The organism is Blastococcus sp. TBT05-19 (genome assembly GCF_003319095.1).
Lineage (GTDB): Bacteria > Actinomycetota > Actinomycetes > Mycobacteriales > Geodermatophilaceae > Blastococcus.
On sequence record NZ_QOHI01000006.1, the window covers coordinates 110,813 to 224,661 of the forward strand.

A 113,849-nucleotide genomic window follows, 5' to 3' on the forward strand; every position below is an offset into this window, starting at 1 on the left:
CCGCATCGCCCGGGTGCTGGCCGTCCTCGTCGTCGTCCAGGCGCTGCTCCTGCTCTCCCTGCGGTGGGTCGATCCGCCGACGACCGCCTTCATGGCGGCCAACCCCGACGGGTCGATCCAGCAGTCGGTGCCGGTCGAGCACGTGTCCCGGACCTTCCTCGCGGCGGTGATCGCGCACGAGGACGCCGCGCTCCCCTACCGCGCCGGGGCCTTCAACTGGACCGTGCTGTGGAGTCGGGCGTGGTCCCACCTCTCCGGCGAGGAGGACCCTTCGGGTTCCACGATCCCGCAGCAGGTGGCCAAGAACCTGTTCCTCAACCAGGAGTTGAGCGCCGGGCGCAAGGCGGTCGAGGCGGCACTGGCCGTCGAGCTCGCCTTCGTGCTCGACGACCGCCGGATGCTCGAGCTCTACGTGAACTACGCGCAGTTCGGTCCCACGATCTACGGCGTCTGCGCCGCCGGCTGGTACTACTTCGACTCCCCGCCGGAGTCGCTGTCGCCTGCGGAGTCGGTGCAGCTGGTCGGCCTGCTGCCCTCGCCCGGGCACGTCCGCCGCGCACCGGGCGGTGGGATGGACTTCCAGGTCGAGGACGGTCTGGGCTGGCTGTCCCGCTCGCACGTGATCAACGCCCAGAACCGGGTGCCCCGGCACCTCGACGCCCTGGGCTTCACGCCCGTCGAGGACGCCGGGGTCGAGGGGCTCGCCTCCGAGCAGGAGCCGTCGGACGACGACTGCAGCGAACCGCCGCAGGAGGTCACCGACCTCATCGCCGCCGAGGGCACCGGCTGACGGGTCAGCGGGAGCGCAGGGTCCGGCCGGTCGGTGCGCCGTCGGCGCCGTCCTCGAAGAGCTGCGCCCGGTTCCGGCCGAGGATCTTCGCGTCGTAGAGGGCGCGGTCGGCGCTGCGCATCAGCTGCGAGGCGCTGTCGCCGGGCCGGTACTCGGCCACGCCGCAGGAGAGCGGGACGTCGGGGTGCAGCGCGCACACCCGCCGCACCAGGGCGAGGGCGTCGCCGCCGCGCATGCCGGGGATGAGCAGGGAGAACTCGTCGCCGCCGTGGCGGGCGAGGACCGCGATGCCCGGCAGCTCCCGGTGCCAGACGTCGGCGACCCGGCGCAGCACCCGGTCGCCCTCCTCGTGGCCGTGGGTGTCGTTGACCGACTTGAAGTGGTCGACGTCGAGGAGCACCGCCGACAGGGGCACGCGCGTGCGGGTCGCGTCGGCCAGCAACTCGTCGAGGGCCTGGTCGAAGCCACGCCGGTTGGTCAGCCCGGTGAGCGGGTCGAGGCTGGCGCTGGAGGCCAGGACGACGAGGCGGCGGATCACGATGCCGATCCCGATGAGGACCAGGTCCAGCCCCACGGTGGCGCCGATCGGGACGCCGTCGGAGAGCAGCAGGGCCGCCGTGATGCCGAGGACGGCGACCGCGAGGTGCGCGAGCGCCTGCGGGCCGTTGAAGAAGAAGTGCGCGTCGACGACGACGAACGCGATCAGCACCGCGGCGGCGAAGGAGGTGAGCGGATCGGGGGCGATCCCGACCCCGGTGACGATCAGGACGGTCGCCGCGCCGACCGCGACGTGGAACCAGCCGCGCGGCCAACGCGCACCCCACAGCCCGACGACGGCGCCCGTGACCAGCGCGGTCGACGCCATGCCGACGAGCAGGGTCTTCTCCGTGCCGGGCGGAACGTTCGACACGATGAACAGCGCCGCGGTCCCGCCGAACGCGAAGAAGGTGGCCAGCGTGCGCGCCATGACGCGCGTCGTCGCCACCTCGGGCGCTGCGGACCGGCTCACCTGTAGTACGTCGGCCTTCCGGGCCCACGACTTGACCGCCTGCACCGCTCGCACCGGGGTGCACTACCCACGTGGGTGAGGTTCTCAGCCTGCCGGGCGCCAGCCGAGTGCCGGACCGAGGCGCGTGGCGATGTCGGTGAGGATCTGCACGTAGTCCTCGTGCTCGAAGCTGAACGGCAGCGCGAAGACCACCTCGCGCACCTCCCGGAAGCCGGCGTGCGCGTAGAGCGCCTCGGCGATCTGCTCGGACGTGCCGAGCAGATCGGGGGCGAACAGCAGCCGGCCCGGCCCCTGCGGGGTACCGACGCGGCCCGCGCGGCTCTCGACGTAGGCGGCGTACTTCGCGCGCTGCTCGTCGGTGGCCGAGTCGGTGGGGATGACGACGAGGCCCTGCGAGACCCGTGCCGCCTCCCCCGCCGGGGACGCCTCGCGGAAGGCGCGGATCTGCGCGGCCTGGATCGCGGCGAAGTCGGTCGACTCCCCCTCGGCCTTGACCACGCTGCTGGTCAGGAAGTTCATGCCGTGCTCGCCGGCCCACTGCGCCGACCGCGTGCTGGCGCCGCCGTACCAGAGGCGGCGCTGCAGGCCGGGCGAGTGCGGCTCGACGCGGTCGGACCACTCCTCGATGCCCTGGCGTCCGCGGGCCGGGCCCGCCTGGTCGCCGCGGACGAACCGGATCAGCCGCTCGACGCGCTCGTAGCTGAAGTCCTCGACGTCGGCGGTGTCCGGGTACAGCGACTGCTTGACGTCGTCCCAGCGCATCGGCGGGCCGACGCTGACGCCCGGGTTCAGCCGGCCGCCCGAAAGGAGGTCGACGGTGGCGAGGTCCTCGGCCAGCCGCAGCGGGTTCTCCCAGCCGAGCGGGATGACAGCGGTGCCGAGCTCGATGCGGCTCGTGCGCTGGGTGGCCGCGGCGAGGACGGCGATCGGCGAGGAGATGCCGAACTGCAGGTGGCGATGCCGCAGGTAGGCGCTGTCGAAGCCGAGCTCCTCGCCGAGGGCGATGACGTCGAGGGTGCTCTCGTGGCCGGCGCGCGGGTCGGCGGGGTCGAAGAGGCCGATGGTGAGGAAGCCGAGCTTCTCCAGCGGGGTTCCGGGGGCGGGCATGCTCGGCTCCTTCGGGACGACGTCGTTCGTATGGTCGCTCAGGCCTCGGCGAGGTGGGCGGCCAACCGGTCGAGGAACGGCAGCTGCGCCTTCACGATCTTCGCGCGGGCGGTGTCGAGGTCGAGCCAGGCGGCGCGGTCGATCTCGGGGAAGCTCTGCAAGCGGCCGGAACGCGGCGGCCACTCGATCTCGAAGGTGTTGCTGGTGATCGCATCGGCGTCGAGGTCGCCCTCGCCCGCCCAGACGGCGAGCAGCTTGCGGCCCTTCACCTCGCCGAGCGGGTGCAGGTCTTCTGGCGCTGGTGCACCCAGCTCCTCGGCGAACTCGCGGCGAGCGGCGGCCTCGGCGTCCTCGTCCGGGTCGTGCTCGCCCTTCGGGATCGACCAGGCGCCGTCGTCCTTCTTCGCCCAGAACGGCCCGCCCATGTGACCGAGCAGCACCTCGACGCCGTCGTTGGTGCGGCGGTGGAGCAGGACGCCGGAGCTGCGGACGGGAGGCACCAGGTGAGCCTCGCAGAGCCGTGGGTGATGATCGGCAGCACTCCCCTTCGCCATCGTCTGGAGCTGCCGTGCCGTCGATGCACCGCTCGCACCGGGTTGCCGGCGCGCTCGTCGGCTCGGCCGTGGGCGACGCGCTCGGCGCCCCGTTCGAGTTCGGCCCGCCCGGGCAGTTCTCCGCGCGGTTCCCTTCCCCTGCACGCGGCTCGAAGACCGAGATGTGCGGCGGCGGCTCGCTGGACTGGGAGCCGGGCGAGTTCACCGACGACACCCAGATGGCGCTGCTCGTGGCCTCATCGCTGGTGGCCTCTGGCGGCCTCGACCCGGCCGACGTCTTCGACCGGTTTCGGGCCTGGGCGGCGGCCGGGCCGCCGGACATCGGCAACCAGACCCGCGCCGTCCTCGGCTCGGGCCGCCCCTGGGGCGTCGCCGCGGCCGAGCACTTCGCCGCCTCCGGGCACGCGGCCGGCAACGGCTCGCTGATGCGGACGACGCCCGCGGCCATCCGGTTCTCCCGCGACGGGCGCGAGGCCACCATGGACGCCGCCCGCCGCCTCTCGATGCTGACCCACGGCGACCCGTCGGCCGGCGAGGGCTGCGCGATCTATCACGAGCTCATGCGGGTGGCGCTGGACGGCGGGGACCCGCTGGCGGCGATCCCGTCCGTGCTGGACGCGGTGGCTCCGGAGCACCGCGAGCGGTGGGCCGTGGTGCTGGCCGACGACTGGCAGCCGGCCGACGCGACCGAGTCGAACGGCGCGGTGTGGCCGACGCTCGCCCAGGCCGTGTGGGCGCTCCGGAACGGGCGCGGCTTCGCCGAGGTGCTGCGACTGGTGATCGACCTGGGCGGCGACACCGACACGGTGGCGTGCGTCGCCGGCGGGCTCGCGGGTGCGGTGTTCGGCATGGGCGCGATCCCGAGCCGGTGGGCGTCGGTGGTGCATGGCCGCGTGCCCGGGCACGGAGATCGCGTGTGGCGGGTGGCCGATCTGCAGCAGCTCGCCGCCGCGCTGGACGGCGGGGTGCAGCAGAACTACGACCCCGGCGTAATCCCGCGGATCGGCCCGGCCGAGGTGCTGCCCGGCATCTGGGCGGCGAACCTCGACGGCGCCCGGTACAGCGAGGAGGACTTCGCCGTCATCTCGCTGTGCCGGCTGGGCGAGCCGTTCCCGCACGAGCTGCAGCGGATGGCCTACATCGCCGACAACGAGCACAACGCCGACCTCGACGTCATGCTCGCCGACGTCCTGGACGACATGGCCGCGCTGCAGGCCGAGGGCCACCGGCTGCTCGTGCACTGCCACGGCGGAGCGTCCCGCACCGGGCTCGTGCTCCGCGGCTGGCTGGTGCGCGAGCAGGGCATGACGGTCGAGGAGGCGACGGCGCACGTCGCCGAGCGCTGGCCGCACCTCGGGCTGTGGAACGCCAGCTTCACCGCCGCGCTGGAGCGGCTGGAACGGGGCTGACGCCGCCCGGTCACCTCGCGCCGGCGCCCGCGTTCTTCTGCAGCGCCTTGGCCAGCCCGTCGATGGTGACCGACTGCAGGATCACCCGGCCGTTGCCCTCGACCGTCGCCAGGGACATGCCCTCGCCGCCGAACATCGCGTTCATGACGCCCTGGCGGTTGAGGCCGCCGATGCGCTCGACGCCGTACCGGATGTTCTGGTCCCACGCGACGATGCAGCCGGTGTCCACGCGGAGCTTGCCGCCGTAGTCGGCCGGGTTGATGTCGATGAAGTCCCCGGCGCCGCCGATCAGCAGGCTGCCGACGCCGGTGAACTTCTCCAGCACGAAGCCCTCGCCGCCGGCGAAGCCCTGGCGGAGCCCGAAGAAGGCGATGTCGAAGTTCACGCCCGCCTCGGCGGCGACGAAGGCGTCCTTCTCGGCGAACCAGGTGGTGCGCCCGTCGAGCTCGAGGACCCGCATCTCGCCGGGCAGCACCCCGGCCAGGGCGAGCAATCCATCGCCGCCGCGGGTGGAGAAGTGGGTGAAGGCGAACGACTCGCCCGCCAGGACACGCTTGCCGGCGTCCATGGCCCCGCGCAGCAACCCACCGAGGGCCCCGGAACCGCCGCCGAACCCGCCGGCGTCCTGCCCGCCCGATGCGGACGGCGCCGACAGCTTGGTCTCCATGACGACGTCGCCGGAGGAGAAAAGGAACTTCCCCGCCTCGCTGTAGACAACCTGCCCGGGCTGCAGGCTGACGATCGCCATCTTGGTGGTGGTGCCGACGAGCTGGACGTCGAGCGTCATGAGGACCCCTTCCGGTTCGCCAGGGAGTCTCCCCTGCCGAACCGGGAACGTCCTACGGCCCCGGCGTGGTCGTCAGACGACGTCGAGCACGGCCGACCAGTGGCCGGCTTCGGGTCAGCGGGTGCGGTTGTCCCGCGGCGGAACGGCCGGCATGCCGGGGCGCGCCGGGGCGAACTCGGGCACGAACCGCTGGGTCAGCTCGAGCTCCGGGGTCGCATCCGGAGCGGCGTGCCGCGCGATGCGGGGCATGACGAACTCGGCGGTCTCATCGGTGAAGTGCTTGGCCACGGCTCCACGGTACGAACCGATGCCGACGTTCGCGGGTGACTTCGGGGCACCACGGACGCGTGGTGCGAATGGTGCGAATGTGGTCGAGAAGTCGACTTCTCCCCTTGTCGCCTCGTCGTCAGACGGCTGGCAGCGTGATCGACGACGGCGCCGCACCGCCGGAGCAGATCCGGTGGGTGACCGGGACGCCGTGCGTGGCCTCGCCGACCGGCTCGCCGGTGCCGAGGTTGCGGGCGTAGCGCGGGTGCGCGCCGCCGGAGACCTGCAGCCGGATGCGGTGGCCGGCCCGGAAGCGGTGGGCGGTGTCGGGCAGCGTCGTCTCCACGACCCTCGGCCCCTTACTTGGCTGCTCAGCCGGCGCCGGATCGAGCCGGACGAGGCGGTCGGTGAGGTTGATCGACTTCCCGTTGGGCTCGACGTCGCAGATGCGGAGGAAGAGGTCGGCGTACGGGTTGTCCGACTCGATGTGCAGCCGGACCTTGACGCCACCCTGCACCTCGACGGGCTTGCGCAGCGCCGGGGTGGTGAAGGTCCGGACGTCGTCGCGCGCCTCGAGCTCGCGGTTGTCGCGCTGGCCGGCGCTGCCGGCGAGCACCCGGCCGCCGACCGACGGCGTCGGGTCCATCGGGTCGTAGCGAAAGGTTGTCTCCCCCGCCTCGGCCGGCGCCTCGTCCGCCAGCCGGCCGTCCGGGGCCAGGTACCAGGTGCGGTCGGCGGTGGCCGGCGGCCAGTCGGGCAGCTTGCGCCAGGTGCGGGCGCCGGTGACGAAGACCTGGACGCGGGCCTTGCGCGGCTCGGACGGCTCCGCGCCGGCGACGGGCAGGTGGGTGTTCAGCCAGGCGAGGCTCTCCGGCGTCGTGACCGCCGGATCGATGGCCAGGTGCGCCCACGGGCCGATGGTCATGCCGACGTCGACGCCGCGGTCGCGCAGGGCTGCGTACTGGTAGAGCGTCTGCTCGACGAACCAGTCCTGCCAGCCACCGATGAGCAGCGTCGGAACGGTGCTCGAGTGGACGGCCGGCGTCGCGCGGTACCGGTCCCAGTACGGGTCCTCCAGGTCCGGGTGGGAGAGCCACTCGTCGAACCACGGTGCCGGGTTGCCGCCGAAGCGCTCGGCCAGCCCCTGCAGCGGCAGGTCACCGAGGAACGGGGTCAGCCGCTGCTCCGCCGTGCCCAGCCGGATCAGGCCGCGGAGGAACCCGACCTGCTCCTGGTGGGCGATGAGGTCGGTCCAGATGGAGAGGTTGGTGAGCTGGAAGGCGCCGTCGATCATCCCGGCCTGGGCGAGGTCGTGCGGCCCGATGTGCAGCACCATCGCCTTGAGCTCAGGTGGCGGGTCGAGGGCCAGGGCCCATTGCGTGTAGCCGAGGTAGCTGGGACCCAGGGTGGCGAGCCGGCCGTCGAACCAGGGCTGCTCGCGCAGCCAGACGACGGTGTCCTGCCCGTCGTGCTCCTCGTGGACCACGGGGCTGAACTCGCCGCCGGAGCCGAACGTGCCGCGCACGCTCTGCATCACCACGGCGTAACCGCGCTCGGCGAATGGCACCGCCATCGAGACAGCGAACGCGGCGCCGCGGCCGTACGGCGACCGCAGCAGCACCGTCGGGTGCGGTCCGTCGGTCGAGGGCAGGTAGACGTCGGCGCGCAGAGTGGTGCCGTCGCGCATCGGGGCGTCCTGGTCGCGCAGCACCTTCACCGGTCCGAGCGGTGCCGGCAGCTTCCACCGGCGCCCGAGCGCCGCTGCGGCGAGGCGGGCGGCGCGGGGAAGCGGCTCCGCTGACGTACGGTCGAGCCGGGACACAGGACCTCCATGTGAGGGCGGTGCGGACACCGCTCCGGACCCTAGCCGTGGCTTTAGCTCGCGAGGTGTCCGGCCAGCCGGTCGAGGAAGGGCAGCTGAGCCTTGACCAGCTTCGTGGGGGCGGCCACACCCATGCCCACCAAGGGCGCGTTCCTGGATGCGCATGACCAAGGCATCCCACGTTGCAACGTCGCGCACGGCTCAACCAGGCCGGACCCCAGCCCGACGTGTGGGTAGCGCCTTATGCCAATCGAGCCGGCGGGTGCTTATCGACCATCTGTGAGAGCTTCTGTCTGTGGCTCTGACACCCGGGCAAGGCGCACAACCGACAAGCGATGCTGAGGTGAGGGCGCAAGCTCAGCAGCTCTTCGATGACGCTGTTTCGCTCTTCAGCCGGACCGCGTCTCGCGCTATCCGACTAGGTGGCCGGCGGGATCACCCACTGGTTCAAGCGGCCGAGGTTGAGATGCGAAGAGTGGAAGCAATCACCGTACAGCTTGGCGGCGGCACGGTGCCGATGAGTGACTTTGTCCGGCTTGTGACCCAGATCAACGCCGCGACTGAACGCCTGACTCAAGACCTGCAGTAGGACACCTGTGTCGCTCCGCTTGCGGTGGCCCTGCACGCACCGTCCGCTGCACGCCTGCTGCTGACGGGCCGACCGCTTGGAGCGATTGACCCGCGCCATCACCCAAGAAAGTGGTTGCGGTCACCTAGGGTTCCGGTTGTACCAAGCCGACGAAGGGTGATCATGAGCGAGCACGGGGCACAGACGTCGAGATTTGAAGCGGCGCTGGCTGCGCGCCTAGAGGACCTAGTGCCTGGCGTCCGTGTCGCTGGGGCCGTCGGCAATACAACAGTCGACGTCGTCTCGACCAAGTGGCAGGGCGGCAACTTCGTCATCCTGACCTACACCGACGCGCATGGTCGCCCCGGGCAGACCGTGCTGGGTCGCGACCATGAGGCTGGTATGTCCCTGGTCAGCAGCGGTCGTACCCGAGCCTTCGACGGTGATGCCGACGCCTGGCGATTGGCCGCTGAGGCCCTGCGTATCCGATACGCCGCACTCTTCGACCCCATGCTGGCGATCTCCACGTCGGACCTTCAGGCTCTGCCCCACCAGATCACCGCCGTCTACAACGAGCTGCTCCCTCGGACGCCACTGCGTTTCCTGCTCGCCGACGACCCGGGCGCGGGCAAGACCATCATGTGCGGGCTCTACGTCAAGGAGCTGCTGCTGCGCGGCGACCTGGCGCGCTGCCTGATCGTCGCTCCGGGGAGCCTGGTCGATCAGTGGCAGGACGAGCTGTACGAGAAGTTCGGCCTGCACTTCGAGATCCTCACCAGATCCCTTATTGATGCCAGCTTGCAGGGCAACGTCTTCGAGAACCAGCCGCTCCTGATCGCGCGGATGGATCAGCTGTCGCGCAGCGAGGACCTGATGGCGAGCCTGGAGCGCTCGGACTGGGATCTGGTCGTCGTGGACGAGGCGCATCGCATGTCGGCTCACTACTTCGGCGGCGAGCTGAAGACGACGAAGCGCTATCAGCTGGGCCAATTGCTCGGCCGCGTCACCCGCCACCTGCTGTTGATGACGGCGACGCCGCACTCGGGCAAGCAGGAGGACTTCCAGCTCTTCCTGGCACTCCTCGACGGCGACCGGTTCGAGGGCAAGTACCGCGACGGCGTGCACACCGTCGAGCCGGCCGACCTCATGCGCCGCATGGTGAAGGAGGAGCTGCTCACCATGGAGGGCAAGCCGCTCTTCCCCGAGCGGCGCGCCTACACCGTTCCGTACGACCTCTCGGACGGCGAGGCGGAACTGTACGAGGCGGTCACGCAGTACGTCCGCGAGGAGATGAACCGCGCCGACAAGCTCAAGGCGCAGGGCGAGGGGCGGCGTGGCAACACCGTCGGCTTCGCGCTCACGGTCCTGCAACGCCGGCTTGCGTCCAGCCCGGAGGCGATCCTGCGGAGCCTCGAACGCCGCAAGGCGCGCCTGGAGAAGCGGCGCCGCGAGATGGCCAGCGGCGGCGACGACGACCGCTCATTCAGGACGCGGGTTGACACGATTCTCGGGCGCGACGACGAAAACTTCGACGACCGGCTTGACGACCTCGGCGGCGGAGAGCTCGAGGAGCTCGAAGAGGACGTCGTCGACGCCGCCACGGCTGCTCGCACCATCGCCGAGCTCGACCACGAGATCGCCGACCTCGCCGACCTCGTCGAAATCGCCACTCGTGTCCGCCATTCAGAGACCGACCGCAAGTGGTCGGAGCTACGCGACCTGCTGACGGCGCACGACCTCATTCGCGACGCCAACGGCAGTCCGCGCAAGATCATCATCTTCACCGAGCACCGGGACACGCTGAACTACCTCGTCGACCGGATTCGCACCCTGCTCGGCCGTGAAGAGGCCGTGGTCGCGATCCATGGTGGCGTCGGCCGGGAGCAGCGCCGCGCCGTCCGGGAGCAGTTCACGCAGGACGCCGATGTTCGCGTTCTGGTCGCCACGGACGCCGCGGGCGAGGGCCTGAACCTGCAACGAGCACACCTGATGGTCAACTACGACCTGCCCTGGAACCCGAACAAGATCGAGCAGCGGTTCGGGCGGATTCACCGAATCGGCCAGACCGAGGTGTGCCATCTCTGGAACCTGGTCGCGCGCAACACCCGTGAGGGCGAGGTATTCCTCAAGCTGCTGCACAAGATCGACGAGATGCGCCGTGCCTACGCCGGCAAGGTTTTCGACGTCCTAGGCGACGCCTTCGAGAACAACCCGCTGCGCGATCTGTTGATGCAGGCCATTCGCTACGGCGACCAACCCGACGTCCGGGCGCACCTCGACACGGTCATCGACGAGAGCGTGGGCCAGGGACTCGACGAGCTGCTCGCCGAGCGAGCGCTGCACCGCCAGGTGCTCGATGGCGGTGACGTCGAGGAGATCCGGCTACGCCTGGAGGAGGCGCAGGCCCGGCGCCTGCAACCGCACTTCATCGAGTCCTTCTTCTTGGACGCCTTCGCACGGCTCGGTGGCCAGCGGGCGCGCCGCGAGAGCGGGCGCTACCAGATTTCGCACGTGCCCGGCGCCATTCGCGACCGCGACCGCATGATCGGCATAGCGGCGCCCGTCCTCGCTTCCTACGAGCGGGTGACGTTCAGCCGCGACAAGGTCACGGTTCCGGGCACCCCGCCCGCCGACCTCATCGCACCGGGCCATCCACTGCTGGATGCCGTCGTCGATCTGACCATCGAGCGGCACCATGACAACTTGAAGACCGGCGCGGTTCTCGTCGATCCGAACGACCAGGGCGAGACGCCGCGGCTGCTGGTGGCGCTGACTGAGGAGATCACCGACGGTCGGCCGCAACCGCGAACGGTCTCCAAGCGCTTCGATTTCGTCGAGCTGCTGCCCAACGGCCAGGTGCGCCACGCGGGACCCGCGCCGTACCTGGATTACGAGAAGGTGCCAGACGACGCCCTGGCATCGATCGAGCAGGTCTTCGACCAATCTTGGCTATCTCGTGGCGCTGAGGAGATCGCCATAGGCTGGGCGATCGAGCACTCGCTGCAGGATCACCAGCGGCAGGTCACCGGGCGCGTGCTGCCGATGGTGGAACGCACTCGCGATCAGGTCCGCCGCAGACTCGGTGCGGAGATCAATTACTGGGACACCCGGCATGCCGAGCTGCTTGACCAGGAGGCGGCCGGCCGGACCCTAAAGATTCGCCCGGAGACGGCGCACCGACGGGCCCGGGACTTGGAACGGCGGCTCGAGCGCCGACTGGCCGAGCTGGATGACGATGCTCGCCTGTCCGTGCGCCCGCCCACCGTTGCCGGCGCCGCCCTCGTACTTCCGCAGGGGCTGCTCGACCGGCTCACCGGACGGCGCGAGGAACCGGCGTCGACGTATGCCCAAGAGACGGCGTTCGTCGAGAGGCGCGCGATAGAGGCAGTCATGGCCGCCGAGCGCGCGCTCGGCCGGGCACCGCAGGAGATGCCGCACAACAATCCGGGCTGGGACATCAGGTCGGTAGCGCCCGACGGTCAGGTGCTGCGGATCGAGGTCAAGGGCCGCATCTCCGGCGCCGACGACTTCACGATCACCCACAACGAGGTGCTGACCGCAAAGAATTTGGGTGACGACTACCGTCTGGCGCTGGTTGAGGTCAGCCCCGAGGGTCCGGCGCATGACGAGGTTCGGTACCTGCTGCGGCCGTTCGACGGCACGAGCACCGATGACTTTCGGGTGACCAAGCTGGTGCTTGGCTGGGCAAAGACGTGGCGGCAGGGCGGGTCGCCTCGTTGAGTGCGGTGGCCAGGGTCGCGGATCTGGTGCTGCGGCTCATGGGTAGTCCCCAAACCAGCCGGAGCCACCCCGGCGGCTGCGCGGTTTACACGAAGTTTTGCGTTACCCTGAGCCCTCAGACTTACGCAAAACTCGGGGGAAACTTGTGACGCTTAAACCGTGGGTTGCAGGTGCCCTCCAGTCGGTGGAAGACGGCGCTCGAGCGAGCTCGGCGGAGTCCCCCACGCTGGATTTCAAGACGGACGGCCGATCTCCTGGGGACACCGCAGAGAACCTTGCGGAGGCAGCCGCCTGCTTCGCGAACGCGGCCGGCGGCTGCATCGTCGTTGGCGTCGCGGACCGGAAGGCAGGCCGCGATGCCTTCGTCGGAACGCAGCTCGACCCCAACCGACTGCAGCGGCGCATCTACGAGGTCACCTCCCCGCCCCTCATCGTCACGGTTGAGGAGCACAATTGGGCCGAGCAGCGGCTACTGGTGATTACCGCGCCGCGCAGTCCGGACGTTCACCAGGTGAAGGGCAAGGCCACCGAACGCGTCGGCACCGCATGCGAGCCAATGTCCGCGGTCCGGATCGCTGCGGTCGTGGCCGAACGGCGCGGCGACGACTGGTCTGCCGCCGATTCAGGAGTTCCTCGTTCGGCCGTCGTTGCCGGCACCCTGACAGAGGCACGACGGCTTCTGGCTGAGGCTCCAGATGCGGAGCGCCGCCGCTGGGCCGACAGCTCGGACCGGGACATGCTCCGCCGCCTGGGTCTGCTCGCTACGGCGGGGACGCTGACGAACGCCGGAGCGCTGCTTCTGGTCGCGAACGAAGCAAGCCCCCTCATCTCATACGTCCATCGCCGCTCTCGGTCCGGAGAGCTCTCGACGAACCAGCAGCTGTCTGCGCCGGGGCTTACCGCGCTGCTTCGGACCTTCGAGCTGATCGAGAACCGGGTCGATCGCACACCGGTCAACCTGCCCAACGGCCAGCAACTCTTCATTGCCGACCTTCCCGACCTGGCGGTCCGCGAGGCAGTCGTCAACGCCTTCATGCACCGGGACTACCAGTCGACCGGCATGGTGCAGATCGAGCACTCCAGCACGCGCCTCGCCGTGACCTCTCCAGGGGCGTTCGTGCTGGGTGTGACGCCCGAGAACATTCTCACCGTGAGCTCGCGGCCAAGAAATCCAGCGTTGGCTGGCGTGATTCGCCAGCTCGGCCTCGCCGAGACCGCTGGCGTGGGCGTGGACCGCATGTACGCCGAGATGGTGAAGGTCGGTCACCAGCCACCGACATTCACAGGCGACCAGTTTCGAGTGGCCGTCACGCTGCATGGCGGAGCGCCCAATACGGCGGTAACCCGGTTCGCCACGACCCTTCCCGAAGACCGACGATCCGATCCAGACACGCTGCTAGTCATGCTCGCACTGCTGGGAAAGCGCAATGTCACAGCGTCCGAGCTAGCGCCCACGCTGCAGAAGGACGATGACGAGGTGGAGGCCATCCTCTTGCAGCTCGCAACCCCGGCGGTCGGCTTCATTGAGCGGACCCGCGAGTCAGCCAACGCACGCGCCGGCATCTACCGCTTGCGCGACCAGGCTGTCGCCGCCCTCGGACCAGCGGTTACTTACCGACGGCGGGTCAGCGACGACACTGACCGCAAGGTCATCGAGATCGTCCGCGAAGCCGGACAGGTCAACGGCCGCATCGTGCGAACGCTCGTGGACGTAGACACGCCGACCGCCTCTCGCATTCTCGCCGATCTGGTGGACCGGCAGATCCTCGTTAAGACGTCCGAGGCGCAGCGCGGACCGTCCGTCACCTACGGCCCCGGCCCGCAGTTCCCTTCCTCCCGACCACGCAAGCGCAGCGCCAAGAAGCAGGAGTCCCGCAATGACTGAGCAGGTCCGCCGCAAGCTCATCGAGGTTGCCCTGCCGCTCGAAGCGATCAACCGTGAGTCCGCGCGCGAGAAGTCGATCCGGCACGGCCACCCCTCCACGCTGCACCTTTGGTGGGCCCGCCGGCCGCTGGCCGCCGCGCGAGCCGTCCTATTTGCGCAGCTCGTCGACGATCCGTCGGCCCGACCCGACGAGTTCCCAACGCAGGAGGCGCAAGACACCGAGCGGCAGCGCCTGTTCGCGCTAATCGAGGAACTCGTGAAGTGGGACAACTCGACCAATGAGAAGCTGCTAGCCGAGGCGCACGCCGAGATTCTCAGGTCGACGGACGGTAGCCCTCCGCCGATCCTCGATCCGTTCGCCGGCGGCGGCTCGATTCCGCTGGAAGCGCAGCGCCTCGGCTTAGACGCGCACGCGAGCGACCTTAACCCCGTAGCTGTGCTGATCAACAAGGCCCTTATTGAGATCCCGCCTAAGTGGGCGGGACGGCCGCCTGTCTTCCCCGGCGCGGCGGACGACGCCGCCGGCTACTGGCCCCGCGCTACCGGACTCGCCGAGGACGTGCGCCGCTACGGCGCCTGGATGCGCGACGAGGCGGAGAAACGAATCGGGCACCTGTATCCGAAGGCGACGCTCTCCGACGGGACCAGAGCAACGGCGATCGCGTGGATCTGGGCGCGAACCGCAATATGCCCGAACCCTGCCTGCGGCGCGGAGATCCCTCTGGCAAGCACGTGGTGGCTAGCCAAAAGCAAGGACCGGCGCGCGTGGATTCAGCCCGTCGTGGCTGATGGTCGGGTCGATTATGACGTAAGGACCGGCAACGGTGGGCCTGACGACCCGCCTAAGCAAGGACGTGGCGCTCGATTCACTTGCCTGGTGTGCCGAGACACAACCACTGACGCATACGTGAAAACGGAAGCGGCGGCGGGAAGAATGGGGGCGCGCCTGATGGCGGTAGTTGCCGAGGGCGAACGGCAACGCGTCTACCTTCGTCCCGACGAGATTCATATGGGCGCGATCAACTTAGAACGCCCCGAGAACGCCCCCGACGGGGAGATCTCAAGAAATGGCCGCTGGTTCTCCCCGCCCGCGTTCGGTCTGGCCAGGTTCGCTGACCTATTCACGAATCGCCAGCTAGTTGCGCTAACGACATTTAGCGACCTCGTAGGAGACGTCCACAGTCTTGTCGAGTCGCACGCCTCGAACGCTGGGCTTGCCGCCACCGAGGCGCGCGCTTACGCGGATGCGATCAGCCTGTACCAAGCGTTCGGCGTAGATAAACTTTCCTTGACGAATACGAGCCTTGCTACTTGGCAATCGAGCCCAGACCGGCTAACACAGGCATACTCGCGCCAAGCAATCCCAATGACCTGGGACTTCGCCGAGGCTAACCCGCTATCAGATGCCGGCGGCGGCTTTCGCTTGACAGGTATTGCGATCGCTAAAGTCCTGGACCGACTGCCGGCTGTCACTGCTACTTCAGTGCGTCAGAAGAATGCACAGGACGCCATCATCGCCGGAAGCGCAATTGCCACCGATCCGCCCTACTACGACAACATTGGATACGCCGACCTATCCGACTACTTCTACGTCTGGCTTCGCCGCTCCTTGGCGCCATATTTCCCGACAGAGACCGGGACCCTTCTAACGCCTAAGACGGAGGAGCTTGTTGCGACCCCGTTCCGTTTCGAAGGAAGCAGGAAGAAGGCCGAGGAGCATTTCGAGCGGGGCTTCGTCGCGACCTTCAAGCAGATAAGCCGTAATCAAGCCATCAATATCCCGATCACGGTCTTCTACGCCTTCAAGCAAGCTGAATCGGATGACTCCGGCACGGCCTCAACGGGCTGGGAAACCATGCTCAACGGCCTTATCGAGGCCGGCCTAATGGTCACTGCAACGTGGCCGATGCGAACGGAACTTGTCACGAGTCTGAAGAAGGGCATCTCCGCGCTTGCTTCCTCTGTTGTACTTGCCTGCCGACCGCGCCCAGAACACGCAGAGGCGACCACTCGACGCGGCTTCATCGCGGCATTGAAGGACTCCCTGCCGGGAGCACTGCGAGAACTACAGCAGGGCAGCGTGGCTCCCGTTGACCTCGCGCAGGCAGCAATCGGGCCGGGCATGGCCGTCTTCACCCGCTACTCGCGTGTGGTTGAGTCCGATGGATCGGAAATGAGCGTGCGCACGGCGCTGGCGCTTATCAATCAGGTGCTGGACGAGACGCTCTCCGAGCAGGAGGGCGACTTTGACTCGGACACCCGCTTCTGTTTGAAATGGTTCAGCCAGTACCAGTGGAGCGAGGCCGACTCCGGCACCGCCGACGTGCTCGCGCGGGCGACCAATACCTCGACCGAGGGCCTTCAACGCGGCGGGGTTTTCCGGGCTGTTGCTGGCACGGCACGGCTCCTTGCCCCCGAGGACCTGCGTGAGGACTGGGACCCGCTGACCGACCTCCGCACAAGCGTCTGGGAAGTCACCCTGCATTTGGCCAAGGCAGTGAGCGAGCGCGGCGCCGAAGCTGCCGCCGCGATCATGGCGAGCGCGGGCCAGCGTGTGGACCTCGACGTCGTCAAGGAACTCGCCTACTTGCTGTACAGCATCTGCGAGCGGCGCGGATGGACGTCGTCCGCTCTCCTGTTTAACGGGCTCGGCACGTCGTGGATTGACCTCGACGCAGCAGCTCGCAGCGCGGCTCTCAAGCCGGCCAATGTTCAAGGCACCTTCGACTACGACGCCGAGGACACCGAGTGAGCTTCGAGACCCCGCACTACAGCATCGGTGACCTACTCAGCTGGGCCGCCTCGGGTCATCTCCAGCTTCCGGACTTCCAGCGCGACTACAAGTGGGACGACGAGCGTATCCGCTCGCTTCTGGTCACCATCGTCCGTGGCCACCCGATGGGGGTCGTCATGGTGCTGGAGACGGGCGGCAAGAACGTGCGCTTCAAGCCACGCCCCGTCACCGGAGTTCAAGGCGCCGTTCAAGAGCCCAGCCTGCTGCTACTCGACGGGCAGCAGCGGACGACGTCCCTCTTTCAGGCCTTGTCTGATGACGGCATCGTCGACACCGAGGACGACCGGCGGAAGAAGCTGCGCCGGAAGTACTACCTCGACATCGAGCAGGCCGTGGGCACGTCCCAGGACCAGGACGCCGCCGTCCGTTCACTACCGCATGATGGGCTCGTAACGGAGAACTTCGGCCGAGACGTCGTTTTCGACGTATCCACGACCGAGAAGGAACAGCAGCTCGGCCTAATGCCGATGACAGCTCCCTTTGCCCCGGGCGGGGCGATGACTTGGCTGCTCGGCTATCTCGCTGCGGGCGGTCCAGATGACACACCGCGACGGCAACTCCTCATGCAACAGCTCAATCAGCAGGTTCTGTTGCCGCTGACCAGTTACCGCATCCCGGCCATCAAACTTGGACAGGACACCTCGAAGGACGCCGTCGCTACGGTCTTTGAAAAGGTCAACACCGGGGGTCTGCCGCTCAACGTCTTCGAGTTGTTGACCGCCACCTTCGCGGGCGACCGGGCCTACTTCGAGGCCCATGGCACCGATTTCCGGCTGGGCGAGGACTGGGAGGCCACGACCGCCGTCCGCGACAAGCACCAGGTGCTGGCGGGGCTGCAGGCCACCGACTTCCTGCAGGGCGTCAGCATCCTGGCGACGCTGGAACAGCGCAGGCAGGACATCGCTGACGGCAAGTCAAAGCCGACCGCGACCAGTGCACGCAAGGAAGACATCCTCGCCCTAGACCTGGATCGGTATCTGGACTGGTCCGACCGTCTACGCAAGGCCCTGCCTTGGGTCGCGCATTTCCTCAAAGGCGAGCACTTCCACACCGCCGGCGGGCTCGCCTACCGCAGCCAGCTCGTGTCCCTCGCGGTCGTGCGCGTTCTAGTCGGCGACGACATCGACCTGTACGCCGTTCGCAACCGGATCCGGCAGTGGTTCTGGTGCGGTGTGCTCGGGGAGCTGTACGGCAGCACCATCGAGACCAAGATCGCTCGGGATGCTGAACAGGTGCCCGCTTGGGCCCTGGCCGCCAAGGACGGCTCCGCCGCCCCGCAGCCGGACACCGTCGCCCGAGCATCCTTTGCCGAAACCCGGCTGCTGTCGATGCGCACCCGGGGGTCCGCGGCCTACAAGGGTGTTTACGCGCTGCTGATGGCGCAGCAGGCGCCCTGCGTGGACTGGAAGTTCCACAAGGTCATCGATCAGGCGACGTACGAGGACATGCAGGTCGACATCCACCACGTCTTTCCGCACAAGTGGTGCATAGACAACGGCATCGACCCCAGCTACCGCGAAAGCATCATCAACAAGACACCGCTGGCGAAGAAGACCAACATCCAGCTCGGCGGCGTCTCCCCCAAGCAGTACATGGCCCGCCTCGACTCGAACGGGATCGCGCCCGAGGCGGTCGACGACATCATCCGCAGCCACGCGATCGACCCGGCAACCCTGCGTGCCGGCGACTTCGATGCGTACTTCGAGGCCCGCCGGAACGCCCTCGTCGGACTCATCGAGGGCGCAATGGGCAAACCGGTCAATCGCGACTGGGACGAGGACCTCCCCGGCACGGAAGCCCCTGAGGCATTCGCCGAAGAGGCCGACGACGTCGAGGGCGACGACCCCGGGGACGCCGATGCCGCGGGTCCGGGAGCGTCCTGATGGTCGGCATTGCGCCCGCGGGCACCACCGTCGACGGGGTGGACGGCGGTCGGTCGCTCGACTACCGCGCGCTGATGACTTGTGCCGCCCCCACGCCCTGGCTGCAGTCTGTGGAGGACCAGCTCGCTTCCTGGCTGCGACAGCGCAAGGATTGGGATGTCGACGTCCGCACTGACGGTCGACTCACCAGTGGTGTGCGCTCCTTCGCCGTGCGGCACCACCAGGACGGGCAATCGCGAAGCCTCCGTGCCCGGCTCGTGGAGCCGGACCCGTCACGCGGCGCCTGGACCACCGAGCTGATAGCGCACGAGCGCTCCGGTGGCGGCGGATGGATCTCCCTGGATGTCGAGAATGCGAACGGCAACTTCGTCGCCGTGCCTGCGCTCGCGAGGTACCTCATGCAGGTACTTCCGTTGGCCGACGGTGAACTTCAGTTCGCCGACGAGCCGCAGGTCGTGCGGGAGCACCAGCTCGACGAAGTGATGGACCTGCTGTGCGACGAGGAACGCCACGGTCTCGTCTTCGTGGCAGGGACCGCCACGGATGGCATCCCCTTCGACAGGTTCATCCCGGCCGTCAAGAAGTGGACCCGTGAGGTCTACGGGCTCGCGCAGGTCATCGTGCTCGACCCGGCCGCCACCGCGACACTCTCCCGCTCCTTCGGAGAGCCACACGGCGTTCCGCCGTGGGCATTGCGCACCTACCTGCCCGGCGTCGATCCCGCCGTCCGAATCGATGGGCGACGGCATCGCATCTTCGGCACCGCGAGTCTGGCAAAACTGGCCGACGGCCACGTGCGCCAGGTGCTGGGCCGGGCTGCTCGCAACCACGCCGCCGCGCGGCCCACGCCCCCGTCTGTCCAGCGAGTGCGCCGGATGTTCGAGCGACTGGCCAACCAGGCCATCGTCGAGGCGATCGCCGAGCATCAGCCACCGGCCGCGGTCCTCGAGGAAAGGCCACCGACCGCTCCCCCGTCCTCGCGGGCCCCACAGCCAGCGCCCGCCGGCGATCTGGCAGCCGCGGCCGAGCGCTATCTGGCCGAGATCGAGCTGACCCGGACGATTCTCGGCATAGACGCACTCGACGAACCCACGCTTCGTCGGGTTGCAGCAAGCGCTGCCGCCGCCCGCACAAACCCCGAGGCCATCGCACGGGCCGCCCAACAGATCCAGGACCAGCAGGCCCGCATAGAGCAGCTCGAGGACCGGATCGATGGTCTCGCGAGGTCGCTCGAGGAGGAGGAGCTCGAGCACGCAATCACCAACGAGGCGTTGGAAAAGCGGGAAGACGAAACCCGCTGGCTGCGTGGGCGTCTTCAGGAACAGGGCAACTACGACGCTGCCTTCGCGCCATTACCGGCCGACTCCGAGACGGCGTATCCAGATTCCTTCGCCGACCTGCTAACTGCGGTGGAGGCCATGCGCGAGCAAGGCCTTGTCTTCACCGGAAAGCCGGATCATGCTCTGGCGCTCGACGACGTTGACCATCTGGGCAAGTGCGTGCACACCGCCTGGGACGCGCTCCTCGCGCTGGCCGACTACGTGCGTGCACGCAGAGATGGGGCGTGCGACCGCGGGGTCGACGACTACGTGAAGAACACTCCGTCCGGCTACCGCCAGATCCCGCCCGCCAAGTTCGCCGCCACGGAAACCGCAATCACGATGAAGCAGTTCGGTGCCGAGCGGATCTTCCCTGTTCCGGCCAGCGTCGATCCGTCCGGCAAGGCCACCATGACCGCCCACGTCAAGCTGGGGCGGATCGGAATGGTGAGCCCTCGCCTCTACTACCTGGACCACTACACCGAAAGCGGCACGATCGTCGTGGGCTACATCGGCCGCCACCTGACGAACACGCAGACGAACTGACGGGGATCGAGAATGGCGACGCTGAGCAACAAGGAGCGGGTCGGCAAGGCCCTGGACCTGCTGGCCGAGGGGCTGCTGCCCTTTGTCTCGCCGCGGATGAGTGCCGCCGCAGGCGCCAACGGCGGAGACTGGGTGGCGTTGCTCGAAGCACGCGACGAGGCCAAGCACGGGCGCAAGGTGGCCCACATCAAGGAAGACCCCGGCCTGCTGCTTCGGGTGCTCACCGAGGAATGGCGGATCTTCGCTAGTGACCTGTCACGGGTCGAGCAATCCTTCGCCTCCGAACTGCGCGAGGTGCGCAACCGGCACGCGCACAACGCCGCGTTCAGCCCCGACGACACCTACCGAGCGCTGGACACCATGGAGCGGCTGCTCACCGCCGTCGGCGCCGTCCCGCAGGCCGAGGGCGTGCGCCGGTTGCGCGCCGATCACCAGCGCGCCCAGTTCGAGGCCGAGACGCGCAAACTCGTCCGCCAGCAGGACGCGACCGTCTCGGTCGCCGGTCAGGGCCTCAAGCCGTGGCGCGAGGTGCTGGCACCGCACGACGACGTCGCTTCGGGCAACTTCTCCTCAAGTGAGTTCGCCGCTGACCTGCACGCGGTGAAGTTCGGAGAGGACGACCCGTCCCTCGGTCGCGAGTACGCCGAGCCGGTCGAGTTCTTCCGCCGCACCTACCTCACCGAAGGCCTGCGTGATCTGCTCGACCGCGCAGTCCGCAGGATCGGTGGTGACGGTAACGCCAGCCCGATCATCAACCTGCAGACCAATTTCGGCGGCGGCAAGACGCACTCCATGCTCGCCCTCTACCACCTGATGTCGGGCACGCCGGTGCGCTCGATGCCGCAGGAAGTGCAGGACCTCGTCGGTGACCGTGGCCTGCCCCAGCATGTGCGTCGCGTCGTGCTCGTCGGCACGCACCTCAAGCCCACGGGTGACCGCAAGGACGACGGCACCCAGGTCAACACCATCTGGGGCGAACTCGCCTGGCAGCTCGGCGGGCGCGAAGCCTATGACCGCCTGGCCGAGGCAGACGCCAAGCGCACCAACCCGGGGGACCTGCTGCGCGGGCTGCTCGCCGACTACGGTCCGGCGCTGATCCTGATCGACGAGTGGGTGGCGTACGCGCGCCAGCTCTGGAACAGAGAAGACCTCGAGGCAGGCACCTTCGACACCCAGTTCACCTTCGCGCAGTCACTGACCGAGGTCGTAAAGACGGTTCCAGGGGTGCTGCTGGTCATTTCGATTCCCGCCTCGCACGATCCGGAGAAGGAGCCTGGTGCCGGCGGCTCGGCGATCGAGGTCGGCGGTCCCAACGGTCAGGAAGCGCTGCAGCGGCTGCAGAACGTCGTTCGACGGGTCGCCGACCAGTGGCGGCCCGCATCGTCGCAGGAGTCGTTCGAGATCGTCCGGCGGCGGTTGTTCACTGAACCGACCGCTACCGCCTCGGCGGACATCGCCGCGGTCGCGCGGCAATTCGTGCAGTTTTACGCGCGCCACTCCGGCGAGTTCCCGCGGGAGGTCAAGGAGACCGCCTACGAGAACCGCATCAAGGCCGCCTATCCCCTGCATCCGGAACTCTTCGACCGGCTGTACGAGGACTGGTCGACCCTCGAGCGGTTCCAGCGCACCCGCGGCGTACTGCGACTGATGAGCACCGTCGTCCATGCGCTCTGGGTTGCACAGGACGCCTCGCCGATGATCCTGCCCGGCACCGTCCCGCTCGACGTGCCGACCGTGGCCAGTGAAATCACTCAGTACCTGCCTGACTCGTGGAAGCCGATCATCGACACCGACATCGACGGCACCAACTCCACCCCGGCCCGGGTCGATACCGAGCGTCCGCTGCTCGGCGCGCGAGCGGTCACCCGCCGGCTGGCCCGGACCATGTTCATCGGCTCAGCGCCTACCTTGCGCTCGGCGCATCGAGGAGTGGAGCGCCAGCGGGTGTGGCTCGGTGCCGCGGTGCCAGGCGACACGGTCGGCAACTTCGGTTCTGCGGTGGAGCTGCTCTCGCAGCGCGCCACGTACCTCTATGCCGAGGGCAACCGCTACTGGTACGACACCCAGGCGTCGGTCACCAGGACGGCCGCCGACTATGCCGACGGCCTGCGCGACAAGCCCGAGGAAGTCTGGGCCGAGATCGTCCGCCGCCTGCAGCCAGAGGCGCGGCATCGGGGCGGGTTCGCAGCTGTTGCCGTTGCCCCGGACGCGTCCGCGGAGATCTTGGACGGCGAGGAGGTGCGCCTCACGCTGCTGCATCCCTCTCGACCGCATTCCAAGGGTGCCGCCGATTCGCCCGCGATGGCCTTTGCCAGCGAGGCATTCGAGCGCCGGGGCACCGCGCAGCGAACCAACCGCAACATGCTGGTCTTCCTGGCGCCGGATTCCAAACGGTTGGACGAGCTCTCCGAGTCCGTGCGCCACTACCTGGCCTGGACGTGGGTATCGGGCCGGCGCGACGAACTCGACCTCTCGCCGCAGCAGCTCAAGCAAGTCGAGTCCAACGTCGCGCGTAACAATGATGACGTCACGGCCCGTATCGCGCAGACCTACCACTGGGTGTTGGTTCCCGAGCAGCCCGATCCGGGCCGCGGTGCAGTGCTCGCCGTGGAGAAGGCAGAGGGCGCCAACCCTCGGCTGGCAGAGCGGGTCACCGACAAGCTCACCCGTTCTGGCCTGCTCGCGGGCTCGGTGGCGGCGCGGGCCATCCGGCTCGACCTCGACCAACGGCTCAGTTCCAAGTGGGAACGCGGCCACATTTCGGTGGGTGAGCTATGGGGCTACTACTGCCGGTACCCATACCTGACTCGCCTCCGCGACCGCTCGGTCCTGGTCGACGGCGTCGAATCGACGCTGATGTCGATGACGTGGGAACGGGAAGGCTTCGCCCTTGCCGACTCCTATGACGAGACGTCCGGTCGGTACAACGGCCTCGTGCTGCCCGGAGGAGACGCACTCTTCGGGCAGATCACCGACAGCACTCTGCTTGTCGTGCCGGCCGTCGCGAACCAGCAGATCGCGGCCGACGTCGTCCCGCCGCCCGGGCCAGGTCCAGTGGGGCCCGGGCCGGTGCCTTCAGTCATCGGCCCGACGCCGCCGTTGCCTCCGCCAGGACCGAGTCAGCCGACGCGGTACTTCGGCACCTTGCGGCTCGACCCCGAGCGTTACGGCCGCGACCTGACCCGGCTCAGCCAAGAGGTGCTGCAGCAGCTCGCAGCCGTCGGTGGCTCGACGTTGGAGATCCGAGTCGAAATCTCCGCCGAGTCGGCAAGCGGATTCCCGGACGACAAGATCAGGATCGTGCTGGAGAACGCTCGAACGCTGGGCTTCGACCAATCATCTTTCGAGGACCACTGACGATGGCGCCCGAGGCCGCTGTCAAGTCGGGGGCGCCGGCGAAGGACCTGGTCGAGCGCGCCCGCGCCCTGAACGACCTAGCGTTAACGTTTCTCAAGGAATATGAGCGCGCCTCCGCAATCGGAGTAGATCCACAGCGTCCTACTCGAGGTGGCACGACCGCCGCCATGATGTGCCGCGTCGATCTCGACCCGGGCAGTCCGCGCGCCACCGACATCGTGACAGCGGTGCGGCGGGCGGATCGGGTTCAGCGAACATTGGGCAAGCCACAGCAGCTGGCCCGGCAGGTCACTAGAGAGCTAACCGAGCCACTGGCCGGCGCATCATCGGCGACCAGCCGCATGAAGATGCTGTTCTCCGGAGCCAAGCGGCGTGAAACCGCGCAAAGTGCTCTCTTGGAACTCCATCGTCTTCTGGAGCACTCCGAATCAAACAACGTCCACGACGCCCTCGCAATGGGGCGCGAGGAGCTGCGAAGGGCCGCCTCGGACGGCACCGACGTTTGGGCGGATGTCAAACGTCGTCCCGATTGGTACTACGGCCGGCTCGCAGGCGCCTTTGGCGCTGAGGACGCAGGCGCAACCTTGCTGCCCGTCAGGCAGGTCGAGAAAGCAGCTCTCCTCGCGCGGCTCGCCGCACCCCTATCCACCGCGACCGCACAGGCCCGCGACGCGGTCGTCCCGGCCTTCCATGCCCTCAGGTCCGAAATGGTCCGCCGGGACTTGGACAAGATCCCGACGGCGCGCCTCAAGGAAGCCACCTCCGGTGGCCTACGACTCACCGCCATTGAGGCCGCCGGCTTCCGCACCGTGCTCGCTGTGCTCGACGCTGGTGTGCGGCGCTTGCAGGCCATCGACGGAGTCGGGGACAAGACCGCCATGCAGGCCCACGCCGCGGCGCAGCAGGTAGCGACCGCAGTCGACGACGACCTGAAGTTCCGGATCGACCTCGATCCTGACGACTCGCTCGGCACGCGCGTGGTCGTGGCTTTGCATCGATGGGCTCGGCTCCATCACGCGACTGCTGGTCTGGACGAGGACCTGCAGCGCGCTGCTGCTGAGCTCGCTGGATTGCGCGACACCGCGGTGCCCGCGCGCGGCTGGGTCGCCTTGTTCACCGGCGGCCGCACCGGTGCGACCGTCGGTGCGCCAGCAGTGAACGATTGGATCGCGTGGGCTGACGCCCGCGATGCGTGGTCGCGTCTCCGCAGCGCAGAGTCAGTGATGGAGGAACGCCGTCCGTCAGCGAAGGATGCCTGGGCGGATTTCGCCAAGCGATCGGCCGAGTACTACGCGCTACTCGGTCTGCTTGTTGACCTGAAAACGGATGACGCCGCGAATCAGGGCTACCTGCCAGAGGACATCGTCGCGCGCGTGCACGCGCAACCCCTGGATGCCACCTTCGCCACGGTCTCGCTTCGCGGCTACCAGTCTTTCGGCGCTCGGTTCGCCCTCGCCCAAGAGCGAGTCATCATTGGCGATGAGATGGGCCTCGGCAAGACGATCCAGGCCATCGCCGCCCTCGCGCACCTCAAAGCAGCCGGCAGCCAGCACTTCCTCGTCGTCTGCCCGGCCAGCGTGCTCATCAACTGGATGAGAGAGATACGGCAACACAGCAAACTGTTGCCCTACCAGCTGCACGGTTTCGAGCGCATCGCCAACGAGCGCCGATGGCTCCGGCGTGGTGACGTCGCAGTCACCACGTTCGATTCCTTGCGACATCTGAACCTTCCAGCGGACCTGGATCTCGCAATGCTCGTCGTCGACGAGGCGCACTATGCGAAGAACCCTCACGCGCAGCGATCCCAAAGAGTGGCCGATATGGCCGCGCGCGCAGAGCGGGTGCTCTTCTTGACCGGAACACCCATGGAGAACCGCGTCGAGGAGTTCGCCAGCCTGGTCGAGCGCCTTCATCCGGCCGTGATGCCGACGGTGGAAGGTCGCCGGGCAATTGCGGGCCCCGGCGCCTTTCGCCGGTCAGTGGCGCCGGTGTACCTGCGCCGCAACCAGGAGGACGTGCTCTCCGAGCTGCCCGACCTTGTGCAGGTCGACGAGTGGGAGGAGTTCGGCAAGGCGGACCTCATCGCATACCGACGGGCGGTGGCCGAGGGGAACTTCATGGCGATGCGCCGAGCGGCCTTCTCCAGCGGAGACCCCATCACCTCGCCCAAGGTGCAGCGGTTACTGGAGATTGCAGACGAAGCAGGCGCGAACGGCCACAAGGTCATCGTGTTCTCGTACTTCCGGGAGGTCCTCAGCACCGTGCACCGGGCGCTCGGTTCCCGCGCGTTCGGCCCGCTCACCGGCGACGTCTCTCCTCCAAAGCGGCAAGCACTCATCGACGACTTCACCCGCGCGGACGGACACGGAGTGCTGGTGAGCCAAATCCAAGCCGGCGGCGTCGGTCTCAACATGCAGGCCGCGTCGGTCGTCATCCTGTGCGAGCCCCAGGTCAAGCCGACGATGGAAGCTCAGGCCATCGCCCGCGCGCACCGTATGGGGCAGCTGCGCACGGTGCAGGTCCACCGGCTCCTCACACAAGACAGCGTGGATCAGCGCATGCTCGAGATCCTGGACAGCAAGGCCCGCTTGTTCGACGAGTACGCGCGGCGCAGCGACATCGCCGAATCCTCACCCGAAGCCGTCGATATCTCCGAGGTCGCCCTAGCTCGCGAAGTCGTTGCTCTGGAGCAGGAACGGCTGGCAACGGCCGCCATGGAAGAGCTCAACGCTGAGGGCGAGCGGTGAGCGAGTCACCGCCTCAGCTCGCAGCCCATGAGGCGTCATGGAGCTGAAGGAGCAGTACGTCCGCGCGGCGGCCATCAACTGGCTTAGCAAAGTCACTCTCGACGGGACGAAGCCGGTTGATCGACTGACCCTTTCGAACGACTTTCGGCCAGGTGGTGAGCGATTCCCCCTAGTCGATAGAGGCAGGGGCATCCGACGTCCTCAGGGCTGGTCGGCGGCTCTGTCCATCATGACGGGAGCTCCAAAAAACGGCACGGCGCGACCGTACGACGACAGCGAGGGACCGGACGGACTCCACCGGTACAAGCTGCGTCGGGACGCGCTGGGCCGCGCGGAGAACGAGGGCCTACGAAGTGCGATGGCCCAGGGGACACCGTTGATCTGGTTCTTCGGCTTACGCTCGACTGTCTTCCAGGCGATCTTTCCGGTGTACTTGATTGCTGAGGAACCAGCTCACGATCAGTTCGTGATGGCCCTGACCGCAGAGCAAAGAACCGTCCGGCCCGGTTCGCCCGTCGAGGAGTCCCTACGCCGTTGGCTGCTGTCGATGACGAAGCGCCGGCTGCACCAGCCCGTCTTCACTAATCAGGTCATGGCTGCCTATGAGGTGCGCTGCGCCGTTTGTTCGCTCAACCACCGTGAACTCCTGGACGCAGCCCACATCATCCCTGATTCGCGTCCTCACGGTGCCGCCGTGGTGCCGAACGGCCTCGCCTTGTGCAAGATTCACCATGCCGCCTACGACCGGAACATTCTCGGTATCCGACCTGACCTCACAGTTCAAATCCACTACCGGCTCCTCGACGAGATCGATGGCCCGATGCTGCGTCACGGCCTGAAGGGTCATCATGGTCAGCCACTCATGCAGATCCCTCGCCGTCGCAGCGACCGCCCGGATACCGATCGTCTGGCAGAGCGTTTCGCCGAGTTTCTGTCCGCTTGAACGCCGGCTTGGACGTCGACCCGCCTCCCGTGCGACGATGGTCACGGAGTTGCTGTCCTGTACTCGATTCCCGACGGCCCGCCGCTCCACGGCGGCGGGTGCTGGTGCACCTGACCGCGCACGCCTCACGAAGATCGCGAAGTTCAACTCTCTGTTGGTCGCGAGTGGTCTGGCAGCCTTGGCTGCCTACTTCAAAGGGGTTGATGTGATGGTCGCTGACGCGGCAGTTGGAATGGCTGTTGCAATCGGCGTCGCGGTCGGGGGTCGGGTAGAGGACAGCAACTCCGGGGGCTACTCCGCCGCATCCAATGACAGCGAAAGCTATCTTGCTGGTGTGGGGAGCGTTGAGGATGTTCCTGGCCTCGTCAAAGCCGGTCGATCCAAGTGTCCTCATCGCGGGCGTCCCACGCCGAGGCTTGACTCGCCTTTGGGATCGGCGTCGATCCGAGTACCGATACGACGCGCAATGCCTCCGAACGCGTCAGCGACTTCAGAGACTCAACGGGCCGCCCGACGACAGTCTCAACCGCGTGCTGCCGCTCCGCCATGCTCGTCAGGCCTCGAGCAGTCAACGCCGACCTGAGATCCTTCACCAGCCAGTCGGCGATAAGGCCCTCCTTGGCAACGGGCTGGGCAGGCTCCTCCTGCGGCTCGTCACCGAAGAGAGGGAGATCGCCGGACACGCCATCGATGCTAGAGGTCCGGCAGACCACGCCGGACCCCCATCGAGGTCCGCGCCCTCCCCTTCCCGCGAAGGCACGTTCAGCCAGCTGAGCGCCGCATGGACCACATTTGCGCCGGCCGCTCGGACTGCATGGCGACATCCCACGGGATCGCACCGTTGACGACCTCCTTGCGGAAGTTGCCGACCGCCACTCGCGCAAGCTCCGGGTCGGCCGCCACCCGCTGAGCCAGCTCGATCGCGCGGTCCTCGACCGCGGCGTCGTCCAGCGATTCCCATGCCAGTCCGAGCTCGACGGCCTTGTCGCCGTTGATCTCCTCGCCGAACAGCGCCATCGCCGCCGCGGCCTCGCGGCCGATCAGGCGCGACAGGATGACGAAGTGCCCACCGCCGGGGTGCATCCCGCGCTTGAGGAAGCCGGCCAGGAGCCGCACGTCCTTCGAGACGATCCGCAGGTCCGCCGCCAGCAACATGTTCATGCCGGCGCCCACCGCCGAGCCACGCACCGCAGCGACCGTGGGCACGCGAACCTGGCCCAGCCGGTAGAAGGAGTCGTAGATCTTGCCCATGCCCTCGTAGGCGTCGGGCGCAGCCGGGTCCTTGCCGGCCGAGGTCAGCGTCGCGACGTCGCCGCCCGCGCAGAACGACTTGCCGACACCCCGGATGACCAGCGCACCGACCTCAGGCTTGGCGTCCACCTCGTCGAAGGTCGCGATCAGCTCGTCGGCCATCCCGGGGGTCAGCGCGTTGCGCCGGTCCGGCGCGTTGAGCGTCACGATCGCGACGCCGCCGTCCACCTCGAGCAGAACCTCACCCGTACCGGTCACGAGCCCCACCTCTCCGCCGAGCGGACCGACGCCGCCGTCGGTCACCACCACCTGACAGGCATCAGACCACGACCGGGCAGGCCCTTCACACCGGACCCGGGGAGGCGGTCAGCAGCAAGTCCGGCAACCACAGGTCCCGAGTTCGTTCACTCCGGAACGACGGCCGGACGCCCATGACGTGGGAAGCTCACGTCATCCCCCGGCGGCGACCAGCGCTTCTGGTCCGCCCACCCGGCCGACGTCCTCACGACGGGACACCGATCCCGCACGGATCAACCGAAGGACGAGAACTCGTGGCGCTGATCGCCTGCCCGAACTGCTCGAGTGAAGACATCAACGGCACGCCCCAGTTCGACAGCCGGCTGCTGATCCACTGCAACGACTGCGGCACCGAGTGGCTGCGCGGCGAGGCTCAGCGCGACCCCGGCCGCCGCGGTGCAGACGATCGACTCGCTGCACGCCGAGTTCCCCACGCCTGCCGCCGTCCGCCACGAGATCCGCGAGCGCGTAGCGACGCTGCAGGCGGAGTTCCTCCTCGACCGGCCCGAGCCCTACCCCGAGGTCGCCGAGTACCGCGAGCGCTACCAGGAGCTGTTCAGCCGCGACAACCTGTCCACCGCGCCGGCGGACGACCTCCTGCACTTCGCCAACTCGGCCACGATCGCCTCGCCCGGCAACATGTCCGGGCTCAACCGGGCCTGGAAGACCCAGGGCCAGGACAAGGCGGCGCACCTGGTCCGCCAGTCGATCGAGCACCTGCTCTACGGGCCCGAGAACCTGCGCCTGGAGGACCGGCTCACCCAGCTCATCGACGGGAAGAAGGGCATCGGCTTCCCGTCGTTCAACAAGGAGCCGCTGCTGACCAAGGTCCTGTGCGTCGTCGAGCCTGACCGGTGGCTGCCGGTCCTGAAGTACTCCGCCGCGACCGACGGCAAGAAGGAGCTCGCCAAGCTGGTCTTCGACCTCGATCTACCGCCGGCCGCGAAGACGACGTGGACGATCGGCCGCCTGGCCACCTGGAGCAACGACCTGCTCCGGTCGCTGGTCGGCAACGACATCCCCGACCTGCAGCAGGCGGCCCAGTTCCTCCTGTGGGCCAATAACCAGCCCTTGGCGTCCCGCAGCTGACCCTCGGCGTCTAGGACCCCGGGTCTACCGGGACGACCGTCGCGGACTCCACCAGCCGGCACAGCGCGTTCACCCGGCGCAGCTGCTCCGGCGTCCGCACCGGGGCGTCGAGCAGCAGCGGGCTGAGCACCACCACGGCCAGCACCTGCGCCCGCGACACCGCCACGTTCAGCCGGTTCAGGTCGTAGAGGAACCCGACGCCGCGAGGGGCGTCGTCGGCACTCGTGCTGGTCATCGAGTACAGGACGACGGGCGCTTCCTGACCCTGGAATTTGTCCACGGTCCCCACCCGCGCCCCGGCCGGCAGCGCCGCCTTGATCAGCCCAACCTGCGCGTTGTACGGCGCCACGACCAGCACGTCCGCCGGCCCGATCGGCGTCTTCACGCCCTCGTGGTTCCGCCACGTCGAGCCCTGCACCGAGTGCCACAGCCGCGCGACGACGTCGACCTCCTGCGGGCTCTTGTCCGCCGCCGTCAGTTCGTGCCGCACCGGCACCGCCCGCAGCCCGCTCCCGGACAGCGGCCCCTCCCCCAGCACCGCCACGCCCTCGCGACCGTCCGCCGCCTCCAGCCGGCCCTCGTAGGCCAGCTCCGACACGAACCGAGTCAGAAGCGGGTGCATCCGGTACGAGCGGTCGAGGAAGACGCCGCGCTCGGCCGGGATCGTCGGGTGGCCGTCGAGCAGGTGCTCCAGCGCCGAGGCGCCCGACTCCCCCGGGTGCACCGCTTGGCTCGGCTGGGCCAGCTGCTGCGGATCGCCGAGCAGCACCATCGACCGCGCACCTCGCGCCACCGCCACCGCATTGGCCAGCGAAAATTGTCCTGCCTCGTCGACCACCAGCACGTCGACGGCCTGAGCCACGTCGGCATGGGTCCAGAACCACGCCGTGCCCCCGACCAGGTCCGCGTCGCCGGCCTGCAGCTTCCGCGCGACGGCCTTGTTGTCGTTCGACCACTCGACGCCAGGCGCGCCGCAGGACTGCTCCTCCGTGCACTTCTGCAGCGCCGGGCGGCCGACCGCCTTCAGCAGGTTGCCGATGACCGCGTGCGAGGTCGCCGTGACGCCGACCTTCTTGCCGGCGTCGAGAAGCTCGCGGATCAGCGAAGCCGCCGCCGTCGTCTTGCCGCTGCCCGGCGGGCCCTGGATGGCCAGCACCTCGCCGTCCAGCGCAAACCCGAGCCGCACGATCGCGTCCGTCGTCGACTCACCGGGCAGCAGCGGCGTTCCCGCGGGAACGCAGCGCTCCACGAGCGCTGCACCGAGGCAGTCGCGGCCGGCGAGCACGTCGTCGGCGGTCGCCTGAATCGCCTCGCGCAGGCTCTTGGTGTTGAGCGGCCCGCCCGGCCCCAGGCCGCGTGGCAGCGGCGCCTCCGCGGCGGTTGTCTTCAGCACCAGCCGCCCGGCCGCGGCGTCGAACTCGAAGACCTCGCCGACCTTCTTCGCGGTGTCGACGTCGAGCGCGTCGCCGGTGGTGACCTTCGTCTCCTGCACCGGGAACGAGTACTCGTACAGATGGCTCTTCTTCTCCGGGCGCACGTAGCGCTCGAAGGACAGCCCGCCCAGCGCCGTCCCGTCCTGCTCCAGCTCCTCGGCGTCCAGGTCCTGCAGGCGGTAGACCTCCCACCACGCCGGCCGGTCCTCCCGGCGGTGCCAGCCCACGAGGTCGCCCAGCAGCTCGTGCCCGGCCTCGTGCAGGCGCGCAGACAGCTCCAGCTCGGCGGCCTGCGCATCGGTCACCTTCGCGTCCGGAGCCTTGACCTCGATTACCGGCCGCGGCAACGAACCGTGCTCCGCCTCCAGCTCGGCGCGCTGGCCCTCCAGCCAGTCGTGCAGCTCGCGGGTTGAGTCGACGTCCTCCTTGTTGTACGACTCGATCGCGGCCAGCTTCGCGGCGTCGCCGTCCCGGAGCCACTGCTCGTGAACCAGCACGCTGCCCAGCCCGCTGGCCACCTCACCCTCGTGCGACCGGCCGTAGAACGCCTCGACCTTCTTGATCGAGTACGACTCCTTGCTGATCCGCATCGACTGCAGGACGACGGGATAGAGGTCGACGAACCGCTCCTCGCGCAGCAGCTGGTCCAGCTCCGCCTCCCGGACGCCGTAGCCGCCGGTGAGCTTCTTGAGCGCGGTCACCTCGTAGGGCGCGTAGTGGTAGACGTGCATCGCCGGGTCGGCCTGCGCGGCGGCGACGATCCGGTCGATCAGGTCGGCGACCATCTGCTTCTCCGCCGGGCGGTCGTGCGCCCACAGCGGCAGGAAGCCGCCCGACCGGTCGCCGAGCCCGGCGAGGTACTCGATGCCCGCGCCGTCCTCGAACCAGGGATCGCCCTCGAAGTCGAGGTACAGGTCGCCCAGGCTCGGCGGAGGCAGCCGGAGCAGGCCCAGGCCCTCGACCGGTGCCAGCAGCGTGCGCGAGGACTCCCCCGTGCTCCGTTCCTTCAGCTGCTCGGCTGCCTGCTGCTGCAGCCTGGTCCGCGCGTCGGCACCTATGCCGGACGCCTTCAGCCTCTCCGGCGAGGCCGTGGCCAGCGCCTCCAGCGTCGGGACACCGACCGCCCGCAGCAGGTCCCGGTGGTCGCCGCGCATGCCGGCGACCAGACCGAGGTCGTCCGCCTCCCGCAGCTCCCCGTTGCAACGCGAGGCCCAGCGGCACTGCTCGCAGTGGCCGATCGGCGAGGGGCCGGTGGCCGGCGGCGCGTCGACGAACGTCTCCAGCCGGTTCCGCGCGCGCCGGGCGTACGCGGCGACGTCGCTCAGCCGCCACGGCCGCGAGACGCCGTCGCCGGTGACGACGTAGACGAACTCCGGGGCCACCCCCTGCAGCGTCGTGAGCCGCTCGGCGTAGGTGGCCATCTGCAGGAGTGCTGCGACCTTGAGCTTCCGCGCGAGCTTGGTGTCGGCGATCTCGTACGACCAGTCCCCGAACGCCGGCGACGGCCGGTCGACGCGGAGCAGGAAGTCCGACTGGCCGCCCCAGGCCCCGTCGAAGAAGGTCCCCTGATAGACGACGTCGACGCCGCTGCGCATCGCCTCGACCGTCTCGGCCTCGGCCCGGCGACGACCTGCAGCATCGAAGACGGTCTCGATCCGCGTGATGGTCCTGCCCTCGGCCCCCAGCGAGGCGAGGTACTTCTCCTCGTGCGCCATGCCGCGGTCGAAGACGAACTGCAGCTCCTCCGTCGTCTCGACCTCGGACCCCGACCACTCCCCGTCGGCCACCCCCAGGTCCAGGCGGGTGAGGTGCCGGCACTCCTGGTGTGACGTCAGGTCGGTCGGGCTGAGGACCAGCCGCCCGTCGAGTCGCTGCATCGCCTGTACCCCCGTCATCGGTGAACCGTTGGAGGCGTTTGCCCGGCCTCGGGCGGATCAGACCGGACGGTAGTGACACGTTCCGGATCCGTATCACCCGGTCGGGCGACGGTGCCTCGCCGGTGCCGTTGCTCGCGCGGGCTGCGCGCGACGTTCGCGCGAAGCCCGGTGCCGGGCAGTCAGTCCTTGCCGTGCACCTCGTCGTGCCCGCGCCGGCGCCCCGCCCGCTCAGCGAGCCCCCTGGACAGCTTGGACGTCGCCCAGCGCGCCCGGCCGACGGTCTCGGCACCAAAGCTCTTGGCGGCGTCGAGGGTTTCGCTACCGAGATGCTTGACGGCGTCGACGCCCTCCGCCCCGGTCGCAAGTACCGAGTCCCGCGCCTCCGCGGCCGCGTCGGCCCAGCGCCGCGCCTCCACCAACTCGCGGCCGCTCTCCAGCCCGAGGCGCAGGCTGAACTCGACGACGTTGCTCGCCACCTCGTTGCCCGACTGAACCACGACGCGAGACTTGCGCGGATTCAGGAGCACCTTCGCGTTGGCCAGGTCGGCGGCCGCCGCGATGCGGGTCAACAGGCCCTCGGTGGTCTGCGAGATCGCCTCAACACGGTTCTCCCGCGCGACTTGGAGCGCGAGTCTGTGCTGATCCAGCTCCTCCGGGGACGCATCCAGAACCCGATCGAGTTCGAGCACGCCGAGCGCGTCCTGCAGCGAGAAGCAACGGGCCAGGACAGCGAGCCACTCCTGAGTCTTGGACTGCGCCTCCGCGGCAGCCTCAGCGAGATCACCGACGTCTTTGCGCTCCAGCTTCTCTGCCAACGCATCCAGCTGGCGCAGGGCGTACCCCTGGGTGCTTGCGATGGTCATCGGCGCAGCCTGAACCTTCGACCACGTGACCTCCGAGACTCGGCCCACCTGCTCCCGAACGACCATGGCCTCGTCGATCACCATGCCGGCACCGATCATGTCCGCCAGTACCGCGTCGGTCTGGGCGCGGAGTACGTCGTCGACCTTCTTGTCGATCGCGGCGAGATAGTTGGTGATCTCGTCCATGGCCTGCTGCATGGCCAGCTGTGCCATGAGGCCGGCAGCGCCCGTGAGAACAGCCGGATTGGACAGCTTCGATCCCGGCGACTTGACGATCTCCAGGATGTGCTTGGTCTTGCCGTCCTTCATCGCGATCGCGCGCGACAGGTTGTCCTGCGAACCCTTCATCAGCGGGCTGTTCGCCATGGCTTTCGCCGACTCCTCGGTCAGCTTCACCCATCGCCCGGCGTGTGTGGCGATCTCGGAGCCCGCCTGAGCGAAAGCAGACCCCTTTTGGAAAGCCGATCCCAGCCGGCGCAGCCCGAGGTCCTTCGACGGCAATCCCGCGGAAGTGACAAAGCGCTCGACCGCGCCCGGGCTGCCGATGACCGCCAACCCGTTCCCGTCACTGATGAGCTGGATGTCGTCGTCCATGATCGGCTCCTGAATCTGCGGGGGAAAGCGCAGCCCTGGGTCGAGTTGGCGCGCTCGCGGCAATCGTGACTCGCTCGGTTCGGTTCCCCAGGCTCATCGCGCGTTGCGACGCCCTAGGCACCACGCTTGCAACTTGGTCACCAGGCGCCTCCCCGACGACCAGCAGGTCAGCAGGCACGGCACTTCTTGCGGCGACGTCCGCCAACGTCAGGCCGGACACAGCGATAGGATCGGCGCCGAACCTGCACGTCCCGTGTGTAACTACCTGCTGTCGGCGCCCGCCGGCGGATCAAGGCGGCACGCCTGATCCGAGAAGTTCAGAGGTCATGTTCCACACGCGCTCGACCGACAACGCGCTCCTGAAGCACGCCGGTCTCCCCTACTTCCCGCTGGCCTTCATCGCCCGGCTCCCGTTCGCGATGATGGTCGTCGGCGTCCTCACGCTCGTCGTCGCCGAGCGCGGCTCGGTCACCCTCGGCGGGCTGAACTCCGCCGCCGCCGGCCTCGGTACCGCGCTCGCCGGTCCGCTGCTCGGCGCCGCCGTCGACCGCTGGGGTCAGCGGTGGGTGCTCGTCCCGGTGGGGCTGCTCAACGCCAGCCTGCTGGGCGCGTTCGTCCTCGTCGTCTCCAGCTCCGCCGCCGACGCCGTCGTCCTGGCCCTCTCGGTGCTGATCGGCGCCAGCGCACCGCAGGTCGCGCCGCTGTCGCGCACCCGCCTGGTCGCCATCATCAAGCGGCACGTCGCCGCGGACCGCCGCGAGAAGACGCTGTCCGGCACGATGGCCTACGAGTCGGCCGCCGACGAGACCGTCTTCATCGTCGGGCCGTTCCTCGTCGGCATCCTCGCCAGCGCCATCGCCCCGTGGGTCGCGATCGCCGGCGCCTCGGTGCTCACGTTCGTGTTCGTCACCGCGTTCGCCCTGCACCACACCGGCCAGGTCGATCCGGGCACCGACGCCACCCCGGTGGAGCCGGCCCCCGTCCGCGAGCTCCTCCGCATCCCGCTGATGTCCGTCGTCGTCGGCACGCTCGGCGTCGGCTTCTTCTTCGGCGCCACCCTGACCAGCCTCACCGGCTTCCTCGCCGCCGACGGCGACGGCGACCGCGCGGGCCTGCTCTACGGCGTCATGGGCATCGGCTCGGCCGCACTCGCGCTGGGCTCGGCGGCCCTGCCGGTCCGCTTCACGCTCAAAGCCCGCTGGCTGGTGTTCGGCTCGCTGCTGCTCGCCGCGGCGGTCGCCTTCGCCTGCGCGCGGTCGGTCACCGGCCTGGTGATCGCGCTGGCGATCCTCGGGCTCGGCATCGGCCCGACGCTGGTCACCCTCTACAGCCTCGCCGCGCAGCTGAGCCCCACCGGCCGGAGCGCCACCACCATGACGATGCTGGGCTCGGCGGTCGTCGTCGGCCAGGCGGTCACCTCGGCGGTGACCGGCCTCGTCGTCGACCGCCTCGACCCCACCACCGCGCTCGCCGCCCCCGCCGTCTGCGCGGGCATCGTGGTCGCCGCCGCCGTCGTGCACGTCGCGTCGACCCGGCAGGCCGCAGTCCCCGCCTGACGCGGAAGCCGCGCGCGCACCCGTTGACAGCGCCCGGCAGCCGAGCAGCATGGTCGTCGCGAGAGACGCCGCGCCTGTCCCCGAAGGGAGGGCGTCATGCACGCCCGGACCACCACGATCACGGCCGACCCGGACCACATGGACGGCGGGATGGCCGACGTCCGGAACACCGTCCTCCCCGCTGTGAGCGACATGGACGGCTGCATCGGGCTCTCGATGCTGTGCGACCGCGGCTCCGGCCGCGTCATCGTCACCACCGCCTGGCAGTCCGAGGAGGCGATCGCCGGCACCCGCGAGCGGGTGCGCGCCCTTCGCGAGCGCGCGACCCGGCAGTTCGGCGCCACCGACTCCGAGGTGCGGGAGTGGGAGATCGCGGCCGTGCACCGGCTGCACCCCGCCGGCGACGACGCCTGCGCCCGGGTCACCTGGTCGTGCGTGGACCCGGCCGACATGGACCGCGTCCTCGACGTCTTCCGCACCGACCTCATCCCGCGCATGGACGAGATGCCCGGCTTCTGCAGCCTCAGCCTGCTGCTCGACCGGCGCACCGGCGACAACTCGCTCACCGCCGTCTACGCCGACCGCCGGTCGATGGAGGCCTCCCGCCAGCGGGCCACCTACATCCGCGACGAGTTCCGCCGCGCGCTGCACATGTCCGCCACCGAGGTCGCCGAGTTCGACCTCGTCCTGCACCAGCTGCGCGTCCCCGAGCTGGTCTGACCCGCTGCGGAGTCAGCTCGCGGGGCTCACCGCGGCGAGCTCGGCGACCAGCTCGGCCACCGGCCGCGGCCGGCTGTACAGGTAGCCCTGCGCCAGCGGGCAGCCGAGACCGGCGAGCACCTGCGCCTGCTCCGGCGTCTCCACACCCTCGGCGATGAGCACGAGCTCCAGCGCGTCGGCCAGCGCCATGACGCTGCGCAGCAGCCGCGCCCGCCGGGTCGACGTCGTGATCGCGGCGACGAACGAGTTGTCGAGCTTCAGGAAGTCCGTGGGCAGGGTGTCCAGCCGGGCCAGCGCCGAGTAGCCGGTGCCGAAGTCGTCGATCGCCACCCGCAGCCCGTGCTCGCGCAGCACGTGCAGGGCGTGCACCGACCGCGCCGTCTCGGCCTCGACCAGGCTCTCGGTCACCTCGACGACCGTGCGCTCGGCCGGCCACCCGGTGACGGCGAGCGTCGCCAGCACGCGGTCGCAGAAGCCGGGGTCGTCCAGCTCCAGGCCCGACACGTTGATGCTCAGGAACAGCGGCCGGCCCGTCGCCTCGGCCAGCGTCCGGGCGTCCTCGCACGCGGCGGTCCACACGAAGGCCCCCAGCGCGCCGACCAGGCCCTCCTTCTCCGCGACCGGCACGAAATCCGCCGGCGACACGAACCCGCGCTCGCGGCGGGTCCAGCGCACCAGCGCCTCCACCCCCACGATGCCGCCGTCGGCCGGGGTGACGATCGGCTGCAGGTGCACCGACAGCCCTCCCGACCGGCCGGCCGCGAGCGCGGCGGCGAGGTCGCGGGCCAGCGGGCACTGCGTCTCGGCGTCCAGCTCGCTGCGCCCCCGCCCGAAGGACTTGACCCGGTACAGCGCGGCGTCGGCGCGGCGCATCAGGTCCGACGGCGAGTCACCGAGCCCCAGCTGGGCCACGCCGACCGACGTCCCGATGTGCGGCAGCGCCGCCCGCAGCGACTCGGCGACGGCGAGCGCCCGCCCGCCGTCGTGACCGGGCAGCAGCAGGGAGAACTCGTCGCCGCCGTGCCGGGCCAGCAGCGCCCGCGGCGGCAGCAGCGGGCCCCACGAGAGGGCGACCTCGCGCAGCATCTCGTCGCCGGCCGCGTGCCCGTTGGCGTCGTTGACCGCCTTGAAGTGGTCGAGGTCGAACAGCGCCGCCGACAGCGGCTCACCGGTGCGCAGGGCGGCGTGCGTCGCGGCGTCGAGGACCTCGTCGAAGCCCCGCCGGTTCGCCAGCCCGGTCAAGGCGTCCTCGGCGGCGGTGGCGGCGCGCTGGGCCAGCACGCCCATCGCCCCGGCGGCACCGAGCACGAGGACGGCGACGACCACGGCCGCTCCGACGGACACATCGGGCCGCAGGTGCACCACGACGGCGCCGATGACCAGCAGCTCGGTGAGAAAGCCGAACGCCCAGAGGAGGGGGAAGAAGAGGAACGCGGCCATCGACACGAAGCTCATGAGGGCCAGCAGCGCGACGACGCCGTCGGCCGTGGGCGCGTGGAGGGCGTAGACGCCGATGGCGGACGAGCCGATCGCGAGCAGCGCCTGGAAGAAGATCACGCGGACCCGGTGGCCCCAGCGCATCATCACCAGGCCGAGCAGGCAGCTCACGGGGCCGAGCGCGACGATGCCGCGCGGCACCTCGTCGAGCCCGCCGGGAGTGCCCAGGACGAGCGCGACGGCGGCCAGTCCCGCCATCACCGTGAGCAGCCCAGCGGTCCGGGCGACCACGCGCGGCGTGGCCAGCTCGGGCGCCGTCCGCCTGATCTGCATGCAGTGGACGTCGGCCGTGCAGTTGTGGAACTGAACCGACCGGAGTGCTCGACGGCTCCGGTCTCCCCCCGAGGGGTGGCTCAGAGACCGAGGTGCGCCAGCGCCTGGAGCAGCAGGGTGCTCTGCCCGTTCATCAGCTCGGCGAGCACGCCCGGGTCGCGCGCCTCGTCCGGGGAGAACCAGGTCAGCTCGAGCGCGTCCTGCTGCGGGGCGCAGTCGCCCTCCACCGGCACGACGTAGGCCAGCGACACCGCGTGCTGCCGCGGGTCGTGGAACGGCGTCACCCCCGGCGTCGGGAAGTACTCGGCGACGGTGAACGGCTGCGGCGCCGGCGGGATCCGCGGCAGGGCCAGCGGGCCGAGGTCCTTCTCCATGTGCCGGAGCAGCGCCGCCCGCACCCGCTCGTGGTACAGCACGCGACCGGAGACCAGGGCCCGCTTGATCTGCCCGTCCTCACCGGCCCGCAGCAGCAGCCCGACGGCGGTGACGACGCCGTGCTCGTCCACCCGCACGGGCACCACGTCCACGTACACGATGGGCAGCCGCTCGCGGGCGGCGTCCATCTCCTCGCGGGAGAGCATGCCGCCACCGGTCGCCGTCGTCAGCTCCGTCATGGCACCTGTCTAGCCGGTTCCCCTCGGTGTGCGCGCGCCCGGCCGGAGTGACACGCGCCTCAGACCGACGTCGGGACCCGGTCCGAGGGCTTCCGGCGCACGGTGCGGACGGTCCGCACCGCCGCCTCGCGCGCCAGACCGATGATCGGGCCGGTGTCCCACAGGGGCCGCTTGTCCGCGGCCGGTTCGGCGGACGGCACCTCGGCGGCGGGAGCCAGCGTCTGCGCGGCAGCCGCCGCCAGCGCGGCCCGGCGGCGCGCCAGGATGGCCTCCTTCTGCCGGTCGACCCGCTCCTTCTCGGCGAGCACCAGCAGCTCCTCCTGCGCCTCGGCCACGATCCGCCGCGACTCCTGCTGCAGCTCCTCCACCGCGACGTCGCTGTCGTCGCGGATGGCGGCGAGCTTGTCGTAGGCGCTGGGCGGGCCGAAGTTGAGCAGCAGCTTCATCAGCACGGGCAGCAGCTCGATGCTCATGAACAGCAGCGAGAGCAGCGTCTTCGCGGCCCACAGGGTGCCGTTCGTGTCGCTGAGCCGGTCCAGGGCCTCCAGCCGCAGCAGGATCCCGCCGGAGCCCTCGTTCGCCGAGTCGAACGCGGCCTGCAGCCGGTCCTGCTCCGCCGTCAGCCGCTCGAAGTCCGCCTCGTCGGTGGCCAGCGCGGCCTTCGCCTGGGCGGCGCTGCGCTCCTGCGCGTCCGAGGCCTGGGCGAGGGCGGCGTCCAGCTCGGCCTTGGCCGCGGCGACGACGGCGGTCTGCGCGTCGGCGTTGGCGCGGGCGGACTGGTACGCCGTCCCGGTGCCGGCCTCGCCGGTGCCGCAGGTGCCGTCCAGCTCGCACTGGGCCTTCGTCTCCAGCTGCAGCGCCGTCGACGTCGCCATGTCGTATGCGGCCTGCTTGGCCGCCACCGTGCCCTGGACGACGGCGAGCTGGGGGTCGGTGCGCCCGCCGCTGGCGACGATCGACCGCCCGGTGGCGATCTTCTCCTCGAGGTCCGGCAGCCCGGCGAACCGGGCGTCGGCGGCCAGGCCCTGGCGGTAGGTGTCGGCGGCCTCGGCCTGCATGGTCACGATCTCGGTGTCGATCTCCTTGTGGAAGATCTGCAGCGTCAGGGGGGTGGCGACGACGACGCCGAGGATCAGCGCGAGCGCGACGCGCGGCACGGCGAGCGCCACGTTCCGCTTGAGCGAGGGGTCGTGCGCCATGCCGACCAGCAGCATCCGGTCCAGGTTCACGATGACCGCGCCCCAGCCCACGCCCAGCAGCAGCGCGAACGGCCACCAGACGCCGATCGCCATGTGCACGGCGAAGGCGGCGGACAGGACGGCGAGGCCGCCCGTGCTCAGCAGGACGCCGCCCAGCGCCACGAACTTCGGGCGCGCTCCGGGCGAGGCCTCCAGCAGCTCGGGGCGTGCGCCGCCGAGCACCGCCAGGGCGTTGCCGATCCGCTGATGTCGAGCCATGCCGTTCCGATCCCCCCGGCGACGGGAGTAGCGAAGGGTCCGTCGCCTCCCTGGTCTCATCGGCAGTCCGCGACCGGATCGGGGCAGTCGGAGATCTCACACGCGGTTGCCGCCGCGTCGCGCAGGCACGAGGGTCGATCGGTGACCGATCCCCTGCAGCGGTTCGTGGACGCCCAGCGCGACACCTACGACCAGGCCCTGTCCGAGCTGCGCGGCGGCGAGAAGCGCACGCACTGGATGTGGTTCGTCTTCCCGCAGATCGCCGGGCTCGGTCGCAGCGGGATGGCGCAGCGGTTCGCGATCGCCGACCTCGACGAGGCCCGCGCCTACCTCGCGCACCCGGTGCTCGGCCGGCGGCTGGTCGAGTGCGCCCGCGCGCTCACCGCCCTGGACGTCGACGACCCGGTGGCGGTCATGGGCTCGATCGACGCGGTGAAGCTGCGGTCCTCGATGACGCTGTTCGCGCGGGCGTCGGACGAACCGGTCTTCCGCGAGGTGCTCGACCACTACTTCGGCGGTGACGAGGACGACGCCACGACTGCACGCATCTAGGCATTTACGCGTGTGGCGACCCTCGTCCAGACACGCCGGGACTGACACGCCGGAAGCCGAGACTCTGCGGTACAGAAACGAGTCCGAGCACCGCTCGTCCCGCTAACCTGCCCGCTCAACGAAGCTACGTCGGTAGCGACGGGGGCCGGGGGGACCGTGGAGACCAGCGAAATCTTGGTGGCGTTCGCTTCGTCGCTGGCTGGGGCCGTCGTGGGCGCCGTGTTGCCACTGTTCCTGCCCAAAAGGGGAGGCAACGGGCAGACCGGAAACGCCGGCGGGACCGGTGGGCCAGGCGGACCCGGCCAGACCGGGAACTCCGGCGGTACCGGTCAGACGGGGCAGACCGGCGGGAACACGATCTCCGGTGGCCGATTCGACGGACCCGTCCACGTGGGTAACCGGACGTTCGACGTCACGCAGGACAACCGGGTGATCATCAACAGCACAACGGTGCGGGAGGTCGTGCAGAGTTCGCCCAGCCGGAGGGCGGAACGAAGGGATGCTCCGCGAGACGGGTCGACGACCGGCGATGACTACACCCCGTTCGTACTCGCAGGCATCGCCGCACTCCTCGTCATGGTCGGCTACCTCCGGTACCGCGATGCGGTGACCTTGACCGTTCTGTCGGTGAGCGGCTTTGCCATGTTCCTGCCGATCGGTGCTCTGGTCGTGGCCCGAGTGCGCGCCGTCTCCTATGCCAGGAGCCAACTCGCACAGGTGTGGATCAACGTCCTTCTCGTGTGCGCGAGCCTTGTGAGCATCTATTTCCTCAGCCACCCCGCGGCGGGCTTCGACAGCGCCGAATTCGCTGCTCTCCTGGAGGCCGGGGAACGTCGGGCGTCGCTCCGCGAACTGTTCGAGCGGTTCGGGATCGACTGGGCTCTCTTCCTGGCCTACCAATTGATGGGGCTGGCCGTTTCCGTCCTGACGGTTGCCGCCATCGCACTCCACTCGCTCAAGTTGTATGCCGTCGCTGCGGCTGCGGTCCGCGCCCGGAGTGACGCGACGTACCAGCCCGGCCCTGTCCGGGCGTGGCTGATCCGAGCTGGGGGCTCCCCGGGTCAGGTCTTCCGCCGAGCGATCGTGCTTGCGGTTCTCTCGATCGTGCTCATCAGCGGAGCTGGGTACGCGCTCGTCACTAAACTGCAGGGAGACGTGGAGTTCCCGCTGCCATCCACCCCGACGACGCCGTCCACGGTCAGTCCGCCACCCGCCGTGCCGCCAGCGGACCCGTCGCCGGTTCCGGGCCCCGCGACCTGAGATCGCCTTGGAGTTGCCAGACGCGGCGAATGACGACAGTCGGCTAGTCGTGCGTGCCGAGCAGGGCCTGTGGACAACGCTCACGGGGATCCCCGCGAGCTGACACGGTGGCCGGCATGACGACGCCCGCCCTCGCCGATGTCCCCGTCCGCACCGCCGCCGAGCTCACCGCCCGCTGGTACTCGCTGCTCGACCCACCGGAGTTCGCGGCGCGCAGCCTGTGGCTCACCTGGTTCGGCGCCGACGGTCGCCAGCTGCCCATCGTCATCCCGGTGGACGGCGTCCCGCGCGTGCCCGACGTGCTGATGCTCGTGAACCTGCGTCAGCTGCACGAGCAGGTGCTGAGCGACCAACTCGGCGGCCGTGGACACCTGGCCCTCGCGCTGTGCCGACCGGGCCCGGCTGTGGTCACCGCCGATGACGACGCCTGGCTCGAGGCGCTGCGCGAGCTCCTGGACGACGGCGACTGGAGCCTGCACCTGGCCGCCGACGGCTCCGTCGTGCCCCTGGTGCAGGCGGGCTGACCTCAGGCGAGGGTCTTGAGCACCTCGATCGATCGCAGCCGGTCGGCGTGCTCGGCGGCCAGCGGGGTGGCGTTGAGCGTGGTCACCCCGGCCTCGCGGAAGGCGGCCACCCGCTCGGCGACGTGCCCGCGCGGGCCGACCAACGACACCCCGTGCACGAACTCTTCCGGCAGCGCCGCCGCGGCCTCGTCCTTGCGTCCGGCGAGGTAGAGGTCCTGCACGGTGGCGGCCTCGTCTTCGTAGCCGTACCGGACGGCCAGGTCGTTGTAGAAGTTCTTGCCGCGCGCGCCCATCCCGCCGACGTAGAGCGCCAGCTGCGCCCGCACCCGCTCCAGCGCGGCGGCCTGCTCGTCGGCGTCGTCGCTGATCAGCAGCTGGGTGTCGACGACGATCTGCAGCGGCCCCAGCTCCGGGTCGCGGCGCGCCGTCCCCTCGGCGAGGGCGTCGCCGAACGCCGTCGAGCTGCCCTCGGGGAGGAAGAAGGTCGGCTGCCAGCCCTCGAAGAGCTCCGCGGCGAGCGCGACGTTCTTCGGGCCGATGGCGGCGAGCACCATCGGGATCCGCTCGCGCACCGGCTGGTTGATCAGCTTGAGCGGCTTGCCGAGCCCGCTGCCCCCGCGCTCGGGGGTGAGCGGGACGTCGAGGTGCTTCCCGTGGTGGTCGAGCCGCTCCCGGCGCCAGACGGCCCGGCAGACCTCGACGACCTCGCGGGTCCGGGCCAGCGGCGCGGTGTACGGCACGCCGTGGAAGCCCTCGACCACCTGCGGGCCGGAGGCGCCGATGCCGAAGGCGAACCGGCCGCCGGAGACGAAGTCCAGGCCGGCGGCGGTCATCGCCAGCAGGGCTGGGCTGCGGGAGTAGATGTTCAGGATCCCCGAGGCGATCTCGATCGTCGTCGTCTTCGCGGCCAGGTAGCCGAGCTGGCTGACGGCGTCGAAGGAGTACGCCTCGGCGACGAAGACCGTGTCGAGGCCTGCGCTCTCGTACTCGGCGATGACCGCGGCGGTCTCCGCGAAGCCGCTGCTGTAGGAGATGGGCATGCCGATGCGCACGGGTGCTCCTGTCGCCGGGGGTCGGTCCCCGGCAACGTAGCGAAGGACGCCGGTCAGCGCGGGACGGCGATCCAGCCCTCGGCCTCGCGCAGCGCCGTCTTCAGGACCTTGCCGCCGGCGTTGCGCGGCAGCGGTCCGTCGACCACCCGCACGAACTGCGGCGTCTTGAAGTCGGCCAGTCGCTCGCCGGCGAACGAGCACAGCGACCCGACCAGCGCGTCGACGTCGGCACCCGGCCGGGGGAGGACGACGGCGCCCACCTTCTCCCCCATCACCGGGTCCGGGACGCCGACGACCGCTACCTCGACGACGTCGGGGTGCGCGGCCAGCGCGTTCTCGACCTCGACCGAATACACGTTCTCCCCGCCGCGGTTGATCATGTCCTTCGCCCGGTCGACGATCCGCACGATGCCGTCGGTGATCGTCGCCATGTCGCCGGTGTGCAGCCAGCCGTCGACGATCGTCTCCGCCGTCTTCTCCGGGGCGCCCCAGTAACCGGCGACGACGTTCGGGCCGCGCACCAGCAGCTCCCCCACGCCGGTGATCGGGTCGGGGCGGTGCAGGCGGACGTCGTTCACCGGCGACGGGAAGCCGACCGCGTCCGCGTGCGTGGCCGCGTACTCGTGCGGGAGGAAGGTCGCCAGCGCCGTCGTCTCCGAGAGGCCGAAGCCGTTGCCGAGCCGGGCCGTCGGGAAGGCCTCGAGGAGGCGGTGCACCAGCTCGGGCGCGATCGGCGCACCGCCGTAGCTGAGGGTGCGGACGCTGCTCACGTCCGTCGTCGCGAAGTCCGGGTGCCGCAGCGCCAGCTCGTAGATGGTCGGCACGCTGGTGACCAGCGTGATCCGGTGCTCGGCGATGGCGGCGAGGAAGGCGGCCGGCTCGAAACGCGGCATGATCACCGACGTGCCGCCGACGGCGACCTGCGTCATGAACTGCGAGCAGCAGCCGGTGACGTGGAACAGCGGGACCGAGATCAGCGTCGCCTGGTCGGGGTGGCGGGGCAGCTCGCGGCAGCGGATGACGCTCTCGACCGTCGTCACGAAGTTGTCGTGGGTGACCATCGCGCCCTTGGGCCGGCCGGTCGTGCCGGACGTGTAGAAGAGCGCGGCGACGTCGCTGCGCTGCGGGCTCGGTAGCTCGACCGGTTCGCCGTCGGGCAGCGGCTCCCCCGGCCTGGCCACGTAGGCGGCTCCGCAGTCGCCGAGGACGTAGTCGGCTTCCGGCTCCGAGAGCCGGGTGTTCATGGGGACGACGACGGCGCCGGCCAGGTGGCCGCCCCAGAAGGCGAGCACCCAGTCCAGGCCGTTGGGCAGGTTGATGGCGACGCGGTCGCCGGGGTTCACGTCGAGCGCGCGAAGGCCGCCGGCGACCCTTCTGGCGCGGTCCCACAGCTCGGCGTAGGTGATCGATGGGCCGCCCAGCTCGACGATCGCCGTCCGGTCGCCATGGCGCTCGACGGTCTCCCGCAGCAGCGTGACGAGGTTGGCCGTCAGGCCCGTGTAGCGCTTGATGCCGTCGGCGCCGACCTCGATGCCGCTGGTGTCGAAAGGCCCCTGCCCGAGCGCATCCACGCGTTCCCCCATCCCGGCGACCTGGAGGCGGTCACCTCCTCGGCATTCTGCGCTCGGGCAGTTGCTGGTGTTCACCCGATCCGGCGGAGGCGACCCGCTGTCCACAGATACGGAACCGTCGCTGCCGCTCGCTGCGTAGTCTGCGGCGGTGCGTGATCTTCGTGGACTGCGTCGCACCGTCATCGCTGCTGCCCTCGCGGGGCTCGTGCTGAGCGGCTGCTCGGAGAAGCAGGAAGCCAGCGACACCCTGCCGACGACGGCCGCGGAGACGACGGAGTCGCTCCCGCCCGTTGGTCCCGCCGACTTCCCCGTCCCGGACGAGGCACGCACCAAGGACGCCGCTGGCGCCGAAGCGTTCACCCGCTATTACATGGACTTGATCAACCGAAGTTCCCGAACCCTTGACGCCACTCCGCTTCGGGACCTCAGTGAGGGATGCGACGACTGCGACCGCATAGCCGCGAACGCTGAGTCAAGCGCGCAAGCGGGTTACCGGTATGAAGGCGGCGTCATCTCCGTCACGGAGGTTGCGCAGCCGCTGGTAACCGGGGAAACGGCAGAGATGGCTATCCGCATCGACCAGACGGCGTTGGCCGTTCTCGACCGATCAGGCAGTCCCGTGGAAGAGGGCAGCTCCGACGCCTTTCGAGGCATTCCTGCGAATGTGGCCTTGAAATGGGCCCCCGCCCTCAAGTCATGGCGCATGACATATCTGGCCTTCGGATGATCTCCGCATGCGCGCGAGCACTAGTAGCCATGAGCATCGGGATCGTGGCTGCGCTGGCTCCCTCCATGGCTCAAGCTGCGGACGGCTGTGGGTTCGTCGTATGCACTGAGGTCAAGCACAGTCCAGGCGCCATCACAGCCGCACATGTCGAGCAGAGCGATGGCGGTCAGTACTTCGCCAGCAATGTCGCACCGCCGGCACCGCCTTACCGTTATCAGCTTTCCCCGCCTTGCGTCGTCGACGACCGGGAAAACGGTGGATGCCGACCCAGTGACTTCAGGACTTGCCCTTCGCCACCCGGTCGAATAGTCGAAGACCTGGTTCTTGAGCGCCAAAATCTCGTACTTCCCGACAGCCCGACGACGATCGATGGGCTCACGCCTCTGGCGGGGGCCGCCCCGGGAACGCCCGTCGGGGGCTGGGATCAGATGCTCAGAGCCTGCATCGACATCACGGCTCTCAATCCGCCACCATCACCGGGCGAGGTGTTTCGGTACTTCGAGACTTTGCCATTGCCGCAGCTGCTGACCCAGCATCAACCCCCGGGAAACGGCCTCTCCGGGCTACCGGTGATCTTCTACACCGACTCTTCCACCACCCAGACGTTCACCGTCGACATCCGCGGATTCACCGTCGTCATCGAGGCGGCCGCCCAGCAGTTCACCTGGCACACCGGCGACGCCACCGGCCAGATCGTCACCACCGACCCCGGCCTCCCCTACCCCGACCAGACCATCGAGCACGACTACCGCTCAGGCACCTACACCGCCTACCTCACCGTCACCTGGGGCGCGACCTTCACCGTCAACGGCAGCGCACCCGCCGACGTCCCCGGCACCACCACCACCGACGGCCCACCCGTCACCTTCGACGTCCTGCAAGCGCGATCGGTGCTCACCAACCCCTACGACTGACCGCCGAAAACTGTCGTACCCCGCCCCTAACCTGCAGTTATGGACATCAGGGAGCTCCCGCCGGACGACGGCGTGCTGGTCCTCGTGATGCCCGAGGACCTCGAGCCCTCGCTCAGCGACACCGAGCTGGTCGCCGACATCTGGGCCGCCGACTCCCGCGCCGCGCGCTATGCCGCGGAGCGAGCCGCTGCCATCGCCGCCTTCGCCCGCCGCCGGCACATCCAGCGCGACGCGGCATTCGGCCGGCGCGGCGGCCCGGGGCACGACTCGCGGCTGCGCCGGCACCAAGCGCTCGCCGAGGTGTCGGAGACCTTCGTGCCCGAGCTCGCGCTGCTCCGGAACTGCTCGGAGGCCGAGGCGGAGACGCTGGCGGTCGAATCGATCCTGCTCACCACCAAGCTCCGACGGACCTGGAGCGCTCTGTACGACGGCCGGGTGGACGTCCCGAAGGCACGTGCCCTCATCGACCTCCTCGGCCCGGTGAAGCTGTCCGTCGCCGAGCAGGTCGAGCAGCTCGTCCTGCCGGCCGCAGACAAGCTCACCGTTCCCCTACTCCGCCAGCGAGTGCGCCGGCTGCTGGCCAAGCTCGACGCCGACGCGCTCGACAAGCGACGCGAAGAAGCAGCCCGGAGAGCCGACGTCGTCCACCAGCCGACCGGCGACGGCATGGGACAGGTGGTCATCGACCTGCCGCTCCCCACGTCCGCCGCCTGCGTCGACGCCATCGACCAGTACGCGCAGATGCTGCGCGCCGACGGCGACGAACGCCCCATCGGTGTCATCCGCGCCGCCGTCGCCGCTGACCTCATCCTGCGGCCCTGGGACACCGGGCGGCCGTCGGTCACCGCCAAGCTCGTCGTCCACGCACCGCTGCCCGCACTTCGCGACGACGCCGACGGACCGCAGCCGGCCGCCGAGATCGCCGGCGAGGTCGTCACCGCCGCGCAGTGCCGGGAGCTGCTCGAGCAGCTGGGCATCCTCGGCGTCGGCGACGCTCCCGCCGGCGGCTCGGTGCACCTGGCGATCAGCGACCCGTCGACGGGCCGGCTCCGCGCACTGGCCTCGCGTCGTGAGCTCGACCGAGGCGCTCGCGGAGCGGGCGTCTGCACCCCGCGCGCCGCTCCCGGTTACGAGCCGACCTCCCAGCAGCGCCGCTTCGTCGAGGTCCGGGACCGGCACTGCCGGATGCCCGGCTGCCGACGGCGACCGGGGCGCCTGGACATCGACCACGCCGTTGCCCACGCCGACGGTGGCGCGACCGACTGCCGGAACCTCTGCTGCCTGTGCCGACGACACCACCGCATCAAGACGTTCGCCCCCAGCTGGGACTTCGAACTGCTCGACGACGGTCGGCTGATCGTCCGCACGCCGTCCGGGGTGTCCCGCACGACCGATCCACCCGGCTGGTGGCTCGGCGCCGAACCCGAACCACCGTGGCTCGACGAGACGGCGCCACCGGACCCGATGCGCTGCTGACCCGTCACCGCGATCGATCCAGTTCCCAAATCACCCCGGAGCGAGGACAGTCGTCCCTGCGGCGAGGCCGCCCGTGGCTCGCCCGTTCGCGAGGGGGACTCGGTATGCGCGCGCGCTCCACGACCGTCCAGGGCAATCCGCAGAACCTGGACAAGGGCATCCACTACGTCAGTGACCGGGTGCTGCCCGCCGTCATGGGCATGGACGGCTTCATCGGCCTGTCGATGCTGGCCGACCGGCAGTCCGGCCGGTGCATCATCACCAGCGCCTGGGAGGACACCGCCGCCCTGCAGCGCAGCGCCGCCGAGGTGAAGGCCATGCGCGCCCGCGCCGCCGACATCCTCGGCGGACCGGCCACCGTCGACGCCTGGACCATCGACGTCCTCCACCGCCTGCACCCGACCCACCCAGGCGCCTGCACCCGCGTCACCTGGATGCGCAACCGCCCGCAGCACCTCGACGGCATGATCGACGCCTTCGGCATGAGCATCGTCCCCCGGCTCGAGGACCTGCCCGGCTTCTGCTCGGTCAGCATGCTGACCAACCACGACGACGGCCGCAGCACCACCGCCGCGACCTACGACAGCCGCGACGCCATGCAGGCCTCGCTGGAGCGGGCCACCGAGCTCCGGCGGGACTTCGCCCGCGCCATGGGCGCCGAACTCCTCGAGGTGGCCACCTTCGACCTCGTCCTCGCCCAGCTCCGGGTGCCCGAGACCGTCTAGACCGGGGACGACGACGGCGACTCAGCCGTCGTCGTCCTCGTCCTCTTCCTGCTCGTCCTCACCGGAGCCGCCCGAGCCGCCCTCATCCTCGTCCTGCTCGTTCTCCGTCATGCCGGGGCCGTCCTCGCCGGACTCCCCACCCATACCGGCGCAACCGGTCAGGCCGAGCCCGATCGCGAGCCCGAGCGCGGCCAGCTTCTTCTGGTGTCGTCGCACGACTCCGTCCTCTCTCAGACGATCCGCGTCAGCGCCGGCCAGAGACCGTCGCCGCCGTCGGCCAGCAGACCAGACGCCAGCACCCGCGACCACACGAGCTCGCTGCCCGCCTCGTCGCGCCACGACCACAGCCGCCGCGTCAGGTGGTGCAGCTTGTGCTCCTGGGTGAACCCGATCGCGCCGTGCACCTGGTGCGCCAGCCGCGCCACGACCTCGACCGCGGCACCGGCCCGCACCTTGGCGGCGGCCGCGGCGAGGACGACGTCGGGCGACCCGCGGTCCAGCGCCTGCACCGCGGCGTCCACCAGCGCCGTTACCGCGACCACCTCGCCGGCCATCTCGGCCAGCTCCATCTGGATCGCCTGGAACTTGCCCAGCGGCCGGCCGAACTGGTGCCGCTCGCCGGCGTACTGCACCGTCCAGTCGAGCACCCGCTCCAGCGCCGCCGCCAGCTGCACCGACCGCGCCAGCGCGAACCGGGCGCGGACCTCAGAAGCCTGCGCCGCCGTGAGCAGCGCCCCCGACGTCCCGACCTGGTCGAGCACCAGGGTCCCGCGCGGCTCACCGGCCAGGTTGAAGCCGTCACCCGCCGGCAGGGACGACGCGTCGACCAGCGCCAGCACCGCCCCCGTCACGCCGGAGGGAGCGGGCGCGAGGACGACGACGTGCTGCGCAGCCCCCGCCCAGGCGACGTTGGGCACCGTCCCGCTCAGCGTGAACCGGCCCGGCCCGTCGCCGTTGTCCACCGGGTGCACGCTGACCGCGTCCCCGATCGCGAACGTGGTCGGCAGCTCCGGCGAGGGCAGCTCCAGGTCGGCGACGAGCAGCGCGGGCAAGGCCACCAGCAGCTGCTCGGCCACCGGCACCGCAGCCGCGCCTGCGGCGAGCGTCCGCACGATCGCCACCGCGTCGGCCAGCTCGCCACCGGAGCCACCGGCCTCCTCGGGCAGCCCCACGCCGGTCAGCCCGGCGTCGGCCAGCGCCGACCAGAGGCCGGAGTCCCACCGCCGCTCCGCCGTCAGCACGAACGGCTCGAAGCCGGTGAGGATGTCCCGGACGGTCTCGACCACCAGGTCCTGATCAGCCATCAGCGCAGCCCCAGCCCTCGCGCCACGATCCCGCGAAGGATCTCGTTCGTCCCGCCCCGCAGCGTGAAGCCGGGCTGGTGCAGCTGCGCCTCGGCCAGCGCCCGCGCCAGCGGGTCCGGCGAGTCCAGCGACGGCGTCACGTCCACCACCCGCCGCACCTCGTCGATGACGTCGGCCTCGAACGTCGTCCCCACGTCCTTGACCAGCGCCGCCGGGATGTTCGGCAGCTCGCCCCGGTCCAGCGCCGCCGCGATCCGCAGCGACATCTGCCGCAGCGCCAGCGCCCGCGCCGACAGCCGGCCCAGCGCGACCAGCTGCGCAGGATCGCCGGTGTCGACAACTCGACGTCCGAACTCGGCGAGAAGCGGATATGTCGACAGGAACCGCTCCGGTCCCGACCGCTCGAAGGCGAGCTCCGCGGTCACCTGGTGCCACCCGTCGCCCTCGGTGCCCAGCAGCATGTCGCCGGGGACGACGACGTCCTCGAACACGACCTCGTTGAAGTGGTGCCCGCCGTCCAGGATGCGGATCGGGTTCACCGTGATGCCCGGCAGCGACAGGTCGATGAGCAGCTGCGACAGGCCCGCGTGCCGGCTCGCGGGATCGGCCGGCGAGGTGCGCACCAGCACGATCCCGTAGTGCGACTCGTGCGCGTTCGACGTCCACACCTTGGCGCCGTTGACCACCCAGTCACCGGACTCGTTGCGGGTCGCCTTCGTGCGGATCGAGGCGAGGTCGGAGCCCGAGTCGGGCTCGCTCATCCCGATCACGAAGTAGCACTCGCCGCGGGCGATGCGCGGCAGGATCTCCTGCCGCTGCTTCTCGGTGCCGTAGCGCAGCAGGTTCGGCCCGGACTGCCGGTCGGCGATCCAGTGCGCCGCGACCGGAGCACCGGCGGCGAGCAGCTCCTCGGTGACGGCGTAGCGCTCCATCGCCGTGCGCTCGTGCCCGCCGTACTCCTTGGGCCACGTCATGCCGAGCCATCCGCGCTCGCCCAGCTTCCGCGAGAAGTCCGGGTCGACGCCGGACAGCCAGGTGTCCACGTGCGTGCGGAACGTGCCCGCCGCGAGCTCGGCGGCGAGGAACTCGCGCACCTCCGCCCGCACCTGCTCGGCGGCCTCGGACCGTGGCGCGGGCGCCAGCGACAACGAGTTGCTCATGCGACTCCCCACGTCGGGACGGCTGTGCTCACCCGCCGTTGTACACGGGTGTCCCGGGGGAACCGCGCGTCAGGGTCGGGCGGACGCCGTCCAGCGCGCCCGCGCCTCCCGGACGACGGCGTACAGCGGGTGGGCGCGGTTGTCCGCCTGGTTCAGCGGCGGGGTGAGCCGCTCGATCACCGCGGCCTCGACGTCCCACGGCGCCGGGTGCACCGCCCAGGTCAGCGACAGGTGCTCGCGCATCCACGCGCTCAGCCGCTGCTCGTCGGCCGGCTCCAGCACCGTGCGGCTGGTCCACCGGGTCCGGTAGCCCTGGCTGTCGGTCAGCAGCGCCGCCAGCGACCGGCGCAGGGTCGAGCTCCCCGTGTTGCCACCCGCGTGGTTGCCCAGCACCCGGCTGCGCAGGCTCGCCCGCGACGTCGTCCGGCTCGGTGCGATCCCGACGTAGAGCAGCTCCAGCGCAACCGTCGGGTGCGCCGGCCCTGGGATGCCCGGCACGGCACCGGCCGGCGCCCACCACGCGTACAGCCCCGGCTCGGCCGGCACCTCCCCGGCCGCGGTGGGCAGCGGCACGAGGGTGCTCAGCAACCGGTCGGCGACGTCGTCCACCGCGCGAGCCTAGGACGGCGGCGGCGCGTCCTCCGACGACGAACCGCGGGTGAGCGCGCGCAGCTCGGTGACGACGTCGGTGGCGACGGTGCCCAGCGAGGTCAGCGCCTCGGTGACCAGCCGCCGCACGCCGAGGATGTCCAGCGCCAGCGCGGACCCCACCCCGGCCCCGGTCTCCAGCCCGCCGAGCTCGCCGCTGGCCGGCGCCCGCTCGGCCAGCTCCGGTGACCAGCGCATGGCGTCCCCGGACATCGACCAGTCACCGGTGGCGCCGTCGATCGCGTCGGCGACGGGATTGAGGTGAGCCGAAGAGTCCATGACCGCCCCCTGCCGGAGTCGGGCTCCATGGTGCCCCCGAACGGCGGCGCCGGGAAGCGGGTCGGCGCTCAGATCCGGGTGAGCGCGAGCAGGGCGATGTCGTCGGGCCGGTGCTCCCCGGCCATCTCCGCGAGCAGCCGGTCGCAGAGCGCGTCGGGGTCCGCCGAGCACGCCCGTGCCGCCACCTCCAGCAGCCGCGCCAGCCCCGCGTCGATGTCGGCGTCCCGGCTCTCCACCAGCCCGTCGGTGTAGAGCACGAGCGTCGACCCCGCCTCCAGCACCCCGGCCCACTCCTCCGCCGGCTCGGCGGCCGGCGGAGCACCGAGCATCCGGGTCGGCCGCACCGGCAGGAACGACGCCGTCCCACCCGTGCACAGCAGCGGCGGCAGGTGCCCGGCCGACGCCACCCGCACCTCACCGGACCCCGGATCCAGGATGCCGAACAGCGCCGTCGCCATCCGCTGCACGCCCAGCAGCGACCAGCTCCCCTGCAGCCGTTCGATCAGCGCGCTGGGCGACGGCCGGTCGGCCAGGTGCGTCCGGCACACCGCGCGCAGCTGGCCCATGGTCGCCGCCGCGGTGATGTCGTGCCCGACGACGTCGCCCACGGCCAGCCCGAGCAGACCGCCGGGGAGGGCGACGACGTCGTAGAAGTCGCCACCCACCGACACCCCCTGCGTCGCCGCCACGTAGCGCACCGCCGTCCGCAGCCCCGGGATCGGCGGCGGATCGGTGGGCAGCAGGCTCTCCTGCAGGGTGTGCGACGTCCGCGACTCCAGCTCGAACCGCTGCGCCTTGTCCACCACCTGCGAGACCTGCAGCGCCAGCTGCTCGGCCACCTCGACGTCGGCCGCGGTGAACGGCCGCCGGTGCCGGTCGGCGGCGAAGGTGAGGACGCCGAGCCGCCGTCCGTCGATCGACAGGGGCACGCTCACCACGGCGGCCAGCTCGAGCTCGCGCACCGTCTCGCGCTGCAGCCCGTCCAGCGTCATCGACACCACGTCCTGCTCGTCGACGTCGCGCACCCACTGCGTCCGGCCCTCGCGCAGCGCCCGGAGCCCCGGGTGGTGGCCGGTCTGCGCCGGCAGCTGCTGGGCCCGCAGCCGGTCCAGCAGCTCCTGCCGGGCCGGGTCGCGGTGCCGCGCCGCCTCCCGCGTCGTCCCCTGCTCGGTGACCAGGTCGATCACGCAGATGTCGGCCAGCCGCGTCACGGCGAGCTCGGCCAGCCCCGCCACCATGTCCTCGACGCCCCCCGCGTCGGCCATCAGCCGGGCGGCGTCCAGCAGGAACGACGCCCGCTCGGCCTGGCGCGCCGTCTCCAGGTGCAACCGCACCCGCTCCAGCGCCTGACCGGCCTGCCGCCCCAGCGTGTACAGCAGGTCGATCTCGCTCGGGGCCATCACCCGCACCTCGCCGGGCTCGACCAGGCTGATCAGCTGGCCGGGCGCGGCATCTCCCAGCGCGAGCACCAGCACGCCGAGCCGCTTGCTGTCCGCCGACACCGGCACGATCACCAGCTCCGTGAGGCCGCTGGCCACCATCGCCGCGGCCAGCTCCGACTGGTCCCGGCGCAGCCGCGGATCGAGCACGATCGAGCGCACGCCCTGGGCCATCTCCAGCGCCAGCCGGCTGCCGGCCGCCTCGCGCAGCCGGCGCAGCAGCTCCCGCGACAGCCCCTCGGAGTGCACCGGCCGCAGCGCGGGCAGCTCCGGGTCGCCGGCCTCCCCCTGCACGAGCACCAGCGCCGCGCCGCGGGCCTTCATCGCCGCCCGGCTCCGCGCCACGATGACCGAGGCGACGTCCTCCTCCGTGGTCGCCGCGGCGAGGTCGAAGACGACCTTCTGCACGGTGCGCGAGCGCGCCTCGGACTCCTCCGCCAGCCGCTGCGCGGCCAGCAGCTCCCGCTCGTAGCGCCGGCGGGCGGTCGCCTCGAACAGCGTCGCCCGCACCAGCTGCGGCGCCCCGTCCGGCCCGCGCAGCTCCACCGCGTTCAGCAGGCAGGGCAGCAGCGACCCGTCCAGGCGCTGGACGTCGATCGCGATCTCCCGCACCGCGCCCTGCATGCGCAGCAGCGGCACCAGGTGCGTCTCGTGGAACACCTTGCCGCCGACGCTGAGCAGGTCCTGGAAGCGGGTGCCCATCAGGTCCTCGGGACGCCGGCCGGTCCAGGCGCAGAACGTCCGGTTCGCCTTGACGATCCGCCCGTCGGGGAGCGTCGACAGGTAGCCCATCGGGGCGTTCTCGTACAGGTCGGCCGGGTCGTCCTCCAGCAGCCGGTCCAGCTGGGCCGCCGGCTCTCCCCCGCCCGGATCGCTCATGGCACCCCGCTCACCGATCGAGGAAGGCCCGGATCGCGGCGGCCGTCTCCTCCGGCGCCGACAGCTGCGGCACGTGCCCGGTGGCCGCGAGGCGCACCAGCTCGCTGCCGGGGATGCACCGGTGCACGTACTCCCCCACGACGTCCGGGGCGATCGCGTCGTCGCTGCACTGCAGGATCAGCGTGGGCACGGCCACGCCGGGCAGGTCCGCGCGGTTGTCCGACAGGAAAGTCACGCGGGCGAACTGGCGGGCGATGTCGGGCGCGGTGCGGCAGAAGCTGTTGGTCAGCTCGGCGGCCAGGTCGGGGCGGTCGGCGTTGCCCATGATCACCGGGGCCATGTCGGCCGACCAGCCCAGGTGGTTGCTGTCGAGGGCGTCGAGCAGGCCGGCGATGTCGGTGCGGCTGAACCCGCCCACGTACTCGCCGTCGTCGACGTACCGGGGGCTCGGGCCGATCAGGACCAGCGCCCCGACGAGCTCCGGCGCCCGGTGGTGGGCCAGCACCGCCATCATCGCCCCGACCGAGTGCCCGACCAGGACGACGTCGCACAGCCCCAGCTCGCGGCAGATCTCCACGATGTCGCCGGCGTACCCGTCGAGCGACCCGTACTTCTCGGGGTCGTACGCGGAGAGGTCCGACCGGCCCGCGCCGACGTGGTCGAAGAGCACCACCCGGTGGTCGCGCTCGAACTCCGCGGTCACGTGCCGCCACATGGTCTGGTCGCAGCCGAACCCGTGCGCGAAGACCAGCGCGCGACCCGACGGGTCGCCGCTGACGGTCACCCGGTTGCGCTCCACGACGGTCCCCACGCGGGCGACCGTAGTGGACCCGGCGCCGCCTGTCGTCGCCCTGCGGAACGCCGGGAGGGCACGATTCGGTACCACCTGGCGGGTCACCCACGGTCACCTCCGCTCGACGCCCCGGCGCGGACCGCCGGGCGCTCCGGAGATCCGCATCGCTGCCGTCCCAGCCCCTGTCGCGGGCCCCGCGCACGGCCCTAACCTGCGCCGCATCCAGCTCCGCGAGGAGCCCCGGACGCCGAACGAGGTGCCGCCATGACCGCCGCCGTCCTCCGCACGGTCACCCTCCCCGTGCCCCGCCCTCCCGTCGACGACGAGGAGCTCGCGACCGCCCGCACCGGCCGCGCGAGCCGCTCCGAGCGGGTGCTGCACCAGATGGTGCGCCGGGAGCTGGCCACCCTCGCCGAGGTCGTCACGTGGGCCCCCGACGGCGAGTGCGCGCGCACCGGCACGCTCACCTGCCACGCCGGGCTGATCGCCCGCGTGCTGCTGCACCACCACGCGGTGGAGCGCGAGGCGGTGTGGCCGGCACTGCTGCGCGCCGTCCCCGAACCCGAGCGGGACGACGCCGAAGCCGCGGTCGGAGCCTGGACGCTGGCCTGCTCGCGGATCGACGCCCGGCTGCGCGACCTGGACACCGCCGCGCGCCAGTGGTCGGTGGCCGGCAGCGCGGCGGCCCGCGACGGGTTCGCCCGCCTCTGCCGGGCGCTGGCCGACGACGTCGCCGCGCAGACCGCCGAGGAGGAGGCGACCCTGCTGCCCCTCCTCGACGCGCACCTGACCGACGCGGACTGGTCCGCGATCAGCCGCAGCGCGCGGTGCGGCCTGTCCGCCCGGCAGCGGCTGATCGTCGTCGGCCTGGCGCTGGAGGACTGCTGCGCCGGCGACCGGGCCCGCCTGCTCGGCGGGCTCCCGCGCGCGACGCGGCTGGCCTGGCGGCTCTACGGCGGGAGCCGCTACCGCGCCGCCGTCGTCCGGCTGCGCGGCGCACCGCCGGCGGTCTGACCGCTCAGTACCGCGACGTGCCGCACCCGGTGCAGCGCTTGCGCGCGGCGGACACCTCCTGCGTGCAGTTGTCGCAGACCCAGGTGGTCCGTTCCCTGGTGGCTGTGCTCATGGCTGCCTCCCCCTCGTCTCGAATTCATCCGGAACGCTAGGAACCGGATGTGTCCGGACGGTGACGCCGGAGTTGCGCTTCCGGGGCGGTCCGCCGATGAGTTCGTGCCCGCCTGACGGTCGGACCCGGTATGACGACGTTCGTGCTGGTGCCCGGCGCCGGCGGTCGGTCCTGGTACTGGCACCGGCTTGTCGCCGAGCTGGAGCGCCGCGGTCACGAGGCGGTGGCGGTCGACCTGCCGGCGGACGACGAGACGGCGGGGCTCGACGCCTACGCCGACGCGGTGGCCGGCGCGATCGGTGACCGCGCTCCGGTGACCGTGGTGGCGCAGTCGATGGGCGGGCTCACCGCGCCGCTGGTGTGCGACCGGCGGCAGGTCGAGGCGCTCGTGCTGGTCAACGCCATGGTCCCGCGCCCGGGCGAGACCGGCGGCGAGTGGTGGACGGCGACCGGCCAGGGCCGGGCGCAGGCCGAGCACTGGGCCGCGCTCGGGCTGCCCGGGGAACCGGACGAGGAGCAGGTCTTCCTGCACGACGTGCCCGCCGAGGTGCTGGCCACCGGCACCGACGACCTCGCGCAGTCCGGGCGCCCCTTCGAGGACCCCTGGCCGCTGCCCGCCTGGCCCGACGTCCCCACCCGGGTGCTCGCCGGCCGCGACGACCGGCTGTTCCCGCTGGAGTTCCAGCGGCGGATCGCCCGCGAGCGGCTCGGCCTGGACGTCGAGGAGGTGCCCGGCGGCCACTGCGTCGCGCTCAGCAGGCCCGTCGAGCTGGCCGAGGCGCTGACCGCCGCCCGCTGACGTGGCCGGTGCCACCTGCGTCGCGCATGACAGGACCGGGGAGTTCGGCGCAGGATGGGCGGTTGCGCCCCAGGCGCGGAGCACGTGCTCCTCCGGGACTCCTGAAAGCGATGGCCGTTGTCGACTGTGCATGACCCGGGTGCGCCCGATCCCGAGCTGGCCGCCGAGCAGGCCTACGTCGGCGACCTCTACCGCCGGCTCGACGAGGTGCGCGCCCGGACCGTGACCCGTCTCGCCGACGCGCTGGCCCTCGTGCCGCACAACCCGCAGGCCGTCGGCGAGCGCGAGGCCGCCGTCGAGCTGCACTCCCAGCGGATCGTCGCCCTCGACGCCGCCGACCACGGCCTGTGCTTCGGCCGCCTCGACCGGCACGAGAGCGACGTCGCCCGCTACATCGGCCGGATCGGCCTCAACGCCGAGGACGGCCGCGAGGAGCCGCTGCTGGTCGACTGGCGCGCCCCGGCGGCCCAGCCGTTCTACACCGCGACCCCGCTGCACGACCTCGGCGTCCGCCGCCGTCGGCACCTGAAGACCCGCGGCCGCACCGTCGTCCAGGTCACCGACGAGACCCTCGACCTCACCGACCCCGACCTCGCCCAGCGCTCCGGCCTCGCCGGGGAGTCGGTGCTGCTGGCCGCGCTGAACGCCACCCGCACCGGCCGGATGAGCGACATCGTCCGCACCATCCAGGCCGAGCAGGACCGGATCATCCGCGCCGACCACCGCGGCGTGCTCGTCGTCCAGGGCGGGCCGGGCACCGGCAAGACCGCCGTCGCCCTGCACCGCGCGGCCTACCTGCTCTACACCCACCGCGAGCGGCTGGCCCGCAGCGGCCTGCTCATCGTCGGCCCCTCCCCCACCTTCCTGGGCTACATCGCCGACGTGCTGCCCTCCCTCGGCGAGACCGGCGTCGTGCTCACCGACCTCGGCGGGCTGCGGCCCGGCCTCAAGGCCCATGCGCAGGAGGCGCCGAAGGTCGCCGAGATCAAGGGCCGGCCGACCATGGTCCGCGTGGTCACCACCGCCGTCCGCGACCGGCAGGCCGTGCTCGACAAGCCCGTCACGCTCACCATCGACGGCATCCCGGTGCGCTTCGCCAAGGCCGACGCCGCGCAGGTGCGCAGCCGGGCGCGGGCGATGTCCCGGATGCACAACGAGGCCCGGCCGGCCGCCGTGCGTGCGGTCATCGACATCGTGGCGCGCAAGTACGCCGACAAGCTCGGCGAGAACGTCATGGGCGGCGCCAACCTGCTCGGTCCCGACGACGTCGCCGCGCTGCGCCGCGAGGTCGCCGGCGAACCCGCCGTGCACGCGCTGGCCGACCGGCTCTGGCCGCGGCTGACCGCCGAGCGGCTCATCGGCGAGCTGTTCTCGAGCCGGCGCCGCCTGGAGTCCGCCACCCGCGGCTGGACCGAGGCCGACCGCGAGCTGCTGGTCCGCCCGGCCGGCTCCCCCTGGACGCCGGCCGACGTGCCGCTGCTCGAGGAGGCCGACGAGCTGCTCGGCGTCGACGACTCCGCCGAGCGCGACCGCGAGCGACGCGAGAAGCAGCGCCGGCTCCGCCACGCCCAGGAGACGCTCGACCTGCTGCACGGCTCCCGCTCCACCGACTGGGAGACCGAGGACGAGTCCGAGGAGCTCTCCGCCGGCGACCTGCTCGACGCCGAGGGCCTGGCCGGCCGGCACGAGGAGCGCGACTCCCGCTCGACCGCCCAGCGCGCCGCCGCCGACCGCACCTGGACCTACGGGCACGTGATCGTCGACGAGGCGCAGGAGCTCTCCTCCATGGCCTGGCGGGTGCTGCTGCGCCGCATCCCGACCCGCTCGATGACGCTGGTCGGCGACGTCGCCCAGACCTCCACGCTGGCCGGGGCGACCAGCTGGCAGGAGGTGCTCGAGCCGCACCTCGGCAGCTCCTGGCGCCTCGAGGAGCTGACCGTCAACTACCGCACGCCGGCCGAGATCATGGCGGTGGCCGCCGACGTGCTGGCCGCCGGTGGCGCCGTCACCTCGGCCGCGGAGTCGGTGCGCTCCACCGGCGAGCTGCCCTGGTCGTGGCAGGTGCCCGCGGCGAACCTGCCGTCGGCGGTCGCCGAGGCCGCCGCGGAGCTGGACGCCGCCGAGGGCACCCTCGCCGTGATCGTCCCGTTCAGCCGGCTGGAGGAGGTCACCGCCGTCGTGCGGGCGATCGTGCCCAGCGCCTCGGACGGCGGCGACCTGACCGACGGCGCGGTGGTGCTCACGCCCGAGGGCAGCAAGGGCCTGGAGTTCGACTCCGTCCTCGTCGCCGACCCAGTCGGGATCATCGAGGAAGGCGTGCGCGGCCACAACGACCTCTACGTGGCGCTCACCCGTGCCACCCAGCGGCTGGGCGTGGTGCACTCCGGCGACCTGCCACCGGAGCTCAAGGGCCTCGACGCCCGCTGACGGTCGGCCACCAGGCGCGGTGCCGCCCCTTGAGCGGCTGCCCGTCGAGGAGCACCTCCACGTCGGGGCCGAGCTCGTGCTGCACGTCGTGGGCGAGCGTCAGCAGCTCCCGCTGCTGCTGCTCCCCGCGGCTCTGCTCCTCGTCGGTCACCGGCGGGTCGATGCGGATCCAGGCGCCGGAGAGCGTCTCCTGCCGGTCCCGCCACGCGTCGAGGCGCGCGATCAGCTCCGGCGAGAGACCCAACTCGGCCGGGTCGAGCAGGTCGATCCCGAGCACGCCCGGCGACCGGTCGGCGAGCACCGACGGGTAGCAGTAGTCCCACTCGAAGGAGACCACGGTCGGGCGCATCCGCCCAGCATGGCAGTCAGGCGGTGGCGCCGACCCGCAGGACGACGCCGCTCGCGGGTTTCGCCGGGATGCGGTGCAGCGCGATGGTCAGGTCCTGGTCGGGCACCTCGTAGGACAGCCGGGCCAACCGGACGGCGAGCGCGGACAGCAGCGCGACGGTGATCTGCTCCCCCGGGCAGCGGTGGTTGGTGCGCGGGTCGCCGCCACCCTGCGGCACCAGCTCGAACTCGCCGATCTCCCGGTCGACGAAGCGCGCGGGCCGGAACGAGTAGGGGCTGTCCCAGAGCTCCGGGTCGTGGTTCTGCCCGTACAGGTCCAGCAGCACCATTGAGTTCTTCCGGATCTTCACCCCGCCGAACTCCGTCTTCTGCGGTGCCCGCCCGCCGATGAACGGCGCGAACGGGTAGAACCGGCGCACCTCGTGCGCCCAGGCCTCGGCGTACGCCGGGTCGCCGCTCGCCAGCCGCTCCCGGTTCTCCGGCCAGCGGATCAGCGCGTGCCCGGAGGAGGCCAGGAACCAGGCGACCGCCGTCGTCGGCCGGATGATGTTGAGCAGCTCGACGGCGGCCACGCGTGAGGTCAGCTGCGTGCCGTCGGCGTCCCGGTGCCGGGCGACGACGTCGACCGCCGTCCCCTCCTCCACCGTCGTGGCCCCGCTGCGCACGTCCTGGACCAGCTGGGCCAGCCACCTCTCCCGGCGTCCGCGGGCCCGGCGTGCCCGGACGTGCCGCGGGCCGCCGGTGGCGAAGCCGTCGACCATGGCGATCAGGTCGCGAGCGAGGCCCGGCACCTCGTCGTCGCGCACCGGCACACCCGTCCACCGGGTCACCGAGCCGGCCAGCACCCGGCTGGCCTCGTCGAACACCACGATCTCCGGGCGCTCCGCCCACTCGGCCGCCGCCGCGTCCCAGGCCGCCGTGGTGCGCTCCACCAGCGAGGCGATGCCGTCGGAGCGCATGAGCAGCGCCACGAACATCGCCTTGCGCACCCGGTGCATCTCGCCGTCGAGGGTGTGCACCGCACCCTTGCCGAACAGCGTGCCCTGCACCGGCTCCGGGACGGCGTGCGAGCGGCGCACGTGCTCCTCGTCGTAGAGGAACCGTGCGGCGTCGGGGCCCTCGATCCCGACCGCCGGCAGCCCGCCCAGCCGCACGCCGACGGCGCGCAGCCCGCCCCGGCGGCGCTCGTCGGGCAGCCAGGCGTAGCCCTTGGTCAGCAGCTTCAGGCCGTTCTCCAGTCGAGGCACGGGAGCTGCCGTGCCCAGGGCTCCGGAGAGGCAACCCCCGATCAGCCGGGCCGCTGCTCCTGCGGCCGGTCGTCGCGGTCTCGGGTGGCGACGTCGACCGGCGCGGTGTCGCCGTCGGCCGCGGTACCCCCGTGCCCGAGACGGCGGAGCAGCCCGGCCACCTCGAGCGCGGCGCCGGTCGCCGTCTCCTCCGGCAGCACGGCGGCGACACCGCGCAGCGCCTCGGCCAGCGCCCGCTCCTCGTCGTCCAGCATGCCCCGGTACGCCGGGTCGAGCAGGTAGCCGGTCGGCGGCGTGGACAGGCAGCCGATCAGGTCCAGCAGCACCTCCAGCCGGCGGGCCGCCTCGGCCGGGCAGGCGTCCGCGGGCCCCATGGCCACGGTCTCCACGTCCCGCTCCCACAGCCGGGCGCGCGCCGGGTCGTCCCGCAGCGCCAGGACGGTGCCGGTGCGCCGTGCGGTGCCCGGTCCCTGCTGCAGCGCGGTGCGCACCTGGTGGGCGATCCGGATCAGGTCGTCGTCGAGCATCGACGTGCCGACGAAGAGCACGTGGCGGGTGAGCAGCAGCGAGTGCAGCACCCCGGCGAGCGCCGCCCCGGTGCTGCCGAACTGCAGGTACTCCTCGCGGGTCAGCACCACGCTCTCCGGGTGCGCGGCGTCGCCGTGCAGCTTCAGCAGCCAGGGCGAGCCCGGCTCGGCCTCGTCGTGGGGCAGCACCCGCACCTCGCGACCGATGTCGGCGGCGGCCAGCTCGACCAGCGGGTCGTAGTTCGTGGTGACGAACTCCTGCACCGGCAGGTCGGCGATCAGCGCGTGCGCCAGGGCGTAGGGCCCCGGGCCGAACCGCTCCTCGACGAACGCCTCCAGCTTCTCCGTGCCCAGCTCCCGGGCCAGCAGCGCCGCCGAGTCCTGCGCCGGCAACCGGGACAGCCCCTCGCGCAGGCCGTCGTCCAGCCCCGACCGGGCGGCCAGCTCGTCCACCAGCTGCTCCCAGGTGGGCAGCCCGGCGGCCGCGCTCACCCCGGCACCGATGAACAGCGCCAGCTGCCCGCGGCGGGCCCGCTCCCCCATCTGCTCGGCCAGCTCGCGTAGGTGCCCGGGCAGGTCCCAGCCGCCGTCCTCTCCGCGCCGCACCCGCTGCGCGGCGGCCAGGTCGCTCGGCCCGCGCAGCACCAGGGCGACGTCGAACCCGTGCTCCTGGGCCGCCTCCCGGAGCACGGGCAGCAGCTGCCGGAGCAGGGCGCCGCGCTCCCCTGCCGCGCCGCCCCAGCCGGTGCCGAGCGCCGGCAGCCCGACCAGCCTGCGAGCCCGGCCGTGCACCGGCCGGGCCACCTCCCGGCGGGCGACGGCGGCCAGCGCCTCCCGGGCGCCGTCCAGCAACCAGGGCAACCCGCGCCCGCGGTCGTCGACGGTGTCGACCAGCCAGGCGCGACGGGCGCCGTCGCCGGGGACCTCGAGCACCCGCTCGTCCCCGGACCACGACAGGTCGACGCAGTCGCCGTCGTCCCGCTCCTCGGTGACCAGCTCGGCGGGCAGCAGCGACCGCCAGCTGCGGGTCACCCGCAGCGACCGGTCGGTGGGCACCAGCACGTCGTCGCACGACAGCCGGGTGAGGTCCGCGCCGACGACGAAGACGTGACCGCTCACGAGCAGGCCCTTCCCCGGGGCCCGCGGGTCACACGTCGGCCATGCGCCGGGCGTCAGGACCCGCAGCCGCCGGCGCCGCAGGCGCACCCACCGCACCCCGAGCGCACCGGCGCCGGGTCCGGCTGCGCGCCCAGGGTGCGCAGGTTCGCCGCACCGATGAGCAGCGGCAGGGCCAGCACGGCGAGGCCCAGGGCGGCGACGACGGTGGCCAGGTCCGCGGCCCGGTCCCAGTCCTGCGCCAGGCCGGTGGCGACCAGCAGCCCGGTGACCAGCAGCGACCAGACCAGCAGCGCCTGCCCGCCGCGCCGCGACGTCCCGCCCCGGGCCAGCAGTGCGGCCGAGGTGGCGAGCAGCGCGAGCGGGACCGCCACCAGCAGCACCGTGGCGGAGAGACCGGCGGACGCCAGGGCCACGACCAGGGCGGCGGCGCCCACGGCGACGGCGACCGCACCCATCGGGCGGGCCCGCGCGGCGAGCTCGTCCTCGGCGGCGGACCCGCGGACCAGCACGGCGCCCCGCAGCACCAGGACGAGACCGAGCGCACCGACCAGGAGGCGCGCTCCGGCGGCGTCCCAGGCGACCGCCACGACGGCGACCGCGATCATCGCGACGCCCAGCGCCAGCCAGCGGGGCCAGGTGCGCCGCGCGACGGCGGGGGTCGCCATCCCCGCGGTGGTCGCCGACAGGATTCCGGTTGCGTTCGCCACGGGCCCAGTGTCCCCCACCCGGCGCGGAGACCGGGGAGGCCCCGGGACGTGGCCCGTGCCACGCTGATCGTCGTCGCCCCCTTCCCCAGACCAGGAGATCCCATGAGCGTGCGGGGCAGTGCGAGATCGGTCATGGGGCGCGCCGGGAACAGCGACGCCCTCGAGCACCTGGCCCGCATCGGGCTCATCGCCTACGGCCTGGTCCACCTCCTGGTCGCCTGGCTGGCGCTGCAGCTCGCGTGGGGCGGCACCAGCCGCTCGGCCGACCAGTCCGGCGCGATGGCCACCCTCGCCCAGCAGCCGCTCGGCAAGCCCCTGCTGTGGGTGCTGGCGCTCGGCCTGCTCGCGCTGGCCGTCTGGCAGGCCGCGGAGGTGCTGCGCTGGCGGCACGGCTGGTCGTCGTCGGGGAAGACGCGGACGACGGCGCTGCGCAAGAGCGGCCGGGCGGTCGTCAAGGCGGTCGTCTACGTCGCGCTCGCGGTGCTCGCGATCCGCTTCGCCACGGGCAGCGGGCAGAACAGCTCGTCGTCCCAGCAGCAGACCGCCGCCGGTGTGTTCGGCTGGCCGGCCGGGCGCTGGCTGGTCGCGATCGCCGGGCTGGTGCTGGTCGGGGTCGGCGCGTACCACGTCTACAAGGGCGCCACGAAGCGCTTCCTCAAGGAGATCGACCTCAGCGACTGCCCGCCGGCGGCGACCCGCGTCGTCACCCGGCTCGGGCAGGTCGGCTTCCCCGGCAAGGGCGTGGCCCTGGCGCTGGTGGGCGGGCTGCTCGTGTGGGCCGCGGTGACGTTCGACCCCGCCAAGGCGACCGGGCTCGACGGCGCCCTGCACACGGTGCTCGCCGCCCCGGCCGGGCCCTACCTGCTCACCCTCGTCGCGCTCGGGATCGCCGCGTTCGGGGCGTTCTGCTTCGTCCGCGCCCGCTACCCCGAGCGCACGTGAGCTCTCTGCTGGAACGGGTGCACTCCGCCGTCGAGCGCGCCCGCGAGGTCACCGACCACCCGGTGCTGACCCACCTGGCCCGCGTCGGCCTGGTCGCCTACGGCGCCATGCACCTGCTCATCGCCGTCCTGGCCGCCCGGATGGCCCTGGGCCTGCGCGGCGCCGACGCCGACCAGACCGGCGCCCTGCAGACCGTCGGGCAGGGCCCGGGCGGTCGCGCGCTGCTGTGGGCGATCGGGCTGGGGCTGGTCTGCCTCGGTCTCTGGCAGGCCGCGGAGATCCTGCTGTGGTGGCGCGGCCTGCTCGACCGCGCGCACCGGCGCCGGACCGCCGTCGTCTGCGCCAAGTGCCTGGTGAAGGGCGGCGTCTACGGCTTCCTCGGCATCACCGCGCTGCTGTTCGCGCTCGGCCTGGAGTACGAGGCCGACGAGCGGCTGCCCGAGGTGACCGAGGACGTCCTGGACATCCCCGGCGGGGTGGCCGCGGTGTACCTGGCCGCGGCCGGCGTGGTGGCCGTCGGCCTCTACACGCTGGCCCGCGGGTTCACCGGCGGCTGCATGAAGGACATCGACCTGCCCGCCGCCCCCGACCGCTGGGAGCCGCTGATCGAGGGCATCGGGCGGATCGGGTACGTCACCAAGGGCATCGCCTTCGGGCTCGTCGGCGTCCTGCTGTGGCGCGCGGCCGGCTCGGCCGACGTCAGCGACGCGACCGGGCTGGACGGCGCCATGACCGCCATCGCCGGGGTGTCGGCCGGACCCTGGCTGCTCGCCGGGGTCGCAGCCGGGTTCGCCGCGTTCGGGGTCTACGCCCTCGCCCGCGCGCGGTACCCCGACCGCGACCCCTCGAGTTAGTTCCGGGGACCGCCGGCGACGTAGATGACCTGCCCGGAGATGAACCCGGCGCCCTCGCTGACGAGGAACGACACGGTGTGCGCGATGTCCTCGGGCACGCCGGCGCGCGCGACCGGGATCGCCGCCGCGCGCTTGGCCACGTAGGACTCCCACTCCTCGCCGATGCGCTCGGCGGTGGCCTTGGTCATCTCCGTCTGGATGAAGCCCGGGGCGATGGAGTTGGCGGTGACCCCGAACTTGCCCAGCTCGATGGCGAGGGTCTTGGTGAAGCCCTGCAGGCCCGCCTTCGCCGTCGCGTAGTTGGCCTGCCCCCGGTTGCCCAGCGCGGAGGTCGACGAGAGGTTCACGATCCGGCCGAAACCAGCCTCGATCATGTGCTTCTGCGCCGCGCGCGTCATGAGGAACGAGCCGCGCAGGTGCACGTGCATGACGACGTCCCAGTCGGCGTCGCTCATCTTGAACAGCATGTTGTCGCGGGTGACGCCGGCGTTGTTGACCAGCACGACCGGCGGGCCGAGCTCGGCGGCGATCCGGTCGACCGCGGCCTGCACCTGCTCGGCGTCCCCGACGTCGGCGCCCACGGCGAGCCCTCGCCCGCCGGCGGCCTCGATGGCCTCGACGGTGCCGCGGGCGTCGTCCTCCCGCAGGTCGATCACCGCGACGGCGAAGCCGTCGGCAGCCAGCCGCAGGGCGGTGGCGGCACCGATGCCGCGGGCGGCACCGGTGACGATCGCGACGCGGGCGCTCATCGGGCGACCCGCTCGAAGACCGCGGCGAGGCCCTGGCCGCCGCCGATGCACATCGTCTCCAGCCCGTAGCGGGCCTCGCGGCGGTCCATCTCGCGCAGCAGCGTGGCGAGGATGCGGCCGCCGGTGGCGCCGACCGGGTGGCCCAGCGAGATGCCCGACCCGTTGACGTTGGTGCGCTCCCAGTCGGCGTCGGTGAAGCCCCACTCCTGGGCGACGGCGAGCACCTGCGAGGCGAAGGCCTCGTTGAGCTCGATGAGGTCGACGTCGGCGAGGGTGATGCCGGCGAGCTCGAGCGCCTTGGCGGTGGCCGGGACCGGGCCGATGCCCATGGTCTTCGGCGGCACGCCACCGACGCCCCAGGAGACCAGGCGGGCCAGCGGGCGCAGGCCCAGCTCGGCGGCCTTCTCCGGGGTGGTGACGATCGCGACGGCGGCGCCGTCGTTCTGGCCGGACGCGTTGCCCGCGGTGACCGTTGCCTCGTCGTCGTCCTTGCCCATGATCGGGCGCAGCTTCGCGAGGGTCTCCACGCTGGAGTCGGGGCGGATGTGCTCGTCGCGGTCGACGACGACCTCGCTCTTCCGCTGCTTGACCGTCACCGGGACGATCTCGTCGGCGAACCGGCCCGCCTCGGTGGCGGCGGCGGCGCGCTGGTGGCTGCGGACGGCGTACTCGTCCTGCGCCTCGCGGGAGATCTTGTACTCGCGGCGCAGGTTCTCCGCCGTCTCCAGCATGCCGCCGGGCACCGGGTGGTTCTGGCCGCCGGCGGTGACCCGGCCGCGGGCCAGCCCGTCCTGGAGCAGGACGCCGGGACCGGCCTTGACCCCCCAGCGCATGGCCGTCGAGTAGAAGGGCGCGTTGCTCATCGACTCCGCGCCACCGGCGAGGACGACGTCGGAGGTTCCCGACTGCACCTGCATCGCGGCGTAGACGACGGCCTGCAGGCCCGAGCCGCAGCGGCGGTCGACCTGCAGGCCGGACGCCGTCACCGGGAGCCCGGCGTCGAGGGCGGCCACGCGACCGATGGCCGGGGCGTCCATCGTCGGGTAGCAGTGGCCGAGGAGCACGTCGTCGACGGACTCCGGCGGCAGCCCGGTGCGCTCGAGGAGCGCTCGGATCACCGTGGCGGCGAGCTCCTGCACGGGGACGTCGCGCAGCGAGCCCCCGAATCCGCCGACCGGCGTCCGCAAGGGCTCGCAGATGACCGCATCCCGCACGGTGGTCCTCCTTCTAGGTCCGCCTTCGGCCCCGGGCGGGCCGGACTGCGGGTCCGAGTCTGCCCCGCGGCCAGGAGCACCGCGCGCAGAGGCCCCGCCGGCGAACCGACGGGGCCTCTGGTGGAGCGGATCAGGAGGCGAGCGTCTCCACCCGCCGGCCACCCAGCAGGTGCCACAGGCCGGTGATCTCCATCGGGCGGATGACCGCGCGGGTCGACGCGAGGACGTGCAGCCGGACGCCGTCGGTGGTGGCGCGGCGGTGCAGCATCGCGAGCGTCTGGAGCCCGGCGGAGTCCAGGAACGTGACGGCGGTCAGGTCGAGGGTGAGGTCCCGGGCGCCGGCGTCGAGCAGCTGCTCGATCCGGGCGTGGACCTTCGGTGCGGTGGTGCTGTCGACCTCGCCGGTGGCGGCGAGGGTGGGGCGGGCAGCGGGCCCGGAGACCACGAGGGTCACCAGCCCCAGGTCCAGGACGTCGGACGGGCCGAGGTCCTCGATGCTGCGGGAACGGTCGAGCGAAGAAGCGGTCACGGAAGTGCCCCTCTCGGGCGTTTACCGGACCAGCGAAAGCCTGCGGGGCGCGAACGACACGACGACCAGCACTGGCAGAACACGGCTGCTGTTGAACCGTCTCCTGAACCGTAGGCACCTGGGCGCCCTGATGCAAGGGTGCCCAGGTCACGACATCGTCGGGGAATCGCCCAGGTGAGACCAGTGTTACGGCCCCCCTGACCCCGGTTCCGGGCGGACACGGCGGATACTGGCCGCGTGACCGAGGGCAGCCCGTCGACCCGCAGCTCCTCCCCCGTCCTGGGCGTGGTCGTGGTCGCGGGCCTCGCCGTCGCGGTCGGCTCCTTCCTGGTGCTGGACCCGGTCCTCGCCGCGTTCGTGGCGATCGTCGTCGGGGTCGGGCTGGCGATGGCCGTCCTGGCGCGCGACTGGGACCGGCACGAGTCCTTCGAGGAGCGCGAGCTGCTCCGCGCCCAGCGGCGCAAGGAGAAGTGGGAGCGCAACGCCGGCGCCCGCGCCAAGGACCGCGCCCGCTGGGAGGCCCACCAGGCCCGGAAGGCCGCGCGCGAGAGCTCCGACTGACCCGCGTCGGAAAACCTGTCGACGCCCCTGCCGGCCTGCCCTACGGTCGTCGTCATGCGGTACTTCGTGCGGATGCGCACCTCCTGAGCTGATGTGCCGCGGGCCGGCTCCGCCGCCCGCCGTCCGCGTCCGGGACCTCCCCGGCGCTCGCTCCCCTGCGTCCTGCCCGGGCCTCCACGCGCCCGCGGACGCCCCCGCACCACGTCCTCCCCGGAGGTACCCCGTGTCACGTCCTGCCCCGATCCACCACGCCCCCGCCGCCGACGCGCGCGCCACGCTGCCCGAGGCCGACGCCGCGGCGTTCGACCGCCTCGCGCACGCCGTGCTCGCCTCCCGCTCGGCACCGCTGGGCCCGCTGCTGCGGTCGCAGCTGCCCGGGACGGCCGGCGTCCGCTGGCTGCACCACGAGAACCTCTCCCCCACCACCCGGGCCACGGCGCTGACCGCCGACCAGTGGGTGTCGCTGTTCCGCAGCTGGACGGCGGTGGCGCCCGCGCCGGGCGCCGGTGGACCCGGCGGGCCCAGGAAGGGCGGCCGGCCGGCGACGCACGGTCACGCACCGGGCGCCGCCGCCATCCCGCGCTGGGGCCAGTGAAAGGACCCACGTGCCCCCCACCGCTCGCTCGCTCGCGGTGGGGCCCTGCACGGGGGCCGCCCGGTACGTCTCGTTTGGGTGAGGCGAGGGTTCGGCGCGCTGCCGAACGGGCACGGGGTGCGCCAGGAACGAGCACCGGCGCCCGACGCCGGCCGGCGAGAGGCAGGTGGCGGTGGCGCTGTGGCAGTCCGCGCGGCCGCCGCACGCGTTCGTCGAGGTCTGGTGCCAGGAGCTCGGCGAGCTCGGCGAGCTGGCCCGCCTGCGGTCACGGCTGCGCGTCTCCATGACCGGGAGCGCCACGGTGCGCGACCCCGCCCGCGACCACTGGTCCGAGCGGCTGGTGCTGATCGCCGACGAGCTCACCTCCAACGCCCTGCGGCACGGCGGAGCACCCGTCGCGGCCATCCTCGGCCGGCGGGACGACCAGTGGCTGATCGCCGTCCGGGACTCCGCGGCCGACGTGCCGCCGAGCCCGGCGCAGGGCCGCGACCCGGGCCTCGGCGGCTTCGGCCTCTACCTCGTCGCCGACCTCTCCACGGCGCACGGCTGGTTCCCCGAGCCGGGTGCGAAGACGGCCTGGGCGGTCGTCGACAGCAGCGCCTGAGCGGCTCAGACCCACCCTCGGTGCAGGTGTCGCCGGAACGGCAGACCGCGCGGTCCGATGCGGGCTCGGGGACCGGGTCGGACCGGCCGTCCAGATCGGTCGTCCGGTCGTGGACGGGATAGCCCTCGTGCTCCACCGGGGTGCCGCTGGGGCACCGCACCGGTTCGGTGGACACCGAACCCCGGTCCGCACCGCCCGATCCGGGGACGACGGTCACCTCGATGCAGGCGCCCAGCGTGACGTTCCTGTTCGGCGCGGCGAACTGGGGCTCGCTGCGGCCGCGATGGTCCGGAGCATCGTGACCTCGCCACCGGGACCGATCGACGTGCTGACCGAGTAGCCGTACGGGTCGAGCGACTCCAGCGCGTCGGCTCCGCTGCTGTAGGGGTCGTGGGACCGCGCGGCGAGGTGACCCGACTGGGCGCCGTCCAGCCGGGCCTGCAGCTCCTCCGCCGCCATGTCCTCCGCCGAGGACCCGCACCCCGACACCGGGAGCAGGAGCAGCAGGGCCGCAGCTGTCCGACGCCCCATGCGGACAGCATGCACGCCGCGGACCCCGAGGTCTCGGAAGCGGTGGCGGCGCCCTCACCCCGGGCCACCGGCGCCCCTGTGCCTGTGTGCCACAGGTAACGTGCACCCATGTCGCTCGCCGAAGAGCTGGACGCCGTCGACGCCGGTACCGCCGGCACCGTCGACCGGCACAGCACCACCGAGACCTTCGAGTCGACCGCCCCCGCCAGCGGCGCGGTGGTCGGCGTCTTCCCCGTGCACGACACCGCCGCGGTCGAGGAGACCGTGGCGCGGGCGCGGACCGCGGCCGAGCAGTGGGCGGCGCTGGGCTGGGACGGGCGCAAGCTGCGCCTGTCGGCCTACCGCGGCTACCTCGCCCGCCGCATGCACGAGCTCGCCGACCTGGTGCACCGGGAGAACGGCAAGCCGCACGCCGACGCGATCCTCGAGATCACGCTGACCGTCGACCACCTCGCCTGGGCCGCCGGCCACGCCCGCAAGGCCCTCGGCCCGCGCAAGGTCCCCACCGGCCTGCTCGCCGCGAACCACACCGCGTACCTGGAGTACCAGCCGCTGGGCGTCGTCGGCGTCATCGGCCCGTGGAACTACCCGGTGTTCACGCCGATGGGCTCGATCGCCTACGCCCTGGCCGCCGGCAACGCCGTCGTCTTCAAGCCCTCGGAGTTCACCCCCGCCGTCGGGGCCTGGCTGGCCGCCGCGTGGCGGGCCGCCGTCCCCGACTGCCCCGACGCCTTCCAGCTGGTCACCGGCTTCGGTGAGACCGGCGCCGCCCTCTGCCGGGCCCGGGTCGGCAAGATCGCCTTCACCGGCTCGGCCGCGACCGGCAAGAAGGTCATGGCCACCTGCGCGGAGACCCTCACCCCGGTGCTCATGGAGCTCGGTGGCAAGGACGCCATGATCGTCGACGACGACGCCGACGTGGTCGCCGCCGCCGACGCCGCCGTCTGGGGCGCGATGAGCAACGGCGGGCAGACCTGCATCGGTATCGAGCGGGTCTACGCCACCGACGCCGTCTACGACCGGTTCGTCACCGAGGTGACCAACCAGGTGCGCAACCTGCGCCCGGGTTCCGACGGCGAGGCGACCTACGGCCCGATGACCATGCCCTCGCAGATCGACGTCGTGGAGCGGCACGTCGCCGACGCGACCGCCGCCGGCGCCCGCGTGGTCACCGGCGGCACCGACGCCGACGCCTTCCCGGCGCAGGGCTACGTCGCCCCGACCGTGCTGCTCGACGTCCCGGAGGACTCCGCTGCGGTGCAGGAGGAGACCTTCGGCCCGACGATCACCATCACCCGGGTCCGCGACGCCGAGGAGGCCCTCGAGCGGACCAACGCCACCAGCTACGGCCTCGCCGGTTCGGTCTTCACCAAGTCCAAGGAGCGCGGCCTGGACCTCGCCCGCCGGATGCGGAGCGGCATGACGTCGGTCAACTCGGTGCTCACCTTCGCCTCGGTCCCGGCGCTGCCCTTCGGCGGGGTCGGCGACTCCGGCTTCGGGCGCATCCACGGCGAGGACGGGCTCAAGGAGTTCACCCGCGCCAAGGCGATCACCCGGCAGAAGTACGCGCTGCCGGTCAACCTCATGAGCTTCGGCCGGCCCGCATCGGCCGCCGACGCCCTCGCCCGCGTCATGGGCATGGTCCACGGAAAGCACCGGTGAGCACCCCCATGGCAACCGAGGAGTACGACGTCGTCGTCGTCGGCGCGGGCTCGGCCGGCAGCGCGCTGGCCGGTCGGCTGTCGGAGGACCCGTCGCTCAAGGTGCTCGTGCTCGAGGCCGGCGGTGGCGACCGGGTGCTCGAGGTGCAGGCGCCGGCCGGGCTGTACAAGGTCTGGCGCACCCGCCACGACTGGAACTACACCACCGAGGAGCAGCCCGGCCTCGGTGGCCGCAAGCTCTTCTGGCCGCGCGGGAAGCTGCTCGGCGGCTCGTCGTCGATCAACGCGATGATCTACATCCGCGGCGCCCGCGCCGACTACGACGAGTGGGCCGAGCTCACCGGCGACCCGAGCTGGTCCTACGAGCACGTGCTCCCGCTCTTCAAGCGCATGGAGGACAACGCCCGCGGCGCCGACGAGTGGCACGGCACCGGCGGCCCGCTGCGCGTCGAGGACCTGCGCAGCCCGCACCCGTGGACCAGGGCGGTCGTCGAGTCCGCGGTGGCCAGCGGCTACCCGCGCAACCCCGACTTCAACGGCGCCACGCAGGAGGGCGTCGGCCAGTACCAGGTGACGCAGAAGCGCGGACGTCGCTGGTCGGCCGCCGACGCCTACCTCCACCCGGCGTCGGGCCGGCCGAACCTGACGGTGAAGACCGGCGCGCTGACCACCCGCGTGCTGGTCGAGGGCGGCCGGGCCACGGGCGTCGAGTACCGCTGCGGCGGGCAGCTGCACACGGCCCGCGCGACCCGCGAGGTCGTCCTCTCCGGCGGTGCGGTCAACTCCCCGCAGCTGCTCATGCTCTCGGGCATCGGGCCGGCCGACCACCTGCGCGAGGTCGGCGTCGACGTCGTCCACGACCTGCCCGGTGTCGGTGGCGGGCTGCAGGACCACCCGCTGGTGCCGGTCGTGTGGAACACCCGCTCGGGCACGTCGCTGCGGCTGGCCGAGACGCCGCTGAACGTGGCGCTGTGGAAGGTGGCCGGCCGCGGCCCGCTCACCTCCAACCTCGCCGAGGCGGGGCTGTTCACCCGGTCCAGCCCCGAGGTGACCGAGCCCGACCTGCAGATGCACTTCCTGCCGGTGAAGTTCTGGAAGCAGGCCGAGATCGACCCGGACGCCGAGGCGTTCACCGCCGCGGTCGTGCTGGTGCGCGTGCACTCGCGCGGCTCGGTGCGGCTGCGGTCGGCCGACCCGACGTGGGCGCCGGCCATCGACGCCGGCTACCTCACCGACGAGCGCGACCTCGACGCGCTGGTGTCCGGTGTCGAGCAGGCCCGGCAGATCGGCACCGCCGCTCCCCTGTCGGACGTGCTGGCCGACGAGTGGTCCCCCGGCAGCGCCACGCAGGGCCGCGAGGCGCTGCGGGCGAAGGTGCGCGACACCCTCGAGTCGCTGTACCACCCGGTGTCGTCCTGCCGGATGGGCACCGACGACCAGGCCGTCGTGGACCCGCAGATGCGGGTGCACGGCATCGAGGGCCTGCGGGTCGTCGACGCCTCGGTGATGCCGACGCTGGTGCGGGGCAACACGAACGCTCCGACCATCATGCTGGCCGAGCGGGCGGCCGACCTGGTCCTGGGTCGTCCGGTCGCGCCCCAGCTCGCCGCAGCAACCGGCTGACCTGCGCTCCGGGGGTCACCCGAAGCGCAGGGCCTGGCCCGCGTGGATGTCGCCCACCCACTCCCACCCCGGCTCGGCCGACGGGCCGAGCCGGGGGTCGTCGGGATCCCGCCCGTCCCGCAGGGCGTGGAGGTAGGCGCGGTCGAGCGCGATCCGGGCGCTGACCTCGGGGCCCCGGCCGACGGACCCGTGCCCCGGGACGACGACGTCGACGTCCCCGGCCACGACGTCCAGCCGCTCCAGCCCGACCAGGTACTCCCCGACCGGATCGTTCTCCCCGGTGGCGTCGTCGAGCATCGGGATGAAGACGTCGGACAGCATGTCGCCGGCCACCAGGACGCCGCGGTCCTCGATCAGCAGCGCCGCGTGGCCCGGAGCGTGCGCGGGGTGCTCGACGATCCGCACGGCGGGGCCCTCCCACGGGATCCGCACGGTGCCGGCCGGCAGTCCGGTGATGCGGCCGAACAGGTCCAGCGGGACGTCCCCGGCGATCTCCGGCGGCAGCATCTCCGCGGCGCGCGCCGGCCACTCCGGGTCCGAGAGCACCGCGCCCGTGACGGCCGCGCAGCGGTCGGTGCCGTACCGGGGCGCCTCGCCGAACGCGACGTCCCAGAGCACGTGGTCCCAGTCGGGGTGGGTCGCGAAGCCCGCCACCACGGGCCGGCCGAGAGCGGTCAGGTCCGCCGCGAGGCAGGCCATCTCCCCGCGGGTGATCCCGGGGTCGACGAGCAGCGCGCCGGCCGCGCCCAGCACGACGACCGTGTTGTTCCGGAGCAGCTCGCTCCGGTGGACCAGCACGCCCTCGGCGATCTGCGTCAGCACGGGTTCCTCCGCTCGTGGTCCGTCACCTGAGGGGCAGACGGCCGGGCGGCCGGGAACTCATCGGCCCGCGGAGCCCTGCTCAGCCGTGGGCCTGGTCGGCGGCCGCCACCACCCGGTCGGTCGGCAGGGCCGTCCCCGGCGTGACCGGAGGGTTGCGGCGGATCGCGATCGACATCGCCGCGGCGGCCATGCACAGCCCGCCGGCGAGGTACCAGGCCAGGTCGTAGGAGCCGGTGACGTCGCGGATCACGCCGCCGCCGAACGCGGCGAACGCCGACCCCAGCTGGTGCGAGGCGAACACCCAGCCGAAGACCACCGGGGCGCGGGCACCGAAGTGCTCCCGGCACAGGGCCAGCGTCGGCGGCACGGTGGCCACCCAGTCCAGGCCGTAGAAGACGATGAACGCGATCATGCTGACGTGCAGGTCCGGCCCGAACAGCGGCGGCAGCAGGAACAGCGAGAACCCGCGCAGCCCGTAGTAGGCCAGCAGCAGCACGCGGGGGTCGACCCGGTCGGTGAGCCAGCCCGACAGCACGGTGCCGGCGATGTCGAAGATGCCGACGACGGCGAGCAGCCCGGCGGCCGTGGTCACCGGCATCCCGTGGTCGTGCGCGGCCGGGATGAAGTGCGGCTGCACGAGCCCGTTGGTCGACAGCCCGCAGATGAAGAACCCACCGGCGAGCAGCCAGAAGGGACGACGGCGCGCGGCCTCGGCCAGGCCGCGCAGCGCGGTGCGGGCCGCACCGGCGCGCACCGGCTCGACGTCGTCTGCCGCCGTGCCGCCGTACGGGGTCACTCCGAGGTCGCGCGGCCGGTCGCGCAGCAGCCACGCCACCAGCGGGACGACGGCCAGCGCCGCCGCCGTGGTGCCCAGCGACGCCGAGCGCCAGCCGTGGTTCTGGTCGGCCCACGCCACGAGCGGGAGGAACACCAGCTGCCCGGTCGCGCCGCCGGCGGTGAGGACGCCCGAGACCAGGCCGCGGCGGGCCACGAACCAGCGGCCGGTCACCGTGGCCACCAGCGACAGCGCCATGGAGCCGGTGCCCAGACCGACCGCGAAGCCCCACAGCAGGATCAGCTGCCAGCTCGCCGTCATGAAGACCGTGAGCCCGCTGCCCACCGCGGTGAGCAGCAGCGCCGCGACCACCACGCGCCGGATGCCGAAGCTCTCCATCAGCGCCGCCGCGAACGGGGCGGTCAGCCCGTAGAGGGCCATGTTGACCGCGACCGCCGCCGAGATGGTCGACACCGACCAGCCGAACTCGTCGCGCAGCGGATCGATCAGCACGCCGGGGACCGCCCGGAAGGCGGCCGCTCCGACGAGGGCCAGGAACGTCACCCCGGCGACCCACCAGGCGGGGTGGATGCGGCGCGTCGACGAGGCGGCGGGGGCGGTCACGCCGGACAGCATGGCCCACCCGCCTCACGCGGAACGAGTGGCCGGGCGGCCAACATGTGCAAAGATCCGGCCATGCCCACCGCCCGGCCGCCGCGGCACGAGGTCGTCGTCCTCGCGCTGCCGGAGTCCATGGCCTACGAGGTCGGGCTCCCGCACCAGTTCCTGGGCGGCGCGACCGACGCCGAAGGCAACCGGCTCTACCGGGTGCGCGTGGCCAGCCTCGACGGCGGACCGGTGCGCACCTCGGCGGGGTACTCGCTGCTGCCCGAGCACGACGCCTCGATCCTGGACGGCGCGCAGACCGTCGTCGTCCCCGGCGTGCACGGCACCGCGGCGATGACCGACGGGACGGTGCCCGAGGAGCTGGCCGCGCTCCTGCGCCGGGTGGCGGGCACCGCCCGCCTGGTCAGCATCTGCACCGGCGCCTTCGTGCTCGCCGCGGCAGGTCTGCTCGACGGCCGGCCGGCGACGACGCACTGGGTGCACAGCCCCGCGTTCGCCCGGCTGTTCCCCGAGGTGCGGCTCGACCCGGACGTGCTCTTCGTCGACGACGGCGACGTCCTCACCTCCGCCGGGAACGCCGCCGGCATCGATCTCCTCCTGCACCTGGTCCGCCGCGACCACGGCAGCGAGGTGGCCGGCCGCGTCGCCCGCCGCAGCGTCGTCGCCCCGTGGCGCGAGGGCGGGCAGTCGCAGTTCATCGACCGGCCGGTGCCCGAGCCCGGCGACTCGGGAGTGGCGACGACCCGGGCCTGGGCGCTGGAGCGGCTGGGCGAGCCGCTCACCCTGGCCGAGCTCGCCGCCCACGCGCGGATGAGCGTGCGCACCTTCACCCGCCGCTTCCGGGAGGAGACCGGGGTGTCGGCCACGCGCTGGCTGGTGCAGCAGCGGGTGGCACTGGCCCGCCGGCTGCTGGAGTCCACCGACGTGCCGGTCGAGCAGGTCGCCGAGGCGGCGGGGTTCGGCACGACGGCGTCGATGCGCCAGCACCTGCACGCCGCGATCGGGGTGGCGCCGCTGGCCTACCGCCGCACGTTCCGCGGTCCCGCGACTCACCCGATGTGACCTGTCACTCCCCCGCAATCGGACCCGCGGCGCTCCCTGTCTGGTTGAGTGGGTCCTACCGGCGCCGCCCTCGCTCATCCGGAGCGGCAGGAATCGACGTCGGGCCCAGGCTGCGCCACCGAGGCGCGCCAGGCTGACCGACGTCTCGCCGACGATGTGAGCCCGCCCTGCCCGTGCGCAGGAGCGTCGCGCTCGCCCGCGCCGAGGTGCTCGTGCGGCCACTCGAGTGTCGAGGAACCGATGACTTCGCAGAACACCTCCCCGTCCACCCCGGCCGCCGACGGGCGACCGCGCCGTCGCCGCGGGGGCCGCGGCCGGGGCACCGGCGCCCGCCCCGCCGGCGAGCAGCAGTCCACCCCGCAGGCCGCCCAGGCTCCCGCCGCCGCCGTCCCGGCGCCGGCCGTCGTCCCCGTCGGGGCCGACGCCACCGTGCTGCCCACCGACACCACGTTCGCCGCGCTCGGCGTCCCCGCGCCCCTGGTCGAGGTGCTCACGGGCAGCGGCATCACCGCGCCGTTCCCGATCCAGGTCGCCACGCTGCCCGACAGCCTCGGCGGGCGCGACGTCCTGGGCCGGGGCCGCACCGGCTCGGGCAAGACGCTGGCCTTCTCCATCCCGCTGGTCGCCCGGCTGGCCGCCTCCACGAGCAAGCGGCAGCCCAAGCGGCCCCGTTCGCTGATCCTGGTCCCGACCCGCGAGCTGGCCAACCAGGTCGCCGCCGTCGTCGACCCGATGGCGCGGGCGCTGGGCATGTCGACGACGACGATCTTCGGTGGCGTCGGGCAGAACCCGCAGGTCCAGGCGCTGGCCTCGGGCGTCGACGTCGTCATCGCCTGCCCCGGCCGGCTCGAGGACCTCATCGGCCAGGGCCACTGCGACCTCGGCGCCGTCGAGATCACCATCCTGGACGAGGCCGACCACATGGCCGACCTGGGCTTCCTGCCCGGCGTCAAGCGGATCATGGACCGGACGCCGAAGACCGGCCAGCGGCTGCTCTTCTCGGCCACCCTGGACAACGGCGTCGACGTGCTGGTCAAGCGCTACCTGTCGAACCCGATCACGCACTCGGTCGACCCGGCCGTCGCCCCGGTCAGCACCATGACGCACCACGTGTTCCGCGTCGACGCCGCCGACAAGGCCCGCATCGTCCAGGAGCTGGCCTCCGGGCTCGGCCGCAGCGTGCTCTTCACCCGCACCAAGCACCAGGCCAAGAAGCTGGCCAAGCAACTGACGGCGGCCGGCGTCCCCGCCGTCGACCTGCACGGCAACCTCAGCCAGAACGCGCGCGAGCGCAACCTCGAGGCGTTCACCAACGGTGGGACGCGCGTGCTGTGCGCCACCGACATCGCCGCGCGCGGCATCCACGTCGACGACGTCGCGCTCGTCGTGCACGTCGACCCGCCGGCCGAGCACAAGGCCTACCTGCACCGCTCCGGCCGCACGGCCCGCGCGGGCGCCGAAGGTGCCGTCGTCACGATCGCCACGCCCGACCAGGCCGGCGAGGTGCGCACGCTCGCCCGCCAGGCCGGGATCACCCCCGAGGTGTCGGCCGTCAAGCCCGGCGCCCGCGAGATCGAGGCGCTGACCGGCCCGGCCGCGCCGTACGTGGAGCCGGCCCCGGTGGTCGAGCAGCCGCAGGGCGGCGGTGGCGGCGGTCGTCGTCGCAGCGGCGGTGGCGGCTCGGGCCGCGGCTCGTCCGGTGGCGGCGCGGCCAAGGCGGCGTCCTCCGGCGGCAGCCGGGGCGGCTCGGGCTCGGCCCGCGCCGCCGGTCCGGCCCGCACCCGCGCCGAGCTGGCCGCCCGGGCCGGGACGTCGTCGGCCGCCTCCTTCAGCGCCCGCTCGCGCCGCGGCAGCCGCTGACCGTCCTCCCTCAGCAAAAGGGGTCCTACCTCACGGTCGACCGTGAGGTAGGACCCCTGATGATCAGGAGACCTGATCATCAGCGCGCCTAGTTGCCGCTGGAGAAGGCGGCGTCGAAGGCGGCGGCCGGCGGGTCGAACGCCAGCCGGCGCACGAACTCCAGCGCCTCGGGGGCGCCGACGAGGCGGTCCATGCCGGCGTCCTCCCACTCCACCGAGATCGGCCCGTCGTAGCCGATGGTGTTGAGCATCCGGAAGCAGGCCTCCCACGGGACGTCGCCGTGGCCGGTGGACACGAAGTCCCAGCCGCGCCGCGGGTCGGCCCAGGGCAGGTGCGAGCCCATCCGGCCGTTGCGGCCGTTGCCCACCTGCTTCTTCGCGTCCTTGCAGTCCACGTGGTAGATGCGGTCCTTGAAGTCCCAGATGAACGAGACCGGGTCCAGGTCCTGCCAGACGAAGTGCGACGGGTCCCAGTTGAGGCCGAACGCCTCGCGGTGGCCGATCGCCTCCATCGTGCGGACCGTCGTCCAGTAGTCGTAGGCGATCTCCGACGGGTGCACCTCGTGGGCGAACCGCACGCCGACCTCGTCGAACACGTCGAGGATCGGGTTCCAGCGGTCGGCGAAGTCGCGGTAGCCGTCCTCGACCATCGACTCGGGCACCGGCGGGAACATCGCCACGGTCTTCCAGATCTTGGACCCGGTGAACCCGACGACCGTCTTCACGCCGAGCTTGGCCGCCGCGCGGGCGGTCAGCTTCATCTCCTCCGCGGCGCGCTGGCGGACGCCCTCGGGGTCGCCGTCGCCCCAGACGCGCGGGTGCACGATCGCGCGGTGCCGCTCGTCGATCGGGTCGTCGCAGACCGCCTGGCCGTTGAGGTGGTTGGAGATCGCGAAGACCTGCAGGCCGTACTTCTCCAGCAGCGCCTTCCGCTCGGCGACGTAGGAGTCGTCGTTCGCGGCGCGCTCGACGTCGAGGTGGTCGCCCCAGCAGGCGATCTCCAGGCCGTCGTAGCCCCACCCGGAGGCGAGCCGGGCCACCTCCTCGAACGGCAGGTCGGCCCACTGGCCGGTGAACAGGGTGACGGGACGAGGCATCAGGGAGCTCCTCAGATCTCGGTGAAGGACGAGTTGTTCGCTGCACTGCGCTCGACGGCGTCGAGCACCCGCTGCACCTGCAGCCCGTCGGCGAAGGACGGCGTCGGGTCCTCCCCCTTGGCGATGGCGGTCACCAGGTCCACGACCTGGTGGGTGAAGCCGTGCTCGTAGCCCAGCCCGTGCCCGGCCGGCCACCAGTTGCCGACGTAGGGGTGGCCGGGCTCGGTGACGACGATGCGCCGGAAGCCGGCGGTCTCGGCGGGCTCGTCGCCGTCGAAGAAGTGCAGGACGTTCATGTCCTCGAAGTCGAATGCGAGGCTGCCGCTGGACCCGTTGATCTCGATCCGGATGGCGTTCTTGCGGCCGAGGGCGAACCGGGTGGCCTCGAAGGTGGCGACCGCGCCACCGGCGAACCGCCCCAGGAAGACCGCCGCGTCGTCGACGGTGACCGTGCCGGTCCCCTCCCCGCCGACGCCGGACAGCGAGCCGGCCGAGGCGGGCAGCGGCCGCTCCTTGACGAAGGTCTCCAGCATCGCGCTGACGCCGGTGAGCGCCTGCCCGGTGATGTGCTGCGTCAGGTCGACGATGTGCGCGCCGATGTCACCGAGCGCCCCCGAGCCGGCCTTCTGCTTGTCCAGCCGCCACGACATCGGCGCGGCCGGGTCGGCGATCCAGTCCTGCAGGTACTGGGCCCGCACGTGCCGGATGGTGCCGAGCCGTCCCTCCGCGACCAGCTGCCGGGCCAGCCCGATGGCCGGCACGCGCCGGTAGGTGAAGCCCACCATGGACCGGACGCCGTTGCGCGCAGCGCGAGCGGCGGCCTCGGCCATCGCCTCGGCCTCGGCGACCGTGTTGGCCAGCGGCTTCTCGCAGAGCACGTGCTTGCCGGCCTCGAGCGCGGCGATCGCGATCTCGGCGTGGGTGTCACCGGGGGTGCAGACGTCGACCAGGTCGACGTCGTCCCGCGCGATCACCGCCCGCCAGTCGGTCTCGGTCGCCTCCCAGCCCAGCCGCTGCGCGGCGTCGGCCACGCGGGCGGGGTCACGGCCGGCGAGGACCGACAGACGCGGGTGCAGCGGCAGGTCGAAGAAGTGGGGGGCGGTGCGCCAGGCCTGCGAGTGCGCTGCGCCCATGAACGCGTAGCCGATCAGGCCGACGCCGAGCGAGGGGGAGGTCATACGGGCTCCTCGGGAGGGCGGGGACGCCGGGTGCGACGTGCGCACCCGGCGTCCCCGGGCCGATCGATCAGGACTCGAACGCGGCGTCGATGAAGTCCTCGACGTTCTCGGAGGTGACCACCGGGGCGTTGAGCACGATCGTGCGCGGCACACCCTGCGAGTTCAGGTCGGCCACGCTCTTGCTCTGCGCGACGAGCCGGGCGAGCCGGACGCCGTCGGCCGCCTGGGTGTGCGGGTAGATGACGGTCGCCTGCAGGACCGAGTCGCCCTCCTGGATGGCCCGCATGGCGTTGGCCGAGCCCGCGCCACCGACCATGAAGAACTCGTCGCGGCCGGCGTTCTCGATGGCGGCCAGGACGCCGACGCCCTGGTCGTCGTCGTGGTTCCAGATGGCGTCGATCTGCGGGGCGGCCTGGAGCAGGTTGGCCGCCGCCTCCTCGCCGCCCTCGACCGTGAAGTCGGCGGCGACGCGGTTGCTGACCTCGAGCCCGCAGTCCGACAGCGCGTCGGCGAAGCCCTGGCTGCGGTCCTGGGTCAGCGGCAGCGAGTCGATGCCGGCGATCTCGGCGACGACGGCGTCGGGCTGGTCGCCCAGCTGCTCGCAGACGTAGGTGCCGGCCGAGACGCCCATCCCGTAGTTGTCGCCCAGGATGGTGGCGCGGGCGGCGAACGGGCTGTCGAACTCGCGGTCGACGTTGATGACCGGGATGCCGGCCTCCATCGCCTGCAGCGCGACCGGCGTCATGGCGGCGCCGTCGAAGGGCAGCAGCACGATGGCGTCCACGCCGTCGTTGATGAAGGTCTCGACCTGGCTGATCTGGGTGCTGACGTCGTTGGTGCCCTCGGCGACGCGGAGCTCGATGTCCTCGTACTCCTCGTCGACCGCACGCGCGGCCTCGGTGATGCCAGCCATCCAGCCGTGGTCGGCGGCCGGGGCCGAGAAGCCGATGACGACGGTGTCGCCCTGCTCGTCGTTGTCGCTGGCGGCGTTGTTGCCGCCGCCGCCACCCGAGCTCTCCGGCGTGTTCCCGGTGCAGCCGGCGAGAAGCGCGCCGGCGCCGATGAACGCGACCGCGGTGGTGGTCACGCGGCGGTAGCCGCGCTGCCTCGTTGCAGACATGGGTCTCTCCTCGCTCTGCCTGCCTGGCGCCGTCGCCAGGTGGTCGGTGCTGCTGTGCGGTGGTGCGACCGGGGGCCGGGCGGCCCGCCGGGTGGTGCTGACCCGGGAGCGGGTCAGGTCGTGGGCTCGCTCGCGCCGCCCGGGAGGGCGCCGGCGGGTGAACCGGGCACGCCGGAGGCGCCGCTGGCGACGCCTCCCGGTCCGCCGGGGGTCCTCGCCTTCCGGCTGCGGCCCTGGCCGCCGGCCAGGCGCATCTGCAGGAGGACGGCGAGCACGATGATCACGCCCTGGGCCACGGCCTGGGCGCTGCTCGTGAGGTTGTTCAGCGTGAACACGTTGCCGAGCGTCGTGAGCAGCAGCGTGCCGAGGACGGTGCCGACGATCGTGCCGCGCCCGCCGATCAGCAGGGTGCCGCCGATGACGACCCCGGCGATGGCGAGGAGCTCGTAGAGCGTGCCGTGCGTCGAGCTGCCGGTCGTCGTGCGCGCCATGATCATCACGCCGGCGATGCCGCAGCAGACGCCGGAGAGCACGTACAGCAGGACGGTGTGCCGCTGCACGCGGATGCCGGCCAGGCGGGCGGCCTCGGCGTTCCCGCCGACGGCGAAGGTGCGGCGGCCGAAGGTCGTGCGGTTGAGCAGGACCCAGCCCGCGGCCGACACCAGCGCCCAGATGATGACCAGGGTCGGGATGCCGAGGACGTCGCCGGAGAAGAAGGAGAGGAAGTCGCGGTCCTGGACGATCTGGGTGCGCCGGTTGGCGATGATCTCGGCCAGTCCGCGGGCGGAGACGAGCATGGCCAGGGTCGCGATGAAGGCGACCAGCTTCCCGTAGGCGATGACGACGCCGTTGACCAGCCCCGCGCCGGCGCCGACCAGGATCGCGGTGAGCACCATGACGATCCAGTGGACGTCCTCGGCCAGCGCCTGGGTGGCGAGGGTGGTGGCCCACACCGAGGACAGCGCCACCAGCGCGCCGACCGACAGGTCGATGCCGCCGCCGATGATCACGAACGTCATCCCGATGCTGACGACGCCGATGACCGAGGCCAGCCGGAGGATGGTGAGCAGGTTGTTGACGTCGGCGAACCGGTCACCGGCGGTCGCCACGCCCACGGCGCACAGGATCGCCAGGGCGATGACCAGGCCCAGGTTGCGCCCGACGGGCCCGGCCATGAAGCCGGGGCCACCTCCACCCGGCGCCGCTGCGGCCCCGCTCTCCCGCTTCGTCGCGGTCGCCGTCTCGCTCATGCCACTTCCCCTTCGTGCGGTGCGGTGCCGGTGTGCGCCGTGCCTTCCATGACCAGGTCGAGCACGCGGTGCTCGTCGAGCGCGTCCGCCGGCGCCTCGGCGACGACGGCGCCGTCGGCGATGACGAGGACGCGGTCGGCCAGCCCCAGGACCTCGGGGATCTCGCTGGAGACCACCAGGACGGCCACCCCCTGGTCGGCGAGGTCGCGGACCAGCGTGTAGATCTCCGAGCGGGCGCCGACGTCGACGCCTCGCGTGGGCTCGTCCAGGAGCAGCACGCGGCAGTCGCGCAGCAGCCAGCGGGCCAGCACGACCTTCTGCTGGTTGCCGCCGGACAGGGTGCGGGCGATGCGGGTCTCGTCGGAGGGCCGGACGTCGAGGGCCTGCACCTGCTCGCGGGCAGCGGTGCGCTCGGCCCGGCCGGAGAGCAGCCCGATCCGGGCGAAGCGGTTCAAGCTCGAGACGGTGATGTTCCGGTAGACGGAGTCGTCGAGGAGCAGCGCCTGGCTCTTGCGCTCCTCGGGCGCGAGCCCGATGCCGGCGGCCACCGCCGCACCGACGTCGCCGGGGCGCAGCTGCTTCCCACCCAGCCGGACGCTGCCGCTGGTGGGGCGACGGGCCCCGTAGATCGTCTCGAGGATCTCCGAGCGCCCGGAGCCCACGAGCCCGGCCAGCCCGACGATCTCGCCCGGTCGGAGGGTGAGGTCGACGCCCTCGAAGGAGCCGCGCAGCCCCAGGTCCTGCACCTCGAGCAGCGGGGCCGCCCCGCGGTCGACGGCGGCGCGCCGCTCGGGGAAGACGTACTCGATCGTGCGGCCGGTCATCAGCGTGATGACCTCACGGGTGGGGGTCTCGCGGGCCGGGAGCCCGGTGGCCACGGTGCGCCCGTCCTTGAGGACGGTGATCCGGTCGCCGACCTCGCGGATCTCCTCCAGCCGGTGGGAGATGTAGACGACGGCGACGTCCTGCGCGGCGAGCTCGCGGATCACGCCGAAGAGCCGCTCGACCTCTTCGTTGTCCAGGACGGCCGAGGGCTCGTCCATGATGATCAGCTTCGCGTCCTGGGACAGCGCCCGCGCCATGCTGATCATCTGCTGCTGCGCGGCCGACAGGGCGCCGACCTCGGTCGCCGGCCGGATCTCGGGGTGGCCGAGGCGGGTCAGGAGCTCCGCCGCGACCCGGTTCGCGGCCGCCGGCCGGGTGATCCCGAACCGCGACGTCTCCCGGCCCAGGAAGATGTTGTCCGCGACCGTCAGCCCCGGCACCAGGTCCAGCTCCTGGTAGATCGTGGCGATGCCCAGGCGCAGCGCGGCCTGCGGATCGGTCAGCGCGACCTGCTCACCGGCCCAGGTGATCGTGCCCTCGTCGGGCTGGTGGGCACCGGCGAGCACCTTGATCAGGGTCGACTTGCCCGCGCCGTTCTGGCCCAGCAGGCAGTGCACCTCACCGGCACGGACGTCGAGGTCCACACCGCCGAGCGCACGCACGCCGGGGAACGTCTTGACGATCCCGCGCATCTCCAGCAGCGGACCCGTCGACCGCGGTTCCTCGTTCACGCCACCACCCGGACTTTTGCTCAGTTCTGATCATTAGTCTGCTGAGGCGAGAACATATGTGCTGGGTCACAGGGGGTCAAGGCTCTGGCGCGGAGTTACCGAACCGAGACGAACCGCATGTCCCCGCCATGACATCGCGGTCCTCCGGACCGCACCGTCGTGACATCGCGGTCCTCCGGACCGCACCGTCGTGACATCGCGGTCCTCCGGACCGCACCGCGATCAAGTGCCGTCCCGGCCTGCGCGGAGCCGCTTCGTCGTCCCTGCGCGGACCCTCCGGGCCCACTCGGGACGACTGAACGGGCTGACGCCGGGCTGCCCTGCCTACCTGGCGAGGGACTGGACGGAGTCCTCGTCGAGGAACTCCTCGATCGCCATGAGGGCGGCGCCGACCCGGCCCGAGCGCTCGGGCGCATCGCTGACGGTGATCTCCAGGGCCCGGGCGGCCAGCGGCATCGACCGGCCGTAGACGGCCTCCCGGATGCCCGCGAGCAGCGGGGCGCCGGCCTGGGCGACACCCCCGGTCATGACGATGCGGTGCGGGTTGAAGAAGTTGACCAGCGCGGCGAGCACCGTGCCGATGGTCCGGCCGGCGTCCCGCACAAGCTCCAGCGCGGAGCCGTCCCCCTGGACGGCGAGCTCGACGACCTCCCGGGTGGTCGCGACGTCAAGGCCCGCGGCGACGGCGTCGCGGAGCAGGGCTCCCCCGCCGGCGATCGCCTCGAGGCAGTTCTCGTTGCCGCAGCGGCAGACGACCGTGCGCCCGTCCGGCGGGTGCACGGAGATGTGCCCGATGTCGCCGGCGCTGCCCTGGGCACCGCGGTAGACGCGCCCCTCGACGATCACGCCGCAGCCGATGCCGGTGCCAACCTTGACCACGAGCAGGTCCTGGACCGATCCCTCGACGCCGATCTCGCCCAGCGCCATCACGTTCACGTCGTTGTCCACGTAGACCGGGCACTCGTACCGGGCGAACGCGCTCGGGATCGGGTGGTCGTGCCAGCCCGGCATGATCGGCGGGTGCGAGGGCCGGCCGGTCGAGAACTCCACCGGCCCGGGCACGCCGACCCCCACCGCGCAGACGTCGCCCGGCGTGAGCCCCGCCTCGGCGAGCACCTCCTGGGCCAGCCGGTCCACCTCGGTCAGGACGGGACCGGGCCCGTCGGCGATGTCGATCGGGTGCCCGACCGTGGCGAGGATGCGGGCGGAGAGGTCGGTGACGGCGACGTCGACGCTGGTGACGCCGAGGTCGACGGCGAGCACGCACCCGGCCCCGCTGTTGAACTGCAGGATCGTCGGCGGCCGGCCGCCGGTGCTCCAGCCGCGCCCACCCTCCTCCAGGAGCCTGGCCGCGATCAGCTGGTCGACCTTGGCGCTGACCGTGTTCCGGGAGGCCCCGGTGAGCGCCACCAGGTCGGCCCGGCTGCGGGCGCGACCGGTCCGCACGTGCCGGAGCAGCGCGCCGGCCGAGGCAGAGGTGTGCGCCACGCGGTCATAGTGGCACGCCGCGCGACCACCGAGCGGCGACTGCCGTCGACCTCCCACCTGCACGGGGGACGCGGTTGGGCGCCCGGCGCGTGGGCACTGAGCGGAGGACCGTCCTGGTTGAGCACTGGACGAACGACACGAGCGAGGTACTCATGGGCCTGCCCATCACCCTGTCCGAGATCGCGCCCCGGATCTCGGCCGGCGCCTTCATCCTCAACAGCGGCCTCGGCAAGCGTGGCGCGGACGAGGAGGCGGCGGCCGGCATGCACGGCTTCGCCACCGGGACCTACCCGTTCCTGGCCAGCGTGCCGCCGCAGCAGTTCGCGAAGGGCCTGGCCACCGCGGAGATCGCCATCGGCGCCGCGCTGCTCACCCCCGTCGTCCCGACCGCCGTCGCCGGCGCCGCGCTGACCGCCTTCTCCGGCGGCCTGCTGGGCCTGTACCTGAAGACGCCGGGCATGCGGAAGGAAGGCAGCCTGGCTCCCACCGAGCAGGGCCTGGCCATCGCCAAGGACAGCTGGCTGCTGGGCATCGGCATCGGTCTGCTGGTGCGCGGCACCGTCGACCGCGAGCCCCGCCGGGTGCGCAAGGCCGCGAAGGTGCTGGCCAAGGCGAACAAGAAGGCCGCGAAGGCCCGCGACCGGTTCAGCTGAGCCCGACGGGGGGCTCCTCCCCCGGCAGGTGCACCGTGGTCACCAGGCGGCGCCGCCGGCCCTCGACGGGCCGGTGGTCCGCCCGCGCCAGCAGCACGGCGCGGAGGTCGCGCACCAGATCGGCGAACTCGGCGTCGTCCAACCACAGGCCGATCTGCCGGTAGCCCACCCCGTCACGCGCCAGGTCGGGCTCGCCCCGGTCCAGGTACCGGTCGAAGTCGGCCAGCAACGCGGCGACGAACGTCGTGAACGCCCGGCGGTGGTCCTCGGTCGTCATGGCGGCCAGGTCCTCGGCCGAGACGCCCGCGGCCTCGACCACCAGCCGGTAGCTGCGCTCGGCCGCACCGCGGACCTTCCGCTCGCCGGCGACGACGAGGACGCCGGCGTCGGCCAGCACCCCCACGTGGCGGTACAGCGTCGCCGCCGGGACGTCGGGGAGCTCGGCGCGCAGCTGCCCGGTGGTCAGCGCGCGGTCGCCGAGGAACGCCTGCACCACCCGGAGGCGGACCGGGTGCAGGAGCAGATCGACCGTGCTCACGCGCTCACCATTCTCATCCTTGACAACGTTCTCACAGATGAGAATATTGGTGCCATGGCCACCGTGCAACTGACCCCCCGCTCCCTCGCCGTCCACCTCACCCGCGGGGAGAAGATCGCGGGCCTCCTGGGCGACCTCGAGGTCGCCCGCGACTCGGTCGCAGCGGTCGACGTGGTGACCGACCCGCTACCGGCCGCCCGCGGCCTGCGCGCCCCCGGGCTCGCGCTGCCGGGGCGACGCAAGGTCGGCACCTGGCGGCGGCCCGGCGAGCGCACCTTCGTCTCCGTGCGCAGGGGGCAGCCGGCCCTCCGGGTGCGGCTGACCGGTGAGCGCTACGACACGCTCCTCGTCGGCACCGACGACGCCGACCGCCTCGCCGCCGAGCTCACCCGCTGACGTGCGCGAGGTCCCGCTCCAGGTGCCCGGCCCGCACCCGCTCGCCGGCACGCTGTGCCTCCCCGACACCCCGCTGCCGGTGCCGGCGGTGCTGCTCGCATCGGGGTCCGGCCCGCTCGACCGCGACAGCAACCACCGGCGTGCCCGGTTCGACGTCGCCCGGCAGCTCGCGCACGCCCTCGCCGGCGGCGGCATCGCGTCGCTGCGCTACGACAAGCGCGGGGTCGGCGGGAGCCCGGGCGACTGGCGCGCCGCCGGTCTGCACGACGGCACCGACGACCTCGGCCGCGCGCTGGGGACGCTCCGCGCCAGGCCCGAGATCGACGCCGGGCGCATCGCGCTGGCCGGGCACAGCGAGGGCGCGATCCTGGCCGCGGCGCTCGCCGCCCGGGGCGCCCCCGTGGCAGGGGTGGTGCTGCTCGCGATGAGCGCGACGCCGGGCGAGGAGCTGCTCCGCTGGCAGGCTCGGCAGATCGCGCCCACGCTCCCGGCCCCCGTGCGCGGGCTGCTGCGCCTGCTGCGCGTGGACCTGGAGCGGAAGGTGGCCGCCAACCACGACCGGATCCGGAGGACGACCACCGACGTCGCCCGCATCGGCGGCGCCCGCATCAACGCCCGCTGGACGAGGGAGTTCATGGCGCACGACCCGCGCGAGGACCTGCGCCGGATCACGGACCCGGTGCTGGCGATCACCGGCGGCAAGGACCTGCAGGTCCCGCCGGAGGACGTGGACGCCATCGCCTCCTGCGTCTTAGGGCCGGCGGACACCCGGGTGGTCCCCGACCTCACCCACACCCTCCGCCGCCAGCCGGGCGCGGCGTCCCTGAGCGCCTACAAGGAGGAGCTGCGCCGCCCCCTCGACTCGGAGCTCCTCGCCGCCGTCGTCGAGTGGTGCGGCGGGGTCACCCATCCGACCCGGCCCCGGCGTGCGAACACCTGACGTCCCCGGGAGCCGGACCGGTCACCCGGGATGCGCGGGGCCCGCGTGCACCCTGGCGGGCGGGCCCGCCTACCCGAGGAGTGCTCCATGTCCCGCACCTCCCACCGGAACGTCGGTCGTCCCCGCCGCATCGCCGCAGCCGCACTGCTGACCGGCGCGCTCGCGGCGCTCTCCGCCTGCAGCGGCGGCATGGACGACGCCGCCCAGCCGTCGTCCGAGGGGTCGACGTCCTCGTCGTCCTCGGCGGCGCCCTCGTCGTCGGCGTCGGACGGCCCGGAGAGCGGGGTCCAGACCATCACCGCGACCGAGGACGACTTCAGCATCGCCCTGGAGTCGCAGGAGCTGACCGCCGGCAGCTACGAGATCGAGGTCGTCAACGACGGCGGGGCGACCCACGACCTGGTCGTCGAGCGGGACGGCGAGGACGTCGCGGCGTCCGACACGATCGGGCCCGGCGAGTCGGCCACCGTGACCGTCGACCTGGAGCCCGGCGAGTACGTCTTCTACTGCTCCATCGGCGCGCACCGCTCGATGGGCATGGAGATCACCGTCCAGGTCAGCTGATGACCCTCGTGTGGCCGCTGCGCGTGGTCGGCGCGCTGCTGCTGGGCGCGATGGCGTGGATCCACGTCGACCTGTGGCGGGTCGGGTACCGGTCCATCGAGGTCATCGGGCCCGGGTTCCTCGCCAACGCCGTCGCCGGCTTCGTGCTCGCGGCGCTCCTGCTCGTCCCCGTCCGGGGCCTGCTGCGGTGGGTCGCCGTCGCCGGCGCGCTGACCGCCGCCGGCAGCCTGGCCGCGCTCGTGCTCTCGACCACCGTGGGGCTGTTCGGGTTCGTGGAGACGACCGCGGCACCGCTGTGGTGGGAGACGTTCTGGATCGAGGCCGGCGCGGTCGTCGTCCTCACCGCCCTGGCCGTCGTCGCCTCCCGGCGGCGGGCCTGACCGGAGCGGGTGGGGACGAGGTCCCCACCCGCTCCGGCAGGGCTCAGCGGACGCCGAGCAGGTGCTCCATCGCGAGCTGGTCGAGCCGCTCGAACTGCAGGCCACGGGCACCGAGGGTCTCGGGGTCGTGGGCCTCGGCGCGCAGCGCGTCCAGCGACTCGCCCTCGGCCAGGGTCGGGACGGCGAGCTCGGCCACGCGAGCGGCCTCGAGCGCCTCGGCGACCTCGGGGTCGGCGCGGAACGCCTGAGCCTTCTCCTTGAGGATCAGGTAGTTGCGCATGCAGGCGCGCGCGGTCTCCCAGACGCCGTCGATGTCCTCGGTCCGCGGCGGCTTGTAGTCGAAGTGCAGGTAGCCGTCGTAGGCCTTGCCCGACCCGGCACCCAGCAGGGTGTCGACGGTCCAGAAGGCGCCGCGCAGGTTGCCCGCGCCGAAGCGCAGGTCCTGGTCGAAGCGCGGCCCGTGCTGACCGTTGAGGTCGACGTGGAAGAGCTTGTCGTGCCACAGCGCCTGGGCGATGCCCTGGGCGAAGTTCAGCCCGGCCATCTCCTCGTGCCCGACCTCGGGGTTGAGGCCGACACGGGTCGGCTCCTCGAGGGAGTTGATGAAGGCGATGGCGTGCCCGATCGTCGGCAGCAGGATGTCGCCACGGGGCTCGTTCGGCTTGGGCTCGAGGGCGAAGCGCATGTTGTAGCCCTTCTCCCGCACGTAGGAGCAGAGGACGTCGAGGCCCTCCTTGTAGCGGTCGAGCGCGGCCGAGACGTCCTTGCTGCCACCGGACTCCGCACCTTCGCGGCCGCCCCACAGCACGTAGGTCTTCGCACCCAGCTCGGCGGCCAGGTCGACGTTGCGCAGCACCTTGGCGATCGCGTACCGGCGGACCGCGCGGTCGTTCGCGGTGAACCCGCCGTCCTTGAAGACCGGGGCGCCGAAGAGGTTGGTGGTGGCCATCTCCACGCCGATGCCGGTCTCGGCCAGCGCCTTCTTGAAGCGCTCGAGGGTGGCGTCGCGGGTGGCGTCGTCGGGCACCAGGTCGTCGTCGTGGAAGGTGACGGCGGCCGCGCCGAGCTCGGCGAGGCGGTGCACCGACTCGACCGGGTCCAGCGCGGGGCGCACCGCGCCACCGAAGACGTCGACGCCCTGCCAGCCGACGGTCCAGAGCCCGAAGCTGAACTTGTCGTCCTTGGTGGGCGTGTAGCGGTCGCTCATGCGGGTTCTCTTTCCGGATCGGACGTGGGCACCAGGTCGTCGTCGACCTGGTGGACGAGCGTGGGGTCGTCGAAGACCGACTCCAGGGCGATGTGCGCTCCGCCCCGGACGGCGGCGGTGAAGCCGAGGGTGGAGAGGACGACGCGGGCACCGGCCATGCCCGGGCCGAGCACGCGGGACTCCAGCTCGGCGAGCAGCGGCTCCATGAGGAAGCGGCCCAGGACGGCGAAGTAGCCGCCGAGCAGCACCACCCGGGGGTTGAAGACGTTGATCAGCACGGCCGCGCCGGTGCCGAGCGAGGTGCCGACCTGGCGCAGCGCGTCGAGGGTGCGCTGGTCGCCGAACTCTGCCCGCCGGGCCACCTCGGCCAGCCGGGTCTCCAGGTCGCGCCCGGGGTCGCGCACCGGGTCGCCGGGGTCGGCCGCGGCGCGCAGCAGCGCGGCCAGGCCGACGACGGTCTCCCAGCAGCCGCGCCGGCCGCAGCCGCAGACGACGTCGGGATCGCCCAGCGACGTGTGGCCGACCTCGCCGGACAGCCCGCCGGCGCCCCGCAGCAGCCGGCCCGCCACGATCACCCCGCCGCCGACACCGACCTCACCGGTCAGGTAGACGAGGTCGGGTGTGCGCGCCTCGGCGCCCATGGCCCACTCGGCGATGGCCGAGAGGTTGGCGTCGTTCTCGACCCGGATCGGGAAGTCGGCGTCGAGCCGGGAGCGCAGCCCGTCGAGCACCGCGACGTCGCGCCAGCCGATGTTGGGCGCCAGGGTGACGACGCCGTCGACGCTGCGCACCAGGCCGGCGACCGCGACGGTCACCCCGGCCGGGCGTGCGCCGGCCTCCGCGGCCGCGGCGACCGCCTCGGTGACCGCGGCGGCCACCGCGTCGAGGGTCTCCTCGGCGCCGAGCGCGGGGATGTCGAGGGCGTGCCGGCGTTCGAAGAGGACCTCGCCGCGCAGGTCGAGCACGAGGACGGCGACGTAGTCGACGTTGAGCTCCACCCCGATCCCGCAGACGCACCGGCCGTCGAGGTGCACGATCAGGCCCGGGCGCCCCACCGAGCCCGCCCGGTCGACCTCGCCGGCGCTGACCAGCCGCCGCTCGGCGAGCTCGGCCACCAGGCTGGACACCGTGGCCTTGTTCAGCCCGGTCTCCTGGGCGATTCGGGCGCGGGAGCGGGCGCCGTGGTCGCGCAGGTGGCGCAGCACCAGCCCGAGGTTGGTGCGCCGGACCGTGGCCTGGTCGGCGGGGGCACGGCGCTCGGACGAGCCGTCGTAGAGCGGCGGTTCCTCGGACATGCCCACCTCCTCCCGGTCCTGGTCCGATATTTGTCGGATCGGCAAACAAATTAGGGGCGCCGTCGCGGGTGGTCAAGACGAGTCGCTCTCGCGGGCGGCACGGCAGCCGCCTAAGGTCCCGGACCCATGACCTCCATGCAGCTCCCCGGCTCCGCCCGATGACCCTCGTCGCGGGCGTCGACACGTCCACCCAGGCATGCAAGGTCGTGGTGCGCGACGCCGACACCGGCGAGCTCGTCCGGTCCGGCCGCGCCGCCCACCCGGCCGGCACCGAGGTGGCCCCGGCGGCGTGGGAGGACGCGTTCCGGGCGGCCGCCGCCCAGGCCGGCGGGCTCGACGACGTCGAGGCGCTGTCCGTCGGCGGTCAGCAGCACGGCATGGTGTGCCTGGACGCCGACAGCGAGGTCGTCCGCGACGCGCTGCTGTGGAACGACGTCCGCTCGGCGCCCGCGGCAGCCGAGCTGATCCGCGAGCTCGGCGACGGCGACGAGGCGGCCGGGCGCCGCGCGTGGGCCGACGCCGTGGGCCTGGTCCCGGTGGCCTCGTTCACCGCGACGAAGCTGCGCTGGCTGGCCGACGCCGAGCCCGCCAACGCCGACCGCACCGCCGCCGTCTGCCTCCCCCACGACTGGCTGACCTGGCGTCTCTCGGCCGACCGGAGCGTGAGCACCCTGGCCACCGACCGCGGCGACGCCAGCGGCACCGCCTACTGGTCGGCGCGCACCGGCGAGTACCGCCTGGACCTGCTGGAGCGGGCGATGCGCGGTCGCCTCCCCGCCGTCCCGCGGGTCGCCGGCCCGGCCGAGCGGGTCGGGACGCTGGCCGGCGGCACCGCGCTGCTCGGCCCCGGTACCGGCGACAACGCCGCTGCGGCGCTCGGCCTGGCCGCGCGACCGGGCGACGTCGTCGTCTCGATCGGCACCTCCGGGGTCGTGTCGGCGGTGACCCCCACCGCCGTCGCCGACGTGACCGGCACCGTGGCCGGGTTCGCCGACGCCACCGGCAACCACCTGCCGCTGGTGGCCACCATGAACGCCGCGCGGGTGCTCGACGCGGCGGCGACGCTGCTCGGCGTGGACCACGCGACGCTCTCGGAGCTGGCGCTGCAGGCCCCCTCCGGCGCCGACGGCCTGGTGCTCGTGCCCTACCTGGAGGGCGAGCGGACGCCGAACCTGCCGAGCGCCACCGGCTCGGTGCACGGGCTCACGCTGCGGTCCTCCACGCCCGCGCACTGGGCCCGGGCCGCGATCGAGGGCCTGCTCTGCGGGCTGGCCGACGGCATCGAGGCCGTCGTCGCCCAGGGGGTCACCGTGGAGCGGGTGCTGCTGATCGGCGGCGCCGCCCGCTCCCCCGCCGTCCAGCAGCTGGCCCCGGGCATCTTCGGCCGGCCGGTGCTGGTCCCCCCGCCGGGCGAGTACGTGGCCGACGGCGCCGCGCGGCAGGCCGCGTGGGTGCTGTCCGGGGCGGACGCGGCACCGGAGTGGGCCCAGCCGGGCCTGCAGGAGTTCGACGCGGCGCCGGCCACGCACGTGCGCGAGCGCTACGCGGAGGTGCGCGGCCGCACCGACGGCCAGTAGAAGGACCCCGCTGCTCCCCGGCACTCGCTGCGCTCGCACCGGGTCCCTGCAGCGGGGCCGTTCCAGCACGTCACCGCGGGTCGACCCGCGCGGCCGGCGGTCAGAGGAGGGTGCGCACCAGGTCGGCGACGGCCTCGGGATGGGTCTGGACCGTCATGTGCGCCGCGCCGGGCAGTTCGACGAGCTGCCCGCGCGGCGCCGCGGCCGCCACCCGACGCGCCCAGCCGGCCGGGCAGAGCGCGTCCCGGGTGCCGCGCAGGACGACGACGGGCACCGGCAGCCCGGCCAGGTCCTCCTCGATCCGCTCGGGCGCGGCCGTCCGCCACAGCGCGGTCATCGCCCGCGGCCCGGTGTGCCACCACTGGGCCAGCACCAGCGGCACCTGCCACCACGGTTCGGCGACGGCGGTCCGGAGCCAGCGCCGTGCCAGCACCCGCAGCGGGCGCATCCGCGGATCTGTCGTGGGGCCGCACAGGACGACGCCGGCCACCCGGGGGTCGCGTGCGGCCCGGGCGACGACCTGGCAGCTCTGCGAGTGGCCGACCAGCACGACCGGCCCGTCGGGGAGCCCGGCCCGCAGCGCCGCGGCGAGCCCGTCGAGCGGCGGGACCGGCTCCGCCCGCCCCATCCCGGGCAGGCGCACCACGACGCCGTGGACGAATTCGCGCAACCGGCGCGAGGAACGTTCATCCAGGCCCAGACCGGGAACCAGCACGAGGGACACCGGAGTGGGCACCCCGAGGGTCTACCGGCCCGGCGCCGTGCACGCGAGCCCAGTCGCACGCGGTGTGAGCTGCATCTCGCCGGGGTGCGCGGGCCGCTCCGCGCCCGAGTGGGAGGATGGGAAACATCATGACGACATCACCAGCGCAGGCAGACGTCCGGAGCGACTCGACCGGCGGCCGGCCGCGCGTGGTCGTCATCGGCAGCGGGTTCGGCGGCCTGTTCGCCGCCAAGGCGCTCGCCAAGGCCCCGGTCGACATCACCCTGATCGGGAAGACCGCCCAGCACCTCTTCCAGCCGCTGCTCTACCAGGTGGCGACCGGCATCCTCTCCGAGGGCGAGATCGCCCCCGCCACCCGCGAGGTCCTCCGCCGGCAGAAGAACGCCCGGGTGGTGCTCGGCGAGGTCACGCACATCGACGTCGAGGCCCGCACGGTCACCTCGGAGATCCTCGGCCGCCGCTCGGTCTTCCCCTACGACGAGCTGATCGTCGCCGCCGGTGCGGGCCAGTCGTACTTCGGCAACGACCAGTTCGCCGAGTTCGCCCCCGGCATGAAGAGCATCGACGACGCCCTCGAGCTGCGCGGCCGCATCTTCGGCGCCTTCGAGCTGGCCGAGCTCGCCGAGGACCAGGCCGAGATCGACCGGCTGCTCACCTTCGTCGTCGTCGGCGCCGGCCCCACCGGTGTGGAGATGGCCGGGCAGATCGCCGAGCTCGCCCGCCGCACGCTGCGCCGCGACTTCCGCCGGATCAACCCCGGCAGCGCGCGGATCATCCTGCTCGACGCCGCCCCGCTCGTGCTCCCGTCCTTCGGCCAGAAGCTCGGCGACAGCGCCCGTCGGCAGCTCAACCGGATCGGCGTCGAGGTCCAGCTGGGCGCCATGGTGACCAACGTCGACGCCGACGGCCTCGAGGTGAAGGACGGCGACGGCCTGGTGCGCCGCATCCCGGCCGCCACCAAGATCTGGGCGGCCGGCGTGCAGGCCAGCCCCCTGGGCAAGCTCCTCGGCGAGCAGACGGGCGCCGAGGTCGACCGCGCCGGCCGCATCTCGGTCGAGCCGGACCTCACCCTCCCCGGCCACCCGGAGATCCACGTCGTCGGCGACATGATGGCGCTGAGCAAGCTGCCGGGGGTCGCCCAGGTGGCGATCCAGGGCGGCCGCTACGCCGCCGACACGATCAAGCGGCGGGCGACCGGCAAGGCCCCGCAGGAGAAGCCCTTCCACTACTTCGACAAGGGCTCGATGGCCACCATCTCGCGGTTCTCCGCGGTGGCCGACATCGGCAAGCTGAAGTTCGAGGGCTTCCTCGCCTGGGTGCTGTGGCTGGTCATCCACCTGATGTACATCGTCGGGTTCAAGAGCCGCCTGACCACGGTGCTGCACTGGATGGTCAGCTTCCTCGGCCGCGGCCGGTCGGAGCGGGTCGCGACCCAGCAGCAGGTCTACGGCCGGCTGGCGCTGGAGCAGCTCGGCGCGGGCTGGGAGGTCTCCAAGACCGGTGGCCCCAAGGACGACCTCTCCCCCGACCAGGACATGACCCAGCGCGACTCCGCCTGAGTCCCCGGCTGGGCCCGCCCGCTCAGGCCGGGCCCAGCCACCAGTCCAGGGCCGCCACGACCCCCTCCGGGCGCACCACGTGGCCGCCGTCGAACTCGTCGTAGGTGACGTCGTGCCCGGCGGCGGTGAACGCCGCCGCCACCCGACGGCCGCACCGGTCGACGGGGAGCACGCGGTCCCCCGTGCCGTGCGTGATCCACACCCGCGGGCGGCCGACCCGCACCGGCGGGGCGGCGAAGCCGGGCGAGAACGCCAGCGCCGCCTCGAACAGGTCGCCGTTCGCCGCACCGAGCGACAACGCGTACGAGGCGCCGTCGGAGAAGCCGGCCACGGCGCAGCGGCTCACCGGCAGCCGCTCGGCCACCTGCGCGAGCGCCGCGTCCAGGACGGCGACGTCACGCCCCACGCGGCCCGCGATCAGATCCCAGGTGGACGATCCCGACCGCGGCGCCAGCACAGCCGTTCCCCGCGCGGTCGCGGCACCGGCCACCGCCGCCAGGCTCTGCCGCGGTTCGCCACCGGCCCCGTGGAAGAAGACCAGCAGCGGGCGCGGCGCCGGCTCCCCCGGCGGGACGGCGAGCAGCACCTCGGCGCCGCCGCCCAGATCCAGGGCGGAGACGCCGGCCGGCCACGGAGCGCCCGGCGGATCGGGCACCGGCCGGACGCCGAGCCGGCCGTGGGCGTGGTCCTCAGGCACCGCTCCCCTCCCGCACCACGGCGGCGGCGACCGCCCGCAGGTCCCCCGTCTCGCGCCACACCGCACGCTGCCGGGTCGCCGAGGTACCCCGGGCGAACAGCCGGTCCACCAGGTGCCGCACCTCGTCCTCCTCGCCCCGGTCGGCCAGGTCGTCGGACAGCTCCCCCACCAGCCGCTCGACCGCCGTGCGCGCGTCCAGCAGTTCCCCGGCCACCGGGTCGAACAGCTGCCCGCCGATGCCGTCGCGCGCGGCCCGCCACCGCGCCGCTCGGAGCATCTCCACCCGGGGCTCCGGGACCGGCTCGCCCCGCTCGGCCCGCGCCGCGAGCACCCGCACGAGGGAGCGGACGAGGGCGGCGTGCAGCACGACGTCGTCCAGGTCGGTGCACACGTCGGCCAGCCGGAACTCCACGGTGGGCAGGTGCGACGACGGGCGCACGTCCCAGTAGAGGTGCGAGGCGTCCCCGACGACGCCGGCGGCGACCAGCCCGTCGACCACCTCGCGGTAGCGGGCCGCCGTGCCCAGCCGCTCGGGGATGCCGGTGTGCGGCCAGCGCCCCCACCAGAGGGTCCGGTAGCTCTGGTAGCCGGTGTCCGCGCCGTCGTGGAACGGGGAGCTGCCGGTCATCGCCAGCAGGACCGGCAGATAGGGGCGGGCGCGGTCGAGCACTGCGACCGCCGTCTCCAGGTCCGGCACACCCACGTGCACGTGGCAGCCGGCGATGTCCTGCCGCTGGGCGAGCCCGGCCCACCGGTGCACCATGGCCTCGTACCGCGGGTCGGGGGTGATCACCTGCTCGCGCCAGCCGGCGAACGGGTGGGTCGAGGCCGCGAGCAGGACCACCCCCGCGCCGGCGGCGGCCGCCCGGGCCTGGGCGCGGGCGGCGACCATCTCCGCGCGCAGGTCGGCGAGCGACCGGCAGATCGCGGTGGCCGTCTCCACCTGGGTCGTGGTGATCTCGGCATGGACCCGCTCGCCGAACTCGTGCCGCACGGCCGCGGCAGCCAGCCCGGGGCTCGGCGTGAGCGCGGAGGTCGCGGGATCGACGAGGTGGAACTCCTCCTCCACCCCGACGGTGGCACCCACGTCGGAGGTCGCGCGACGGGCGGTGGACTCCATGCGTGCTCCCGGTGCAGGGCATGCCCCCTGCGGCGCCTTCGGGTGCCCCGTGGTCCGGGGGCGACCGAGGGCCGGCCGCACCGGAACGGTACGAGCCCCCGACGGCGCACGCACCCCCATCGGGGGGCTCCACCGGGGGGCGCCGCGCCGGCAGCTCCGCCGACCAGCAGGATGGGCACCCACGGGGAAGGGGAACGGCGTGCGGACAGGGCACCGGACGGCGACGACGCTGCTGGCGACGCTGTACTCCGTGAGCGGCGCGCTCTGCTGGGTGGGCGCCGCCCTCCCGATGGACCGGGCCACCCCGGTCGGCCTGCTGTGGCTGTTCGGCGCCGTCGGCCTCGGCGTCGGCGGCGCGCTGTGGTGGTCGGCCCGCACCGTGGGCACCTGGGTCCTGCACGCCGCCGTCGCGCTCGGCTCGGTGCTGGTCGGGGTGCTGGCCTGGCGCTCCGCGACCGCGGTGGGCATCGTCGGTCTCGGTCCGGCGCTGATCGCCCTCGGGTTGTTCGCGGCGCACTTCCTGCCGCTGCCCGCAGCGCGGGCGCACGCCGGGTTCGCCCTGCTCTCCGGCAGCGCCGGCGCGTGGGCCGCCGCCCCCTCGGGGTTCCTGTCCCCCTGGATCACGCTGCTCGCGGCGACCGTCGTCCTGGTGGAGGTGCAGGCTCGGCTGGCCCGGCAGCTGCGGACGGCGGCGGGCACCGATCCGCTCACCGGCGTCGCCAACCGCCGGGCCTGGGAGGAGCAGGCCTCCCGGCACCTCGCGCGGGCTGCCCGCAACGGTGAGCCGCTGAGCTTCGCGGTCCTCGACCTCGACGACTTCAAGGAGGTCAACGACCGGGACGGCCACGGCGCCGGCGACGACCTCCTCCGCGCGCTCACCGCCGGCTGGAGCCTGCGGCTGCGCCACGCCGACCTGCTCGGCCGCTACGGGGGCGACGAGTTCGTGCTGTGCCTGCCGGACACCGACGAGGCGGCGGCGAGCGAGCTGCTGGCGCAGCTGGCCGCGACCCACCCGTTCACCTGGACCGGCGGGGTCGCCACGGCCCGGCCCGGCGACACGCTGGCGGAGGTGCTGGTCCGTGCCGACGAGCAGCTCTACCGGCGCAAGCGCAGCGGCCGGACCACCTGAGGCCGGTCACCGCGGCGCGTCGTCGGGCGCGGTGACCCGGAACACCGCGTCGGCCCCGGCCTCGACGCGGACCTCGACGCCACCCCTACCCGTCGGCGTCGTCCGCGGAGAGCTGGGCGACGCGGACGAGGGCGGCGTCGCGCGCCTCGGCCGCCTCCGCCGCCTGCCGCTCCGCCCCGGCGCGGCGGCGCTCCTCGCGCTTGAGCGCGGTGGCCGCCTCGGCCGCGTCCCGCTCGGCCTCGGCGAGCTGGTCGGCCAGCTCCTCCACCCGGGCCTGCAGCTCCTCCCGCCGGGAGGCCAGCTCCGCGGTCGCCCGGCGGTGCTCCTCGAGGACGGCCTCCGCCTCCTGGGCCGCCGCCGTCGCCTCGTCGGCCTCCTCCTGCGCCGCCGCCAGCTCCCGGCGGCGCTTCTCCTCCGCGGCGCGGCGGCGTTCCTCCTGCTCCCGGCGCCGGCGGTCGGCGGCGGGCTCCTCGTCGTTCCCCGTCGCCTTCCGCGCCGGGGTCCGCTCCCGCCTCGCGGCCGGCTCGGGCGACGGCACCAGACGCAGCTTCGGGCGGCCGGTGGCCTCGCCCATGCCGCTGTAGGACATCGGGCTGGTGAGCCGGCCGGTGAGCAGGTCCTCCCCCGCGCCCGGATCGGACATCGCGGCGCGCAGCGTCTCCTCCACCTGGGTGGCGACGGCGGTGCTGACCGGGTGGCCGCGCTCGGAGGCGACGGCCCGGGCCTGGCGGGTGAGGGCCGCCAGCAGCTGCCGGCGCTGGACGTCGAGCGCCTTGAGCTGGTCGCCGGCGAGATTCTGCTGGGCGTCGCGGAGCAGGTCGCCGAGCTCCACCAGCCCCTCGATCTCCTCGCGGTGGGCGCGGACGAGCAGGTTGCACACCCACGCCGCGGTCGAGGGCTTGGGCAGCGCCCCGATCGCCTTGGCCAGCGCCTTGTCACCCTCGGCCTTGGCCTCGTCCTGGCGCGCCGTGCGCGCGGCGACGAACTCCTCCGGCGGCACCTCGTACAGCTCGTCGGCGACGTCCTCCAGGTCCACGCCCCCACCTTGCCCGAACCCTGCGACGTCGTGGCGACCGAGCGCTGGTCGCCACGCGTTCGTGGTGCTCTGGTCAGCAGCAGGCCGGCGCGCGCTCCTCCGACGTCACGCCCTCGAGGTCGGGGCGAGCGTCGGCGGTGACGGTGTAGACCTCCCAGCGCTCCGCCCCCGGGCCGGTCACCCAGACCTTGTCCTGGACGGCGTAGCAGCAGGTCGTCCCCGCCTCCTCCAGGGTGGCCAGCCCGGCGCCGGCCAATCGGGTGGTGGCTGCGGTGACCTCCTCGGTCGAGGCGACCTCCACGCCGAGGTGGTCGAGGCGGGTCGCCTCTCCCTGCTCCCCCTCGAGGAGCACCAGCTTCAGCGGCGGCTCGACGACGGCGAAGTTGGCGTAGCCGGGACGGCGCTTGGCGGGCTCGGTGCCGAAGAGTCGCGAGTAGAAGTGCACCGCCGCCTCGAGGTCGGCGACGCGGAGGGCGAGTTGGATGCGCGACATGGGGGTCCTTCCGGTCGGGACATCGACACTTGTCGATGCCCCGACGACCGTGCACCAGGCATCGATGCTTGTCAATACGATGGATGTCGCTACGATGGGCGACGATGTCCCGGAACCCGACGCCGACGAGCGACCCGTGCTGCACCCCGCTGACCGGCGCCGCCATGTCCGCCGGCGAGGCCGAGCGGATCGCCCCGCTGCTCAAGGCGCTCGCCGACCCGGTGCGGCTGCGCCTGGTCAGCCTGATCGCTGCAGGAGGGGCCGGCGAGGCCTGCGTCTGCGATCTCAACGAGGCCTTCGACCTCACCCAGGCCACCATCAGCCACCACCTCAAGGTGCTGCACACCGCCGGGGTGCTCGACCGGGAGAAGCGCGGCGTGTGGGTCTACTACGCCGTCCGCCCCGAGGCCCTGCGGTCGGTGGCGACGCTCTTCGGCACCGCCGCCCTCACGCCGGCGTGACCGGCACCCAGGCACTGCGGCTCACCCGGCCCGCCCGGCAGGCCCTCGCCGAGTTCCTCGGCTCGGCCGGGCTGGTCACGGTCGTCATCGGTTCGGGCATCGCCGCCTCGCGGCTCTCGCCGGACGACGTCGGGCTCCAGCTGCTGGAGAACGCCCTCGCCACCGGCGCCGGCCTGGTCGCGCTCATCCTGGCGTTCGGCCCCGTCTCCGGCGGCCACTTCAACCCGGTGGTGACGCTGGCCGACCGGCTCCTCGGCGGCGTGACCGACCGCCAGGTCGCGGTCTACCTGCCGGCCCAGCTGGCCGGGGGTGCGCTCGGCGCCGTGGTCGCCAACCTGATGTTCGACCTGCCTGCGGTGTCGGTCGCCACCACCGAGCGCACCGGCGCCGGGCAGTGGCTGTCCGAGGCGGTGGCCACGTTCGGCCTCGTCGTGCTGGTGTTCGCGCTGGCCCGAGCCGGCCGGGCCGCGGCCGCGCCCTTCGCCGTCGGCGCGTACATCGCCGCCGCGTACTGGTGGTCGTCGTCGACCAGCTTCGCCAACCCGATGGTCGACGTCGCCCGCATGCTGTCCGACACCTTCGCGGGCATCGCGCCGTCCTCGGTCCCGATGTTCCTGCTCGCGCAGCTCGTCGGTGGTGGGGCGGGAGTCGCCGTCGTCGCCCTGCTGTACCCCGGCGTCCAGGAGGTCGCCGGTGACGTCGTCGTCCCCGAGGAGGCAGCCCCGTGACCCCGTCGGTCCTGTTCGTCTGCGTGCACAACGCCGGCCGCTCCCAGATGGCCGCCGGCTGGCTGCGGCACCTCGGCGGGGACGCCGTCGAGGTGCGGTCGGCGGGCTCGCTGCCCGGCGACCAGATCAACCCGTCGGCCGTGCAGGCGATGACCGAGGTCGGCATCGACATCTCCGACCAGCGCCCCAAGGTGCTGACGACCGACGCGGTCGAGTCCTCCGACGTCGTCATCACGATGGGCTGCGGCGACGCCTGCCCGGTCTTCCCCGGGAAGCGCTACCTCGACTGGCCGCTCGACGACCCCGCGGGCCAGGGCGTCGAGGCGGTTCGGCCGATCCGCGACGAGATCGAGCGGCGGGTGCGCGGACTGCTGGCGGAGCTCCTGCCCTGAGCCGTCACTCGCGGTGCAGGACGAAGAAGAACGGGTCCGGCAGGCCTCGCAGGTCCATGAGGCCCAGCACCATCCGGGCGCTCACCCGGCGGAAGACGTCGATGATGGGCAACGCGTCGTAGACCATGGCTGCGGTGATCACGCCGCGGTGCTCGATCTCGCGGAGCCGGGCGCGTGGCCGCGCCGTCGTCAGCAGCGGTCGGACGGCACCGAACGCCGTCCGGGCCGCGCGCGAGTGCGCGAGCCCCGGCCGGTCGCGCAGCACGGCCATGGGGATCAGCGCCGGGTCCACCGGACGGGGCCCCGAGCGGGTGCGGAACAGCAGCGGGTGCACCGTCTCGGCGTCGACGAACTCCTTGCCGTACCAGCCGTAGGCCTCCAGCAGGCCGTCCAGCGGCGATCCGGTGGGCAGCCCGCTCCCCCGCCACCGGCCGATCATCTCGGCCGCCGGCACCGGCCGGAAGGCGTCGAACAGCGCGAGCGCCTGGTCGACCGGCATGCCCGCGGAGTGCTCGGCGGCCCAGCTCTCGTCGTCGGAGCGCACGAGGCGGAGGACCTCCGGGGTCATGCGACCGGGCGCTCGAAGGTGACCAGCACACCGTCCACCCCGCCGGGACCGATCCGGCCCTTCACCTCGACGGAGGTGATCGCCTTGAGCTGCCACCCCTCGCGGGCGTGCTGGTTGAGCACCTTCTCCAGCTTGCCGCCGGACATCTTGCCGCCCACGAGCCCCTCGCGGAGCTCCTCGACCTTGTACTCGTACCGGGCCGCCATGCCGTGCCTCCTCGAATCAGCCGAGCACCGGCAGCGTCCGCTTGGCCGCGAGCCGGTCCATGCCGGCCTGGATGACCGACTCCACCTCGTCGTAGATCTTCTGCACGTAGGCCTCGTCCTCGGCGCGCTCCGGGTCGGTGTCGACCTCGATCGGGTCGAGCAGCTCGGTGCGGATCTTGGCCGGGAGCGGCACGTGCGCCGGCAGGATCTCCACCGCGATCGGGAACGGGAAGCCGGCGATGATCGGCAGGTTCGCGCCGCGCAGCGTCTTCTTCAGACCGGTGAGCTTGTCGACGGCGTTGGCCAGCCACTTGCCCTCGGAGAGCACGAAGACGGTGTCGTGCCCGCCGACGGTGGCCACCGGCAGGATCGGGACGCCGGAGCGGATCGCCTGCTTCACGAAGCCCTTGCGCCCACCGAGGGTGGCGACGTCGCGCTTCCACCAGCTGCGCATCGCGTCCACCTCCCCACCGGGCCAGACGACGACGTCCTCGCCCGCGGCCAGCGTCGCGCCCACGGTGTCGCGGTTGGCGGCGATGACGCCGACCGCCCGGAAGTAGTCACCGAGCCCGGGGGCGGCCATGAGCACGTCGTGCGCCGTGCCGTGCAGGAACCGCTTGCCCTCGAAGTGGCGCTGCCAGGCGTTGACCAGGGACCAGGCGTCCATCGTCAGGGCGCCGCCGGAGTGCACCCCGATGACCAGGCAGGTGCGGTCGGGCACCCGCTCCCAGCCCTCGACCTCGACCCGGAAGTAGTACTTCTCGACGAGGTCCACGAGCGGCTGCTGCAGCTTCATGAACGTCTCGTTCGGCGGGTTGGGCTCCGCCGCGCTGCCCACCCGCCACTGGATGAGGCGCTGGAGGATGTTCGGCTGGTCCTGGTCGTCGGCCACGGTTCTCCCTCGTCTCTGAAGGACTCGCGCGCCGGGAGGGCGCGTCGGTAGGCACCAACGGCCCCGCCGTCCGGTGGTCACGCCGAGGACCGGACTTTCTGCGGCGGGAACGGTGCCGCGGCCATGATCGTGGCACGGATCACGGCCGCGCACCGGCCGGGCGGTGCCGCGAACGCGCGGGTCAGGCCGTGCGCGGGGCCTCCCAGAGGTCGATGCCGCTGTCCACGGCGTGCTGGTCGATCGCGGCCAGCTCCTCGGCGGAGAACTCGAGGTTCGCCAGCGCGCCGACGTTCTGCTCCAGCTGCCCGACGCTGCTGGCACCCACCAGGACCGTGGTCACCCGCTCGTCCCGCAGCGCCCAGGCCAGGGCCATCTGCGCCAGGCTCTGACCGCGGCCCCGCGCGAGGTCGTCCAGCGCCCGGACGTGGCCCAGCGCCTCGTCGGTCAGGAAGTCGGTGGACAGCGACTTGCCCTGGCTGGCCCGCGAGCCCTCGGGCACACCACCGAGGTACTTGTCGGTGAGCATCCCCTGCGCCAGCGGCGAGAAGGCGATGCAGCCGGCGCCGACGTCGGCGAGGGTGTCCAGCAGTCCCTCGGTCTCGATCCAGCGGTTGAGCATGGAGTACGAGGGCTGGTGGATCAGCAGCGGCGTGCCGAGGTCGGCCAGGATCGCCGCGGCCTTCGCGGTGTCCGCCGGCGAGTAGGAGGAGATGCCGGCGTAGAGCGCCTTGCCCGAGCGGACGGCGGTGTCGAGCGCCCCCATCGTCTCCTCGAGCGGCGTGGTCGGGTCGGGGCGGTGGGAGTAGAAGATGTCGACGTGCTCCAGGCCCATCCGGCCCAGCGACCGGTCCAGGCTGGACAGCAGGTACTTCCGCGAGCCCCCGCCCTGGCCGTAGGGGCCGGGCCACATGTCGTAGCCGGCCTTGGTGCTGATCACCAGCTCGTCGCGGTAGGGGCGGAAGTCGTCGGCCAGGTGCCGGCCGAAGTTGGTCTCGGCACTGCCGTAGGGCGGTCCGTAGTTGTTGGCCAGGTCGAAGTGCGTGATGCCGAGGTCGAAGGCCCGCCGCAGGATGGCGCGCTGCCGGTCGAGCGGGACGTCGTCCCCGAAGTTGTGCCACAGGCCCAGGCTGATCACCGGCAGGTCCAGGCCGCTGCGGCCGGTGCGGCGGTAGGTCATGGAGTCGTAGCGGTCGTCGGCTGCGGAGTACGGCATGGCGTCGATCCTCGTCGCCGGGGGAGGTCGGCGCAGTACCTGTGTCGAGGGGTGACCCGATCCTCCCCGGCTCGTTGGAGCACGGCACAGCCCGCCCTCCCCGTCGAGGAGTCCGCATGCGCCGCCCCCTCCCCCGTGCCGCACTCGCCCTCGGCGCCGCCGTCGCCGTCGTCCTCGGCGGGGCTCCGACGGCGACCGCCGCACCCGGCGACCCCGCCCCCGGGACACCGGAGTACCTGGCGCGCGACGCGCAGAACATCGCCGACGCCTACGGCCGGCAGACCGCCCCCGACGGGCAGCTCTCCCCCGCCTACGGGCTCGCCTCGCTGGCGCACATCAACCCGTTGTTCGCCGGCGACCTGCTCGCCCAGGCGGCGCGTCCGAACCGCCCGGCGCTCACGCCCGGTCAGCTCGTGCCCGGCTGGAACAGCGGCAACCCCTACCGCACGGACTGGGACGGCACCCGCGGCGAGATCACGCCGGTGCAGTTCACCAACCGGTACGGCGCGCTCGTCCAGGGCGACGTCTTCTCCCCGCTCCCCGGCTCGGTCGACCCCTACACCGGCGAGCCCCTGCAGGGCCCCTTCCCCGGCGTCGTCCTCACCACCGGATCGGTGCAGGGCAGCGAGCGGATGTACTGGTGGCTGGCGCAGGACCTCGCCGAGCGCGGCTACGTCGTGCTCACCTACGACGTGCAGGGCCAGGGCCGCAGCGAGACCTTCCCTCACCAGGGCGACCCGGCCGACCTGCCCTACTGCTCGCTCGCCGCGGCGCCCCTGGCCGGCGAGGAGACCGGCTGCCCCGGCGTGCCGTCCCAGCAGACGTCGAACTTCGTCCACGGCACCCAGGACGCCATCGACTTCTTCCTCTCCACGCCCGAGGCGCCCTACGCCAACCCGTCGGCCGGCAGCGCGCCGGTCGACGGCTTCAACCCGCTGCACGCCCCCTTCGACCGCTCACCGGATCCCGACACGGTGACGCCGGGCCGCACCACCCGGCTGGCTGTCGTCGGCCACTCGCTCGGGGCGGTGGCGGTGTCCTACCTGCAGGGCGTCGACGAGCGGATCCAGACCGTCGTCGCCCTGGACAAGCTGCCGACGACGGCGTCGGTCCGCGGCGAGGACTCCTTCGACGCCCTCGGCGCGTCCGAGCCCGAGGTGCCGGCGCTCGGGCTCCAGTCGGAGTACGGCTTCACCGTGGCGCCGTACTTCGCCAACTCGGGGCTGTTCGACCCCGCCGGCGCCGGCTCCCCGTCGGAGGAGCCCGATCCGCGCCGCGAGCTGGCCACCGGCTACGACGGGTGGACCGCGGCCGGCGTCGACTCGATGGTGATCGTGCCGCGCGCCTCGACCCACCTCGAGTACACCGACATCCCCTACGTGCTCCCGGCGTCGCGGTACGGGCAGGCAGTCTCCAGCGTCTACACCCAGGCCTGGCTGGCGAAGTACCTGCAGCACGACGAGACCGCCGACGAGGTGCTGCTCGGCACGCGGCTGGAGTACCTGGAGCCCGACGCGACCGGCACCTGGCGGCCGCTCGCCCTGGACCGCGATGAGAACCTGTCCTTCTACTTCTGCTCCGGGTACTCGGTGACCACCGCCGACGGCGCCGTCCGGGACGACGACCTCACCGGGGTCGGCTGCTGACGCAGGCCTACGGTGGAGCCATGCTTCGCCTGATCGGACTCCTGCTCGTCGTCTGGCTCGCCATCACCGTCCTCGGCGCCGTGGTGGAGGGGCTGTTCTGGCTGGCCGTGGTCGGGGCGCTGTTCTTCGTCGCCACCGCCGCGATCGGCTGGACCAAGCGGAACGACCAGGCCCTGCCCCCGGGCCGGTGACGACCGAGCGCCTCGTGACGCAGACGGCGACCGTCCGCGCCGCGGCCGGCTACCTCCGCTCCTGGGTGGCGGCGCAGGCCGCGCACCGCCGGGTGCCCGGCGTGCAGGTGGCGATCCGCTCCGGCGGCGAGCTGGTGCTGTCGGCCGCGGTCGGGGTGGCCGACGTGGTCACCGGCGCGCCGCTCACCACCGAGCACCTGTTCCGCATCGCCTCGCACTCCAAGACCTTCACCGCGACCGCCGTCCTGCAGCTGGTCGAGGCGGGCCGGATGCGGCTGGACGACCCGATCGCCGAGCACGTGCCGGACCTGGCCGGGTCGCCGGTCGGCCGGGTCACGGTGCGCGAGCTGCTCGGGCACCAGTCCGGGGTGATCCGCGACGGCGAGGACGCCGACTTCTGGCAGCTCGGCATCCCGTTCCCCGACCGGGCCGCGCTGGTCGACCTGGTGCTCCGGGCCGGCGCGGTGCACGCGCGCAACGAGCACTTCAAGTACTCCAACGTGGGCTACGGGTTGCTCGGCCTGGTCATCGAGGCGGTCACCGGCACCTCGTTCGCCGAGCACTGCCGGACGGCGGTGCTCGAGCCGCTGGGCCTGACCCGGACCGGGCCCGAGCTCGACCCGGGGCGGGCGGACGAGTACGCCGCCGGGCACACCGGGCTGCTCCTGGGCGAGGACACCCGGGAGACCATCGAGCACGTCGACACCCGGGCGATGGCCGCCGCCACCGGGTTCTTCTCCACCGCCGAGGAGCTCTCCGCGTACGCCGCCGCGCACGCCCTGGGGGACGAGCGGCTGCTGACCGACGACTCGAAGCGGCTGATGCAGCGGCTGGAGTCGGTGGTCACCGCCTACGGCACCGAGGTCGGCCGCTACGGCCTCGGCATGGAGCTGCTGACCGTCGGCGACCGGCAGCTGGTCGGGCACAGCGGCGGCTACCCCGGGCACATCACCCTGACGCTGGTCGACCCGGTCGCGCAGCTGGTGGTCAGCGTGCTGACCAACGCGATCGACGGCCCCGCCCACGACCTCGCGGTCGGCCTGGTGAAGCTGGTCGACGTCGCCCTGGCGCCGCGCGCGGAGCTGCCGCCGGCACCGACCGGGGTGCGCCCGGCGTCCTTCACCGGCCGGTTCGCGAGCCTCTGGGGGCTGCTCGACGTCGCCGAGCTCGGCGGGCGGCTGGTGCTGCTGCGGCCCACCGCGCCGGACCCGCTGCCCACGGTCGAGGAGCTGCAGGTCCTCGACGAGAGCACCCTGCGCGTGGCGCCGCAGCCCGGCTTCGGCGCCTCGGGCGAGCGGGTGCCCGTGCAGCGGGACGCGTCCGGTCGCGTGCTGACGCTGCGGCTGGCGGGGGTGACCAGCGTGCCGGTCGAGGAGTTCCGTCGTCGCCGGCCGGCGATGACGCGGGCCGGCTGGGCTCAGTCGCCGTCGGCGTCGCCGCCCCCGCCGTCCGCGTAGCGCTGCGGGTCCCCCGACCACCGGGTCGCCGGAACCTCCGGCAGCGACTGCATCTCCACCTGGTCGACCGCGGCGACCGGCGTCAGCAGGTCCTCGGCCGGGATCGCGTACGGGCTCTCGCTCATGGCCGGAGGGTGACCGCCCCCGGCACGGTTGTCCAGGCCGGTCAGCGCGGCGGGACCACCCGGTCCAGCCAGGCGAGCAGGTCGGCGACGACCTCGGCCCGGTTGGTCTCGTTGAAGACCTCGTGGCGGGCACCCTCGTAGGCCTTGAGCGTCACGTCGTCCAGCCCGGTCTCCTGCAGCCGCTGGACCAGTGCGTGCACGAGCGCGAGCTGCCCGTTGAGCGGGTCGGCATCGCCCACGACCACGTAGACCGGCAGGTCGGTGCGCACCCGGCGCAGCCGCTCGGGATCGGCGACCTGGCGGGCGGAGACGAACATCTGCTTGTTGTCGGGGGCCGACAGGCCGAAGCCGCAGCGCGGGTCGGCGACGTAGGCGTCGACCTGCGCCTCGTCGCGGGAGAGCCAGTCGTAGTCGGTGCGGGCCGGCGCGAACGGGGCGTTGAACGCCGACAGGTCGGTCGGCCCGTCGAGGTCGAGGGCCGGCTCCAGCAGGTCGAGCGTGGTGGTGCCGCTGAGCACCAGCCCGGCGAGCCCCTCGCTGGCGTCGAGGACGTACTGCTGGGCGGCGAAGGAGCCCATGCTGTGGCCCAGCAGCACCAGCGGCAGGTCGGGGTGGTCGGCGCGGACCAGCTCGGTGACCCGCCCGATGTCGCGCACCAGCTCGTCCCACCCACCGGCACCGAGCTCGCCCTGCCGACCCTCCTCAGCGGTGGCACCGTGCCCGCGGTGGTCCTGGCCGACGACGACGAAGCCGGCGCCGGTCAGGTTCGCCGCCAGCGGCTCGTAGCGCAGCAGGTGCTCCCCCATCCCGTGGGTCAGCTGCACGATGCCGCGCGGCGGGCCGGCCGGGTCCCACCGGTACACGGTGACCGGGACGTCGTGCGCGGAACGGACCTCGAGGATCTGCGGCGGCATGCGCGGAGGCTACGACGGACCGGGGCGGCACCGCCCTCCGGAGGGGACGGCGCCGCCTCGCCGGTCAGTCGCCGCGCGGACCGTGCCCGCCGCCGCGCACCGGGTCGTCGCTGGTCACCCGCTCGGTCACCCGCTCCTCGAGGTCGGCCAACCGCTCGTCGGCCTCGTCCTGGGTCAGCCGGCCGTCCTCGACGGCCTGCGCGATGCGCTCCTCCTGGGCCTCGACCAGCGCCTCGACGAGGTCGTCGACCGGCACGCCCTGGTCCTCGGCCACCTGCGCGAGCGTGGTGCCCTCCGGCTCGAGCGCGGTGCGCAGCTCGTCCTCGGTCATCCCGAGCGCCGTCGCGGCGGCGTCCAGGCCCGGCCTCACGCCGCCACCGTGGCCGTGGCCGCCGCGACCGACCCCGGCCTCGCTCAGCGTCGTCGCCACCTCGTCGGCCTGCTCCTGGGTGATCGACCCGTCGTCCACGAGTCCCGACAGCGCGTCGGTGATGCGCTGCACCGCGGGTCCCGTGCCGCCGGGATCCGCGAGAGCGGGCACCGCGACGGCGAGGCCGGAGAGCCCCAGGACGCCGGCGGTGGTGGCGATGATCAGTCTTCTGCGCACGTGCACTCCTCCGGGCGGGCCGGAGGTCCTCCTCCGGCATGGGGGTCGAGGGTCGGTCGCCCGCCTGTGACGGCGCTGTGCCGCGCCGGTGGAGCGGCTGTGCATCGGCCGGCGCGACGACCCGCACCAGAGGACGCCGCGGCACCACGCCCCCCGGGCGGCGACACTGGGCCGGTGCTGACCAGCCGGTTGCCCGTCGTCCTGGAGCCCGTGCCGGTGGAGGTGGACCGCTCCCCGTCACCGGAGCTGCTGCCCAGCGACAGCTGGGGCGGACCCACCGGGGTCTGGTGGGCCGGCGCGGTCCCGGACCGGAACGTGCGGGCGGTGCACGGCCCGGCCGGCCGGCTGGAGGTGCGCGGAGCAGGCCGGCTGCGGAAGGCCGACGACCTCTTCTACCCGGCGCCGCACGGGGAACGGCAGCCGGTGACCGGCCTCGTCGAGGGCGTGCAGGTCACGGGCTGCGCCGACCAGCCGGGAGCCCGCGGCTTCCTGAAGCAGCTCACGGCGGTGTCCCGCGAGCGGCGGCGGATGCGGATGGTCCTGGACGACGGCCGCGAGTGGTGGCTGCGGGCCGCCGGCGCGATGGGCCTCGAGGTGCGCGACGGCGAGCGGAGGGTGGTCGGCCGGCGGCACGCCCGCCGGGTGGAGCTGGCGGCCGGCACCGACGCGCGGGCCCAGCTCGCCGCGGTGCTGCTGCTCACCGCCTTCGACCGGGACGGCCTGCTGGTCTTCGGCAGGGTGGGCTGAGCGCCCGCCTCCGCTCAGGCCGCGACGGCGCGCAGGCGCGCGGGGGCGAGCGACGCGGGGACCGCCACGCGCAGCCGCGGACCGAGCAGCACACCGCACACGACCCCGGCGGCGGCCAGGCCCACGGCGGCCGACAACCACACCGCCGGCTGGCCGAGCGCCAGCCCGTAGGCCGTCCACGCGGCGCAGGCCCCGGCGCCCAGCACCCAGCGGGCCGGCGACAGCCCGGAGACGTCCTGGTCGCGGTTGCGCAGCAGGCTCAGCGGCTGCGGCAGGCAGGCCGCCGCACCGACCAGGGAGGCGGTGGCGCCGAGCGGGCCGGCCAGCGCGGCCGGATCGGCACCGAGGACGACGACCACGGCGGCGCTGCCGGTGGCGAAGGCGACCAGGCAGAGCGCGCCCGAGGCGGTGCGCAGCAGCACTCCCCGCGCACGCAGCCGCGGCTGGGTGACCAGCAGCGCCAGCAGCAGCGCGGTGTTGGCGGCCCCGACGACGGTGTTGGTCACGATCTGCGCAGGGTCTGCGGTGAGCACCCCGAAGGTGAGCCAGCAGTAGTTGAGGGCGACGGCGAGCCAGGTGCCGGTCGGGGACATCCCGAGGGTGCGGCGGTGCCGGCAGGAGAGCCAGACCTGGGGCCAGACGAGGGCGATGCTGAGGAAGGACGCTAGGACGCCGAGCGCGGCGGACATGGTGGAGCGATGTTCCGTTCGGGGAGGGTCAGCAGGTGGTCACGGCCACCGGCAGCGGGACCGGCCGAACTCGGAACGCTCGTCACTGAGCGGAGCGGTTTGGGTACTGCGTGTGGCCTCAGACAGCATCGGCGTTATGCCCTCGTGACCTGAGCACCTCGGGCTGTGACGTCGGTCGCCCGGGCGCCGCGGGAACGACCGCGTGACCTCCGGCCGACGTCGTCGTTGGGTCAGCACACGACGACCCCGCCAGGACCGGAGACACGCATGCTGCCTCGATCCCTCCGCCGCCGAGCCGCGTTCTTCGCGGCCGCCAGCGCCGTGCTCCTCGCCGTCACCACGGCCGGGCCGACCACCCCGGCCGCCGCCGACGAGGAGTTCCGACCGCAGCTGGTCACGGTCGACACCCCGACCCGCGCCGACAAGGCGCTGCTGCAGACCCTCGGCCTCGACCTCACCGAGCACGCCGGCCACGACTACGTCGAGGTGGTGCTGCACACCCCGGCCGACCTCGCCGCCCTGCTCGGCGCCGGCCTCGGCTTCGACGTCCGCATCCCGGACCTGGTGGCACGCGACGCCGAGAACGACCGGGTCAACGCCGCGTACGCCGCAGCCACGACGACCTCTCCCCTGCCGTCGGGCCGCGACGCCTACCGCACGCTGGCCGACTACAACGCCGACATGGCGGCGCTGGAGAGCGACCACCCCGACCTGGTCGAGCGCTTCGCGCTGCCGCACCGGTCCCTCGACGGGCGCGAGATCTTCGGCGTCGAGATCGGCAAGGACGTGCGCGGACCCGACCGCGGCCTGCCGACCTTCGTGATGCTCGGCGTCCACCACGCGCGGGAGTGGCCCTCCGGTGAGCACGCGATGGAGTTCGCGGTGGACCTGGTGGAGAACTACGGCAGCGACCCCCGCATCACCGACCTGGTGGACCGGTCGCGCGTCGTCGTCGTGCCGGTCGTCAACGTCGACGGGTTCGAGCTCTCCCGCACCGACGGGAGCCTGGTCGACATCCGGGAGGTGGACGGCGGTGGCACCGCGACGATCCTCGGCAACCCGGGGAACGCCTACAAGCGCAAGAACTGCCGCCTCGTCGACGGGCAGGACACCCCCGACGGCACCTGCCGGCTGGGCAGCCCCACCAGCCCGGGCGGCTACGGGACCGGCGTGGACCTCAACCGCAACTACGGCGGCTACTGGGGCGGCCCCGGGGCCTCGGACCTGTTCGCCGACCCGACCTACCGCGGCCCGGCGGCGTTCTCCGAGCCCGAGACGCAGAACATCCGGGAGCTGGTCAGCGGCCGGCACGTGACCACGCTGATCACCAACCACACGTTCTCGAACCTGGTGCTG

At 72.4% G+C, this 113,849-nt stretch carries 102 protein-coding genes (2 of these 102 running past the window's edge); 48 read left to right on the forward strand and 54 right to left on the reverse strand.

Annotation, left to right across the window (positions count from 1 at the left end; all coding sequences use genetic code 11):
- On the forward strand, positions 1-790 hold the 3' portion of the coding sequence (locus DQ244_RS20180; protein WP_113812532.1) for a transglycosylase domain-containing protein. 323 nt of this gene lie to the left of the window's left edge; the window shows 790 of its 1,113 coding nt (coding positions 324-1,113); its start codon lies beyond the left edge, outside the window; the stop codon is at positions 788-790.
- Between the two features lie 4 nt (positions 791-794).
- Here DQ244_RS20180 and DQ244_RS16195 read toward each other — a convergent pair whose 3' ends face one another.
- From DQ244_RS16195 to DQ244_RS16205, 3 genes are read right to left on the reverse strand one after another with little or no spacing between them, the layout of a single operon-like run.
- Positions 795-1,853 (reverse strand): diguanylate cyclase, encoded by a 1,059-nt coding sequence (locus DQ244_RS16195; RefSeq protein ID WP_147251544.1) that lies wholly within the window; start codon positions 1,851-1,853, stop codon positions 795-797.
- Between the two features lie 30 nt (positions 1,854-1,883).
- Positions 1,884-2,906, reverse strand: a complete 1,023-nt coding sequence (locus DQ244_RS16200) for an LLM class flavin-dependent oxidoreductase (RefSeq protein ID WP_113812534.1) — start codon at positions 2,904-2,906, stop codon at positions 1,884-1,886.
- Positions 2,907-2,944: 38 nt separating this feature from the next.
- Positions 2,945-3,406, reverse strand: a complete 462-nt coding sequence (locus DQ244_RS16205; protein ID WP_233491652.1) for an NUDIX domain-containing protein — start codon at positions 3,404-3,406, stop codon at positions 2,945-2,947.
- Positions 3,407-3,483: 77 nt separating this feature from the next.
- On the opposite strand from DQ244_RS16205, the gene DQ244_RS16210 reads away from it, so the two are divergent.
- Positions 3,484-4,869 carry an ADP-ribosylglycohydrolase family protein gene (locus tag DQ244_RS16210; RefSeq protein WP_113812678.1) on the forward strand — a complete coding sequence of 462 codons (1,386 nt, stop codon included), beginning with the start codon at positions 3,484-3,486 and terminating at the stop codon, positions 4,867-4,869.
- Positions 4,870-4,879: 10 nt separating this feature from the next.
- On the opposite strand, the gene DQ244_RS16215 is transcribed toward DQ244_RS16210, so the two are convergent.
- The 3 genes from DQ244_RS16215 to DQ244_RS16220 all read right to left on the reverse strand — a co-directional run bounded on the left by DQ244_RS16215 (position 4,880) and on the right by DQ244_RS16220 (position 7,745).
- Entirely contained in the window at positions 4,880-5,656 is a 777-nt protein-coding gene (locus tag DQ244_RS16215; RefSeq protein WP_113812536.1) for an AIM24 family protein, read from the reverse strand.
- Between the two features lie 114 nt (positions 5,657-5,770).
- Positions 5,771-5,944: a hypothetical protein gene (locus DQ244_RS19465; RefSeq protein ID WP_158544586.1), complete on the reverse strand. Its 174-nt coding sequence runs from the start codon at positions 5,942-5,944 to the stop codon at positions 5,771-5,773.
- 118 nt (positions 5,945-6,062) lie between these two features.
- Positions 6,063-7,745, reverse strand: coding sequence for a CocE/NonD family hydrolase (locus tag DQ244_RS16220; protein ID WP_158544590.1), 1,683 nt, complete (start codon positions 7,743-7,745; stop codon positions 6,063-6,065).
- A 751-nt stretch (positions 7,746-8,496) separates the two neighbouring features.
- Between DQ244_RS16220 and DQ244_RS16225 the strand changes: the two genes are divergently transcribed.
- From DQ244_RS16225 to DQ244_RS16260, 8 genes are all read left to right on the forward strand, one after another.
- Entirely contained in the window at positions 8,497-12,054 is a 3,558-nt protein-coding gene (locus tag DQ244_RS16225) for a helicase-related protein (RefSeq protein WP_113812679.1), read from the forward strand.
- Positions 12,055-12,238: 184 nt separating this feature from the next.
- The gene (locus tag DQ244_RS16230; protein ID WP_147251545.1) at positions 12,239-13,939 is read left to right on the forward strand and encodes an ATP-binding protein; all 1,701 of its coding nucleotides are present in this window, start codon (positions 12,239-12,241) and stop codon (positions 13,937-13,939) included.
- A complete protein-coding gene (locus tag DQ244_RS16235; protein WP_113812539.1) occupies positions 13,932-16,691 on the forward strand; it encodes a DUF1156 domain-containing protein in 2,760 nt (919 codons plus the stop codon). Before DQ244_RS16230 ends, DQ244_RS16235 begins: the two co-directional genes overlap by 8 nt.
- Positions 16,688-18,616 (forward strand): DUF262 domain-containing protein, encoded by a 1,929-nt coding sequence (locus tag DQ244_RS16240; RefSeq protein WP_113812540.1) that lies wholly within the window; start codon positions 16,688-16,690, stop codon positions 18,614-18,616. The genes DQ244_RS16235 and DQ244_RS16240 overlap by 4 nt, the downstream gene beginning before the upstream one ends.
- Complete coding sequence (locus tag DQ244_RS16245; protein ID WP_113812541.1) at positions 18,616-20,481, forward strand: hypothetical protein; 1,866 nt, start codon at positions 18,616-18,618, stop codon at positions 20,479-20,481. The genes DQ244_RS16240 and DQ244_RS16245 overlap by 1 nt, the downstream gene beginning before the upstream one ends.
- A 12-nt stretch (positions 20,482-20,493) precedes the next feature.
- Complete coding sequence (locus DQ244_RS16250) at positions 20,494-23,838, forward strand: Swt1 family HEPN domain-containing protein (RefSeq protein ID WP_113812542.1); 3,345 nt, start codon at positions 20,494-20,496, stop codon at positions 23,836-23,838.
- A 2-nt stretch (positions 23,839-23,840) separates the two neighbouring features.
- Entirely contained in the window at positions 23,841-26,585 is a 2,745-nt protein-coding gene (locus DQ244_RS16255) for a DEAD/DEAH box helicase (protein ID WP_199580439.1), read from the forward strand.
- Positions 26,586-26,622: 37 nt separating this feature from the next.
- Positions 26,623-27,528, forward strand: a complete 906-nt coding sequence (locus tag DQ244_RS16260) for an HNH endonuclease (protein WP_113812543.1) — start codon at positions 26,623-26,625, stop codon at positions 27,526-27,528.
- Between the two features lie 365 nt (positions 27,529-27,893).
- On the opposite strand, the gene DQ244_RS16265 is transcribed toward DQ244_RS16260, so the two are convergent.
- Entirely contained in the window at positions 27,894-28,211 is a 318-nt protein-coding gene (locus DQ244_RS16265) for a hypothetical protein (protein ID WP_147251546.1), read from the reverse strand.
- 79 nt (positions 28,212-28,290) lie between these two features.
- The gene (locus DQ244_RS16270) at positions 28,291-29,088 is read right to left on the reverse strand and encodes an enoyl-CoA hydratase/isomerase family protein (RefSeq protein ID WP_233491654.1); all 798 of its coding nucleotides are present in this window, start codon (positions 29,086-29,088) and stop codon (positions 28,291-28,293) included.
- 384 nt (positions 29,089-29,472) lie between these two features.
- Here DQ244_RS16270 and DQ244_RS16275 point away from each other — a divergent pair, with 384 nt between their 5' ends.
- Positions 29,473-30,165, forward strand: coding sequence for a hypothetical protein (locus DQ244_RS16275; RefSeq protein ID WP_113812545.1), 693 nt, complete (start codon positions 29,473-29,475; stop codon positions 30,163-30,165).
- Between the two features lie 10 nt (positions 30,166-30,175).
- Here DQ244_RS16275 and DQ244_RS16280 read toward each other — a convergent pair whose 3' ends face one another.
- Positions 30,176-33,475, reverse strand: a complete 3,300-nt coding sequence (locus DQ244_RS16280; protein ID WP_113812546.1) for a TM0106 family RecB-like putative nuclease — start codon at positions 33,473-33,475, stop codon at positions 30,176-30,178.
- Between the two features lie 179 nt (positions 33,476-33,654).
- On the reverse strand, positions 33,655-34,932 hold the full coding sequence (locus tag DQ244_RS16285; protein WP_113812547.1) for a hypothetical protein: 1,278 nt from the start codon (positions 34,930-34,932) through the stop codon (positions 33,655-33,657).
- 326 nt (positions 34,933-35,258) lie between these two features.
- Here DQ244_RS16285 and DQ244_RS16290 point away from each other — a divergent pair, with 326 nt between their 5' ends.
- Both DQ244_RS16290 and DQ244_RS16295 read left to right on the forward strand, forming a co-directional pair.
- Positions 35,259-36,488 carry an MFS transporter gene (locus tag DQ244_RS16290; protein WP_113812548.1) on the forward strand — a complete coding sequence of 410 codons (1,230 nt, stop codon included), beginning with the start codon at positions 35,259-35,261 and terminating at the stop codon, positions 36,486-36,488.
- 96 nt (positions 36,489-36,584) lie between these two features.
- Positions 36,585-37,208: an antibiotic biosynthesis monooxygenase gene (locus tag DQ244_RS16295; protein WP_113812549.1), complete on the forward strand. Its 624-nt coding sequence runs from the start codon at positions 36,585-36,587 to the stop codon at positions 37,206-37,208.
- A gap of 12 nt (positions 37,209-37,220) precedes the next feature.
- Here DQ244_RS16295 and DQ244_RS16300 read toward each other — a convergent pair whose 3' ends face one another.
- From DQ244_RS16300 to DQ244_RS16310, 3 genes are all read right to left on the reverse strand, one after another.
- Positions 37,221-38,978, reverse strand: coding sequence for a bifunctional diguanylate cyclase/phosphodiesterase (locus DQ244_RS16300; RefSeq protein WP_113812550.1), 1,758 nt, complete (start codon positions 38,976-38,978; stop codon positions 37,221-37,223).
- A gap of 80 nt (positions 38,979-39,058) precedes the next feature.
- Complete coding sequence (locus tag DQ244_RS16305) at positions 39,059-39,592, reverse strand: NUDIX hydrolase family protein (protein WP_113812551.1); 534 nt, start codon at positions 39,590-39,592, stop codon at positions 39,059-39,061.
- 59 nt (positions 39,593-39,651) lie between these two features.
- Positions 39,652-41,049, reverse strand: coding sequence for a DUF4407 domain-containing protein (locus tag DQ244_RS16310; RefSeq protein ID WP_113812552.1), 1,398 nt, complete (start codon positions 41,047-41,049; stop codon positions 39,652-39,654).
- A 141-nt stretch (positions 41,050-41,190) separates the two neighbouring features.
- Between DQ244_RS16310 and DQ244_RS16315 the strand changes: the two genes are divergently transcribed.
- The 3 genes from DQ244_RS16315 to DQ244_RS16325 all read left to right on the forward strand — a co-directional run bounded on the left by DQ244_RS16315 (position 41,191) and on the right by DQ244_RS16325 (position 43,385).
- Positions 41,191-41,601 carry a DUF1810 domain-containing protein gene (locus tag DQ244_RS16315; protein WP_113812553.1) on the forward strand — a complete coding sequence of 137 codons (411 nt, stop codon included), beginning with the start codon at positions 41,191-41,193 and terminating at the stop codon, positions 41,599-41,601.
- 156 nt (positions 41,602-41,757) lie between these two features.
- Positions 41,758-42,861 carry a hypothetical protein gene (locus DQ244_RS16320; RefSeq protein WP_147251547.1) on the forward strand — a complete coding sequence of 368 codons (1,104 nt, stop codon included), beginning with the start codon at positions 41,758-41,760 and terminating at the stop codon, positions 42,859-42,861.
- Between the two features lie 116 nt (positions 42,862-42,977).
- Entirely contained in the window at positions 42,978-43,385 is a 408-nt protein-coding gene (locus DQ244_RS16325; RefSeq protein ID WP_113812682.1) for a hypothetical protein, read from the forward strand.
- Positions 43,386-43,387: 2 nt separating this feature from the next.
- Here the strand turns inward: DQ244_RS16325 and DQ244_RS16330 are convergent, their stop codons facing one another.
- Positions 43,388-44,437 carry an LLM class F420-dependent oxidoreductase gene (locus tag DQ244_RS16330; protein ID WP_113812555.1) on the reverse strand — a complete coding sequence of 350 codons (1,050 nt, stop codon included), beginning with the start codon at positions 44,435-44,437 and terminating at the stop codon, positions 43,388-43,390.
- Positions 44,438-44,490: 53 nt separating this feature from the next.
- Positions 44,491-46,020 (reverse strand): class I adenylate-forming enzyme family protein, encoded by a 1,530-nt coding sequence (locus DQ244_RS16335; RefSeq protein ID WP_113812556.1) that lies wholly within the window; start codon positions 46,018-46,020, stop codon positions 44,491-44,493.
- A gap of 136 nt (positions 46,021-46,156) precedes the next feature.
- On the opposite strand from DQ244_RS16335, the gene DQ244_RS16340 reads away from it, so the two are divergent.
- From DQ244_RS16340 to DQ244_RS16355, 4 genes are all read left to right on the forward strand, one after another.
- Positions 46,157-46,735 carry a DUF6318 family protein gene (locus tag DQ244_RS16340; protein WP_113812557.1) on the forward strand — a complete coding sequence of 193 codons (579 nt, stop codon included), beginning with the start codon at positions 46,157-46,159 and terminating at the stop codon, positions 46,733-46,735.
- Positions 46,736-46,764: 29 nt separating this feature from the next.
- A complete protein-coding gene (locus tag DQ244_RS19715) occupies positions 46,765-47,649 on the forward strand; it encodes a hypothetical protein (RefSeq protein ID WP_199580440.1) in 885 nt (294 codons plus the stop codon).
- Between the two features lie 39 nt (positions 47,650-47,688).
- Positions 47,689-49,125, forward strand: a complete 1,437-nt coding sequence (locus DQ244_RS16350; protein ID WP_113812558.1) for an HNH endonuclease signature motif containing protein — start codon at positions 47,689-47,691, stop codon at positions 49,123-49,125.
- Positions 49,126-49,229: 104 nt separating this feature from the next.
- Complete coding sequence (locus tag DQ244_RS16355) at positions 49,230-49,850, forward strand: hypothetical protein (RefSeq protein ID WP_113812559.1); 621 nt, start codon at positions 49,230-49,232, stop codon at positions 49,848-49,850.
- A gap of 21 nt (positions 49,851-49,871) precedes the next feature.
- On the opposite strand, the gene DQ244_RS16360 is transcribed toward DQ244_RS16355, so the two are convergent.
- The 7 genes from DQ244_RS16360 to DQ244_RS16390 form a co-directional block, all read right to left on the reverse strand.
- Positions 49,872-50,066 carry a hypothetical protein gene (locus DQ244_RS16360; RefSeq protein WP_113812560.1) on the reverse strand — a complete coding sequence of 65 codons (195 nt, stop codon included), beginning with the start codon at positions 50,064-50,066 and terminating at the stop codon, positions 49,872-49,874.
- A 14-nt stretch (positions 50,067-50,080) separates the two neighbouring features.
- The gene (locus DQ244_RS16365) at positions 50,081-51,154 is read right to left on the reverse strand and encodes an acyl-CoA dehydrogenase family protein (RefSeq protein WP_113812561.1); all 1,074 of its coding nucleotides are present in this window, start codon (positions 51,152-51,154) and stop codon (positions 50,081-50,083) included.
- Positions 51,154-52,314: an acyl-CoA dehydrogenase family protein gene (locus DQ244_RS16370; protein WP_113812562.1), complete on the reverse strand. Its 1,161-nt coding sequence runs from the start codon at positions 52,312-52,314 to the stop codon at positions 51,154-51,156. The genes DQ244_RS16365 and DQ244_RS16370 overlap by 1 nt, the downstream gene beginning before the upstream one ends.
- 69 nt (positions 52,315-52,383) lie before the next feature.
- Positions 52,384-52,923: a GIY-YIG nuclease family protein gene (locus DQ244_RS16375; RefSeq protein WP_113812563.1), complete on the reverse strand. Its 540-nt coding sequence runs from the start codon at positions 52,921-52,923 to the stop codon at positions 52,384-52,386.
- A gap of 9 nt (positions 52,924-52,932) precedes the next feature.
- Entirely contained in the window at positions 52,933-53,241 is a 309-nt protein-coding gene (locus tag DQ244_RS16380) for a hypothetical protein (RefSeq protein WP_113812564.1), read from the reverse strand.
- Positions 53,242-53,309: 68 nt separating this feature from the next.
- Positions 53,310-55,559, reverse strand: a complete 2,250-nt coding sequence (locus DQ244_RS16385; protein WP_113812565.1) for a SpoIIE family protein phosphatase — start codon at positions 55,557-55,559, stop codon at positions 53,310-53,312.
- Positions 55,560-55,569: 10 nt separating this feature from the next.
- Positions 55,570-56,370, reverse strand: coding sequence for an alpha/beta fold hydrolase (locus tag DQ244_RS16390; RefSeq protein ID WP_113812566.1), 801 nt, complete (start codon positions 56,368-56,370; stop codon positions 55,570-55,572).
- 246 nt (positions 56,371-56,616) lie between these two features.
- Here DQ244_RS16390 and DQ244_RS16395 point away from each other — a divergent pair, with 246 nt between their 5' ends.
- The 3 genes from DQ244_RS16395 to DQ244_RS16405 all read left to right on the forward strand — a co-directional run bounded on the left by DQ244_RS16395 (position 56,617) and on the right by DQ244_RS16405 (position 60,704).
- Positions 56,617-57,366: a hemerythrin domain-containing protein gene (locus DQ244_RS16395; RefSeq protein ID WP_113812567.1), complete on the forward strand. Its 750-nt coding sequence runs from the start codon at positions 56,617-56,619 to the stop codon at positions 57,364-57,366.
- A 242-nt stretch (positions 57,367-57,608) separates the two neighbouring features.
- Positions 57,609-58,277, forward strand: coding sequence for an alpha/beta fold hydrolase (locus DQ244_RS16400; protein WP_113812568.1), 669 nt, complete (start codon positions 57,609-57,611; stop codon positions 58,275-58,277).
- 126 nt (positions 58,278-58,403) lie between these two features.
- Positions 58,404-60,704, forward strand: coding sequence for an ATP-binding domain-containing protein (locus DQ244_RS16405; protein WP_233491685.1), 2,301 nt, complete (start codon positions 58,404-58,406; stop codon positions 60,702-60,704).
- Here DQ244_RS16405 and DQ244_RS16410 read toward each other — a convergent pair.
- Genes DQ244_RS16410 through DQ244_RS16425 form a run of 4 tightly spaced genes read right to left on the reverse strand, consistent with a single transcriptional unit; the run spans position 60,682 to position 64,652 of the window.
- Positions 60,682-61,053: a hypothetical protein gene (locus DQ244_RS16410; RefSeq protein ID WP_147251548.1), complete on the reverse strand. Its 372-nt coding sequence runs from the start codon at positions 61,051-61,053 to the stop codon at positions 60,682-60,684. The two genes, DQ244_RS16405 and DQ244_RS16410, sit on opposite strands and share 23 nt — an antisense overlap.
- Positions 61,054-61,069: 16 nt before the next feature.
- Positions 61,070-62,299: a cytochrome P450 gene (locus tag DQ244_RS16415; protein ID WP_113812570.1), complete on the reverse strand. Its 1,230-nt coding sequence runs from the start codon at positions 62,297-62,299 to the stop codon at positions 61,070-61,072.
- 41 nt (positions 62,300-62,340) lie between these two features.
- A complete protein-coding gene (locus tag DQ244_RS16420; RefSeq protein ID WP_113812684.1) occupies positions 62,341-63,945 on the reverse strand; it encodes an SIR2 family protein in 1,605 nt (534 codons plus the stop codon).
- 53 nt (positions 63,946-63,998) lie between these two features.
- Entirely contained in the window at positions 63,999-64,652 is a 654-nt protein-coding gene (locus tag DQ244_RS16425) for a hypothetical protein (protein ID WP_147251549.1), read from the reverse strand.
- 102 nt (positions 64,653-64,754) lie between these two features.
- Here DQ244_RS16425 and DQ244_RS16430 point away from each other — a divergent pair, with 102 nt between their 5' ends.
- Together DQ244_RS16430 and DQ244_RS16435 are read left to right on the forward strand one after the other, a co-directional pair.
- On the forward strand, positions 64,755-65,594 hold the full coding sequence (locus tag DQ244_RS16430) for a DUF1206 domain-containing protein (protein ID WP_113812572.1): 840 nt from the start codon (positions 64,755-64,757) through the stop codon (positions 65,592-65,594).
- A complete protein-coding gene (locus tag DQ244_RS16435; RefSeq protein ID WP_113812573.1) occupies positions 65,591-66,448 on the forward strand; it encodes a DUF1206 domain-containing protein in 858 nt (285 codons plus the stop codon). The genes DQ244_RS16430 and DQ244_RS16435 overlap by 4 nt, the downstream gene beginning before the upstream one ends.
- Here DQ244_RS16435 and fabG read toward each other — a convergent pair.
- The 3 genes from fabG to DQ244_RS16450 form a co-directional block, all read right to left on the reverse strand.
- Positions 66,445-67,197: a 3-oxoacyl-ACP reductase FabG gene (gene fabG, locus DQ244_RS16440; RefSeq protein WP_113812574.1), complete on the reverse strand. Its 753-nt coding sequence runs from the start codon at positions 67,195-67,197 to the stop codon at positions 66,445-66,447. The two genes, DQ244_RS16435 and fabG, sit on opposite strands and share 4 nt — an antisense overlap.
- Positions 67,194-68,411 (reverse strand): acetyl-CoA C-acetyltransferase, encoded by a 1,218-nt coding sequence (locus tag DQ244_RS16445; protein ID WP_113812575.1) that lies wholly within the window; start codon positions 68,409-68,411, stop codon positions 67,194-67,196. Before DQ244_RS16445 ends, fabG begins: the two co-directional genes overlap by 4 nt.
- A gap of 130 nt (positions 68,412-68,541) precedes the next feature.
- A complete protein-coding gene (locus DQ244_RS16450; protein ID WP_113812576.1) occupies positions 68,542-68,940 on the reverse strand; it encodes an STAS domain-containing protein in 399 nt (132 codons plus the stop codon).
- 237 nt (positions 68,941-69,177) lie between these two features.
- Between DQ244_RS16450 and DQ244_RS16455 the strand changes: the two genes are divergently transcribed.
- The 3 genes from DQ244_RS16455 to DQ244_RS16465 all read left to right on the forward strand — a co-directional run bounded on the left by DQ244_RS16455 (position 69,178) and on the right by DQ244_RS16465 (position 70,700).
- Positions 69,178-69,501, forward strand: a complete 324-nt coding sequence (locus tag DQ244_RS16455; RefSeq protein ID WP_113812577.1) for a hypothetical protein — start codon at positions 69,178-69,180, stop codon at positions 69,499-69,501.
- Positions 69,502-69,724: 223 nt separating this feature from the next.
- Complete coding sequence (locus DQ244_RS16460) at positions 69,725-70,096, forward strand: hypothetical protein (RefSeq protein WP_113812578.1); 372 nt, start codon at positions 69,725-69,727, stop codon at positions 70,094-70,096.
- Positions 70,097-70,268: 172 nt separating this feature from the next.
- Positions 70,269-70,700: an ATP-binding protein gene (locus DQ244_RS16465; RefSeq protein ID WP_147251550.1), complete on the forward strand. Its 432-nt coding sequence runs from the start codon at positions 70,269-70,271 to the stop codon at positions 70,698-70,700.
- A gap of 213 nt (positions 70,701-70,913) precedes the next feature.
- Here DQ244_RS16465 and DQ244_RS16470 read toward each other — a convergent pair whose 3' ends face one another.
- Positions 70,914-71,231 (reverse strand): hypothetical protein, encoded by a 318-nt coding sequence (locus tag DQ244_RS16470; RefSeq protein WP_147251551.1) that lies wholly within the window; start codon positions 71,229-71,231, stop codon positions 70,914-70,916.
- Positions 71,232-71,339: 108 nt separating this feature from the next.
- On the opposite strand from DQ244_RS16470, the gene DQ244_RS16475 reads away from it, so the two are divergent.
- Both DQ244_RS16475 and DQ244_RS16480 read left to right on the forward strand, forming a co-directional pair.
- Entirely contained in the window at positions 71,340-72,893 is a 1,554-nt protein-coding gene (locus DQ244_RS16475) for an aldehyde dehydrogenase family protein (RefSeq protein WP_113812581.1), read from the forward strand.
- Positions 72,890-74,515, forward strand: coding sequence for a GMC family oxidoreductase (locus DQ244_RS16480; protein ID WP_233491656.1), 1,626 nt, complete (start codon positions 72,890-72,892; stop codon positions 74,513-74,515). The genes DQ244_RS16475 and DQ244_RS16480 overlap by 4 nt, the downstream gene beginning before the upstream one ends.
- Before the next feature lie 15 nt (positions 74,516-74,530).
- On the opposite strand, the gene DQ244_RS16485 is transcribed toward DQ244_RS16480, so the two are convergent.
- Together DQ244_RS16485 and DQ244_RS16490 are read right to left on the reverse strand one after the other, a co-directional pair.
- Positions 74,531-75,337: an MBL fold metallo-hydrolase gene (locus DQ244_RS16485; protein ID WP_113812582.1), complete on the reverse strand. Its 807-nt coding sequence runs from the start codon at positions 75,335-75,337 to the stop codon at positions 74,531-74,533.
- 79 nt (positions 75,338-75,416) lie between these two features.
- On the reverse strand, positions 75,417-76,736 hold the full coding sequence (locus DQ244_RS16490) for an MFS transporter (protein WP_233491658.1): 1,320 nt from the start codon (positions 76,734-76,736) through the stop codon (positions 75,417-75,419).
- 72 nt (positions 76,737-76,808) lie between these two features.
- Between DQ244_RS16490 and DQ244_RS16495 the strand changes: the two genes are divergently transcribed.
- Both DQ244_RS16495 and DQ244_RS16500 read left to right on the forward strand, forming a co-directional pair.
- Positions 76,809-77,801 (forward strand): GlxA family transcriptional regulator, encoded by a 993-nt coding sequence (locus DQ244_RS16495; protein WP_233491660.1) that lies wholly within the window; start codon positions 76,809-76,811, stop codon positions 77,799-77,801.
- 240 nt (positions 77,802-78,041) lie between these two features.
- The gene (locus tag DQ244_RS16500; RefSeq protein WP_233491661.1) at positions 78,042-79,661 is read left to right on the forward strand and encodes a DEAD/DEAH box helicase; all 1,620 of its coding nucleotides are present in this window, start codon (positions 78,042-78,044) and stop codon (positions 79,659-79,661) included.
- A gap of 88 nt (positions 79,662-79,749) precedes the next feature.
- Here the strand turns inward: DQ244_RS16500 and DQ244_RS16505 are convergent, their stop codons facing one another.
- The 6 genes from DQ244_RS16505 to DQ244_RS16530 all read right to left on the reverse strand — a co-directional run bounded on the left by DQ244_RS16505 (position 79,750) and on the right by DQ244_RS16530 (position 87,349).
- Positions 79,750-80,757, reverse strand: a complete 1,008-nt coding sequence (locus DQ244_RS16505; RefSeq protein ID WP_113812585.1) for a sugar phosphate isomerase/epimerase — start codon at positions 80,755-80,757, stop codon at positions 79,750-79,752.
- 11 nt (positions 80,758-80,768) lie between these two features.
- Complete coding sequence (locus DQ244_RS16510) at positions 80,769-81,935, reverse strand: Gfo/Idh/MocA family protein (protein ID WP_113812586.1); 1,167 nt, start codon at positions 81,933-81,935, stop codon at positions 80,769-80,771.
- Between the two features lie 67 nt (positions 81,936-82,002).
- Entirely contained in the window at positions 82,003-83,055 is a 1,053-nt protein-coding gene (locus DQ244_RS16515) for a substrate-binding domain-containing protein (protein WP_113812587.1), read from the reverse strand.
- Between the two features lie 113 nt (positions 83,056-83,168).
- Positions 83,169-84,305, reverse strand: coding sequence for an ABC transporter permease (locus tag DQ244_RS16520; RefSeq protein WP_113812588.1), 1,137 nt, complete (start codon positions 84,303-84,305; stop codon positions 83,169-83,171).
- Positions 84,302-85,861 carry a sugar ABC transporter ATP-binding protein gene (locus DQ244_RS16525; protein WP_233491663.1) on the reverse strand — a complete coding sequence of 520 codons (1,560 nt, stop codon included), beginning with the start codon at positions 85,859-85,861 and terminating at the stop codon, positions 84,302-84,304. Before DQ244_RS16525 ends, DQ244_RS16520 begins: the two co-directional genes overlap by 4 nt.
- Positions 85,862-86,185: 324 nt before the next feature.
- Positions 86,186-87,349 (reverse strand): ROK family protein, encoded by a 1,164-nt coding sequence (locus tag DQ244_RS16530; RefSeq protein WP_113812589.1) that lies wholly within the window; start codon positions 87,347-87,349, stop codon positions 86,186-86,188.
- 152 nt (positions 87,350-87,501) lie between these two features.
- On the opposite strand from DQ244_RS16530, the gene DQ244_RS16535 reads away from it, so the two are divergent.
- The gene (locus DQ244_RS16535; protein ID WP_113812590.1) at positions 87,502-88,002 is read left to right on the forward strand and encodes a hypothetical protein; all 501 of its coding nucleotides are present in this window, start codon (positions 87,502-87,504) and stop codon (positions 88,000-88,002) included.
- Here the strand turns inward: DQ244_RS16535 and DQ244_RS16540 are convergent.
- Positions 87,995-88,540, reverse strand: coding sequence for a helix-turn-helix domain-containing protein (locus tag DQ244_RS16540; protein WP_113812591.1), 546 nt, complete (start codon positions 88,538-88,540; stop codon positions 87,995-87,997). The genes DQ244_RS16535 and DQ244_RS16540 overlap by 8 nt on opposite strands.
- A gap of 54 nt (positions 88,541-88,594) precedes the next feature.
- Between DQ244_RS16540 and DQ244_RS16545 the strand changes: the two genes are divergently transcribed.
- The 4 genes from DQ244_RS16545 (at position 88,595) to DQ244_RS16560 (ending at position 90,820) form a co-directional block, all read left to right on the forward strand.
- Entirely contained in the window at positions 88,595-88,936 is a 342-nt protein-coding gene (locus DQ244_RS16545) for a hypothetical protein (protein ID WP_113812592.1), read from the forward strand.
- Between the two features lies 1 nt (position 88,937).
- Complete coding sequence (locus tag DQ244_RS16550) at positions 88,938-89,876, forward strand: S9 family peptidase (RefSeq protein ID WP_113812593.1); 939 nt, start codon at positions 88,938-88,940, stop codon at positions 89,874-89,876.
- 87 nt (positions 89,877-89,963) lie between these two features.
- Positions 89,964-90,440 carry a plastocyanin/azurin family copper-binding protein gene (locus DQ244_RS16555; protein WP_158544592.1) on the forward strand — a complete coding sequence of 159 codons (477 nt, stop codon included), beginning with the start codon at positions 89,964-89,966 and terminating at the stop codon, positions 90,438-90,440.
- Positions 90,440-90,820: a hypothetical protein gene (locus tag DQ244_RS16560; RefSeq protein ID WP_113812595.1), complete on the forward strand. Its 381-nt coding sequence runs from the start codon at positions 90,440-90,442 to the stop codon at positions 90,818-90,820. Before DQ244_RS16555 ends, DQ244_RS16560 begins: the two co-directional genes overlap by 1 nt.
- Positions 90,821-90,863: 43 nt before the next feature.
- Here DQ244_RS16560 and xylA read toward each other — a convergent pair whose 3' ends face one another.
- Positions 90,864-92,027, reverse strand: a complete 1,164-nt coding sequence (xylA, locus tag DQ244_RS16565; RefSeq protein ID WP_113812596.1) for a xylose isomerase — start codon at positions 92,025-92,027, stop codon at positions 90,864-90,866.
- Positions 92,024-93,322: an ROK family transcriptional regulator gene (locus tag DQ244_RS16570; protein ID WP_113812597.1), complete on the reverse strand. Its 1,299-nt coding sequence runs from the start codon at positions 93,320-93,322 to the stop codon at positions 92,024-92,026. Before DQ244_RS16570 ends, xylA begins: the two co-directional genes overlap by 4 nt.
- A 158-nt stretch (positions 93,323-93,480) precedes the next feature.
- Between DQ244_RS16570 and DQ244_RS16575 the strand changes: the two genes are divergently transcribed.
- Positions 93,481-94,899, forward strand: a complete 1,419-nt coding sequence (locus DQ244_RS16575; protein WP_113812598.1) for a xylulokinase — start codon at positions 93,481-93,483, stop codon at positions 94,897-94,899.
- A 100-nt stretch (positions 94,900-94,999) separates the two neighbouring features.
- On the opposite strand, the gene DQ244_RS16580 is transcribed toward DQ244_RS16575, so the two are convergent.
- Positions 95,000-95,635 (reverse strand): alpha/beta fold hydrolase, encoded by a 636-nt coding sequence (locus tag DQ244_RS16580; protein ID WP_113812599.1) that lies wholly within the window; start codon positions 95,633-95,635, stop codon positions 95,000-95,002.
- 116 nt (positions 95,636-95,751) lie between these two features.
- On the opposite strand from DQ244_RS16580, the gene DQ244_RS16585 reads away from it, so the two are divergent.
- Positions 95,752-97,182: an NAD(P)/FAD-dependent oxidoreductase gene (locus tag DQ244_RS16585; RefSeq protein WP_113812600.1), complete on the forward strand. Its 1,431-nt coding sequence runs from the start codon at positions 95,752-95,754 to the stop codon at positions 97,180-97,182.
- A gap of 22 nt (positions 97,183-97,204) precedes the next feature.
- Here DQ244_RS16585 and DQ244_RS16590 read toward each other — a convergent pair whose 3' ends face one another.
- Positions 97,205-97,879 carry an alpha/beta hydrolase gene (locus DQ244_RS16590; protein ID WP_113812601.1) on the reverse strand — a complete coding sequence of 225 codons (675 nt, stop codon included), beginning with the start codon at positions 97,877-97,879 and terminating at the stop codon, positions 97,205-97,207.
- A complete protein-coding gene (locus DQ244_RS16595; protein WP_158544594.1) occupies positions 97,872-98,999 on the reverse strand; it encodes a glutamate--cysteine ligase in 1,128 nt (375 codons plus the stop codon). The genes DQ244_RS16590 and DQ244_RS16595 overlap by 8 nt, the downstream gene beginning before the upstream one ends.
- 199 nt (positions 99,000-99,198) lie before the next feature.
- Between DQ244_RS16595 and DQ244_RS16600 the strand changes: the two genes are divergently transcribed.
- A complete protein-coding gene (locus DQ244_RS16600) occupies positions 99,199-100,128 on the forward strand; it encodes a GGDEF domain-containing protein (RefSeq protein ID WP_113812603.1) in 930 nt (309 codons plus the stop codon).
- Positions 100,129-100,213: 85 nt separating this feature from the next.
- On the opposite strand, the gene DQ244_RS16605 is transcribed toward DQ244_RS16600, so the two are convergent.
- Together DQ244_RS16605 and DQ244_RS16610 are read right to left on the reverse strand one after the other, a co-directional pair.
- A complete protein-coding gene (locus tag DQ244_RS16605; RefSeq protein WP_113812604.1) occupies positions 100,214-101,164 on the reverse strand; it encodes a hypothetical protein in 951 nt (316 codons plus the stop codon).
- Positions 101,165-101,237: 73 nt separating this feature from the next.
- Positions 101,238-101,657 (reverse strand): ArsI/CadI family heavy metal resistance metalloenzyme, encoded by a 420-nt coding sequence (locus tag DQ244_RS16610; protein WP_113812605.1) that lies wholly within the window; start codon positions 101,655-101,657, stop codon positions 101,238-101,240.
- A gap of 104 nt (positions 101,658-101,761) precedes the next feature.
- Between DQ244_RS16610 and DQ244_RS16615 the strand changes: the two genes are divergently transcribed.
- Genes DQ244_RS16615 through DQ244_RS16625 form a run of 3 tightly spaced genes read left to right on the forward strand, consistent with a single transcriptional unit; the run spans position 101,762 to position 103,238 of the window.
- The gene (locus tag DQ244_RS16615; RefSeq protein ID WP_113812606.1) at positions 101,762-102,118 is read left to right on the forward strand and encodes a metalloregulator ArsR/SmtB family transcription factor; all 357 of its coding nucleotides are present in this window, start codon (positions 101,762-101,764) and stop codon (positions 102,116-102,118) included.
- Complete coding sequence (locus DQ244_RS16620; RefSeq protein WP_199580441.1) at positions 102,115-102,846, forward strand: aquaporin; 732 nt, start codon at positions 102,115-102,117, stop codon at positions 102,844-102,846. The genes DQ244_RS16615 and DQ244_RS16620 overlap by 4 nt, the downstream gene beginning before the upstream one ends.
- Positions 102,843-103,238 carry an arsenate reductase ArsC gene (locus tag DQ244_RS16625; protein WP_199580442.1) on the forward strand — a complete coding sequence of 132 codons (396 nt, stop codon included), beginning with the start codon at positions 102,843-102,845 and terminating at the stop codon, positions 103,236-103,238. The genes DQ244_RS16620 and DQ244_RS16625 overlap by 4 nt, the downstream gene beginning before the upstream one ends.
- Positions 103,239-103,242: 4 nt before the next feature.
- On the opposite strand, the gene DQ244_RS16630 is transcribed toward DQ244_RS16625, so the two are convergent.
- The 4 genes from DQ244_RS16630 to mgrA form a co-directional block, all read right to left on the reverse strand.
- Positions 103,243-103,806: a DUF4334 domain-containing protein gene (locus tag DQ244_RS16630; RefSeq protein ID WP_233491666.1), complete on the reverse strand. Its 564-nt coding sequence runs from the start codon at positions 103,804-103,806 to the stop codon at positions 103,243-103,245.
- Positions 103,803-104,012 carry a DUF4177 domain-containing protein gene (locus DQ244_RS16635; protein ID WP_113812607.1) on the reverse strand — a complete coding sequence of 70 codons (210 nt, stop codon included), beginning with the start codon at positions 104,010-104,012 and terminating at the stop codon, positions 103,803-103,805. Before DQ244_RS16635 ends, DQ244_RS16630 begins: the two co-directional genes overlap by 4 nt.
- A 16-nt stretch (positions 104,013-104,028) precedes the next feature.
- Positions 104,029-104,904 (reverse strand): lysophospholipid acyltransferase family protein, encoded by an 876-nt coding sequence (locus DQ244_RS16640; RefSeq protein WP_199580443.1) that lies wholly within the window; start codon positions 104,902-104,904, stop codon positions 104,029-104,031.
- Between the two features lie 181 nt (positions 104,905-105,085).
- Positions 105,086-106,117 carry an L-glyceraldehyde 3-phosphate reductase gene (mgrA, locus tag DQ244_RS16645; RefSeq protein WP_113812608.1) on the reverse strand — a complete coding sequence of 344 codons (1,032 nt, stop codon included), beginning with the start codon at positions 106,115-106,117 and terminating at the stop codon, positions 105,086-105,088.
- 116 nt (positions 106,118-106,233) lie between these two features.
- Between mgrA and DQ244_RS16650 the strand changes: the two genes are divergently transcribed.
- The 3 genes from DQ244_RS16650 to DQ244_RS16655 are packed head-to-tail and all read left to right on the forward strand — an operon-like array spanning position 106,234 to position 109,411.
- Positions 106,234-107,763: a S9 family peptidase gene (locus tag DQ244_RS16650; protein WP_113812609.1), complete on the forward strand. Its 1,530-nt coding sequence runs from the start codon at positions 106,234-106,236 to the stop codon at positions 107,761-107,763.
- A 20-nt stretch (positions 107,764-107,783) separates the two neighbouring features.
- A complete protein-coding gene (locus DQ244_RS19720) occupies positions 107,784-107,954 on the forward strand; it encodes a hypothetical protein (RefSeq protein ID WP_199580444.1) in 171 nt (56 codons plus the stop codon).
- Positions 107,951-109,411: a serine hydrolase gene (locus tag DQ244_RS16655; protein WP_233491673.1), complete on the forward strand. Its 1,461-nt coding sequence runs from the start codon at positions 107,951-107,953 to the stop codon at positions 109,409-109,411. The genes DQ244_RS19720 and DQ244_RS16655 overlap by 4 nt, the downstream gene beginning before the upstream one ends.
- Here DQ244_RS16655 and DQ244_RS19470 read toward each other — a convergent pair.
- The 3 genes from DQ244_RS19470 to DQ244_RS16665 form a co-directional block, all read right to left on the reverse strand.
- A complete protein-coding gene (locus DQ244_RS19470) occupies positions 109,372-109,536 on the reverse strand; it encodes a hypothetical protein (RefSeq protein WP_158544596.1) in 165 nt (54 codons plus the stop codon). The two genes, DQ244_RS16655 and DQ244_RS19470, sit on opposite strands and share 40 nt — an antisense overlap.
- Positions 109,537-109,577: 41 nt before the next feature.
- Positions 109,578-110,450, reverse strand: a complete 873-nt coding sequence (locus DQ244_RS16660; RefSeq protein WP_113812610.1) for an alpha/beta fold hydrolase — start codon at positions 110,448-110,450, stop codon at positions 109,578-109,580.
- A 64-nt stretch (positions 110,451-110,514) separates the two neighbouring features.
- A complete protein-coding gene (locus tag DQ244_RS16665) occupies positions 110,515-111,057 on the reverse strand; it encodes a hypothetical protein (protein WP_113812611.1) in 543 nt (180 codons plus the stop codon).
- A 174-nt stretch (positions 111,058-111,231) separates the two neighbouring features.
- Between DQ244_RS16665 and DQ244_RS16670 the strand changes: the two genes are divergently transcribed.
- The gene (locus DQ244_RS16670; protein WP_113812612.1) at positions 111,232-111,804 is read left to right on the forward strand and encodes a hypothetical protein; all 573 of its coding nucleotides are present in this window, start codon (positions 111,232-111,234) and stop codon (positions 111,802-111,804) included.
- Positions 111,805-111,818: 14 nt separating this feature from the next.
- Here the strand turns inward: DQ244_RS16670 and DQ244_RS16675 are convergent, their stop codons facing one another.
- Positions 111,819-112,493: a SemiSWEET transporter gene (locus tag DQ244_RS16675; RefSeq protein WP_113812613.1), complete on the reverse strand. Its 675-nt coding sequence runs from the start codon at positions 112,491-112,493 to the stop codon at positions 111,819-111,821.
- A gap of 267 nt (positions 112,494-112,760) precedes the next feature.
- Here DQ244_RS16675 and DQ244_RS16680 point away from each other — a divergent pair, with 267 nt between their 5' ends.
- A protein-coding gene (locus DQ244_RS16680; RefSeq protein ID WP_113812614.1) for a M14 family zinc carboxypeptidase crosses the window boundary here: on the forward strand, positions 112,761-113,849 show its 5' portion. Its footprint extends 1,002 nt past the window's final position; the window shows 1,089 of its 2,091 coding nt (coding positions 1-1,089); its start codon is at positions 112,761-112,763; the stop codon falls past the right edge of the window.

What these genes read in the sequence shown, in the direction of transcription:
- DQ244_RS16200 (WP_113812534.1), bottom strand. Translation starts at nt 2,906, where the DNA reads ATGCCCGCCCCCGGAACCCCGCTGGAGAAGCTCGGCTTCCTCACCATC.
- DQ244_RS16210 (WP_113812678.1), top strand. Translation starts at nt 3,484, where the DNA reads ATGCACCGCTCGCACCGGGTTGCCGGCGCGCTCGTCGGCTCGGCCGTG.
- DQ244_RS16215 (WP_113812536.1), bottom strand. Translation starts at nt 5,656, where the DNA reads ATGACGCTCGACGTCCAGCTCGTCGGCACCACCACCAAGATGGCGATC.
- DQ244_RS16225 (WP_113812679.1), top strand. Translation starts at nt 8,497, where the DNA reads ATGAGCGAGCACGGGGCACAGACGTCGAGATTTGAAGCGGCGCTGGCT.
- DQ244_RS16235 (WP_113812539.1), top strand. Translation starts at nt 13,932, where the DNA reads ATGACTGAGCAGGTCCGCCGCAAGCTCATCGAGGTTGCCCTGCCGCTC.
- DQ244_RS16245 (WP_113812541.1), top strand. Translation starts at nt 18,616, where the DNA reads ATGGTCGGCATTGCGCCCGCGGGCACCACCGTCGACGGGGTGGACGGC.
- DQ244_RS16250 (WP_113812542.1), top strand. Translation starts at nt 20,494, where the DNA reads ATGGCGACGCTGAGCAACAAGGAGCGGGTCGGCAAGGCCCTGGACCTG.
- DQ244_RS16255 (WP_199580439.1), top strand. Translation starts at nt 23,841, where the DNA reads ATGGCGCCCGAGGCCGCTGTCAAGTCGGGGGCGCCGGCGAAGGACCTG.
- DQ244_RS16260 (WP_113812543.1), top strand. Translation starts at nt 26,623, where the DNA reads ATGGAGCTGAAGGAGCAGTACGTCCGCGCGGCGGCCATCAACTGGCTT.
- DQ244_RS16280 (WP_113812546.1), bottom strand. Translation starts at nt 33,475, where the DNA reads ATGCAGCGACTCGACGGGCGGCTGGTCCTCAGCCCGACCGACCTGACG.
- DQ244_RS16285 (WP_113812547.1), bottom strand. Translation starts at nt 34,932, where the DNA reads ATGGACGACGACATCCAGCTCATCAGTGACGGGAACGGGTTGGCGGTC.
- DQ244_RS16290 (WP_113812548.1), top strand. Translation starts at nt 35,259, where the DNA reads ATGTTCCACACGCGCTCGACCGACAACGCGCTCCTGAAGCACGCCGGT.
- DQ244_RS16295 (WP_113812549.1), top strand. Translation starts at nt 36,585, where the DNA reads ATGCACGCCCGGACCACCACGATCACGGCCGACCCGGACCACATGGAC.
- DQ244_RS16300 (WP_113812550.1), bottom strand. Translation starts at nt 38,978, where the DNA reads ATGCAGATCAGGCGGACGGCGCCCGAGCTGGCCACGCCGCGCGTGGTC.
- DQ244_RS16305 (WP_113812551.1), bottom strand. Translation starts at nt 39,592, where the DNA reads ATGACGGAGCTGACGACGGCGACCGGTGGCGGCATGCTCTCCCGCGAG.
- DQ244_RS16310 (WP_113812552.1), bottom strand. Translation starts at nt 41,049, where the DNA reads ATGGCTCGACATCAGCGGATCGGCAACGCCCTGGCGGTGCTCGGCGGC.
- DQ244_RS16325 (WP_113812682.1), top strand. Translation starts at nt 42,978, where the DNA reads ATGACGACGCCCGCCCTCGCCGATGTCCCCGTCCGCACCGCCGCCGAG.
- DQ244_RS16335 (WP_113812556.1), bottom strand. Translation starts at nt 46,020, where the DNA reads ATGGGGGAACGCGTGGATGCGCTCGGGCAGGGGCCTTTCGACACCAGC.
- DQ244_RS19715 (WP_199580440.1), top strand. Translation starts at nt 46,765, where the DNA reads ATGAGCATCGGGATCGTGGCTGCGCTGGCTCCCTCCATGGCTCAAGCT.
- DQ244_RS16350 (WP_113812558.1), top strand. Translation starts at nt 47,689, where the DNA reads ATGGACATCAGGGAGCTCCCGCCGGACGACGGCGTGCTGGTCCTCGTG.
- DQ244_RS16355 (WP_113812559.1), top strand. Translation starts at nt 49,230, where the DNA reads ATGCGCGCGCGCTCCACGACCGTCCAGGGCAATCCGCAGAACCTGGAC.
- DQ244_RS16365 (WP_113812561.1), bottom strand. Translation starts at nt 51,154, where the DNA reads ATGGCTGATCAGGACCTGGTGGTCGAGACCGTCCGGGACATCCTCACC.
- DQ244_RS16370 (WP_113812562.1), bottom strand. Translation starts at nt 52,314, where the DNA reads ATGAGCAACTCGTTGTCGCTGGCGCCCGCGCCACGGTCCGAGGCCGCC.
- DQ244_RS16380 (WP_113812564.1), bottom strand. Translation starts at nt 53,241, where the DNA reads ATGGACTCTTCGGCTCACCTCAATCCCGTCGCCGACGCGATCGACGGC.
- DQ244_RS16385 (WP_113812565.1), bottom strand. Translation starts at nt 55,559, where the DNA reads ATGAGCGATCCGGGCGGGGGAGAGCCGGCGGCCCAGCTGGACCGGCTG.
- DQ244_RS16395 (WP_113812567.1), top strand. Translation starts at nt 56,617, where the DNA reads ATGACCGCCGCCGTCCTCCGCACGGTCACCCTCCCCGTGCCCCGCCCT.
- DQ244_RS16400 (WP_113812568.1), top strand. Translation starts at nt 57,609, where the DNA reads ATGACGACGTTCGTGCTGGTGCCCGGCGCCGGCGGTCGGTCCTGGTAC.
- DQ244_RS16410 (WP_147251548.1), bottom strand. Translation starts at nt 61,053, where the DNA reads ATGCGCCCGACCGTGGTCTCCTTCGAGTGGGACTACTGCTACCCGTCG.
- DQ244_RS16430 (WP_113812572.1), top strand. Translation starts at nt 64,755, where the DNA reads ATGAGCGTGCGGGGCAGTGCGAGATCGGTCATGGGGCGCGCCGGGAAC.
- fabG (WP_113812574.1), bottom strand. Translation starts at nt 67,197, where the DNA reads ATGAGCGCCCGCGTCGCGATCGTCACCGGTGCCGCCCGCGGCATCGGT.
- DQ244_RS16470 (WP_147251551.1), bottom strand. Translation starts at nt 71,231, where the DNA reads ATGGGGCGTCGGACAGCTGCGGCCCTGCTGCTCCTGCTCCCGGTGTCG.
- DQ244_RS16475 (WP_113812581.1), top strand. Translation starts at nt 71,340, where the DNA reads ATGTCGCTCGCCGAAGAGCTGGACGCCGTCGACGCCGGTACCGCCGGC.
- DQ244_RS16495 (WP_233491660.1), top strand. Translation starts at nt 76,809, where the DNA reads ATGCCCACCGCCCGGCCGCCGCGGCACGAGGTCGTCGTCCTCGCGCTG.
- DQ244_RS16500 (WP_233491661.1), top strand. Translation starts at nt 78,042, where the DNA reads ATGACTTCGCAGAACACCTCCCCGTCCACCCCGGCCGCCGACGGGCGA.
- DQ244_RS16505 (WP_113812585.1), bottom strand. Translation starts at nt 80,757, where the DNA reads ATGCCTCGTCCCGTCACCCTGTTCACCGGCCAGTGGGCCGACCTGCCG.
- DQ244_RS16510 (WP_113812586.1), bottom strand. Translation starts at nt 81,935, where the DNA reads ATGACCTCCCCCTCGCTCGGCGTCGGCCTGATCGGCTACGCGTTCATG.
- DQ244_RS16515 (WP_113812587.1), bottom strand. Translation starts at nt 83,055, where the DNA reads ATGTCTGCAACGAGGCAGCGCGGCTACCGCCGCGTGACCACCACCGCG.
- DQ244_RS16520 (WP_113812588.1), bottom strand. Translation starts at nt 84,305, where the DNA reads ATGAGCGAGACGGCGACCGCGACGAAGCGGGAGAGCGGGGCCGCAGCG.
- DQ244_RS16535 (WP_113812590.1), top strand. Translation starts at nt 87,502, where the DNA reads ATGGGCCTGCCCATCACCCTGTCCGAGATCGCGCCCCGGATCTCGGCC.
- DQ244_RS16545 (WP_113812592.1), top strand. Translation starts at nt 88,595, where the DNA reads ATGGCCACCGTGCAACTGACCCCCCGCTCCCTCGCCGTCCACCTCACC.
- DQ244_RS16555 (WP_158544592.1), top strand. Translation starts at nt 89,964, where the DNA reads ATGTCCCGCACCTCCCACCGGAACGTCGGTCGTCCCCGCCGCATCGCC.
- DQ244_RS16560 (WP_113812595.1), top strand. Translation starts at nt 90,440, where the DNA reads ATGACCCTCGTGTGGCCGCTGCGCGTGGTCGGCGCGCTGCTGCTGGGC.
- xylA (WP_113812596.1), bottom strand. Translation starts at nt 92,027, where the DNA reads ATGAGCGACCGCTACACGCCCACCAAGGACGACAAGTTCAGCTTCGGG.
- DQ244_RS16570 (WP_113812597.1), bottom strand. Translation starts at nt 93,322, where the DNA reads ATGTCCGAGGAACCGCCGCTCTACGACGGCTCGTCCGAGCGCCGTGCC.
- DQ244_RS16575 (WP_113812598.1), top strand. Translation starts at nt 93,481, where the DNA reads ATGACCCTCGTCGCGGGCGTCGACACGTCCACCCAGGCATGCAAGGTC.
- DQ244_RS16585 (WP_113812600.1), top strand. Translation starts at nt 95,752, where the DNA reads ATGACGACATCACCAGCGCAGGCAGACGTCCGGAGCGACTCGACCGGC.
- DQ244_RS16595 (WP_158544594.1), bottom strand. Translation starts at nt 98,999, where the DNA reads ATGGAGTCCACCGCCCGTCGCGCGACCTCCGACGTGGGTGCCACCGTC.
- DQ244_RS16610 (WP_113812605.1), bottom strand. Translation starts at nt 101,657, where the DNA reads ATGTCGCGCATCCAACTCGCCCTCCGCGTCGCCGACCTCGAGGCGGCG.
- DQ244_RS16615 (WP_113812606.1), top strand. Translation starts at nt 101,762, where the DNA reads ATGTCCCGGAACCCGACGCCGACGAGCGACCCGTGCTGCACCCCGCTG.
- DQ244_RS16630 (WP_233491666.1), bottom strand. Translation starts at nt 103,806, where the DNA reads ATGACCCCGGAGGTCCTCCGCCTCGTGCGCTCCGACGACGAGAGCTGG.
- DQ244_RS16635 (WP_113812607.1), bottom strand. Translation starts at nt 104,012, where the DNA reads ATGGCGGCCCGGTACGAGTACAAGGTCGAGGAGCTCCGCGAGGGGCTC.
- mgrA (WP_113812608.1), bottom strand. Translation starts at nt 106,117, where the DNA reads ATGCCGTACTCCGCAGCCGACGACCGCTACGACTCCATGACCTACCGC.
- DQ244_RS16650 (WP_113812609.1), top strand. Translation starts at nt 106,234, where the DNA reads ATGCGCCGCCCCCTCCCCCGTGCCGCACTCGCCCTCGGCGCCGCCGTC.
- DQ244_RS19720 (WP_199580444.1), top strand. Translation starts at nt 107,784, where the DNA reads ATGCTTCGCCTGATCGGACTCCTGCTCGTCGTCTGGCTCGCCATCACC.
- DQ244_RS19470 (WP_158544596.1), bottom strand. Translation starts at nt 109,536, where the DNA reads ATGAGCGAGAGCCCGTACGCGATCCCGGCCGAGGACCTGCTGACGCCG.
- DQ244_RS16660 (WP_113812610.1), bottom strand. Translation starts at nt 110,450, where the DNA reads ATGCCGCCGCAGATCCTCGAGGTCCGTTCCGCGCACGACGTCCCGGTC.
- DQ244_RS16675 (WP_113812613.1), bottom strand. Translation starts at nt 112,493, where the DNA reads ATGTCCGCCGCGCTCGGCGTCCTAGCGTCCTTCCTCAGCATCGCCCTC.